Origin of the sequence: Streptomyces globisporus (assembly GCF_003501885.1) — a bacterium.
In the GTDB taxonomy this organism is placed as follows: Bacteria; Actinomycetota; Actinomycetes; order Streptomycetales; family Streptomycetaceae; genus Streptomyces; species Streptomyces globisporus_D.
The window spans coordinates 1-115,343 of the sequence record NZ_QWFA01000001.1; the positions used below are offsets into that span (position 1 = coordinate 1).

The 115,343-nt window shown below is 69.1% G+C and carries 84 protein-coding genes and 9 pseudogenes (1 of these 93 running past the window's edge); 49 read left to right on the plus strand and 44 right to left on the minus strand.

From position 1 onward, the window contains the following. Window positions 1-65 precede the first annotated feature (65 nt). From D3105_RS00005 to D3105_RS00025, 5 genes are read left to right on the plus strand one after another with little or no spacing between them, the layout of a single operon-like run. Window positions 66-9,455, plus strand: a complete 9,390-nt coding sequence (locus D3105_RS00005; RefSeq protein ID WP_118898957.1) for a non-ribosomal peptide synthetase/type I polyketide synthase — start codon at window positions 66-68, stop codon at window positions 9,453-9,455. Continuing rightward, window positions 9,445-11,160: a phytoene desaturase family protein gene (locus tag D3105_RS00010; protein ID WP_118898958.1), complete on the plus strand. Its 1,716-nt coding sequence runs from the start codon at window positions 9,445-9,447 to the stop codon at window positions 11,158-11,160. Before D3105_RS00005 ends, D3105_RS00010 begins: the two co-directional genes overlap by 11 nt. Continuing rightward, window positions 11,157-12,884, plus strand: coding sequence for a phytoene desaturase family protein (locus tag D3105_RS00015; protein ID WP_118898959.1), 1,728 nt, complete (start codon window positions 11,157-11,159; stop codon window positions 12,882-12,884). Before D3105_RS00010 ends, D3105_RS00015 begins: the two co-directional genes overlap by 4 nt. Beyond that, entirely contained in the window at window positions 12,881-13,936 is a 1,056-nt protein-coding gene (locus D3105_RS00020) for an MDR family NADP-dependent oxidoreductase (protein ID WP_118898960.1), read from the plus strand. Before D3105_RS00015 ends, D3105_RS00020 begins: the two co-directional genes overlap by 4 nt. Window positions 13,937-13,990: 54 nt before the next feature. Further along, complete coding sequence (locus D3105_RS00025) at window positions 13,991-15,169, plus strand: cytochrome P450 (RefSeq protein WP_206272594.1); 1,179 nt, start codon at window positions 13,991-13,993, stop codon at window positions 15,167-15,169. A gap of 50 nt (window positions 15,170-15,219) precedes the next feature. Here D3105_RS00025 and manD read toward each other — a convergent pair whose 3' ends face one another. The 3 genes from manD to D3105_RS00040 all read right to left on the minus strand — a co-directional run bounded on the left by manD (window position 15,220) and on the right by D3105_RS00040 (window position 18,005). After that, a complete protein-coding gene (gene manD, locus D3105_RS00030; RefSeq protein ID WP_118898961.1) occupies window positions 15,220-16,434 on the minus strand; it encodes a D-mannonate dehydratase ManD in 1,215 nt (404 codons plus the stop codon). 84 nt (window positions 16,435-16,518) lie between these two features. Then, window positions 16,519-17,388 (minus strand): glycoside hydrolase family 19 protein, encoded by an 870-nt coding sequence (locus tag D3105_RS00035; protein ID WP_118898962.1) that lies wholly within the window; start codon window positions 17,386-17,388, stop codon window positions 16,519-16,521. Window positions 17,389-17,618: 230 nt separating this feature from the next. Then, window positions 17,619-18,005 carry an ArsR/SmtB family transcription factor gene (locus D3105_RS00040; RefSeq protein ID WP_118898963.1) on the minus strand — a complete coding sequence of 129 codons (387 nt, stop codon included), beginning with the start codon at window positions 18,003-18,005 and terminating at the stop codon, window positions 17,619-17,621. A gap of 95 nt (window positions 18,006-18,100) precedes the next feature. On the opposite strand from D3105_RS00040, the gene D3105_RS00045 reads away from it, so the two are divergent. From D3105_RS00045 to D3105_RS35080, 8 genes and pseudogenes are all read left to right on the plus strand, one after another. Continuing rightward, window positions 18,101-20,077 (plus strand): heavy metal translocating P-type ATPase, encoded by a 1,977-nt coding sequence (locus D3105_RS00045; RefSeq protein WP_118899029.1) that lies wholly within the window; start codon window positions 18,101-18,103, stop codon window positions 20,075-20,077. A 40-nt stretch (window positions 20,078-20,117) separates the two neighbouring features. Then, window positions 20,118-20,396: a DUF6389 family protein gene (locus D3105_RS35070; protein ID WP_240646741.1), complete on the plus strand. Its 279-nt coding sequence runs from the start codon at window positions 20,118-20,120 to the stop codon at window positions 20,394-20,396. 816 nt (window positions 20,397-21,212) lie between these two features. Further along, window positions 21,213-22,226 (plus strand): EcsC family protein, encoded by a 1,014-nt coding sequence (locus D3105_RS00055; RefSeq protein WP_118898964.1) that lies wholly within the window; start codon window positions 21,213-21,215, stop codon window positions 22,224-22,226. A 396-nt stretch (window positions 22,227-22,622) separates the two neighbouring features. Then, window positions 22,623-23,105 (plus strand): SUKH-4 family immunity protein, encoded by a 483-nt coding sequence (locus tag D3105_RS00060; RefSeq protein ID WP_240646742.1) that lies wholly within the window; start codon window positions 22,623-22,625, stop codon window positions 23,103-23,105. Window positions 23,106-23,585: 480 nt separating this feature from the next. Further along, window positions 23,586-24,722 (plus strand): tyrosine-type recombinase/integrase, encoded by a 1,137-nt coding sequence (locus D3105_RS00065; RefSeq protein ID WP_165890935.1) that lies wholly within the window; start codon window positions 23,586-23,588, stop codon window positions 24,720-24,722. Between the two features lie 565 nt (window positions 24,723-25,287). Further along, the gene (locus tag D3105_RS00070; protein ID WP_118898966.1) at window positions 25,288-31,578 is read left to right on the plus strand and encodes a hypothetical protein; all 6,291 of its coding nucleotides are present in this window, start codon (window positions 25,288-25,290) and stop codon (window positions 31,576-31,578) included. Next, window positions 31,550-32,260, plus strand: a complete 711-nt coding sequence (locus D3105_RS00075) for a hypothetical protein (protein ID WP_118898967.1) — start codon at window positions 31,550-31,552, stop codon at window positions 32,258-32,260. Before D3105_RS00070 ends, D3105_RS00075 begins: the two co-directional genes overlap by 29 nt. 1,301 nt (window positions 32,261-33,561) lie before the next feature. Next, window positions 33,562-33,954 (plus strand): annotated as a pseudogene (locus tag D3105_RS35080) (transposase); the annotation flags it as partial. Here the strand turns inward: D3105_RS35080 and D3105_RS00095 are convergent. The 4 genes and pseudogenes from D3105_RS00095 to D3105_RS35935 form a co-directional block, all read right to left on the minus strand. Then, window positions 33,861-34,412 (minus strand): annotated as a pseudogene (locus tag D3105_RS00095) (IS5 family transposase); the annotation flags it as partial. The pseudogenes D3105_RS35080 and D3105_RS00095 overlap by 94 nt on opposite strands. A 112-nt stretch (window positions 34,413-34,524) precedes the next feature. Continuing rightward, window positions 34,525-35,714, minus strand: a pseudogene (locus D3105_RS00100) (dihydrofolate reductase family protein). Between the two features lie 29 nt (window positions 35,715-35,743). Next, the gene (locus tag D3105_RS00105; protein ID WP_240646744.1) at window positions 35,744-36,817 is read right to left on the minus strand and encodes a DNA-binding protein; all 1,074 of its coding nucleotides are present in this window, start codon (window positions 36,815-36,817) and stop codon (window positions 35,744-35,746) included. A 135-nt stretch (window positions 36,818-36,952) separates the two neighbouring features. Continuing rightward, a pseudogene (locus D3105_RS35935) lies at window positions 36,953-37,171 on the minus strand (helix-turn-helix domain-containing protein); the annotation flags it as partial. Between the two features lie 290 nt (window positions 37,172-37,461). Here D3105_RS35935 and D3105_RS00110 point away from each other — a divergent pair. From D3105_RS00110 to D3105_RS00120, 5 genes and pseudogenes are all read left to right on the plus strand, one after another. Beyond that, a complete protein-coding gene (locus D3105_RS00110) occupies window positions 37,462-38,070 on the plus strand; it encodes a hypothetical protein (RefSeq protein WP_123947550.1) in 609 nt (202 codons plus the stop codon). A 264-nt stretch (window positions 38,071-38,334) separates the two neighbouring features. Continuing rightward, window positions 38,335-38,532, plus strand: coding sequence for a DUF6302 family protein (locus D3105_RS35940; RefSeq protein ID WP_425315716.1), 198 nt, complete (start codon window positions 38,335-38,337; stop codon window positions 38,530-38,532). Window positions 38,533-38,576: 44 nt separating this feature from the next. Further along, a pseudogene (locus D3105_RS35085) lies at window positions 38,577-38,678 on the plus strand (DUF5999 family protein); the annotation flags it as partial. A 53-nt stretch (window positions 38,679-38,731) separates the two neighbouring features. Then, the gene (locus D3105_RS00115; protein ID WP_240646745.1) at window positions 38,732-39,934 is read left to right on the plus strand and encodes a tyrosine-type recombinase/integrase; all 1,203 of its coding nucleotides are present in this window, start codon (window positions 38,732-38,734) and stop codon (window positions 39,932-39,934) included. Beyond that, window positions 39,927-42,386 carry a tyrosine-type recombinase/integrase gene (locus D3105_RS00120; protein ID WP_118898970.1) on the plus strand — a complete coding sequence of 820 codons (2,460 nt, stop codon included), beginning with the start codon at window positions 39,927-39,929 and terminating at the stop codon, window positions 42,384-42,386. Before D3105_RS00115 ends, D3105_RS00120 begins: the two co-directional genes overlap by 8 nt. 47 nt (window positions 42,387-42,433) lie before the next feature. Here D3105_RS00120 and D3105_RS00125 read toward each other — a convergent pair whose 3' ends face one another. Further along, window positions 42,434-43,159: a nucleotidyltransferase domain-containing protein gene (locus D3105_RS00125; protein WP_118898971.1), complete on the minus strand. Its 726-nt coding sequence runs from the start codon at window positions 43,157-43,159 to the stop codon at window positions 42,434-42,436. Between D3105_RS00125 and D3105_RS35945 the strand changes: the two genes are divergently transcribed. The 11 genes from D3105_RS35945 (at window position 43,154) to D3105_RS00175 (ending at window position 56,582) form a co-directional block, all read left to right on the plus strand. Continuing rightward, on the plus strand, window positions 43,154-43,384 hold the full coding sequence (locus D3105_RS35945) for a DUF5999 family protein (protein WP_425315717.1): 231 nt from the start codon (window positions 43,154-43,156) through the stop codon (window positions 43,382-43,384). The two genes, D3105_RS00125 and D3105_RS35945, sit on opposite strands and share 6 nt — an antisense overlap. Continuing rightward, entirely contained in the window at window positions 43,381-44,034 is a 654-nt protein-coding gene (locus tag D3105_RS00130) for a hypothetical protein (RefSeq protein ID WP_118898972.1), read from the plus strand. Before D3105_RS35945 ends, D3105_RS00130 begins: the two co-directional genes overlap by 4 nt. Before the next feature lie 187 nt (window positions 44,035-44,221). Next, entirely contained in the window at window positions 44,222-44,401 is a 180-nt protein-coding gene (locus D3105_RS00135; RefSeq protein WP_118898973.1) for an FxLD family lanthipeptide, read from the plus strand. A 110-nt stretch (window positions 44,402-44,511) separates the two neighbouring features. Beyond that, entirely contained in the window at window positions 44,512-47,607 is a 3,096-nt protein-coding gene (locus D3105_RS00140) for a lantibiotic dehydratase (RefSeq protein ID WP_240646746.1), read from the plus strand. Further along, a complete protein-coding gene (locus tag D3105_RS00145) occupies window positions 47,604-48,869 on the plus strand; it encodes a lanthionine synthetase C family protein (RefSeq protein WP_118898974.1) in 1,266 nt (421 codons plus the stop codon). The genes D3105_RS00140 and D3105_RS00145 overlap by 4 nt, the downstream gene beginning before the upstream one ends. 21 nt (window positions 48,870-48,890) lie before the next feature. Then, window positions 48,891-50,960, plus strand: a complete 2,070-nt coding sequence (gene fxlM / locus D3105_RS00150; RefSeq protein WP_118898975.1) for a methyltransferase, FxLD system — start codon at window positions 48,891-48,893, stop codon at window positions 50,958-50,960. Between the two features lie 89 nt (window positions 50,961-51,049). Next, the gene (locus tag D3105_RS00155; RefSeq protein WP_118898976.1) at window positions 51,050-52,186 is read left to right on the plus strand and encodes a hypothetical protein; all 1,137 of its coding nucleotides are present in this window, start codon (window positions 51,050-51,052) and stop codon (window positions 52,184-52,186) included. Between the two features lie 187 nt (window positions 52,187-52,373). Further along, on the plus strand, window positions 52,374-52,883 hold the full coding sequence (locus D3105_RS00160) for a topology modulation protein (RefSeq protein ID WP_118898977.1): 510 nt from the start codon (window positions 52,374-52,376) through the stop codon (window positions 52,881-52,883). Window positions 52,884-53,745: 862 nt separating this feature from the next. Next, on the plus strand, window positions 53,746-54,249 hold the full coding sequence (locus tag D3105_RS00165) for a hypothetical protein (RefSeq protein ID WP_240646754.1): 504 nt from the start codon (window positions 53,746-53,748) through the stop codon (window positions 54,247-54,249). A gap of 3 nt (window positions 54,250-54,252) precedes the next feature. Beyond that, window positions 54,253-55,401: an MAB_1171c family putative transporter gene (locus D3105_RS00170; RefSeq protein ID WP_118898979.1), complete on the plus strand. Its 1,149-nt coding sequence runs from the start codon at window positions 54,253-54,255 to the stop codon at window positions 55,399-55,401. Continuing rightward, on the plus strand, window positions 55,395-56,582 hold the full coding sequence (locus D3105_RS00175; protein ID WP_118898980.1) for an amidohydrolase family protein: 1,188 nt from the start codon (window positions 55,395-55,397) through the stop codon (window positions 56,580-56,582). The genes D3105_RS00170 and D3105_RS00175 overlap by 7 nt, the downstream gene beginning before the upstream one ends. 57 nt (window positions 56,583-56,639) lie before the next feature. Here the strand turns inward: D3105_RS00175 and D3105_RS00180 are convergent, their stop codons facing one another. Then, window positions 56,640-57,533, minus strand: coding sequence for a helix-turn-helix domain-containing protein (locus D3105_RS00180; RefSeq protein WP_118898981.1), 894 nt, complete (start codon window positions 57,531-57,533; stop codon window positions 56,640-56,642). Window positions 57,534-57,926: 393 nt separating this feature from the next. Here D3105_RS00180 and D3105_RS00185 point away from each other — a divergent pair, with 393 nt between their 5' ends. The 10 genes from D3105_RS00185 to D3105_RS00230 all read left to right on the plus strand — a co-directional run bounded on the left by D3105_RS00185 (window position 57,927) and on the right by D3105_RS00230 (window position 66,345). Beyond that, window positions 57,927-58,253, plus strand: a complete 327-nt coding sequence (locus tag D3105_RS00185; protein WP_118899034.1) for a transcriptional regulator — start codon at window positions 57,927-57,929, stop codon at window positions 58,251-58,253. Between the two features lies 1 nt (window position 58,254). After that, entirely contained in the window at window positions 58,255-59,274 is a 1,020-nt protein-coding gene (locus D3105_RS00190) for a hypothetical protein (RefSeq protein ID WP_118898982.1), read from the plus strand. Next, window positions 59,274-59,978 carry an ATP-binding protein gene (locus D3105_RS00195; protein ID WP_118898983.1) on the plus strand — a complete coding sequence of 235 codons (705 nt, stop codon included), beginning with the start codon at window positions 59,274-59,276 and terminating at the stop codon, window positions 59,976-59,978. Before D3105_RS00190 ends, D3105_RS00195 begins: the two co-directional genes overlap by 1 nt. A gap of 118 nt (window positions 59,979-60,096) precedes the next feature. Next, the gene (locus D3105_RS00200) at window positions 60,097-60,663 is read left to right on the plus strand and encodes a WhiB family transcriptional regulator (RefSeq protein ID WP_109180474.1); all 567 of its coding nucleotides are present in this window, start codon (window positions 60,097-60,099) and stop codon (window positions 60,661-60,663) included. Then, a complete protein-coding gene (locus tag D3105_RS00205) occupies window positions 60,660-61,727 on the plus strand; it encodes a DUF2637 domain-containing protein (protein WP_118898984.1) in 1,068 nt (355 codons plus the stop codon). The genes D3105_RS00200 and D3105_RS00205 overlap by 4 nt, the downstream gene beginning before the upstream one ends. Before the next feature lie 102 nt (window positions 61,728-61,829). Further along, window positions 61,830-62,054 (plus strand): hypothetical protein, encoded by a 225-nt coding sequence (locus D3105_RS00210; protein WP_003972986.1) that lies wholly within the window; start codon window positions 61,830-61,832, stop codon window positions 62,052-62,054. Then, window positions 62,051-62,716, plus strand: coding sequence for a MobC family plasmid mobilization relaxosome protein (locus D3105_RS00215; protein WP_118898985.1), 666 nt, complete (start codon window positions 62,051-62,053; stop codon window positions 62,714-62,716). The genes D3105_RS00210 and D3105_RS00215 overlap by 4 nt, the downstream gene beginning before the upstream one ends. After that, a complete protein-coding gene (locus D3105_RS00220; RefSeq protein WP_118898986.1) occupies window positions 62,716-64,485 on the plus strand; it encodes a relaxase/mobilization nuclease domain-containing protein in 1,770 nt (589 codons plus the stop codon). Before D3105_RS00215 ends, D3105_RS00220 begins: the two co-directional genes overlap by 1 nt. A 105-nt stretch (window positions 64,486-64,590) precedes the next feature. After that, complete coding sequence (locus D3105_RS00225) at window positions 64,591-64,995, plus strand: hypothetical protein (RefSeq protein ID WP_118898987.1); 405 nt, start codon at window positions 64,591-64,593, stop codon at window positions 64,993-64,995. A 138-nt stretch (window positions 64,996-65,133) separates the two neighbouring features. After that, entirely contained in the window at window positions 65,134-66,345 is a 1,212-nt protein-coding gene (locus D3105_RS00230; protein ID WP_123947551.1) for a DUF6236 family protein, read from the plus strand. Between the two features lie 255 nt (window positions 66,346-66,600). Here D3105_RS00230 and D3105_RS35685 read toward each other — a convergent pair whose 3' ends face one another. The 4 genes from D3105_RS35685 to D3105_RS00250 all read right to left on the minus strand — a co-directional run bounded on the left by D3105_RS35685 (window position 66,601) and on the right by D3105_RS00250 (window position 68,383). After that, window positions 66,601-66,726: a hypothetical protein gene (locus D3105_RS35685; protein ID WP_276311757.1), complete on the minus strand. Its 126-nt coding sequence runs from the start codon at window positions 66,724-66,726 to the stop codon at window positions 66,601-66,603. Between the two features lie 585 nt (window positions 66,727-67,311). Next, complete coding sequence (locus D3105_RS00240) at window positions 67,312-67,629, minus strand: esterase (RefSeq protein ID WP_240646747.1); 318 nt, start codon at window positions 67,627-67,629, stop codon at window positions 67,312-67,314. 103 nt (window positions 67,630-67,732) lie between these two features. Next, the gene (locus tag D3105_RS00245) at window positions 67,733-67,945 is read right to left on the minus strand and encodes a hypothetical protein (RefSeq protein WP_030804580.1); all 213 of its coding nucleotides are present in this window, start codon (window positions 67,943-67,945) and stop codon (window positions 67,733-67,735) included. A gap of 96 nt (window positions 67,946-68,041) precedes the next feature. Beyond that, window positions 68,042-68,383, minus strand: coding sequence for a DUF317 domain-containing protein (locus D3105_RS00250; RefSeq protein WP_118898991.1), 342 nt, complete (start codon window positions 68,381-68,383; stop codon window positions 68,042-68,044). Between the two features lie 218 nt (window positions 68,384-68,601). On the opposite strand from D3105_RS00250, the gene D3105_RS00255 reads away from it, so the two are divergent. Together D3105_RS00255 and D3105_RS34405 are read left to right on the plus strand one after the other, a co-directional pair. Further along, window positions 68,602-68,865, plus strand: a complete 264-nt coding sequence (locus tag D3105_RS00255) for a hypothetical protein (protein WP_118898992.1) — start codon at window positions 68,602-68,604, stop codon at window positions 68,863-68,865. 458 nt (window positions 68,866-69,323) lie between these two features. Next, complete coding sequence (locus D3105_RS34405) at window positions 69,324-69,557, plus strand: hypothetical protein (RefSeq protein ID WP_165890936.1); 234 nt, start codon at window positions 69,324-69,326, stop codon at window positions 69,555-69,557. Window positions 69,558-69,607: 50 nt separating this feature from the next. Here the strand turns inward: D3105_RS34405 and D3105_RS00265 are convergent, their stop codons facing one another. The 13 genes and pseudogenes from D3105_RS00265 to D3105_RS00330 all read right to left on the minus strand — a co-directional run bounded on the left by D3105_RS00265 (window position 69,608) and on the right by D3105_RS00330 (window position 82,321). After that, window positions 69,608-70,273 carry a hypothetical protein gene (locus D3105_RS00265; RefSeq protein WP_118898993.1) on the minus strand — a complete coding sequence of 222 codons (666 nt, stop codon included), beginning with the start codon at window positions 70,271-70,273 and terminating at the stop codon, window positions 69,608-69,610. Then, a complete protein-coding gene (locus D3105_RS00270) occupies window positions 70,270-70,746 on the minus strand; it encodes a hypothetical protein (protein ID WP_118898994.1) in 477 nt (158 codons plus the stop codon). Before D3105_RS00270 ends, D3105_RS00265 begins: the two co-directional genes overlap by 4 nt. Then, on the minus strand, window positions 70,743-71,522 hold the full coding sequence (locus tag D3105_RS00275; RefSeq protein ID WP_118898995.1) for a glycosyl hydrolase: 780 nt from the start codon (window positions 71,520-71,522) through the stop codon (window positions 70,743-70,745). Before D3105_RS00275 ends, D3105_RS00270 begins: the two co-directional genes overlap by 4 nt. Further along, entirely contained in the window at window positions 71,519-72,118 is a 600-nt protein-coding gene (locus D3105_RS00280) for a DUF4913 domain-containing protein (RefSeq protein ID WP_118898996.1), read from the minus strand. Before D3105_RS00280 ends, D3105_RS00275 begins: the two co-directional genes overlap by 4 nt. 755 nt (window positions 72,119-72,873) lie before the next feature. Beyond that, window positions 72,874-73,107: pseudogene (locus tag D3105_RS35095) on the minus strand (DNA cytosine methyltransferase); the annotation flags it as partial. A 121-nt stretch (window positions 73,108-73,228) separates the two neighbouring features. Then, window positions 73,229-73,495, minus strand: a pseudogene (locus D3105_RS35830) (hypothetical protein); the annotation flags it as partial. Continuing rightward, entirely contained in the window at window positions 73,492-74,664 is a 1,173-nt protein-coding gene (locus D3105_RS00290; RefSeq protein WP_165890937.1) for a DnaB-like helicase N-terminal domain-containing protein, read from the minus strand. The pseudogene D3105_RS35830 and the gene D3105_RS00290, both read right to left, overlap by 4 nt. After that, window positions 74,661-74,891: a hypothetical protein gene (locus tag D3105_RS00295; RefSeq protein ID WP_118898997.1), complete on the minus strand. Its 231-nt coding sequence runs from the start codon at window positions 74,889-74,891 to the stop codon at window positions 74,661-74,663. The genes D3105_RS00290 and D3105_RS00295 overlap by 4 nt, the downstream gene beginning before the upstream one ends. Then, window positions 74,888-76,676: pseudogene (locus tag D3105_RS00300) on the minus strand (type IV secretory system conjugative DNA transfer family protein). Before D3105_RS00300 ends, D3105_RS00295 begins: the two are co-directional and overlap by 4 nt. Before the next feature lie 96 nt (window positions 76,677-76,772). Further along, window positions 76,773-77,438: a hypothetical protein gene (locus D3105_RS00310; RefSeq protein WP_118899000.1), complete on the minus strand. Its 666-nt coding sequence runs from the start codon at window positions 77,436-77,438 to the stop codon at window positions 76,773-76,775. 1,752 nt (window positions 77,439-79,190) lie between these two features. Further along, window positions 79,191-80,153 carry an IS481 family transposase gene (locus D3105_RS00320; protein ID WP_165890938.1) on the minus strand — a complete coding sequence of 321 codons (963 nt, stop codon included), beginning with the start codon at window positions 80,151-80,153 and terminating at the stop codon, window positions 79,191-79,193. A 143-nt stretch (window positions 80,154-80,296) separates the two neighbouring features. Further along, window positions 80,297-80,719, minus strand: a complete 423-nt coding sequence (locus D3105_RS00325) for a carbohydrate-binding protein (RefSeq protein WP_118899002.1) — start codon at window positions 80,717-80,719, stop codon at window positions 80,297-80,299. 384 nt (window positions 80,720-81,103) lie between these two features. Further along, on the minus strand, window positions 81,104-82,321 hold the full coding sequence (locus D3105_RS00330; RefSeq protein ID WP_118899003.1) for a low temperature requirement protein A: 1,218 nt from the start codon (window positions 82,319-82,321) through the stop codon (window positions 81,104-81,106). Between the two features lie 211 nt (window positions 82,322-82,532). Here D3105_RS00330 and D3105_RS00335 point away from each other — a divergent pair, with 211 nt between their 5' ends. Continuing rightward, window positions 82,533-83,558, plus strand: a complete 1,026-nt coding sequence (locus tag D3105_RS00335; protein WP_165890939.1) for a polyprenyl synthetase family protein — start codon at window positions 82,533-82,535, stop codon at window positions 83,556-83,558. Here the strand turns inward: D3105_RS00335 and D3105_RS00340 are convergent. Continuing rightward, window positions 83,542-85,233: a hydroxysqualene dehydroxylase gene (locus D3105_RS00340; RefSeq protein ID WP_133305669.1), complete on the minus strand. Its 1,692-nt coding sequence runs from the start codon at window positions 85,231-85,233 to the stop codon at window positions 83,542-83,544. The two genes, D3105_RS00335 and D3105_RS00340, sit on opposite strands and share 17 nt — an antisense overlap. 598 nt (window positions 85,234-85,831) lie before the next feature. Then, window positions 85,832-86,425, minus strand: coding sequence for an RICIN domain-containing protein (locus D3105_RS00345; protein WP_206272596.1), 594 nt, complete (start codon window positions 86,423-86,425; stop codon window positions 85,832-85,834). A 592-nt stretch (window positions 86,426-87,017) separates the two neighbouring features. Here D3105_RS00345 and D3105_RS00350 point away from each other — a divergent pair. After that, window positions 87,018-88,094 carry an oxygenase MpaB family protein gene (locus tag D3105_RS00350; protein WP_240646750.1) on the plus strand — a complete coding sequence of 359 codons (1,077 nt, stop codon included), beginning with the start codon at window positions 87,018-87,020 and terminating at the stop codon, window positions 88,092-88,094. A gap of 501 nt (window positions 88,095-88,595) precedes the next feature. Here the strand turns inward: D3105_RS00350 and D3105_RS00360 are convergent. From D3105_RS00360 to D3105_RS00405, 10 genes are all read right to left on the minus strand, one after another. Next, a complete protein-coding gene (locus D3105_RS00360; protein ID WP_118899008.1) occupies window positions 88,596-89,360 on the minus strand; it encodes a hypothetical protein in 765 nt (254 codons plus the stop codon). A 97-nt stretch (window positions 89,361-89,457) separates the two neighbouring features. After that, complete coding sequence (locus tag D3105_RS00365) at window positions 89,458-90,021, minus strand: hypothetical protein (RefSeq protein ID WP_118899009.1); 564 nt, start codon at window positions 90,019-90,021, stop codon at window positions 89,458-89,460. A 128-nt stretch (window positions 90,022-90,149) separates the two neighbouring features. Further along, window positions 90,150-90,845, minus strand: a complete 696-nt coding sequence (locus tag D3105_RS00370) for a hypothetical protein (protein WP_240646751.1) — start codon at window positions 90,843-90,845, stop codon at window positions 90,150-90,152. 32 nt (window positions 90,846-90,877) lie between these two features. Then, a complete protein-coding gene (locus D3105_RS00375) occupies window positions 90,878-92,383 on the minus strand; it encodes an ATP-binding protein (RefSeq protein ID WP_165890940.1) in 1,506 nt (501 codons plus the stop codon). Window positions 92,384-92,408: 25 nt separating this feature from the next. Then, complete coding sequence (locus tag D3105_RS00380; protein ID WP_118899011.1) at window positions 92,409-92,861, minus strand: DUF6238 family protein; 453 nt, start codon at window positions 92,859-92,861, stop codon at window positions 92,409-92,411. A gap of 25 nt (window positions 92,862-92,886) precedes the next feature. Continuing rightward, complete coding sequence (locus D3105_RS00385) at window positions 92,887-94,353, minus strand: SCO6880 family protein (RefSeq protein WP_118899012.1); 1,467 nt, start codon at window positions 94,351-94,353, stop codon at window positions 92,887-92,889. A 131-nt stretch (window positions 94,354-94,484) separates the two neighbouring features. Beyond that, window positions 94,485-95,894 (minus strand): SCO6881 family protein, encoded by a 1,410-nt coding sequence (locus D3105_RS00390; RefSeq protein WP_118899013.1) that lies wholly within the window; start codon window positions 95,892-95,894, stop codon window positions 94,485-94,487. A 28-nt stretch (window positions 95,895-95,922) separates the two neighbouring features. Next, window positions 95,923-96,603, minus strand: a complete 681-nt coding sequence (locus tag D3105_RS00395; protein WP_118899014.1) for a hypothetical protein — start codon at window positions 96,601-96,603, stop codon at window positions 95,923-95,925. Beyond that, entirely contained in the window at window positions 96,603-96,911 is a 309-nt protein-coding gene (locus tag D3105_RS00400) for a DUF6112 family protein (protein WP_023421641.1), read from the minus strand. The genes D3105_RS00395 and D3105_RS00400 overlap by 1 nt, the downstream gene beginning before the upstream one ends. Window positions 96,912-96,999: 88 nt before the next feature. Next, entirely contained in the window at window positions 97,000-98,121 is a 1,122-nt protein-coding gene (locus D3105_RS00405) for a C40 family peptidase (protein ID WP_118899015.1), read from the minus strand. Window positions 98,122-98,698: 577 nt separating this feature from the next. Between D3105_RS00405 and D3105_RS00410 the strand changes: the two genes are divergently transcribed. Continuing rightward, window positions 98,699-99,445, plus strand: coding sequence for a DNA-methyltransferase (locus D3105_RS00410; RefSeq protein WP_118899016.1), 747 nt, complete (start codon window positions 98,699-98,701; stop codon window positions 99,443-99,445). A 116-nt stretch (window positions 99,446-99,561) separates the two neighbouring features. Here D3105_RS00410 and D3105_RS35950 read toward each other — a convergent pair. Together D3105_RS35950 and D3105_RS00420 are read right to left on the minus strand one after the other, a co-directional pair. Further along, window positions 99,562-99,693: pseudogene (locus tag D3105_RS35950) on the minus strand (DUF5655 domain-containing protein); the annotation flags it as partial. Window positions 99,694-100,214: 521 nt separating this feature from the next. Then, complete coding sequence (locus D3105_RS00420; RefSeq protein WP_030125631.1) at window positions 100,215-100,406, minus strand: hypothetical protein; 192 nt, start codon at window positions 100,404-100,406, stop codon at window positions 100,215-100,217. Window positions 100,407-100,587: 181 nt separating this feature from the next. Between D3105_RS00420 and D3105_RS00425 the strand changes: the two genes are divergently transcribed. Further along, entirely contained in the window at window positions 100,588-100,995 is a 408-nt protein-coding gene (locus D3105_RS00425; protein ID WP_237505496.1) for a very short patch repair endonuclease, read from the plus strand. A gap of 155 nt (window positions 100,996-101,150) precedes the next feature. Next, window positions 101,151-103,163 (plus strand): GmrSD restriction endonuclease domain-containing protein, encoded by a 2,013-nt coding sequence (locus D3105_RS00430; protein WP_118899018.1) that lies wholly within the window; start codon window positions 101,151-101,153, stop codon window positions 103,161-103,163. Window positions 103,164-103,208: 45 nt separating this feature from the next. Here D3105_RS00430 and D3105_RS00435 read toward each other — a convergent pair whose 3' ends face one another. The 3 genes from D3105_RS00435 to D3105_RS00445 are packed head-to-tail and all read right to left on the minus strand — an operon-like array spanning window position 103,209 to window position 107,291. Further along, window positions 103,209-104,063: a protein NO VEIN domain-containing protein gene (locus tag D3105_RS00435; RefSeq protein WP_118899019.1), complete on the minus strand. Its 855-nt coding sequence runs from the start codon at window positions 104,061-104,063 to the stop codon at window positions 103,209-103,211. Beyond that, window positions 104,047-105,879 carry a DEAD/DEAH box helicase gene (locus D3105_RS00440; protein ID WP_397699112.1) on the minus strand — a complete coding sequence of 611 codons (1,833 nt, stop codon included), beginning with the start codon at window positions 105,877-105,879 and terminating at the stop codon, window positions 104,047-104,049. The genes D3105_RS00435 and D3105_RS00440 overlap by 17 nt, the downstream gene beginning before the upstream one ends. Continuing rightward, window positions 105,879-107,291 (minus strand): ParB/RepB/Spo0J family partition protein, encoded by a 1,413-nt coding sequence (locus D3105_RS00445; RefSeq protein WP_030124238.1) that lies wholly within the window; start codon window positions 107,289-107,291, stop codon window positions 105,879-105,881. The genes D3105_RS00440 and D3105_RS00445 overlap by 1 nt, the downstream gene beginning before the upstream one ends. Window positions 107,292-107,418: 127 nt before the next feature. Between D3105_RS00445 and D3105_RS00450 the strand changes: the two genes are divergently transcribed. The 3 genes from D3105_RS00450 (at window position 107,419) to D3105_RS00460 (ending at window position 111,337) form a co-directional block, all read left to right on the plus strand. Then, window positions 107,419-108,108, plus strand: coding sequence for a hypothetical protein (locus D3105_RS00450; RefSeq protein WP_240646752.1), 690 nt, complete (start codon window positions 107,419-107,421; stop codon window positions 108,106-108,108). A 235-nt stretch (window positions 108,109-108,343) separates the two neighbouring features. After that, entirely contained in the window at window positions 108,344-109,702 is a 1,359-nt protein-coding gene (gene dcm, locus D3105_RS00455) for a DNA (cytosine-5-)-methyltransferase (RefSeq protein WP_118899021.1), read from the plus strand. A gap of 447 nt (window positions 109,703-110,149) precedes the next feature. Continuing rightward, window positions 110,150-111,337, plus strand: a complete 1,188-nt coding sequence (locus D3105_RS00460) for a restriction endonuclease (protein WP_118899022.1) — start codon at window positions 110,150-110,152, stop codon at window positions 111,335-111,337. 186 nt (window positions 111,338-111,523) lie between these two features. Here the strand turns inward: D3105_RS00460 and D3105_RS00465 are convergent, their stop codons facing one another. After that, window positions 111,524-115,343, minus strand: the 3' portion of a protein-coding gene (locus D3105_RS00465) for a DEAD/DEAH box helicase (RefSeq protein WP_118899023.1). 1,769 nt of this gene lie beyond the right edge of the window; 3,820 of the gene's 5,589 nt are visible here — the last part of the coding sequence; the start codon falls outside the window, past its right edge — the gene reads right to left on this strand; its stop codon occupies window positions 111,524-111,526.

The following is a 115,343-nucleotide window of genomic DNA, read 5'->3' on the forward strand; positions in this document are numbered from 1 at the left end:
CGCCCCGGCCCGGAGTGACTGCCGCCCCCACCACGACTCACCGCACCACGACCTGAGGAGTTCGAATGGCCGACGCGAACAGCCGGGCGTTACGGAACAAGGTGGCGATCATCGGGATGGGCTGCCGCCTGCCCGGCGGTGCCTCGGACCACCGCACGTTCTGGCAGAACCTGGTGGAGGGCAAGGACTGCATCACCCCCACCCCGCCCGACCGGTACGACGTCCGCACCCTCGGCAGCCGGTTCCGCGACAAACCCGGGCGCCTCGTCGGCGGCCGCGGCGGATACATCGACGGCTTCGACGAGTTCGACCCCGCGTTCTTCGGCATCAGCCCCCGCGAGGCCGACCACATGGACCCGCAGCAGCGGAAGCTGCTCGAAGTGGCCTGGGAGGCGCTGGAGGACGGCGGCCAGCGCCCCGCCGACCTCGCCGGGAGCAACGTCGCCGTCTACGTCGGGGCGTTCACCCTCGACTACAAGATCCTGCAATTCGCCGACCTGGGCTTCACCTCGCTGGCCGCCCACACCGCGACCGGGACCATGATGACGATGGTCTCGAACCGCATCTCGTACTGCTTCGACTTCCGCGGCCCGAGCCTCTCCGTCGACACCGCGTGCAGTTCCTCCCTGGTCGCCGTCCACCTCGCGTGCCAGGCCCTGCACAACGGGGAGACCGACCTCGCGCTGGCCGGCGGCACCCTGCTGCACATGGCCCCGCAGTACACCGTCGCCGAGACGAAGGGCGGGTTCCTGTCGCCCGAGGGCCGCTCCCGTACGTTCGACGCCGCCGCCGACGGTTACGTACGGGCCGAGGGCGTCGGCCTCGTCGCGCTGAAGCGGCTGGACGACGCCGTACGGGACGGGGACCGGATCCACGCGGTGATCCTGGCCAGCGGCGTCAACCAGGACGGCCACACCAACGGCATCACCGTGCCCAACCCCGACGCCCAGGTCGACCTCATCCGCCGGGTCTGCGCCGAGGCGGGCATCACCCCGGGCGACCTCCAGTACATGGAGGCGCACGGCACCTCGACCCCGGTCGGCGACCCGATCGAGGCGAACGCCCTGGCCCGCGCGCTCGCCGTCGGACGGGCCCCGGGCGCCCGCGCCTACGTCGGCTCGGTCAAGACGAACATCGGCCACACCGAATCCGCCGCCGGGATCGCCGGGCTGATCAAGACCGTGCTGAGCATCGGGCACCGCACGATCCCGCCCCACATCAATCTGGAGAACCTCAACCCCGCGATCGACCCGGCGGCCCTGCCGTACGAGATCCCCGTCCGGCCCACCGCCTGGCCCGCCCACGAAGGGCCCGCCCGCGCCGGGGTGAACTCCTTCGGCTTCGGCGGCACCAACGCCCATGTCGTCCTTGAGGAGGCCCCGACGCCGATACCGCCGGACCCCGGGAACGCCGCCGCGTCCGCCGGGCGGCGCTGGAGCATCCTGCCGCTCAGCGCCCGCCGCCCGGACGCCCTCGCGGAGCTGGCGGCCGGGATGCGGGCCGAGCTGGCGGGCGACAACGGCCCGGCCGTGGCCCTCGACGACCTCGGCCACACCCTGGCCCACCGCCGCCAGCACCTGCCCGAACGGCTGGCCGTCGTCCACTCCTCCCGCGCCTCCCTCGACGAGGCCCTCGCCGCCCACGAGCGCGGCGAGCCGCACCCCCGGGTCGTCCACGGCCGGGCCCGGGACGCCGCCGACCGCAAACTGGTCTGGGTCTTCACCGGCATGGGCCCCCAGTGGTGGGGGATGGGCCGCCAACTCCTGGAAGAGGAACCGGTCTTCCGGGACGCCGTCACCGCGTGCGACCGTGCGCTGCGGGAGTTCGCCGACTGGTCCCTCATCGAGGAGCTGACCGCCGAGGAGTCCACTTCCCGGATGACCGAGACCTGGCTGGCCCAGCCCGCGAATTTCGCCGTACAGGTCGGCCTGGCCGCCCTGTGGCGGTCCCATGGAGTGCGCCCCGACGCCGTGGTCGGCCACAGCACCGGCGAGATCGCCGCCTTCCACGCGGCGGGCGTCTACTCCCTGCGGGACGCGGCCAGGATCGTCGTGCACCGCAGCCGCCTCCAGCAGACGCTGGCCGGCACGGGCACCATGCTCGCCGTCAGTCTCTCCGAGGACGAGGCCGGGCGCCGGGTGCGCCCCTACAGCGACCGGGTTTCCGTCGCCGCAGTCAACAGCCCCACCGCGATCACCCTGGCCGGGGACGAGGCGGCGTTGACCCTGCTGGCCGAGGAGCTGCGGGCCGAGCAGCAGTTCGCGAAGTTCCTCACCGTCGAAGTGCCCTACCACAGCGTCGGCATGGAACGTATCAAAGGCGAACTGCTAGAGGGACTAGCCCCGTTGGAGCCTCGCCCCGCCCAAGTGCCGCTGTATCTGACGGGCGTCGAAGGGACCGCCCGGGGCGAGGAACTCGACGCCGCCTACTGGTGGAAGAACGTCCGCGACCGGGTCCGCTTCCGGTCGGCCATCGACCGCATCGCCGACGACGGCCACCGCGTCTTCCTGGAGATCGGCCCGCACCCGGTCCTCGGCCACGCGATCCGCGAGTGCCTCGACGCGGGCGGCAGGTCCGCGCTCACCCTGCCCTCGATCCGCCGCCGGGAGGACGAGACCGAGCGCTTCGCCGTCTCCCTCGGTATGCTCCACACCCTCGGCGTCCCCATCGACTGGGACCTGCTCCAGCCCACCGGCAGGCCCGTCACCCTGCCCCGCCACCCCTTCCGGCGCGACCGCCACTGGACCGAGCCCCGCCCGGTCGCCCAAATCCGGCTGGGACACCGCGACCACCCGCTCCTCGGCCGCCGCACCGACGCCACCGAACCCACCTGGCAGTCATGCCTGGACACCGAGGCCCTGCCCTACCTCGCCGCCCACCGCATCCAGGACACCGTGGTCTTCCCCGCCGCCGGATACCTGGAGATGGCGGCCCAGGCCGCCCTGCGGCTCACCGGCTCCACTACCGCAGTCCTCGCCGACATCGACCTGCGCAAGGCGCTCTTCCTGCCCGACGGCGAGGACCGCACCGTGGAGGTGTCGCTCTCCCTGGAGAACGCAGCCTTCACCATCGCCTCCCCGACCGGGGAGGACGGCGAACGGGCCGTCCACGCGAGCGGAATCGTCCGTACCGGCCAGCGCCGCCGCACCACCGCGCCGCTCGACGCCTCCGCGATCCGGGCCAGATCCCGCCGCCACATCGAGGGGCCCGACTGCTACACCGCGCTGGCCGCCCTCGGCTACCACTACGGCCCCGCCTTCCAGGCCGTCCAGGAGGTCTGGATCGGCGCCGACGAGGTCCTCGCCCGGATCCGCCCGCCCGGGGTGATCGGCGACGACGCCGCCGGCCACCACCTCCACCCCGTCCTGCTCGACGCCTGCTTCCAGACGCTCCTGACCCCGCTGATCCCGGCAGCCCCCGAGGATTCCGCCCCGGCCACCGGGATCAGGCTGCCCCTCGCCCTGGACGAGGTCGCCCTCGAACCCATCGGCGACCAGCCGTTCTGGGCCCATGCCACCCTGCTGCCCGCCGACGCGGACACCACCCTCGGCAACATCGCCCTGTACGCCGACGACGGCACACCCCTGGGCCGTATCGAGGGCTTCCGCGCCGCCGACGTCGAGAAGGCCGCCACCGCCGTCGCCCGCACCACGATCGACTCCTGGCTCGCCGAACCCGTCTGGACCGACTGCCCGCCACTTCCGGCCGAGGACCCAGGGGCCCCACCGCAGGACGTGGACTGGCTGCTCCTCGCCGACACCGGTGGCCTCGCGGACGCCTTCGCCGCCCTGGCCGACGCCCGGGGCGAACGCTGCCGCCTGGTGCGCCGGGGCGCGGCCTACACAGCCACCGCCGACGGCCGCACCTACACCGTCGACCCCGCATCCGACGCCGACCTGCGACGCCTCTTCGCCGACCTCGACCGCGACGGCGGGCCTTTCCGGGGGACCATCCTGCACCTGTGGAACCTCGACGCCCCCACCCTCGCCGCCAGCGACCGGACCGCCCTCCGTGACCACACCGGCGCGGGCGCCTACTCCCTGATCGCGCTGGCCCGGCCGGTGTCCGCCCGGGGCGGGGGAGGCCGCCTGCACATCGTCACCCGGGGCGCCCAGCCCGCCCTGCCCGGCGAAGCACCCGAACCCCTCGGAGCACCCGCCTGGGGCATCGGCCGCGTCCTGCGCCACCAGGAACTGACCGAGCACCCCGGCAAACTCATCGACCTCGACCCCCGGCGACACCCCGGACCCGACGGTGACCGGGCCGAGGCCGCAGCACTCCTGGCCGAAGCGCTCAGCGACGACGAAGCGGAGATCGCGCTGCGCGACGGCAGGCGCCGCACCGCCCGCCTCCGCCCCGCCGGCGGCCTGACCCGTCCGCTGCCGCTGCGTCTGCGGGCCGACGGCAGCTATCTGGTCACCGGGGCGTTCGGCGCGCTCGGCCGGCTGCTGTGCCGCACGCTCGTACGCCGGGGAGCCCGCCGGATCGTCCTGGTCGGGCGCACCCCCGTACCGCCCCGGGAGAAGTGGGCCGGAACCGACCCCGCCACCGCCGAGGGCCGGGCCGTGGCCCTGCTGCGCGAGCTGGAGACGCTCGGCGCACAGCCGGTCCCGGCGACGTTCGACATCACCGACGAGGACGCCCTGACCGGCTGGCTCGACGCCCACCGGCGCAGCGGAGCGCCGCCCGTACGCGGGGTGTTCCATCTCGCCGGCCAGGTCCGCGACACGCTCGTCGCCGATCTCGACCGGCCCGCCTTCGACGCCGTCCACGACCCCAAGACCGTCGGGGCCCACCTCCTGCACCGGCATCTGCGGGACGAACCCCTCGAACACTTCGTCCTGTTCGCCTCGATCGCCTCCCTGCTGACCACGGCGGGCCAGACCAACTACGCCGCCGGGAACGCCTTCCTGGACGCCCTCGCCCACCACCGTCGCGCCCAGGGACTGCCCGCGCTCAGCCTGGACTGGGGCCCCTGGGCCACCGGCATGATCGAGGAACTCGGTCTGGCGGACCACTACTTGCACAGCCGGGGCATGAGCTCGCTCTCCCCGGAAGCGGGCATGGCGGTCCTGGAGCGCGTCATCGGCCAGGACCACGCCCAGCTCGTCGTCGCCACCGTCGTCGACTGGCCCGTCTTCCTCGCCTGGTACCCCTCCCCGCCACCGCTGGTCACCGACCTCGCGGCCGCCGCCGCCCCACCCGCGGACACCGCCTCCGGCAACGGGTTCCTGGACACGTTCCGTACCGCCGGGGAGGAAGCCCGACGCGCGCTGGTCACCGAGCGGTTCGCCGCCCTGGCCGCCACCGTGCTGCGCACCGGCCCCGACCGCATCGACCCCGCGACCGGCCTCGGTGAACTCGGCCTCGACTCGCTTCTCGCCATGGAGCTACGGGCCCGGATCCACGCCGAACTCGGCGTCGCCCTACCCGTGGTCGCCCTGCTCAGCGGCACCCCGGCCGGGGAACTCGCTGCCCAGCTCCATGACGGTCTCACCGCCCTGGCCTCCGAGGAAGACCCGGGACGGGCGGCGGGCGAGGTCCGACTCCACAGCGACGAGCGGCAGTACCCCCTGACCCAGAACCAGAAGGCGCTCTGGTTCCTCAAGCACCTCAACCCCGACGGGTACGCGTACAACATCGGCGGGGCCGTCGAGGTGAACGTCGCCCTCGAACCGGACCTGATGTTCGAGGCCGTCCGCCGGCTCATCGCCCGCCACCCCGCGCTGCGCACCAACTTCCATCTGGAGGACGGGCAGGCCGTGCAGCGGGTCTCCGAGGAGGCCAGGACCGACCTCGCCCTCTTCGACGTCCGGGGCGAGGACTGGGAGACCATCCACGCCACGATCGTCGACGAGTACCGCAAGCCCTACGACCTCGCCCACGACCCGCTGATCCGCTTCCGGCTCTTCAAACGAGGGCCGGACCGCTGGATCATCATGAAGGCCGTCCACCACATCGTCTCCGACGCCATCTCCACGTTCACCTTCATCGAGGAACTCCTCGCCGTCTACGAGGCGTTGCGCCGCAACCAGGAGCACCGGCTCCCGCCGGTCGAGGCCCGCTACCTCGACTTCCTCAACCACCAGAACACCTTCCTGGCCGGCCCCGAGGCCGCGGGCATGCTCGACTACTGGCGGTCCCATCTGCCGGCCGAGGTCCCGCTCCTCGACCTCCCCGTCGACAGACCACGCCCTGCCGTCCAGACCCACAACGGGGCATCCGAGTTCTTCGTCCTCGACGACGCGCTGAGCGCCCGCGTCCACGCCCTGGCCCGGACGCACGGTGTCACCCCGTTCATGGTGCTGCTCAGCGCCTACTACCTCCTGCTGCACCGCTACTCCGGGCAGGACCACATCGTCGTCGGCAGCCCGGTGACCGGCCGCACCCGGCAGGACTTCGCCTCCGTCTACGGCTACTTCGTCAACCCGCTGCCCTTGCACGCCGATCTGTCCGACGACCCGACCGTCGCCGAACTGCTGCAACAGGTCCGCCGGACCGTGCTCGGCGGGCTGGACAACCAGGAGTACCCCTTCGTCCTCCTCGTCGAGGAACTGGGCCTCCAGCACGACCCCAGCCGCTCCGCCGTCTTCCAGGCGATGTTCATCCTCCTCACCCACAAGGTGGCCACCGAGCAGTACGGATACCGCCTGGAGTACATCGAACTACCAGAAGAGGAAGGGCAGTTCGACATAACCCTGTCGGCCTACGAGGACGAGGCGGAGGGCCGGTTCCACTGCGTGTTCAAGTACAACACCGACCTCTTCCTCCCCGAGACCATGCGCCGCATGGCCGCCCACTACACCCGCCTCCTCGACCGGATGACCCGCGCACCGGGCGAACGGCCCGCCTCCCGGCTGGCGATGCTCGGCGACCGGGAGCGGGAGCGGCTCGTGGGGGAGTGGAGCCGCCCGTCCCTGCCGTCCACCGGCCACCGGGACGACGAGCCGTTCACCCCGGTCCACGCGCTGATCGCCCGCGCCGCCGCCGAACACCCCACGGCCGTCGCCGTCGCCACACCCTCCCCGCACGGCGAGGCACACCGGCTGACCTACGCGGAGCTGGAGCGGCAGGCCGGCGGCACCGCAGCCCGTCTGCGGACGCTCGGGATCGGCGAAGGCTCCGTGGTCGTGCTGTGCCTGGAGAAGTCGCCCGAGCTGATCGTCGCCCTGCTCGCCGTGCTCAAGGCCGGTGCCGCCTACCTCCCGCTCCGTCCCGACCAGCCCGCCGACCGGGTCGCCCATCTCGTATCGGCCACCGGAGCGCAGCTCGTCCTCGTCGCCGACGACGCCGGGCCCGGGGCGACAGGGGTGCCGACCGTCCCGACGCTCACCCTCGCCGCCCTCGCCCGCACCGAACCGCACCCGGAAGGACCGGCGGCCCAGGCCGCACCGGACTCGCCCGCGTACGTCATCACCACCTCCGGCTCCACCGGCCGGCCCAAGGCCGTCCGCGTCAGCCACCGCAACCTTGCCTCCGCCCACGCCGCATGGCGGCAGGCGTACCGGCTGGACACCGACGTGACGACGCACCTCCAGATGGCCGAACCCTCCTTCGACGTGTTCACCGGCGACCTGGTGCGTGCCCTGTGCTCGGGCGGCACACTGGTCCTGGCCGACCGCGATCTCCTCTTCGACACCACCCGCCTCTACCGCACGATGCGCCAGGAGCGGGTCGACTGCGCGGAGTTCGTTCCCGCCGTCGTACGCGGACTGATGGACCACTGCGCACGGGAAGGGCTGCGGCTGGACTTCCTGCGGCTCTTGGTCGTCGGTTCGGACGCCTGGAGTGTGGGGGAGTACCGCAGGCTGTCCGAGCTGTGCGGACCCGGCACCCGCCTCGTCAACTCCTACGGCCTCACCGAGGCCACCATCGACAGCGCGTACTTCGAAGGGCCCGTCGACGACCTGGAACCCGGCGTGATGGTCCCGATCGGCCGCCCCCTGCCCAACAGCGCCCTCCACATCCTCGATGCCCACGGCGAGCCGGTCCCGCCCGGAGTGCCCGGCGAACTCTGGATCGGCGGCGACGGCGTAGCCCTCGGCTACGCCGGGGACCCCGAGCAGACCGGCGAACGCTTCGTCACCCGTACGCTCTCCGGAGCCGCTGACGCCCGCTCCGAACGCCTCTACCGCACCGGCGACCTCGCCCGCTGGGACGCGCACGGCCGGGCCCATCTGCTCGGCCGGACCGACGGGCAGATCAAACTGCGCGGCCACCGCATCGAGATCGGCGAGATCGAGGCGCACCTCGCCCGGTGGCCCCCGCTCGCCCGGGCCGTCGTCGCCGTACGCACCGACGCCGGGGGAGACGCGGCCCTCTGCGCCTACTGCGTACCGGAGGCCGGCGCGGCCCTGGACGTCCGGGCCCTGCGCCGCCATCTGGCCCGCTCACTGCCCTCGTACATGATCCCGTCCCACTTCACGGAACTGTCCGCCCTGCCGCTCACCGCCAACGGCAAGGTCGACACCGCCGCCCTGCCCGCCCCACGGTCCGAGGCCGGCGACCGGCCGCACGAGGAGCCCGTGACGCTGTACGAGGTGAGCGTCGCCCGGCACTGGAAGACGCTCCTGGGGCGCGAACAGGTCGGCCTGGAGGACGACTTCTTCGAACTCGGCGGCAGCTCGATCAAGCTCATCGAGCTTCTCCACCATCTGCGCACCGAGTTCGGCGTCGGCGTCCCCGTCAGCAGGCTCTATCAGGTCACCACCCTCCACGGCATGGCCGCCACGGTGCAGGACGTCCTGCTCGGGGCGAGCGTCGAGGAACTGCCCAGCCTGACCTTCAACGCCGGACAGCACCCCGCCCTCTTCTGCTTCCCTCCCGCCGGCGGCCACGGACTCGTCTACCGGGGCCTGGCCGCTCACCTGCCCGACCACCGCGTCGTCGGCTTCAACTACCTCCCCGGCGACGACAAGGTCGCCCGGTACGCCGACCTGGTCGAGGCCGACCGGACCGACGGGCCCTACGTGCTGCTCGGCTACTCCCTCGGCGGAAACCTCGCCTTCGAGACGGCCAAGGAGCTGGAGCGGCGCGGCCGCCGCGTCGCCCACGTCGTCATCCTCGACTCCCGCCGCATCCTCACCGCCTACGAACCGGACGCCTCCGGCATCGCCGCCTTCGAAGCCGAACTCGCCGACCACGTACGCAAACACACCGGCTCCGACGCCGTCACCCACGAGACCCTCGCCCACGCCGCCGAGTACCTCGCGTTCTGCGGGCGCACCCCCAACACCGGCACGGTCGCCGCGACGGTCACCGTCATCACCGACGAGCAGAAGGCCGCCCTCTACGCCGCAGGCGAGCACGGCACCTGGCACGGCAGCTCCACCGGCGCCACCGCCGTCCTGCGCGGTTCCGGTGTCCACGCCGACCTGCTCGACGCCAAACACCTGCCCCGCAACGCCCAACTGGTGCGCTCGGCCATCGCCGGGGAGGCGTCCCATGACGGATGACGACACGGCGCGAGCCACCGGACCCGGCCCGGCCGATTCCTCCGACTGGACGACCAGGGAACGCACCCCCGGCACCCCGCCCCGCGTCATCGTCATCGGCGCGGGCGTGGCCGGCCTCTCCACCGGCTGCTACGCGCAGATGAGCGGCGCCAGGACCCGCGTCTTCGAGAAGCACGTACTGCCCGGCGGCTGCTGCACCGCCTGGTCGCGCGACGGCTACCTCTTCGACTACTGCATCGAATGGCTCATCGGCACCGCCCCCGGCAACGACGCCCACCAGGTGTGGGCCGAACTCGGAGCGCTGGACGGCAAGTCCGTCACCAACTTCGAGCTGTTCAACAAGGTCGAGGACGAACACGGCCGGTCGGTCACGTTCTACAACGACCCCGACCGCCTGGAGGCCCACCTCCTGGACCTTTCGCCTGCCGACGCCCCGCTCATCCGGGCCTTCACCCGGGATCTGCGGCGGTTCATCGACATCGAGCTGTACCCGTTCCTGACCGCGCCGGCCCTGCGGACCGTACGGGAACGGGCCGAGACCCTGCGCACGGTGCTCCCCGCCTTCCGGCTGTTCTGGCGGACCGCGGCGACCCCGATGCACGTGTTCGCCGACCGGTTCCAGGACCCGCTGCTCCGCAAGGCGTTCCGCAACATCTTCTTCCAGGACCCGGGAGGCTTCCCGCTGCTGCCGTACCTCTTCAACCTGGCCGCCGCCCACCACGGCAACGCCGGGTTCCCCCAAGGGGGTTCGCTCGGCCTCGCCCGGTCGATCGAGGAGCGCTACCGGAGTCTGGGCGGCACGATCACCTACCGGGCCCGCACCGAACGGATCCTGGTCGAGAACGACCGGGCGATCGGCATCGAACTACGTGGTGGAAGGCGGTACTTCGCGGAACACGTGGTGTCCGCCTGCGACGGGCACACCACCGTCTACGGACTGCTGGGCGGCCGGTACACCGGCCCGCGCATCGACAGGCTCTACACCGATCTCCTCCACCGGCCCGGCACCCTCTTTCCCGCTGTCGTCTCCGCCTTCGTCGGCCTGCGCGGCGACCTGGACCCCGGCGAGGCGCACAGCACCACCCACCTCCTCGGCCCGGACGACGCGGCCCACCTCCCCGGCGCACTGCAGGACAGCCTCGTCGTCCAGGCCCGCTCCCGCTACTCGGGAGGCTTCGCCCCACCGGGCTGCTCCGTCCTGCACTGCACGTACTTCAGCGACTACGCCCACTGGAAGGATCTGCGCACCAGGGACCGCAAGGAATACCGCCGCCGCAAGCGCGAAGTCGCCGACTTCGTCCGGGACTTCCTGGAGCGCCGCACCCCCGGCCTCGCCGACCGCATCGAGATGGTGGAGGTCGCGACCCCCGCCACGAACCACCGCTACACGGGCAACTTGGGCGGCTCCATCCTCGCCTGGAAGGCCTTCTCCGACGCCGATGACGTCGCCGCGCGCCTGGTCGGCAAGGACCGAATGCGGCTGCCCGGACTGAGCGGCTTCTCCATGGCCGGCCAGTGGGTCGGCATGGGCGGTCTGATCCGTGCCGCCTCCACCGGCCGCTTCGCCGTCCAGTACCTCTGCCGCGAACTGGGCCTGGAATTCCGGGCCTGGGAGAGCAAGGGCGACGAGCCGTGGCACCCCGGGAAGCTGGGGCACCTGCCGCAGCTCGACCGGTGGTCGGCGCGGGAGAGCGAGGGGTCATGAGCGACGACAGGAACCGGCCCCGTCGTGACGGCGGCGCGCGCGGCCCCCGGGAGACGATGATCATCATCGGGGCCGGGCTCGGCGGCCTCTCCACCGGCTGCTACGCCCGGATGAACGGCTACCGCACTCGGATTCTGGAGATGCACGAGATTCCCGGCGGCTGCTGCACCGCCTGGGAGCGTGGCGGCTTCACCCTGGACGCCTGCGTCAGCTGGCTCCTCGGCAGCGGCCCCGGTAACGAGATGCACCGGATCTGGCTGGAGCTCGGCGCCCTCCAGGGCAAGGAGATCCGCCACTTCGACGTCTTCAACATCGTGCGCGGCACCGACGGCCGGGCCGTCCACTTCTACTCCGACCCCGACCGTCTCGAAGCCCACCTCATCGGCATCTCACCGGCCGACGCCCGCCTCGTACGGAAGTTCTGCGGGCAACTGCGCAGCTTCCGCAAGGCGTTGGCCGTCTACCCCTTCCTGAAACCCGTCGGCCTGATGGGGCGCCGGGAGCGGTGGCGGATGCTCGCCTCGTTCCTCCCGTACTTCAACGCCGTACGGACCACGATCACCGTCCTGATGACCGAATTCTCGGCCCGCTTCAAGGACCCTCTCCTGCGGGAGGCCTTCAACTTCATCCTGTACGAGAAGCACCCGGCCTTCCCCGTCCTTCCGTTCCACTTCCAGCTCGCCTCGCACGCCAACCTCTCCGCAGGCGTGCCCGAGGGCGGCTCGCTCGGTCTCGCCGAGTCGATCGAGGCCCGCTACCGGCGGCTCGGCGGGGAGATCTCGTACAACACGAAGGTCGAGTCGGTGATCGTCGAGGACGACCGGGCGGTCGGCGTCCGGCTCAGTGACGGCGGCGAACTCCGCGCCGACATCGTCGTCTCGGCCTGCGACGGCTACACCACCACGATGAAGTTCCTGAAGGGCGCCTACCTGGGCGAGGGCTACCGGAAGCTCTACACCGAGACCATCCACGAGCCCGGCATGGTCTTCCCCGGCTACTTCACCCTCTTCCTCGGCCTCTCCCGCCCCTTCCCCGAGGGCGACCCCTGCACGACGCACCTGATCGACGAGGCCCTGGCGGCCGAGCTGACCGGGATCCGGCATCCCAGCATCAACGTCCAGTTCCGCAGCCGCCATTACCCCGAGCTGTCCCCGGACGGCACCACCGTCGTCTACGCCACCTACTTCTGCGACATCGCCCCCTGGCGCGCTCTGGACGAGGGCCCCGAACAGGTCACCCGTACCCGCGGCGGCCAGGAGCTGCACACGCTGCCCGTACGCCACGGGCGCGGCTACTACGCGGCGAAGCGGCGGGCCCGCGAGGCGCTCGTCGGCTTCCTGGAACAGCGCCACCCCGGCCTGCGGGACGCGATCGTCGTCCGGGACGTCTCCAGCCCCCTCACCCAGGTCCGCTACACCGGCAACCACGACGGGACGGTTCTCGGCTGGCAGCCCTTCGTGGAGAGCGGCGAGAAGCTCGAAGAGCTGGTCAAGAAGCACGGACCCGGCCTCCCCGGGCTGCGCGACTTCTACCAGTCCGGCGTCTGGGCCACCACCGGCGGCCTCATCCGGGCCGCCGCCGCCGGACGCCACGTCATGCAGTTCGTCTGCCGCGACGACGGCAAGCCCTTCACCGCATCGATCGACGACACCGCACCCCCACCGACCCACCGGGTCATCCCCGTGCCCGTCCGCCCCACCGCACCGACGGAGAGGAAGCCATGAAGATCGCGAAATGGGTGGTGCGCGAGCACATGGAGGGCGTACCCGACGTGGACCGCGTCTACGAGAAGGTCGTCGAGCACGTCGACGTCACGCTGGCCCCCGACGAGATGCTGCTGCGCACCCTGTACGTCTCCGTCGACCCCTACCTCCAGGGCATCGCCCTCGACACGCCCATCGGCCGGCACATGGGGGCCGACTCGATCATGGAGGTGGTGAAGGCCGGACCGCGCGCCGCCCACCGCGTCGGCGACGTCGTGCAGGGCTTCGGCGGCTGGCGTACGCATGTGATCTCGACCGGTGTCCCCGAACTCTGGCAGACCGGCACGTTCCCGATGGTCTTCCCGGCGTACCGCAGGCTCGACCCCCGGTGGTACGACGACGCCCTGCCGCTGTCGACCGCCCTCAGCGTGATGGGCGGCCCGGGGATGACCGCATGGGGGACCCTCTCCAAATACATGACGATCAGCCCCGGCGAGACGCTCGTCGTCAGCGGGGCCTCGGGTGCGGTGGGCGCCCTCGTCGGCCAGCTCGCGGCGCTCGCCGGAGCCCGGGTCGTCGGCACCACCTCGTCCCCGGAGAAGGCGGACTACCTCACCGGGCTCGGGTTCGACGCGGTGGTCGTCTACCGCCACGGGGACGGCGCGGACACCGTGCGCGAGGCGCTGGCCCGGGCGGCCCCCGACGGCGTCGACCGGTACTTCGACAACCTCGGCGGCACGATCACCGACGCGGTGTTCTCCCTGCTCAACATCGGCAGCCAGGTGGCGGTGTGCTGGCAGTGGGCGACCCAGGTCGGCAACGAGGACACCGGCCCCCGGCTCCTGCCCTACCTGATGTTCCCGCGCGCCACGGTCCGCGGCATCTTCTCCCTGGAATGGTTCACCGAACGCAACTGGCAGGACCTCCACACCGAACTGGGCGGCCGGGTCCGCCGCGGCGAGGTCGTCTGCGACCACACCCTGCACCACGGATTCGACGCCATCCCCGCCGCCTACGGCAGCCTGTACAGCGACCGGTCGGCCAACCGCGGCAAGGTGCTCGTCGAACTCTGAGCCCGGCGCCCCTCGTCCCTGCCGTCGCTGCAACGCCCCGTCCCAGGAGGCACGTTGACCACCATCGACCCCACGGAGCCGATGCACCGCCTGCGCTTCGAGGAACCCGGGAAGCCCTGTCGCACGGAGCTTCCGGGCGGCACGCCCGCCTGGCTGGTCAGCCGGTACGCCGACGTCCGCCAGGTGCTCTCCGACCCGCGCTTCGGCCGGGCCCGGCTGTACGCCCCCGACGCCCCGGCCCTCTCCGGAGTACCGGACCTCGTGAACGACCCCGACCTGATGTTCAACCAGGACGGCCCGGATCATCTGCGCCTGCGCCGCACGCTGCGGCGTGCCTTCACCCCCAGGGCCGTCGCCCGCTGGCGGCCGTGGATCGCCTCGATCGTCGAGGAACTCCTCGACCGGATGGAAACACGACGGCAACCGGCGGACGCGGTGGCGGAGTTCGCGTTCCCTCTCCCGGTGGCCGTGATCAGCCGGCTGATGGGACTGGACGAGTCCACGTGGGGCCGGCTGCGGCACTGGAGCGAACACGCCTTCTCCGACGGCACCCACGAGGGCGAACAAGTGGCCTCGGTCCTCAACGAGTTCAGCGCGTTCGGCGCTGACCTCCTCGCGGAGCGGCGCCGGGCTCCGCAGGATGACCTGGTCAGCAGTCTCGTCGCGGCGGCCGACGAGGAAGGGGGCGTTCCCGAGGCGCAGTTGGTCAGCCTGGTGTGCGGGCTGGTCGTCGGCGGCCACGACAGCACGATGACCATGCTCAGCAACGCGCTGCTCTACCTCCTGGGCGAACGCCGCGAGACCTGGCCCCGTCTCGGGGCCGACGAGGAGGCCGCGGAACGCGTCGCGGACCGGCTCCTCCACCTCGTACCGCTGGGCGACGACCGGGGCAGTACCCGGCACGCCGCCACGGACGTCGAGGTCGGTGGGGTGACGATCCCGGCAGGGGCGATCGTGCTCGCCGACTGCGGCATGGCCAACCGCGACCCCGAGGTCTTCCCGCCCGCCACGCTCCACGACCTGTTCGCCCCGCTGGAGGCCCCCACGCTCTCCTTCGGCGCCGGCCCCCACTACTGCCTCGGCGCCTGGCTGGCCCGTACGGAACTCCAGCTCGCCCTGCACCGCCTGGCCGCCCGCTTCCCGGATCTGCGCCTGGCCGATCCGGCGGACCCGATCGCGTGGCGCACCGGCACGACCTCGCGCAGCCCCCGCTCCCTGGACGTCAGGTGGTAGGTCTGCGGGAGGCGGGGGTGCCGCGAGCGTCGCCGGCACGGGCCCGGACGTCACCAGTCGTGCACGGTCCCGTCATGGAGCCGGTTGACCGGCAGATACGCGGCCGCGTACGGGTGGGCGGCGGCCAGCTCCTCGTCCAGTTCCACCCCGATGCCGGGCGCCTCGCCCGGGTGCAGGTGGCCCTCGGAGAAGGTGTAGGCGTGCCGGAACACCTCGTTGGTGAGCGGGGTGTGGCCGGAGTACTCCTGGATGCCGAAGTTGTGCACGGCCAGGTCGAGGTGGACGGCTGCGGCCATCCCGACCGGGGAGATGTCCTCGGGGCCGTGGATCGCGCTCTGGATCTGGTACTGGGCGGCGAAGTCGAAGAGCTTGCGCAGCGGGGTGACCCCGCCGAAGTGGGTCACGGCTGAGCGCACGTAGTCGATCAACTGCTCGGTGATCAGGGCCTGGTAGTCGTGCACCGTGTTGAAGACCTCGCCCACGGCCAGCGGCGTGGTCGTGGACCGGCGGACCAGGCGCAGCGCCTCCTGGTTCTCGGCCGGGGTGCAGTCCTCCAGCCAGAACGGCCGGTAGGGCTCCAGGTCCTTGCCGAGCCGGGCGGCCTGGACCGGGGTGAGCCGGTGGTGGGAGTCGTGCAGCAGCGGCAGATCGGCCCCGAACTCCGCGCGTACCGCCTCGAACACGGTCGGCACATGGCGCAGATACGCCGCCGTGTCCCAGTCCTCCACCAGGGGGCGGGCCTGCTGGTGGAGGACCGGCGCACCGGTGTCGTCGGTGTCGGACACCCCGTACACCGCCTTGAGTCCGGGGACGCCGGACTGGATGCGCACGGCCGGATAGCCCTCGGCGATCCGGGTCCGTACGGAGTCGAGCAGCTCGGGTATGTCCCGCCCGTTGGCGTGACCGTACGTCCCGACCCGGTCCCGGCTCGCGCCGCCCAGCAGTTGGTACAGCGGCAGCCCGGCGGCCTTCGCCTTGATGTCCCACAGCGCCACGTCGACGGCGGCGATGGCGGCCATCGTCACCGGTCCGCGCCGCCAGTACGCGCCCCGGTACAGCGCCTGCCAGGTGTCCTCGATGCGATGCGGGTCGAGCCCGATGAGCAGGGGGGCGACATGATCGGTGAGATAGCTGACGACGGCCAGCTCCCGCCCGTTGAGGGTCGCGTCGCCGAGGCCGGTGAGCCCTTCGTCGGCCGTCAGCTTCAGGGTGACGAAGTTGCGGCCGGGGCTGGTGACGACGACCTTCGCGTCGACGATCTTCATACGTGGGTGCTCTTTCCGCAGGTGCTTCGTGTGGTGTCGCGGGCCGGAGGCGTCGGCCCCGGCCCGCGATCGCCGTGAAGGGTGTCAGCAGCTCAGGTTGGGACCGGGTGTGGTGCCCAGGATCTGGGTGAACTGCTGGAACTTGTTGATGCGGCTCTGCACCTGGGCGGGGTTGCCGCCGTTGCATTCGATGCTGCCGTTGATGGCGCGGATCGTGTGACCGAAGCCCTGGTTGTTGACGATCGCGTTGTGCGCGGTCATCCACCCGGGGCCGTTCTGGGTGTTCCAGTACCAGAGGGCGGTCTTCCACGAGACGGACGCGTTGTTCTGGACGAGCCAGGGGTTGTTCAGCAGGTCGATGCCGAGTGCGTCGCCCGCCGCCTTGTAGTTGAAGTTCCAGGAGAGCTGGATGGGTCCCTTGCCGTAGTACGCGGCCTGTCCGGCCGGGCAGCCGTAGGGCCGGCTCCAGTCGCAGTAGTGCGGATAGTTGGCGGTGTTCTGCTCCACGATGTGGACGAGGCCGCCGGTCTCGTGGCTGACGTTGGCCAGGAAGGCCGCCGCCTCGCGGCGCTTGACCTCGGTGCTGCCCGTGTTGGCGAACGCCGGGTAGGCGCTCAGCGCGGAGACGAGTCCGCTGTAGGTGTAGAAGGAGTTCCTGTTCGGGAACATCTGGTCGAACTGCGCCTGGCTGACCGGGAAGCCGGTGGTGGGCGGGTTGCCGCCGCCGCAGGTGTAGGGGTCCCAGTACCACGTGCTGATGGTCGGATCGTAGGCCGGGTTGTCGTGCTCGGCGATGTAGTAGGCGCCGTTGAAACGGACGACGGTCCCCGCCGTGTACCAGGAACCCGCCTGCCAGTTGGGTGCCGTGTCGCACAGATTGGCGGCTTTGAGCGGGGCCGCCGAGGCGGCCGGGGCGAACGCCGCCGCGAGCCCGGTCACCAGCAGCAGGGTCATGAGCGTTCTCGCGATGCGATGTCTGAGCACTCGATCACTCCTCTATGCACGACGGCCGCCCGGACCGGGGTGCGCGGCGTCCGGTCACGACCGTGATGGGGGTGTGAGCACACTCAAGCGCCTTGACATGATCCAGTCAAGGTATAGACCAATGGTCGAGTGGGGGAATGCTGTGGACGTCGGCGTCGGGTCGTCCGGCCCGTGAACGGCGCGTCCGGCCCTCCGTGCGGTCAGTCGGCGACGGCGGGTTCGGGGGCCTCGGCCGGTGCGTCGCGGACGCCGAGCCGCAAGTGCTCGACGTGGTACAGGGCTTGGTCGAGGAGTTCGGCGACGTGGTTGTCGTAGAGCGCGTAGATGATCGACCGCCCGTGACGCTCGCCGGTGACCAGGCCCAGGTTGCGCAGGAGCCGCAACTGGTGCGAGCAGGCGGAGGGTTCCATGCCGACCGCCTCGGCGAGGTCGCCGACGGAGCAGGGGCCTTCCTGGAGGCGGGCCAGGATGTGCAGCCTCGAAGGGGTGGCCAGCGCCTGGAGGGTGGCGGCCACATCGGCGGTGCCGACCGCGTCGAGGCGTTCGCGGGTGGTGGCACTGCTGGTGGTCTCGCTTCCGTGGCCCATGGGTCCATCTTACTGACGAGACATGAAGACCTGTTCATATGTTCTTGTATGGTGGAGGTGTTGCCCCGCCTCCGTCCGTGAAGGGTCTCTTCGTCATGCCTCCTGCCCTGGACCAGCGGTCCGCGCCGCCTGCCGACGGGCCGCGCCCGGCCCCGCCCCGGCGCCGTACCCGCGTCCTGGCGCTTCCCGAGGCCCGCTGGGCGCTCGCGGCCCTGGTGCTGTTCGTCCTCGCCCTGCCGGTCCACCTGCTGGGCGGTCCGGCCTGGCTGTGGGGGCCGCTGTTCGCCGCGACGTACGTCACCGGCGGATGGGAGCCGGGGTGGGAGGGGATGAAGGCGCTCAGGGGCCGGACACTGGACGTGGACCTGCTGATGGTCGTGGCGGCGCTCGGCGCCGCCGCGATCGGGCAGGTCCTGGACGGGGCGCTGCTGATCGTCATCTTCGCCACCTCCGGCGCCCTGGAGGCCGTCGCCACCGCCCGGACCGCGGACTCGGTGCGCGGCCTGCTCGACCTCGCCCCCACCACGGCCACCCGCCTCCTGGCCGACGGCACGGAGGAGAGCGTCGACACCGGGCGTCTCGCGGTCGGTGACACGATCCTGGTGCGCCCCGGGGAGCGGGTCGGCGCCGACGGGCGGGTTCTGGCCGGGGCGAGCGACGTCGACCAGGCCACCATCACCGGCGAACCCCTGCCGGTGGCCAAGCAGGCGGGCGACGAGGTGTTCGCCGGTACGGTCAACGGCACCGGCTCCCTGCGGGTACGCGTGGAGCGGGACCCGGCCGACTCGGTGATCGCCCGGATCGTGAGGATGGTCGAGGAGGCCTCCGAGACCAAGGCGCCGACCCAGCTGTTCATCGAGAAGATCGAGCAGCGGTACTCGATCGGCATGGTCATCGCGACCCTGGCCGTCTTCGGCGTCCCGCTCGTCTTCGGCGACACCCTTCAGTCGGCGCTGCTGCGCGCGATGACGTTCATGATCGTCGCCTCACCCTGCGCCGTGGTGCTCTCCACCATGCCGCCGCTCCTGTCCGCCATCGCCAACGCGGGCCGCCACGGCGTCCTCGCGAAGTCCGCCGTCGTCATGGAGCGCCTCGGCCAGATCGACACCGTCGCCCTGGACAAGACGGGAACGCTCACCGAGGGCACTCCGCGCGTCACCGACATCACCCCGCTGCCCGGCGGTGCTCCGGACGAGAACGCTCTCCTCCGACTGGCGGCCTCCGCCGAGCACGCCAGCGAACACCCGCTGGCCCGCGCGATCGTGCGGGCCGCCCGCGAGCGGGGGCTCCCCCTGGCCGAGGCGACCGGATTCACCTCGGCCCCGGGCGCCGGTGTCACCGCCACCGTCGACGGCCGCACCATCCGGGTCGGCTCCCCGGCCCACCTCGCCCCCGTCGGCGGCGACGGCCTCGACCGCGTGGTCCGGCCGCTGGAGGACAAGGGCCGTACCGCGGTCCTCGTCCTGCGCGACGACGTACCGGTCGGCCTTCTGGCCATCGCGGACCGGCTCCGCACGGACGCGAAGGCGACGGTCGCCGCGCTCACCGAACTGACCGGCCGCCCACCGACCCTCCTGACCGGCGACAACGAGCGCGCCGCCCGTCACCTCGCCGCCGAGGTCGGCATCACCGACGTACGGGCCGGGCTGCTCCCGCAGGACAAGGTCGCCGCCGTACGGGAGTGGGAGGCGGAGGGCCGCCGGGTCCTGGTCGTCGGCGACGGCGTCAACGACGCCCCCGCGCTGGCCGCCGCGCACACCGGGATCGCGATGGGCGAGGCCGGATCCGACCTCGCGCTGGAGACCGCCGACGCCGTCGTCGTCCGCGACGAACTCGCCACCGTCCCCGCCGTCGTCGCCCTCTCCCGCACCGCCCGCCGCCTCGTCGTCCAGAACCTCACCATCGCCGGGGTGTTCATCACCGGCCTGGTCGCCTGGGACCTCATCGGCACGCTCCCGCTGCCGCTCGGCGTCGCCGGCCACGAGGGCTCCACCGTCATCGTCGGCCTCAACGGGCTGCGGCTGCTCCGCGAGCACGCCTGGACCGGCTCCGCGGTGAAGGACATCGCGTGAGCCGAGCGGAAGTCCTTGGTACGGCCACTACGTTGTGACCATGAAACGCGACGGACACCAGGATGCGGACACCGCCACGTACCGTTCCGACCTCGGGCGGGCGCTCGATGCGGCCTCGCCGTCGGCGGCCCGCCGGCTGGAGGCGCTCCGGGACGCGGCGACTGCGCGGACGGACGGTGTGTCCATCGACGTGTTCCCGGACCAGGTGGATGCGGCCAGCCGGATCTTCGGGACAGGGAAGGCGCGGACCTGCTGGAGGGCCAGATCGTCGAACTGGCCCCAGCGGTCCCAGTTCCGCTCCTCGTCCGCTTTGATGTAGCCCCTTTCCCACCGGTTGACGCGCTGGGCGTCGAAGACCAGGTGCAGTGGGAAGAGGCCCGCCGCGCACTCGGCCTCCTCGGTGCCCAGATCCAGCACCACCGTGCGGCTGAAATCGGTATGGAGCACCTTGTCGGCCGGGACGGACAGGATCGCCTCGTCACGATCGGCGGACGGTCCGACTGCCTTCTCGATGTCGAGTCAGTCCAGCGCTCGATGGGCTTGCCGCGGGAGTCCGACGTTTCCACCGGGGCGTCCAACCACGGTGCTGGGAAGAGGAGGTGAGGCGCTGCTGCCCGTACAGCAAGAGGAGTTCCGCCTTCGGATCGTCTTCGGGGCCGGCCCCGGTGAGCGTGCGGGAGCGGAAGCGAGCGGCGCCGCCGGTCTGCAGCGTCATCACCAAGCCGAGCGGGTAGTCCAGCGTCACCGTCGCGATGTTCGCCCTGATCCGGTCGTCGTCCCACTTCCTGTTCCCCTGGAAGGCGGGCAGTTGTAACGCCCCTGAGGCGACATCCGCGAGTACGTCCCTGAGCTTCAGATTGTCCAGTGCCGCCCTGTGTCTCTCTTCCCACCCTGCCGCGCGTACGGAGAGTGATTCGAGCGGTGCCCTCCGGTGACCGGCAACCTGTTCATCGAAGAGCGACGGCGCGGGCGGCGTCGGCCGGTTGACCCTGACTGCCCTCGTCGTCCAAGTCGCGCTTCTGGCTTATGTGGCCGTTCCGCTGCGAGATACGTCCGAGTTCCTGGAATATGCGGATCAGTGTGTGCTGACCGGCGGGACTGGACCCGGCGATCACCGTCGAAATGGAGAACTTCAATGAGCGCGTACGCCGCCCCTCACAGCGACGATGCACTTGCGATGAGCGAGTACGAGGGGCATGTGTGGGACACGCTCAACGAGCACTGGCAGCGCCGCAACAACCGCCGTGGTCTGCCGAACTGGGCGAGCACCGCCCTCGGCCGCACGGGAGAGGCCGCGGGAAAGGCCGCGAGACGGGTGTCGGACGCTGTGCCGGAGGCTGTCACGAAACCGATCTGCCGCGCGGGCGACGCGGTCGCCGACAAGGCCATGCGACCGGCGCTCGCAGGGGCGGCGGCGATGCTCGAACTGGTCAACGACTGGGCCATGGAGCTCAACGACCCGAAGAATGTCGAGGAGCTCGCCCGCAAGCGAGGCTTCGACATAGACACTTTCACCGAACTGCGGCAGCAGGACCTCAAGGTCTGCGACCGGCTGCTCAGCCGCAACACCCTCAAGTGGCGGACGACCGGCGCTTTCGAAGGCGGTGCCATGGGCCTGCTGGCCATGGTCCCCGTCGCCGGTATCCCCGCCGCGATGACGGCGGACATCCTCGTCGTCCAGGTCCTGAGCACATCGATCGCGGCGCGCATCGCCTACTCCTACGGCTACGACGCCAAAGACCCCAAGGAACAGGAGTTCATCCAGCGCCTGGTACAGCGGTCCTTCATGGCGCAGGCGGCCAAAGCCAAGCCCTTGCACGAGACCGCACGGGCGGCGAACGCGGTCAAGGGACGCGTCAACTGGTCGCAGAATCTCCGCCAGGACCACCGCCTCCTCGCTGCTCTTGAGAAGCTGATGCAGCAGATGGGCCCGGCCGGCTCAAGGGTGTCGGTCAAGAACGTCGCCAAGGTCGTGCCGTTCGTGGGCGTCCTGATCGGTGCCGGAATGAATGCGGCGCTCCTCGGCAGGGTGGCCGACGACGCCCAACGCTACTGCCAGACCAGATTCCTGTGCGACAAGTACGGGCTGCCGCTCCCCGCTGCACTGGCGACCCACGGAGACGACGATTTCCCGGCCGACGACACGTGACCGCCATCCAGAAGAAGATCAGCAAGTACGCGTGCTCGTCGAGGAAGCCGAAGTCCCGCCGAGCGGGAAGGCCGGCTCCAGCCCTGGGCCTGGGCACCACGGGTCCAGGATCCCGTCGAGAGCGACGCGGTCATCAGACCGCCGATCACACGGCGTCCGGAGCCTTCGTCTCCGGGGACCACGTCGGTGAGCGGTGCCGGGCAGGTGGAGAACTCGTCGGCGTCGCCGATCAGGTGCCGGCCGGCCCAGGCCTGCTTGCGTAGGGCGTCGTGCAGCTCGCTGTTGGTGTGCTCGTGCCGCGGTCCGGTGCTGAGTTCGGCGAGGACGAAGCCGATGTCGTGGACGGCAGCGAGGGGTCGGTGTCGCCGGACGGCAGAGACGTCCGGGTCCGGAGGCGTGCGGTGGGGGCTCGCCCAGCGTCGTGTCCGGCGGGCCTTGGGGTTCGATCCGGAGCTGGTCGGCCAGGTCGCCGACGTGCAGGTGGATGGCTCCATCTGGCGCCGCGCCGTGCAGGAATCTCAGGGTTGGAAATTCCCCAAGGGGGTTGAGAGGCTGATCAAGATCGGGAATTTCCCCATCAATGCCGTAGTTATTGACCCGGCCACAGGGATCATCTACCAGTGCACCGATGCGTCAATGGAAGCGATTCCGGCCCATGCTGACGTGTCCTCATGGGCCAAGACCATCAGCTCGTTCGTCGGGTACGCCGAAAACTACACGCCCGGTGACGAGGAGGATGACGAGGAGTACGCCCGCCGGAAGCGGGGAGTCGGTGCCATCCACAACGTGATCCGCCTCGTGGACCTGCTGCCGTTCGCTCATGAGTACAGCGAATGGGTTGAACTGTTCGACAGCCTCGAAGGCGGGATCTACACGTGACGGCCCTCACCCGCCCGCGATCGCCATCGGCTCGGCGGGGTGACGGCGATCACGGATACACGCGGGGGAGTGCTGCGTAGGCTTGCGGAGTCGTCGCGGTGGAGCTCGGGAGGGTGAGCGAGGTCTTCCCGGTCCCACCTGGCGAAGCGTCAGAGAAGTCAGCAAGTGGTCAGCGTGGATCCTGGGGAACCCGGGGAACGCTGTCCGGACACGTGACTCGTTGTAGGGTGAGAAAGTAGCCCTTGACCTGCAAAAACGCAGGCAGGGAGCCATAAACTCGGGAGCACTCCGATGATGCGCACCATGTTCAAGTCCAAGATCTAGCTATTTGGCGTTGCCGCAGGTCAGGGGCATCATGTGCCCCCCTCAGGTCAGCAAACGGTCAGCATGCGTCCCGGACGTGTCCCGGCTTGCTGACCTGCGACCTGCAGTGCGGCGCCTGAGCATGATTCTTGGGCCGGAACGGATGGTGCACGACACATGGCCCGACAGCTCGCCCGCGGCATGGGTACCTTCTTCAAGGACTGCGGCTGCGCCAAGCCCACCCGCTGCCCGCACTCCTACTTGATACGTTTCCGGGATGCACTGGGCAAGCAGCGCGAGGAGTCCGGTTACGGCACGCAGGACGACGCGATCGAGCGCCTTACGCAGCTCTACGCGGAGAAGAAGACCACGGCGCCGACGGTGGCGGCGGCCCGCCGTGAACTGGGTCAGCTGACGGTCGGGGAGTACGCGAGGCAGTGGCGGCCGAGGCAGCGCAGGATGACGGATTACTCCACGGGGGAGCACGTCGACAGCTCGATCAACGTGCACATCGTTCCGCGTCTGGGAGCGCGGAAGCTGAACTCGGTCACACCGATGGTGGTCGAACGGTTCCTGGACGAGATGGAGGCCGACGGGGTTGGCCGGGGAAACCAGGTGAACATATTCCGGGTCCTGAAGACGATCCTGCGGGATGCGTACGCCAAGGGGGCCATGGCGGACGACCCGGTGAAAGGAGTCCAGGAACCCGAGTACGTGCGTGAACAGGTCGCCATTCCGTCCCTCGCCTACGTGAAGAAGGCACTGACGGTCGCCGACGAGGACCTCGCACTGGAGATCGCCATGATGACGGGATGCGGCCTGCGCAATGGCGAGGCGCGGGCGGTGAACGTCCACAACGTCGTGGCCCAGGACGTGTACCGGGTGCGCGAGCAGATCCATTCCAACACTCACAAACCGGCGAAGCTGAAGCACCGCAAGACGGGGGAGTTCCGCGAGGTGCCGTTGCCCCGGTCTGCCCGTGAGGCGATAGAGCGCTACGCGGCCAAGCATGCCACCACGAAGGACGGCTACCTGCTGCGCGGCCCCAGCGGCTGGTACACGGAGCCGATGGAGCGGCGCCGCGTGAAGCGGCTCTTCGAGAACCTCCCGCCGGAGGAAGGGGTGGGGATGTACGGCTTCCGGCACTACTTCGCCTCGAACGCCCTCGGCAATGGCATCCCCATCACCGACGTCGCGGAGTGGATGGGCCACAAGTCCATCGAGGAGACGTACCGCACTTACCGGCACCTGATGCCGGGCAGCATCACCAAGGCCGCCCGGATCCTCGACGTCGGCCTCTGGGAAGCAGCCTGACGAGCGCGTAGGGGCCGCATGGTCTACAAGGGCGAGGAGATCTTCTTAAAGTCATCATCCAGGTGGCCCTGACCTGCAGGAATGTGAGCGATCAGGTACCTGGCCTGCGTTGATCCTTCTTTGGCGTTCTTTCAGGCTCGTACCCGCTTGGGTAGTCGATTCTCCCCACGCTCTCCCCAGAGCTGCTCGTGCTCCCCAAATTCTCCCCAGAGATGACCCGAGCTGCGGCCACAGGCGAGGGGGGAGCCAGTCCAACTCGGGCGCGGCCGTGTGCACGCTGGGTGGCTGCCGTAGGCAGGGCAGGAGCCTGTCTAAAGGTTCGTCGTCTGCCGGCATCGTCCGTGCTGAGGGTGATCAGCACGGTCTGGAGGACGGGGTCGGGGGTCGGGGTATCTGGCCCTTGCTTATTCCGCCCGCCGGAGCCGAAGGCAGGGTGCGCCAGTGGATGCGTTGCCCGAGTCCGAGAGGGGTGGGTAATGTATGTGCGCTTACACCGTCTTAGTCTGCTGTGATGTGAGGAGTCCCTTGCCCCCTTCCATCGCTGTGAAGACTGTCGGGAGCGGGTATGCCTGACACCGATCTTCTGCGTGCCAGCCGGGACGGTGATCAGTTCCATTACCACTGGGCGGCTCGCCAGGCGCTGAAACTACTGCTTCCCGACGCCGATCTGACCGCGATCGCTGTCGAGGGTGTGTCGCCCGACGATACCCAGGGCGAAGCTGGCGAGGACGTAGTCGACATCGCCGAGTACTACGGTGCGACCGGGCTTCACGAGGCCAACCGTGTGGTGTACCGGCAGCTGAAGCACTCGACCGTACAGGCCACGGAGGAGTGGACTGTGTCGGGTCTCTCGAAGACGGTCAAGGGGTTCGCGGAGAAGTTCAGGCAGATTCGTCAGGAGTCTCCGGGGCTCGAAGAGAAGGTGACCTTCGAGTTCCTTTCCAACCGACCGGTCCGCGAGTCCGTGCTTCGAGCGATCGAGGTCCTGGCAGCCGGTGGAGAGCCCGGTAAGTATGCGCACGAAGTCAAGTACCTCAGGCAGTACGCGGACTTCTCCGAAGATGTAGCCGGTGAAGCCGCGTTCTTCAGTCGCGTGGAGGTGGATGCCACGGCCCCGGGCCTTCTGCGGCTCGAAGGGCTGTTCCGGCTGGACTTGACCGGTCTTCTTCCCGGTGCGCCGGATGTGCAGCCCCTGCTGCTGAAGGAGATGATCACCAGACGCGCGACCTCGCTCGAGGCGAACCACGTCGTTGAACGCTCCACGGTACTTGCCGCTCTCGGAGTTCCACCTGAGCATGTGCTGCCCGCGCCCAAGCTCATCGACCAACCCGGGCATGTCATCGTGACGGACCAGACTCGCGCGATCGTCGACGACATCGTCGGACTCATCGGGCGGCCCGTCGTCGTTCACGCGGCCGGTGGCGTGGGCAAGTCGGTGCTCACGACACAGATCGAACCGAATCTGCCTTCCGGCTCGGTCACACTCGTCTACGACTGCTTCGGGAACGGTGGGTACCGGCGTTCCAGTTCACCGCGCCATCAACATCGCCAAGGGTTAGTGCAGTTGGCGAACGAGCTTGCTGCGCATGCCCTTTGCGATCCGTTGATCCCGGTCGGCACGGCTCAGCCGGCCGACTACGCGAGGGCGTTCATGGCCAGGGTCCGGGGCGCTGCGGAGGCTGTCACGGCCTCCGCTCCCGGGGCGCTCCTGGTTCTTGTCGTGGACGCGGCTGACAACGCGGCGCTCATCGCGAACGACGGTGGGGAGCGGACCTTCGTCACGGACGTGCTGCGCGAGACACTGCCGGACAACGTGCGGCTCGTGATGTTGTGCCGCAGCGAACGCATCGATCTGTTGAAACCGCCGCCCAACGTACACAGAATCGAGCTCGAGGGCTTCGGCGTGGCCGAGTCCAAGCAGCATCTTGAGTCGGTGTTCGGGCCGGTCTCTGAGGCACAGGCGGCCGAGTTCCATCGGCGTACCGGCGGCAACCCTCGGATCCAGGCCCTCGTTCTGGGTATGGCCTCGGACATCGAGTCCTGTCTGGTCTCTCTTGGGGAGGCGAGGCAGCACCCCGACGGCTCCCTCTTCGACGAACTCCTCCAGGACATGGTGGACCGATGCAAAGACGCTCACCACCTGAGCGCGGAGATCGACCGTCTGTGCGAGGCCCTGGCTGCGCTCCGGCCGAGGTTGCCCGTCAAGGTTCTGACCGAGCTGTGCGGAGTACCGGCCGCCCTCGTGCACAGCTTCGCGGCCGATCTCGGACGCCCGCTCCTCGTCGACGGTGACACGCTGCAGTTCCGTGACGAGCCGACCGAGACCTGGTTCCGGACGAAGTACCGTCCCACCGGCAGCTCCCTGATCGATTTCATCGACCGACTGACCCCGCTCGCCGCCAACGAACCGTACGTGGCTGCCAGTTTGCCCCAACTGCTCTGGGAGGCCGGCCAGGTCGACACCCTCGTCGAACTCGCGATGACCGACGGCGCCCTACCCGAGGGCGATGACCTGGAACAACGGGAGATCGCCCAGCAACGGGCCCAGTTCGCGCTCAAAGCCACACTGCGCGTGGGAAAGGAGTGGGAGGCAACCCGGCTGGCCGTCAAGGCCGGCAGCCTGGCCGCCGGCCACTCCCGCCGCCTTCAACTGCTGCGGTCCAACACCGATCTGGCGGGGCAGTTCCTGGATGCCGTCACGATCGAGGACATCGTCGCGAACCGCAGCCTCGTTGGCGACTGGCCCGGCTCCAATCTTCACTGCGAGGGCGCCCTTCTCTCGTTCGCCGCCGGCCAGACCGACTTCGCCCGCAGTCGGCTGCGCAGCGCCTCGGAATGGCTCAGGGCATGGGTGCAACAGTCGGACGACGACAATGCGAACCGGCACAGAGTCACCGCGACGGATATTGCCGAGGTCGCCTTCGGGCTTCTCAACACCGACGGTGTAGAAGCATGTGTCAGCCATCTTGCTCGGTGGAGCCCCAACTGGGTGGCCTTCGACGCCGGACTGATCATCGCCACCCGGCTTGCCGACTCGGGCCGCACCGAGGATCTGGAGGCTCTCGGCCTTGCGGCCGTGTCCTTGAAACACCTTCAGCTCGCGGTCGCTTCTGCCGCCTGGCAGGCCAACTTCGTCTGCCAGGCGCCCCTTGCGCGGCGCTTGGTGAGAATGCTGAAGCGCCAGCGCCGATCCGTCTCCGCTTGTCGGCACCCGGGATACACCGCAGAGAACAAGGAGCTTCCAGCGGTCGGTTGGATCGTCGCGATGGGCCTGCGCCACGGACTTCTCTCGGACGGGGAAGCCGAGCGGATCCTGCGGCTGAATCTCCCCGGCGACCTAGGTAGGGGAGCCGGAAGCCGCTGGGGGCGCGGCACCGACACGATCACGCTGCTGTGCGGCTTCGCGTTGCTGTCGAAGATCCGGAGACAGCCCTTCGACGCGGATGAGTTCGCCGGCGAAGACGTCCGGGAAGCGCGAAAGAAGCCGCACACGTACTCAAGTACCGCAAACGACCACAAGCAGAATGTAGTGCCCCTCGGCGCCTGGGCGAGCCTGTGGATCGACTGCCTCGTCGGAACCGTCAGCGACACGGATAGTCTCTTCCCGGAACTCGTACCCCCTACCCCGTCCCAGCGGCCCCTTGAGGAGGTGCCCCACTTCCTGCACAGAGGCATTGCCGGGCTCGGCGTCCGGATCCTAGCCTTCGGCTCGTCCGAGGGAACGCGCCAGCAAATGCTCGACTGGTACCGAAGCGCGCAGCGGCACCTTCCTGATGGGGTCCTCATCGACGCTGTCCAAGCAGCGGCTCCTGTGGATGAGTTGCAGCACATCGCCGTCGAGCTCGCTGAATCCGTGGCCGCTTCGCTCGACGCGGCTAAGGAGAGTGCCGAGTGCAAGGCGGAGCAGATGGTGAAACTAACTCGCGCCGTCCAGCGATTCGACAGAAGCGAAGCTCACGCTTACTTCACCCAGGCGATCGATCTGACCGACCGCGTGGGCGACGACGTACACGCGTTGTGGCGGGCCTTCCTCTCCGTCGCCCGCCGAGCATCCGACGGCAATCACGACGACGACCGTCGTGCCTATCGCGTCGCCCAACTCACCGAAAGCCTGGAACCCTACCTTGGGGACGCAACGAATCACTCCGAGGTACTGGCCGCCATGGGCCGCTTGAGCGCCGCGACCGCGACGACCGTCGCCTCCCGCTGGCGCGACCGCCGCTTCTGCTCCGTGGGCTCATTCATCCAGGCACTGCTCGACGCAGAGGCCGGCCCGCTCGCTCCGTCGGCCGTCACCGCCGCAGCGCTGGTGCCGTTCGACGAGCACCGCGTCGATGAACTCCAACTCGTCGAACGAGCACTGCGCGAGACTCCGCGAGACGGTGAGCGTATCGCTGGAACGTTGGGACAATTCCTACGGCCACGACGCTTCAGCAGCGCATCCTTCGAACGCCTCGACCGGACCGCCGCCGAACTGGACGTCGACATCTCCGGAACACTGCTCGCCCCTGGCACACGCCACATCGCCTTCTCCGCATCGGGCGGTTACAGCTCGGGCCGATGGACCCCGGACAATGAGCAGGACGCAGCGCGAGCGGCTCGTGCACGGCAGGCCGAGGACGCCCTGGCAGAGTGCGACTTCTCCACCGCCGAAGGCTGGGAGCAGGCCCGCCACCTCGTTCGCACGTCCGACCACCTGCTGTATATGGAGCAGGTCATAGCCCACGCAGTAAGGGTGCCCCTGCGTGAACTCGACGACATGCTGGCCGCGTTCCAGTCCCATCCCAACCTCGACGCTTTCGACTACGCGCAGATGGTCAAGAAGCTGGCTGCTCTGCCGCTGCTGCCACGAGCGGCGCGCCAGCAATTGAGGCATTTCGCGAACACGGCCGCGACCCGGTTCAGTCGGGAGCTGACCACCAAGGTCTACGACCCCATCGGCCTGTCCGAACTCGCTCGTCTGGCCGACGAGCGCGATGCGGATCTGCTCTCGACGGCTTTTCGAGAACTCGGTTCGCAGTCGGCCGTGCTTCCCCCCGAGGAGTGCTATCACCTGGCAGCCCGACTTGCCCCACGCCTTACCGGTCATCAGGCGCAGGTTGTCCTCGACGACTTCGGCACCATGCTGGCTGACCTCTGCCCCGAGGATTCGGGCGACGGTGGGTTCGCCGACCTTCCCACTGGGCCGACCGGAGTTGTGGAGTGCTTCGCAGGCTATCTGTGGGCAGTCCTGGGTGCCCCCGAGCAGGACGTCAGGTGGCGGGCCGCACACTGTGTCAGGCTCCTCGCCGAACTCAACTGCCAAGAAGAACTTGACGCCCTCCTACGATTCGCGCTCGGCACGATCGATGTGACTCCGTTCCATGATGCCCGTCTGCCTTTCTACGATCGGCACGCCCGTCAATGGCTGCTCTTCGCCCTCGCGCGGGCCGCTCAGAACCCCGCGACGCATCGGACACTTGCAGAGTTCGAGCCCTTGCTGCGGAGAGTGCTCTTCGACGACGGACCGCACGTTGTGATGCAGGAGAGCGCGAAAAGGATCTGTCTGGCCCTCGCCTCGTCCCGCCCTGAGATCCTGAGCGCAGAGGAGTTCGCCACCGTACGCGAGATCAACATCCCGACGGAAATTCTCACTGAGTCGTGGGAGGAACGGCAGGCAAGAAATCGAAGCCGTATGGAGGACGAAGCCCACGGATCCGAACCGAGCGACTTTCGCTTCTTCTGGGATTTCAAGGATGACTGGTGCAAGCCCCTCGGCGAAGCCTTTGGGGTCTCCGAGGAGACCGTCATAGGTCTCGCTGGGCGCACGATCACGGACACCTGGCGGCTCCCCTACCGCGGCACCCACGAGGATGACCCGCGCCACACCCTCAGGCTGTACAAGGACGGGAGCACCTTCGCCTACCGTAGGACCCGGCCGGACGCCGACGACCTGGACTTCTACCTCACGACTCACGCCCTGTGGACCGTGGCCGGGGAGTTGCTCAAGGTGCATCCCGTGTACCGGGAGAGCGAGGCGGACATGGACCTGTTCACCTACTGGCTTCGTGATTTCCGCGTCACTCGAGACGACGGCAGGTGGCTTGCCGACCGACGGGACCCCTCACCGCAGAGCATTTTGAGAGGAAAGAACGAATCCCCGGACGCCGACTGGGTCTGGCGGCTGAACAGCAGGCACTTCAGTGAGCGTCTCGTGGCGGGTGACGGATGGGTCACAGTCTGGGAAAGCTCCGATGACGCGGGATATGAAGCTGAGCAGAGCGTCCTGATCCGTAGTGCCCTCGTCACTCCCGAGAGGGCCAGGGCACTGGTACTTGCCCTGCAGACAGCCCCTTCGTACATGGGCTACCGCATTCCCGATGCCAATGACAGCGACTACCAGTTCGACGTCCAAGGTTTCCGGCTCACCGGTTGGATCGTCGATCCTGACGGGCGTGAGGGGATGGACAGCAAGGATCCGCTGGCCGCAGGGATCAAGTACCCGCCCTATATGCCTTCTGATGAAGTCATCGATCTGCTAGGGCTGGAAGCGGACGCAGATATGCGCGAATGGACTCGGGCTGATGATATCGCTCTTCGTAGCACCTGCTGGGACGATACTTCTACGACCGGTTCGGACCGCGTGACGGGTACTCAGGGACAGCGGCTGGAAATTCAGCGGGACGCCCTTCGGGAACTGCTAGCTCTGGCCGGAAACAGCATGATCGTCGAAGTGATGATCGACCGCACACACAAAGACCACAAGCAGAGCTACACGACGAGGTCCCACCAAAACGATGACGAATCCCTCCCCCCACGCGAACGGTCCTACAAGATTTACCTCTTCGATGACTCCGGAAGATGCGGCGAGCTTTGAGCGGACCCTCGAACTTGGCAAGGAGATCGCCGACAGTCTCTCTGAGAGTGATGTCCTGGGCCGCTGGATGGCCCACCGCATCGGTGACTTGATCGTGCAGGCGGAGAACGCCACGGGAGTAGAGGCGGACGGCGTACGCCGCGAAGCGACGACCGTCATCCTCGCGCTCTGGGACCACCGGACGGCATTCCCATCCCCGACTCCACCGCTGCGCGCGTTCGAGCCAGTGTTCAGGGCATTGGAACGACTGAGCGAGCCCCAAGGCCGCTGGAGCTTTTACCGAATGTTCCCGTCTGGGAGTGGCCCCAGTGAGGACGACATGGCCGGAGCACCACTGCTTCGGGTGGCGCTGAACCTTGAGGAGACCGTCCGTGTGGTGGTAGGTGAGATTGTCGCGCTTGCTGCCCAAGAGGCCGACGACAAGGAGGCCAAGTGGTTGAAGCTCTCGGAGCATCTCGAACCGGACGAACAACGAGCGGCGCGGGACGCCTTCCTTCGGCTGGCGCACACCCTCAAGGCGTACACCGATGGTGAAGATGGCGATCCCGCCGCACGCACAGGGCTGCCGAAGCTGATCGCTGCTCTGCAACGTGCCGAGTCACAGCTCGCAGAATCTCGGCGGGTCCTCGAAGACGCTCTGCCCGCGACGCCGTCGGAGCGTGAACCCGACGGGTCGGTGTGAGGGTAGGGGCCCTTTTGACGCGCCAAGTATCCAAAGAGGCGCCGCGAGGGCGTGAAAGCCGCTACTGCCCCAAAGACGGATCCGGTCCGAAGCCGGCGACCTGCATGGTGGCGGATCCACCGGGCGGGCTGTTGAGCACCCCGCGGACGCGCACGGGATACGGGAGTCGTGGCAGCGGACTGCTTCGTGGTAGCCGGCGTCGGGGAGGTCCATCCAGACTATGCGACTGCGTCGCTGGATGAGCGCTTGGACGCCCACCCTGCCCGTCTCGTCGTCCGGACGCCGGTTCAGATGGGTGACCAGACCGAAGATCACGATCTCGCGGCTGTAGACGCTCGTCTTGAGCTGTTCGGACACCCGCTTCACGATCGCGATGGCGTCGTGGTTGAACTCGACCTCCCGTGGTGTGCCGGGTGAAGCTGAGGCCACACGGGACCAGTTGAAGGTGACGGCCAGCGCGTCGACCGCGTCGCTGTTCACCTCGCAGCGAGATCACGGATTCCATCGGGAGGGCGTCTCGTACGAGCTCTGCCAAGCCCTGTCAACCATGTCCCGTGCCCTGGTTGTACTAGCCGTGTATCGAAAGTGGCTGGCAGCGACCTGTGGGGCATGTTCGAGAATCCTGTAGCTGCTCGCATCGCGGACCTGCGATGGTGTCCGTCATGGATTCCGCGCCGCGCACTGATCTCGCTCGTCACTATGACTCAGGGGGCTGGTTGGCTCGGTTCGCGGGCCGGATGCTTGTGGTCTGTCCGCGATGCGGGGGCCGTGCTCTCGTGATCCCCCGCCCTGGCCTTCCTGATCCCAGATACTTCAGCGAGCTTCTGTTCCAGCCGCGTCGTCTGGCTTGTGGAGGATGCGGTGCCGTCGCCGACTGGAATCCTGAGGTGCAGGGGGCTGGGCTGGTCGGCGCGGTGCTGGGTGGCAGTGAGGATCCGTTCTTCCAGCGGCCTCTGTGGCTGCAGACCAGTTGCGCCGGTCACATCTTGTGGGCCTACAACCAGGAGCATGTCGACGAGCTGTCCGCTTATGTCGGGGCGCGATTGCGGGAGCGTGGCGGAGCGCGGCCGACAATGTCAATGTTCGCTCGGCTGCCGGCGTGGATGAAGGTGTCGGACAATCGCGCGGAGGTACTGGCCGGCCTGGAGACGCTGCGGGCGCTGGCCGAGCGGATGGCACCTGCCGACCGCTCCGATGCGGCGCACGGGCGCGGTGACAGTCCCCGAGCGCGCAGGAGTATGTACTTCCGGGGCGGCCCGTACGAGTCTTGAAAAACTGGTCACAGTCACTCGTTCGGACCAGGCAGGCCCCGCGTCCGACCAAATCGAGTCCGCGCCGACAAGGCGTACGCCTCCCGCAGAAACCGCGCCTACCTGCGCCGACGCGGGATCCGATGCACCATCCCGGAGAAGATCGACCAGGCGCGCAACCGCCAGAAGCTCGGCTCCCGCGGCGGCCGGCCTCCGTACTTCGACCCGGCCGACTACCGCGAGCGCCACGCGGTCGAGTGCGGGATCAACCGCCTCAAGAGGCACCGGGCGGTCGCCACGCGATACGACAAGCTCGCAGTCCGCTACGAAGCAACCGTCCTCATCGCAACCATCCGAGGCACGCGGATCTTCTCCAGCACGGGTTCGAACTGCGGTGAGTCCCCGCGCTGCCCAGCCGTGATCACGATCGCCATGGGTTTCTGACCTTGCTCGACGGCCAGGTGCAGTTTGGTGGTGAACCCGCCGCGCGACCGTCCCAGTCCATGATCATGAGGCTCGGTGAAGATGTCGCCCGGTGGTTCTTTCTGCTGGTCGCCCTGCTTGCGGGCCCCGGCCGCGTGCTGATGGGCGCGGCAGACCGTGGAGTCGACGCTCAAGTCCCAGACGATCGCGCCTCTCGCGTCGGCAAGGGACTGGAGCCGGGTGAGGATCCGGTGCCAGGCGCCGTTCCGCTGCCATCGGCGAAACAGGTCGTAGATCCGGTTCCATGGTCCGTATTCGACGGGGATATCCCGCCACGGAACCCCGGTCCGGACCCGGAACCGTATGCCGTCGATCAGTTGGCGCCGAGACCAGACCAGCGGCCGCCCCGCCTTGACACCCTTCGGCAACAGCGGCTCCAGCACCGCCCACTGCTCGTCCGTGAGATCTCCCCGTCCCATGAACCGTGATCATTCACGGCTCAAGATCCACTTTCGATACACGGCCTAGAGGAGATGGCCGGTGCCGAGCGCGTACCCTCGTTAGCCCCTGGAAGTTCCCTGAATCCGAGGATCAGAAGGGGAGGTGTCGGTTCGGCGCCTGGGCAGCGTTTGCGTACTCAGGCAGTGCAAGAACTATGACGCCAGCGTCTTCAAGGGTCTCGACGCCATCGGCGCCGGCGACGAAGGTGTCGGGCTCGTTCCAAGCGGTGACGACGCGGCGGAGGCCCGCGTCGCGGATGAGCTGGGCGCAGGGACGAGGTCGGGACGCGCGCCTGGCGCAGGGCTCCAGGGAGCTGTAGATCGTGGCGGTGGCGAGCCGGGCGTCCTCGGCGGGGAGCTTGGCGAGGGCGCCTTCCTCGGCGTGGTCGTGGGGGCCGTTCTCACGGGAGTAGCCGCGGGCGAGTTCGGTCCCGTCGGCCGCGACGATGACCGCCCCCACGCTGAAGGCGGTCTCTGAAGGCGGGCAGAGGGCAGCCAGCTCACAGGCGAGGGCGAGCCAGTTCCGGTCTGCGCTGTTGGGCTCGCGGCCGGTGCCGGGGGCGCCGGCTGAAGGGGTGGTGCTCATCGGGGCTCCGTCGAAGTGTCCTTGGGGGCGTACCTCAGGAGTACCACGTCACCGATCTGGCGGGTCTCCAGGAGCCGGAGGCGGGCGGCCGGGCCGCCGGGGTAGCTCGCGGGGCCGAGCATCCTTACCGCATCGAACTGGCCGACCAGGAGCGGGGCGATGACGAGCTGGAGTTCGTCGGCAAGAGCGGCTTCGAGGAGCTGTGTGTGAACGGTGCCACCACCTTCGACCATGAGCCGCTTGACGGCGTACTCGTCACCGAGGATGTCGAGCGCGGTCGGCCATACGGCCTCCTCGGGAACGCTCTGAACGGTAGCCAGGTCACCGAGGTTGGCGCGAGCTTTCGCGGTGGCCTCGTGGCCCACGGCCAGGACGAGCTTGTCTCCGCCGTGGTGCCAGAACTTCCAACCGGGATCGAGGTCGCCCGTTCCTGTGATGGTGACCTTCAGCGGGTACTCCGGCTCACCGGCGGCGGCCCGGGACGCCCTGCGTTCCGCCGAGTTGACGAGGAGGCGGGGGTTGTCGGCGCGGAGTGTGCCGGCGCCGACAAGGATCGCGTCGACACTGGCTCGTACGGAGTCGACGCGCTCGAAGTCCTGCTTGTTGGAGAGCAGGAGCCGGTCCTCGCCCGGGCGGGTGTCGAGGTGGCCGTCGATCGATACAGCTGCGGACAGCAGGACGTACGGGCGGGGCACGGTATCTCCAGGCGGTGTACGCGGGTGAGTCAGGCGGGATGCAGAACGATGCGGTCGAGTGAGGCGCGGAACTCGGCGACGCCGTCCTCGCCGGTTGCGGGGGCCAGTGCCTGGTCGAGCCGGTCGAGCTGTCCGAAGATGCGGGCAGATCCGGTCTCGGCGGCGATTCCGACGGCCTGCCCACCGATTCGGGCAGCGAGGGTCACGTTGCCTGTGCCCGCATGGGCACGTGCAGCGCGAGCTAGGTAGACACCGCGGTCCCGGCGATATGCGGACGGAAGCACTGCGAGGGCGCTGTCGAAGCCTGCCGCGGCCTGCTCATACTCGCCGAGTGCGGCGAGGGAGCGTGCTCGGGCGGTGCTGATGTACGCCGCATCGAGCCAGGAACCCCAGACACCGTCGGAGCCCGCGCGCCCGAGAAGAGCAAGCGCGGTGTCGTAAGCCCTGTGGGCTTCGCTGCCTTCACCGAGTACGGCACGCGCGTGGGCCTCGTGCAGAACGGCGATGACTTCGAGGCGGCTCCCGGGCCGGGCGGTGCGTCGGGCGGCTGCGGCGAGGCCGAGAGCGTCGGCAGGATGACCGGTGTCGACAGCCAGCTGTGCCTTACGGCCGAGGATGTACGCGGTGAGATCGGTGTCGCCGGTGATGTGGGAAGCGTCCAGTGCTTTCGCGGTGTGGCCGTGGGCGGTCCGCTCGTCGCCGATGTCCTGGGCGAACCAGCCTGCCAGCTCTTCGTATCGCGTCTCCAAGGCGAGAAGCTCGATGGCGTCGGTGCCACGAGCGGATCGACGTCTTGTGGCAAGGGAGCCGAGGTGTTGTTGCAGGGCGGGCAACACGTGTCGGGGGCCGATGAGGTTGTCGGTCTGGATCATGACCCGGCGGAGTTGCGCGAAGTGCTCTAAGGGAGACCCCATGTCGGCGAGTTCGGTGGCAGTCGCCGGCGTCGCGGCCGGCATGGCTGTCGCAGCCAGGCCGGCGATCCCTGATGCGAGAACAACGCGGCGGGGCACGGGCACGAAGAGGATCCTTCCGTGGATGCGGGCGGGGACGACGACCGTGTCCGTGTCGTCTCCAAGCGAGCCTGCCCGCACGACCGCGTTCATGGCCAGGGTCTCCGGGGCGCTGGCCCCATGACCCCGTGTACTGGCCCCATGAGTCGCTGTCCCGGCTCTGGACACCGGGACTGAGCAATCCTGGGGGGCCTCGCGCTCCGCGCTGTCCCAGCCACGAACCAATGCACCGGCGGCATCGAGGATGTCGTCGAGAGTGATGGCCGCATGCTTCGGGACGGGACGTTCAGCGCGCTCGAAGCGTCCGAGATGTGAACGGTCGATCAACGCCCTGCGAGCCAGAGCCTGCTGCGACAGCTGACGGGCCTCGCGGAATTGGCGTAGCTCGTAGCCCCAGCGGTGCCATGGGCCGGCGTCCGGAGTCAGCTCGTTCGGCTGCTGCCCCACGCTTCCTCCTCCACCGTGGACTTTCGTTCACCCGCGGTCGATGTCAGCGACAGGGGCGGCTCTCCATGGGGCCTGCGGAGCCAGCGTGTGAGGCTCCATCTAGGGCCTGCCCACCGGGGTTCCGTACCGCTTTCATCGTCGGTACGAGCTGATCACACGGTATCCGAACGGCGCCTGGCAGGGACCTGATTCACGTCAGTAGCGAACGTAGTGGTCGGTCGGACCGAACGCATTGCGCAACCGTCGGATGAGCCCCGCGCGGGCTGAGCGCGATCTAGGGGAAGGCGACCATGAAGACACGTAGAAGCCTGGGCGACATGATCGCCGTCTCCAGTCCACGGATCAGCCTGATGGGATCCCGGGACCGAACGGACACCGACACTGCTCGAACCCAGGAGTGGCACCGCAAACCCGCCCCGCTGGAGCGTCCGGCGCGCAGCGGTGAGCTCGCCCGGCTCCGTCAGCAGTTCCGTCGCGAGGCGGCCGAAAGGTGCGACCGCCGCTCCGGTGATCGCCGTCTCCGGGTGCTGGCGTACAGCTTGGTGCTTAGCAGGAGTGCCAGGCCGGATGAGGATTGGAACACCCTCCAGACCGAGGCTGAGCAGCGTGGCTACGCAATGGGAGCGAGGTTTCACGACGTAGCCGTTCCCGTGACCACGAGGTGCCTCCCCGGCTCGGGGGCCGGCTGTGGCGTCTACACGCCGCCCTGGAAGCGCCCTGGCTGGGGGGAGGTCGAGCGACTGATCCGAGGCGGCTTCGCGGACGGCGTGATCGTCCTCGACCGGCACAACATCAGCTCCGATGACGACGAGTATCGCGCTGTGATCAAGGAGCTGGGTGAGCGGTACCAGGCATTCATTCACCTCGTGATCCCCGAGGAACTGTCCGGTCCGACTTGAAGGCGACCGTTGCGGTGGATGGATGCGAAGGGCTGGGGCTGGAGACAGGTCAGCGCTCAGGTTCTCCTCGTCGTCACCGTGTTCGCAGTGCTCGTCACCATCTACCAAACTGCCTGATCGGGGGCCGTTTTGACGTTCGAGGGATACACCGACCAGGCAACACATTTCCTGCCGCTCCGTGAGGTGGGACTCGACCTTTGCATCGTGCCTGCAGGTGACCCGCAGGGCGCGGCATGACCGCGATCAAAGAGACCTGCGCGTGCAGTGGTCGTCTCACCCGGATCCCTGCTTCGTTGTCGAGAGGGGGGAGAGAGACCACTCACGCTCGAGGGCGACCGCACTGCCACCACCCTGGGGCGCTTCTACGGCTACCGCGAAGCAGCCATAGCGGCCTTCATCGGGCGGTGCCACAAGTCCCCCTCTTCGGTCGTGCCCGAACCGTGTTCCCCCACGGCACCGTAGCTGGCCGAAGAGGGCCCAACTTCCCACCCGAGAGGACGAGCACCATGTGTGCGCACAACCCGCCGTGCCCCACGGCCATGGCTCCCGACAGGGAGGCCGCGCGACCCGTCGCGCACCGCCCTGAGCAGGGCTGGTCTGTTAACTGCACCTTCTTGAAGTCGTTGGGCACTGCGATGTCGGACTGCCCAAGGAGTTCTGTGTGACCTCGCACGTGCGCAATCAGCTGATGGAGGGGCGGGCTTCCCTGCCCCGCGTCGGCTCAGTCGTTCAGTTGGAGACCCAGCACCCGGCGTACGCCGTGCTCGACCCCGATGGAAGCTCGGTCGAGTCGGTGACGCCCTACCTGCGGGACCTCGCTCTGAACGACAACAGCCCAGCAACTAGCCGCAGTTACGCCAATGACCTGCTGCGGTGGTTCCGATTCCTGTGGCTCTTGAACGTGACCTGGGACAAAGCAACGGAGGGAGAGGTAGCAGTGATGGTTGGCTGGCTTCGTACGGCACCGAATCCGCAGCGCCGCCGCACCCGGCCTAACGCGCCGCAGCCCGGCTCGGTTAACCCCCGCACCGGCAAGCGCTACCTCAAGGCCGGCTACGCCCCGGCGACGATCAACCATGCCCTGACCGTGGTGGCCAGCTTCTATGACTTCCACCGTCACTTGGGCAACGGCCCGTTGATGAATCCGGTGCCGGTGTCGGAGGCACGGCGTCGGGCGTTGGCACACCGCAGTCCGGCGGAGGCCGTGCCGGCCTTCCGCCGCTCCCGTCTGCGTCAGCGAGTCCCGGCCACCGAGCCCCGGGCCGTCCCGGACGCGATGTGGGACGAGTTCTTCGCGGCCATGAACCACGACCGGGACCGCGCCGCGGTGCTGCTCTACGTCTCCAGCGGGGCCCGCGCCTCCGAGCTGCTCGGAGTCACCCCGGCTGACGTCGACTGGCCGGCCCAGATCGTCTACGTCGTCTCCAAGGGCACGAAGCTGCGCGAGCCGATCCCGGTGAGCCCGCAGGCCCTGGTGGTGCTGGCCGCCTACCTCGACGCGATGGGCATGCCCGCTCCGCACGAGCCGGTCTTCCGCACCCGCCGCGGCCCGGACAAGCCGCTCACCTACTGGGCGATGCGGCGCGTCATCCAGCGGGCCAACGACCGGCTCGGCACGAACTGGAGCCTGCACGACCTGCGACACACGGCGGCCGAGCGGATGGCCAACGACCCCAACCTGACCCTGGTCGAGGTCCGGGCCATCCTGCGGCATGCGGACCTGGCCACCACCGGCCGCTACCTGCACGCCCGCGTCGAGGACCTCTTCGACGCCCTCCAAGCTCACTACCAGCGCCCCCGCCCCCAGCCCGCCATCGCCCCCGGCTACGACCCGGACGACTTCAAGGCGGTGTTCGGTGGCTGACCTGCAGACCTTCACCACCCGCAACCGCCGCACCGACTACAGCGGCGACGAGCCGTTCGTCCCCGCTCCCGTCACGCGGTTCGCCGGAGCGGAGCTCAAAGCAGCACCGGCGCCGCTGCCCAGCACACCCCCGGGCCCCTTCGGGGACCTGTCGCGGGCCCCGGCCTCCGAGATCCTGCGCATCGTCGAGCAGGTCACCAAGGGCTGGCCGAACCCGGGACGCCGGCGGACAGCCGTCCGGCGGGTCTTCTCCGTCCTGGAGGAGATGCCGGGCGACACCTGGCAGGAAAGGTGGCAGGCCAGTGGCTTCGACGACGAAGGCGCCGAGTCGGTACGTGTCCTGGCGCGCGAGGGCGACCGCGTTGACAGTGCGGATCTGATCGCCGGGATCAAGTTGGCGTTCTGCCTGCGGGTCGTCCGGCCGTCGATCTCCGGCTTCCGCGCGAACCGGTTCCGGGACTACCCGCAGAGATTCCGCGAACTCCAGCCCGATCCGCTGCTGGAGAAGTTCTTCGCCGCGGCCGACGCCTTCGACGTCCACCACATGCACCGTCTCCGGGCGAAGTTCGACCTGACCGCTGCACTGACCACGGGTGGCATCGCGCTGGAGGACCTGACGCCCTCTGCGCTGCTGCACTTCGGCATGGAGTCCAAGCGGCTCGGGGTGACCCACGGCAGCAAGGCGGGGGCGACCCGGTTCGCGGGTCTGGGCACCTGGCAGGTGCTGCACCAGATGGGCCACTTCCCGCCCGGCACCCCGCCGACCCTGCGGGCCTACGTCTATCGCGGCCAGCTCACCGTCACCCAGCTCGTCGACCGCTACCCCATCCAGCACCAGGGCGTCCGCCAGTTGCTGATCGACTACCTGACCCGGCGCCGGGCCGGAACCGACTACACCACCATCACCGCTCTGACCCGCCAGCTCGCGAAGACGTTCTGGGCCAAGATCGAGAAGATCAATCCGGGACAGCAGGACCTGGCACTGAGCCGCGAGGTCTACGACCAGTGGCGCGAGGCCATCAAACAGTGGGACCGCGACGAGCGCCGCACCCGCGCGGACGACTCCGGCATCCTCCTGGCCGTCCGCGCCCTCTATCTCGACCTGCACAGCTGGGCCATCGACGAGCCCGAGCAGTGGGCTCAGTGGGTCGTGCCCTGCCCGATCCGGCCGAAGGAACTCAAGGGGTTCGCCAAGCGCAAGCGGGAGATCCACCAGCGGATGTCCGACCGCATCCGGATCCGCCAGCCACTGCTGCCCACCCTGGTCGCGCACGTCGAAGGCCGCTACGAGCACCTGACGGGCCTGCTCAAGAAGGCCCGCGCGGTCGAGCTCGGAGCAACCTTCGAGCACGACGGGCACTCCTACCGGCGCACGGACACCGACCGAGACCACACCTGGGCCAAAAGCCAGGACGAACCGCTGGTCCGTGTCACCGACGAGGGCGGGCAGGTCCTCAACGTCACGCTCACCGAGGACACCGCGTTCTGGGAATGGGCCGGCCTGGAGATTCTTCGACACAGCGGCATCCGCGTCGAAGAGCTCTGCGAGCTCACCCACCTGAGCATCCGCCAGTATCGGCGCCCGAACAACGAAGTCATCGCCCTGCTTGTCATCGCCCCGTCCAAGAGCGAGCGCGAGCGTGTCATCCCGATGTCCGCGGACCTGTTCCACGCCATCGCCCAGATCATCCGCCGCCTCACCCCCGACGGCCGGGCGGTTCGCCTGCTCAACCGCTACGACCCTCACGAGAAGACCTGGTCAGAGCCCATGCCGTTCCTCATGCAACGACAGAACGGCACACAGCGATCAGTGATCGCCCCGACCACGTTCCTCCACATGTTCGCCCGCAGCTGCGAGGAACTCGCCGAGACCCACCGAGCCTTCGCCGACATGACCTTCACGCCGCACGACTTCCGACGGCTCTTCGCCACCGAGATCGTCAACGGCGGCCTGCCCATCCACATCGGAGCCGCCCTGCTCGGCCACCTCAACCTCCAGACCCTCCAAGGCTACGTCGCGGTCTTCGCCGAGGACATCGTCACCAACTACCAGCGGTTCCTGAACCACCGCCGCTCGCTCCGACCAGAGATCGAATACCCCGAGGTCACACCCGAGGAGTGGGCCGACTTCGAGGAGCACTTCGACAAACGCAAGGTCGAACTCGGCAACTGCGCCCGCCCCTACGGCACCCCCTGCAACCACGAACACGCCTGCATCCGCTGCCCGATGCTCCAGGTCAACCCCAAGATGCTGCCCCGCCTCGCGGAGATCGAGAAGGACCTCCTCCTGCGCCGCAAGCGAGCCCAGGAGGAGCACTGGCTCGGCGAGGTCGAAGGCATCGACTCGACCCTGACCTTCCTCCGCGCCAAACAGGCCGAAGCCGCCCGCCTCACCAAGAGACCCTCCACCGACCTCGGCATCCCACGCCCACGCTCCGAGGAGATCCAGTGACCTACGACAAACCTCGATCCAGTGAGCGCAGACAAGGAAAGAGCAGGTCAGGTGCGCCAGCGATGCGCATACCCTTCTCTCAGCTGTCCGCCGAGCAGTTCGAGCACCCCCACAGCCGCAGTCGCCAGTGGAACGGGATCGGCATGTTCCGCCAAGGCCAGATGGCCTTCCAGCAGTGCCTTCCCCCGCACCGGATCTGCGCTCAGCAGTCTGCGGGGCAACCACTTGCCGGTGCCCGTCCAGGCACCGTGGTGGGCAATGAGCAGATGCGCCGCCTCTCGCAGGGTGAAGTCGGCGAGGGAGAGCTGCTCGTATCGCTCGGCAGGTGGAGTGTCGAGCAGGTCGTCCAGCAGGCTGGTCAGGCCGTAGCGGCCTTGTTCCCACTCCGCCGGCGTGAGCGGCGGCGGACCAGCCGCGAGGACCTCTCGGGCCTGTTCGCGCACACGGGAGAGGTCGCCGTGTGGGTCCAACAACGGCAAACCCTGGTCATAGATGAACAGGACCGTGCCGCGGCGGCGCGCTCTGTCCCACTCGAAGAATTCCGGTATGTCCGCCACGGTGTTCAGGAACAGCTCAGCCAGGCGGCCCTCATGCCGTACTACCTCACGGCGGCTGATATCCGAGTCCGGGAGAAGGACCGCCACGTCCAAGTCGCTGATCTCAGTGGCGCGGCCCTGGGCAACCGATCCTCCCAGCGTGGCACCCAGAGCGTCCGGGTAACGGGTCGTAACCAAACGCAGAGTCTGAGCAACAAGGGCTTCTTGATCATGCATGGGCGCTCATCGTGCCATCCACAAGGAACGCATGCCAGGAGGCGAACCAGCCGATCTGTTCTCACAGTCCAGATCCCCAACGAACCTCGCTCGAGTGAAGTGCAGAGAAGGAGCCTGCTGTGCAACGGAGTGCTTGTCTTCGAGGACACCGGAGAACTCCTCCCCGACGGCCGTATCGTCGCCCCCCACCGGCCGCTCGCGCTCACGTTCGGAAGCGCGGCATGACGATCACCGCAGCCGACCTGGTCGTTCCGTACATCACCGCCCGCGAAGGCGAAGAGGCGGACTCCCTCCTCAACCTGAACGTACGCACCGGTCCTGACCGGCGCCCGCGGCTCGGGTACACGGACGAGGCAGGGCCCGACCGAGATCTCCGCGGCGTGCTGTGGGCGCGGTACTCCATGTCACTCGGCTTCGCGGGACAGCCCACTGGGAACCCGAGGTGGCGGCTGGTGCACCCGCTCCGCCAGCGCATCACGATGGCGCTCCTGCGCTGCCAGGTGTGCACGGTCCCGCTGAAGCGTAGCGACGGCATCCTCTTCGTAGAGACGGCCGACGACGGCGACGACTACACCGGGCCGGTGAAGACCGCGCAGCCGCCGGTATGTCTGGAGCACGCCCGGATGGCGGCCCGGCGGTGCCCCCGGCTCAGGAGCAAGGGACACGTTGCCCTGCTGGCCACGCGGTTCCCGCTCTACGGCGTCATCGGCACCCCGTACCAGTACACCGCCGACGGCATCCAGCCCCTCGCCGCCTCGGACGCTCCCCTGCCCTACAACCACCCCCAGATCGGCTGGTTCCTCGCCTCTCAGCTCGTTCGCGAACTGCGGGACTACGAGGTCGTCAGCCTGGACGATCTTGTGCCCGCCGCATAGACGGCTGCTCGACGGTCCTGGGCAAAGGACCGGACCGTCGAGCAGCACCCCAGAGCTTCCCGGCCCGACCATCGGACCGGGATGGCCAGAACCTGAACCCGTGGCGCAGCCCCGTCGCTACGCCACGGTCCTCAGGCGCTGGCAAGCACCACCTGTCCTACACACCAACGAATCACCTGGAGTTGTTATGACGCGAATCGTCACTAAGAGCACCACCCAGGTCCAGGAGCCGACGGCCGACGGCCAGTCGGACGGGTTCGACCTGAACGTCTCCCTCCTGGAGGTGTCCGATGCGGCCGGGCTGACCGTCCTGACCGACGACGGGTGCGGCAGCTCCTGCGGTGCCTGCGTCACCTTCACCGACTGACCCTGACCGTCTGAACCCGGTCATCAGGTCATGAACCGCGGTCGGTGCTGTCGCGCTACTCGGCGCGTCGGCTCCGACCGTCCCTCCAGACGCACGAAGGGACACGTCACGTGGCTATACCCCCAGCGTTCAAGGCGGGCACGACCGCCCTGGTGCGCGCAGCCGCTCGACCGTCGGTGACCCAGCTTCCCCTACCGGACTTCGACGACCGGTCCTTCCGAGCCGAGGAGCTGGAGGAGGTCACCACCGGACGCCTCGCCTGGATTCGCAGCATCTGGCACGACCCGGGCATCGCACAGGCCCTCCGCCACGCCAGCCCGGTTCTCGCCGCCGAAGTCGAGGTCCTGGAGAGTGCTAACTCCCCTTCTGCCCGCGAAGTCCGCCGCGTTGGAGTGTCGGTGGCGCGCTACCTCCTGCGCGCGCTGCACCGGCCCACACCGTTCGGACTGTTCGCCGGAGTCACCACGGCCACCTTCGACGCCGAGCCCCACTCCCGCTGGGGCCAGAACCACGCGGTCGTGGCCCGCGCCGGTGCGGAGTGGGTAGGGCGGCTGATCGAGCAGTTAGAAAGGAGCGGAGAGCTGCTGCCGCTCCTGTCGGTCGTCGTCAACAACACCACCTTCGAGCGCGACGGCAGTCTCGTCGTCCCCTACCAGGACGACGGGCCGACCGGTCAGCGGCGAGCGGTCGAGGCGTCCGTCGAGCTGTCGGCACCGGTCCGGCTCATCCTCCGCGCGGCCGACGCGCCGATCCGGATCGGGGAACTCGCCGAGAAGCAGATGGCCGAGTTCCCGGCCGTGGCACCGGAGCGCGTCAAGCGGCTCCTCGCGGGCCTGGTGCGCCGACGCGTGCTGATCACCAACCTCCACGCGCCGACGACCGAGACCGACGCGCTCGGTCACCTCGTCACCCAGCTCGACGCGGTCCGTGCCGAGGACATTCGTCTCCTGGCGCCCGTCGTCCGGGAGCTGCGCGCCGTCCACGCCGGGCTGGAGCAGTGCGGCACCACAGAGGGCCGGGACGCCGTAGCGACCCGGATGCGCGATCTGGTGCCGGGCCTCCGCCGTCACCCGCTCGCCCTGGACCTGTGCCTGGACGCCACCGTGGTGCTCCCCGATCTGGTCGCCCACGAGGTCGAGCGCGCCGCCACGATCCTCACCCGTCTCTGCGCCCGCCCGTACGGCACCGAGCCGTGGAACGAGTACCACCAGCGGTTCTACGAGCGGTTCGGCGTCGGCACCATGGTGCCGCTCATGGAAGTTGTCGCGGACAGCGGCGTCGGCTACCCGGACGGGTACCCGGGCAGGCCGACCGACGAAGGCCGGCGGCGCCTGTCGCCGCGGGACGACGTGCTGCTCCGCCTCGCCCAAGCCGCCGCGCTCGACGGCCGCGACGAAGTCGTGCTGACCGACGAGACCGTGGCCGCCCTGGACCGAGGCCCGCAGGAGCCGCGGACACCGTCCCACCTGGAGGTGAGTGTGCGGCTGCACGCGGCCAGCCTCGCCGAAGTCCGCCGTGGGCGGTTCACCGTGGAGTTGACCAGCGTGTCACGCGGATCCGGGGTTACCGTCGGACGCTTCCTCGGCGTCCTCCCTCACGCACAACGCAAGCGCCTGCGCGCGGAGTTGGCTGACCTACCCACGGCCGACGACGGCACGGTGGCGGCGCAGCTCTCCTTCCCCGCGCTGCTGCCCGACACCGCACACGTCACCCGAACCCCGCGCGTGCTGCCGCTGGTGATCAGCCTGCAAGAGCACCGCGCGCCCGACGCCGCAGTGCTCACGCCGGCGGACCTGGCGCTGGCGTGCGACGGCCGCCGGATGTACCTGGCCGCTCCGAGCCGCGGCGTGCGTGTCGAGGCCGTCGGCATGAACGCGCTGAATCTCGCCGAGCACACCCCGCCTCTGGCGCGGTTGATCACCGAGGTGTCCCGGGCGCAGAACGCTCAGGTCACCCGGTTCGACTGGGGCGCCGCCGCGTCGATGCCGTTCCTGCCCCGCCTGCGGTACGGACGCATCGTGCTGGTCGCGGCCCGCTGGCGGCTGGAGGCCGGCGACCTCCCCGACCGTCACCGCCCCGGCGCGGACTGGGACGCGGCGCTGTCCGGCTGGCGGGAGCGCCGCCGCCTACCGCAGCACGTGTACCTCGTCCAGGACGACCGGCGCCTGCCGCTCGACCTCGATGAGCCCGGCCACCGGAGCCTGCTGCGCCGGCACCTCGACCGCGCCGATACGGCGCTGCTGACGGAAGCCGCTCCTCCCGGGGCGGACGGCTGGACCGGGGGCCGGGCCCACGAGATCGCGGTGCCCCTCAAAGCAGTCCGGCCTCCGGCCTGGCCTGCCCTTCCCACGCCGACCACCGCCCGCGCGCTGTCCCCGGCCCAGATCCAGACCCCGGCCACATCCCCAATGCTCCTCGTGGCCCTGTACGGCGACCCGCGGCGTCAAAACGCCCTGCTGGCCCGACACGTGCCCGACCTGATGCGGCGCCTCGGCTCTCCTCCCTGGTGGTACGTCCGCTTCCGCGACCCCCGGCAGCACCTTCGCCTGCGGATCGCGCTGCCCGACCCGGGCGACTTCGCCGACACCACCCGCGCGGTCAGCGCCTGGGCCGACGAGTTGCGGACCGCCGGGCTGCTGGCAGACCTGCGCTACCCCACCTCCTACCGCGAGACGGGCCGGTGGGGCTCCGGACCGGCGTGGGACGCGGCCGAGGCCGTGTTCCGCGCGGACTCACTGGCCACGGTGGCGCAGCTCGCCCAGCCCGCCCGGCCCGCGCAGCGCACGCTCGTGGCCGCGCACTTCTTCGCCATCGCCTCCGCCCTCCTCGGCAGCCCGGACGCCGGCGCGCGCTGGCTGATCGACCACATCGAGCCGACCGCGCCAAACCCGGTACCCCGCTCGCAGTTCACCGACGCCGTGCGGCTGGCAGATCCGCGCGGTGACTGGGCGGCCCTGCGGTCAGCGCCCGGCGGCGCCGCGATCGTGGACGCCTGGGCCGAGCGCACTGCTGCGCTCGCCGCGTACGGGCCGCACCTGTCCGGCCGGCACGCCGACGGCATCGCCGTGGACGGCGTGCTGATCTCCCTGCTGCACGTCCACTTCGTACGGCACGTCGCGGTGGACTTCCCCGAGGAAGAGGTCTCCCTGTATCTGGCCCGCGCCGCCGCCCTGGCCTTCACCGCCCGCGCCGGGAGGCGACCGTGACCCACACAGCAGCCGCGGTGGCCGCCGCCGTCGCCGACCGGCTCGCCCACCCCGACCAGGCGCCGGCGGCGGTCACCGCCCAGGACAACCGGCAGCACCTCGCCTACGGCCCGACCGGCATCGCTCTGCTGCACATCGAGCGCGCCGCGGCCGGGCTCGCCCCCTGGCAGCGCGCCCAAGACTGGCTGTCCGCCGCGGCCCGCGAACCCTTCACCAGCGGCCCTGACAGCCACCCCTTCTACGGCGCCCCGGCGCTCGCCCATGCCGTGGCGTGCGCAGCCGACCAGCTTCCGGACTCCTACCGGCGTGGCCTCGATGTGCTGGACCGGCAGGTGATGACGGACGCCCGGCGGCGGCTGGACGCCGCGCACCGCCGGATCGAGGCCGGGCACCTTCCGGCGCTCGCCGAGTTCGACGCCATCCGGGGCCTGACCGGGTACGGCGCCCACCTGCTGCGCCGCGACCCGGCGGGCCCGGTGACCCGGGCCGTTCTCGACTACTGCGTGCGCCTGACCCACCCGGTCACTTACGACGGCGAACGCCTGCCGGGCTGGTGGGTACCGACCGGGCCGTCCGGCCGACCGGACGACCGCTTCCCCGGCGGGCACGCCAACCACGGCATGGCGCACGGCGTCGGCGCGGTCCTCACCCTGCTGGCGCTCGCCACTCGCTGCGGCACCACCGTCCCCGGCCACCACAAGGCGATGCGCACCATCCTGGCCTGGCTGGAGCGTTGGAAGGTGCCCACCGGGCGCGGCACGGCCTGGCCGTACTGGATCACCCGCGAGGAACTGCGCAGAGACCGGCCCGCGGCCTCGGCACCGCGGCGGCCGAGTTGGTGCTACGGCACCGCGGGATTGGCCCGTGCCCAGCAGCTCGCCGCGCTCGCCCTCGGCGACAGCGACCTCCAGGTCGAGGCCGAAGCCGCCCTGCTGGACGCCCTGAGCGACCGCGCGCAGCTTCGCGCCACCACGGACAGCGGCCTGTGCCACGGCTTCGCCGGACTCGTCCACATCGCGGCGCGTGCCGCCGCCGACGCCGACCGGGCCACCGCCGGCCAGCTCCGCGCGGCTATCCCCGCCCTGCTCACCGTGCTGGTCCCGGCCGGCTCCGCCCCCGGCGACGCCGCCGCCCTGCTGCTGAAGGACGCGGCGGGCGCCGGTCTCCTCGACGGCGCCGCCGGAACCGCGCTGGGACTGCTCACCGCGGACAGCACGGACCCGCCCCGCACTGCCTGGGACGCCTGCCTACTCACCACCTGAATCCGACCGAAGGACTTCTCGATGCGCCCCGACCGCTGGCAGCAGCACAACATCGCCTTCCCCGACCGGAACACGGGAAGGCGCGCAGTCACCGAACGCCTCGCCCCGGCGCTGCTCGCCGCCGAGGCCGACATGCAGCTCAGCGGCTGGTGGTTCATGAACAAGCAGCCCTGGCGCCTGCGGTACGTCGCCGACGAGCCCGCCCCGATCGTGCTGGCCCTGCTGGACGACTGGGTGGCCGACGGCACCGCGCAGTCCCACATGACCGGCATCTACGAGCCGGAGACCGAGGCGTTCGGCGGGGCGGGCGCCATGACGGCCGCGCACGCCCTCTTCCACGAGGACAGCCGCCACCTGCTCGCCTATCCCGTCAAGGACGGGCACCTGGGGCGGCGCGAAACCGCCATCCTGCTGATGAGCAGCCTGATGCGCGCCTCGGGTCTCGACTGGTTCGAGCAGGGTGACGTGTGGGCGAAGGTCTCCGCACTCCGCCCCGGTACCGGCACGCCCGCGTCCACGCGCCTGACCTCGGCGATGAGGAGCCTGATGACCACCGAGGCCCGCAGCCTGTGCCGCGAGCACGGGCCGCTGGACGGCCACGCCGACTGGATCGCAGCCTTCGAGCGCGTCGGCACCACGCTCGCCCACCTCGCCGCCCAAGGCGACCTGACCCGCGGACTGCGCGCCGTCATCGCACACCACACCATCTTCCACGCCAACCGTGCCGGTCTGCCGTCCGCCGACCAGCACGTCCTGTTCCACATCGCACGAGAGGCAGTCATGGGATCGAATGAAAGCACCGCGTCAGCACCCGGATCGGGCTCCGCGGCTCATAGCGTCAGCACGGTGAACACCGACACACTCACCGCCCCCGAGGCCAACGCCGAACAGCTCCGCAACGCCCTGGTCGACCAGATCAAGGCCGACGGCCACGCCCGCACCCCCGCGGTCGAAGCCGCCCTGCGCACCGTGCCCCGGCACCTGTTCGTCCCCGAAACCCCGCTGGCCGACGCCTACGACAACAGCCCGGTCAACGTGAAGTACGACCCCGAGGGCACCTCGATCTCCTGCGCCTCCCAGCCCGCCGTCGTCGCCCTCATGCTGGACCAGCTCGAAGCCCAGCCGGGCGAGCGCATCCTCGAACTCGGCGCCGGCACCGGCTACAACGCCGCCCTGATCGGCCACCTCGTCGGCCCGAGCGGACACGTCACCACCATCGACGTCGATGACGACCTGGTCGAAGGCGCCCGAGCCCACCTCGCAGCCGCCGGAGCCACCAACGTCGAGGCCCTGACGCGCGACGGCGCCCTCGGTCACGCCGAAGGCGCCCCGTACGACCGGATCATCGCCACCGTCGGCGCGCACGGCATCCCCCACGCCTGGCTCGACCAGCTCGCCGAGGGCGGCCGACTCGTCACCCCGCAGCGACTCACGGGCAGCGTCTCGCGCTCCATCATCTACGTGAAGCGCGACGGCCGGTGGCAGTCGGTCGGCTCGGAGATGAACACCTTCATGCCGCTGCGCCGGGGCATCGCCGACGACGACCGCCGCGCCGTCCCGCTCAGCACGGACGGCGCCGTGCGCCTCCAGGCCCCGGCCGGCCTGGCGCTCGACGCCGACGCCCTTGCCGGTGTCCTTGACCAGCCGCGCGTCGATGAGTGGACCGGGGTGACGGTCCGCGCGGGGGAGTCCCCGGAGTGGATGGAGCTGTTCGTCTCCTGCGTCCTGCCATCTGGGCTGATCCGGATGCTCTTCCCTCAGTCGGTCAAGGGCACGGTGCTCACCGAGGACCCCTACCCCTCGGCCACGGCCGCTGTCGAGAAGGGCGCCGTCATCTACCTCGCGCGGCGTCCCTCGGAGCAGAAGACCCCTGAGGGCGCCAAGCTCTGGGAGTTCGGCGTCATCGGCCACGGCCCCGGGAGCGATGAGCTGGCCGCCAAGGTCGCCGACGCGGTCCGCACCTGGGACCGCGAGTACCGCGGCCGGGACGCCGCCTTCGAGATCCTGCCGCTCGATGCGCCCGCGGACGAGCAGCCCGGGGTCTTCGTCCTCGACACCCCGCTGAACCGCGTCCGCGTCACCTGGCATTAGCTGATCCGCCTGCGTGGTGCCCGCCGACCGGCCGGCGGGCACCACGCGGCCCCTCCCCGCTCCTCGTCGTCTTCACCCCGGGGGACCTCATGGACTCGAACGGACCCATAGCGCAGCGTTTCCCGCTCATCTACCGATTCCGACCTGCGTGCCTGCCCCTGCCCCAACGCGTGAACGGCCTGGTCGAACTCGCCGACGCCGCAGCCGCACAGGCTGACCAGGGCCTCGCCTCGGCCGTCTACAACCAGGCCGCCCTCATCGCCTCCGACCTCGGGCTCCCCGACCTCGCGCGGAAGATGTGCCACCAGCACGCCGCCGCCTACCTCCACGCCGCCCCCCTGCCCGGCATGAGCGCGATCCGCGCACTCGAACCCGTGGTGAACCTCGCACGCCTCCAGATCCGCGCAGGCGCCGCCGACGACGGGCGCCACCGTCTGCTGCACCTCTTCGACGCCGTCACCAACGGCACCAGCGCTCAGTTCGAGGGGGTCCACGTCCCGGCCGACCTCACCCTCACCGACACCGACCGCCACGAGGTGCGCACCTGGCTGTGGAAGGTCGTCCTGGCCGACGGCACCCGCACCCTGACCACGACCGGCCGCTGGGCGGAAGCCCTGACCCACATCGAGGAACACCGGGGCATCGGGCAGCGCATGCTGGACGGCCGCCAGGTCGCCGTTCTGGCCGCACTCAGCCACACCCTCACCGACGCCGCCGCGCTCATCACCATGACCGCACCCGGAGAACGCTGGGAGAACGCCGTCACCGGCTGCCTCGACGTGATGTGTAGAAAGGCCCTTCGCGGCCCGGCCTTACCCCTCCTCGACACGCTGGTCGAGGACTACGTCGAGCACCAACCCGACCAGGGCATGACCGTCTTCGATACGCGCCTCGGCCTGACGATCCTGGACCTGCTGGAGCCGCACCAGGAAGACGCAGCGCACCGGATGGTTGCAGAGCTCCACCGCCGGGCCGCCGTGGCGACCGATGGCTACGCCGCCCGCGAGTGCCTGGCTGACCACCGGTTCACCAGCCTCGCCGAGCCGCACCAGGTCGAGGCGGCCCGACGGCTTGTCCATACATGCGCGTTGGGGAGGGGCGGCCTCCCCGAGCCCTGGCTCGCAAGGATGACAGAGGCGTTGCGGGGCAGCGACGAGTTGATCCGCGCCAGCGTCGGGCCCTCCCGCCCCCAGCAGGAGGGACTGGCGCACAGGGTTGAGGTGTAACGCCTGGGCAGCCAGAGCAGCCCACCCTGCACGGCGTCGAGCACCAGGGGAGTCAGGGCGCGTGGCGGCGCTCATCGTCGGTAGAGGGCTCTATGAGCGACGAACTGAACAGGCAGGAGAGAGGCCAGATACAGCACGTCCGCGAGTTGGCCCGCCGATCACCTCAACCTCTCTACGCTGGAGCACCATGAGGAAGGTCGTCGTCGTCGGCTGCGGAGGCAGTGGCAAATCCCACGTGGCCCGCGAGCTGGGCAGGATCCTCGACGCCCCGGTGACGCACCTGGACGCCGCGTTCTACGACGACAGGTGGAACGCGTTGCCCATAGACAAGTTCACCGACGTGCAGCGCGAGCTGGTCGCGCAGCCGCGGTGGGTGATCGACGGCAACTACAACTCGACGCTGCAGGTACGGCTCGAAGCCTGCGACACGGTGGTCCTGATGGACGTGTCGACCGTGGCGGCCCTGTACGGGATCTTCTCCCGGCAGATCCGGCACGGGGCCGGCCACAAGGGCAACGGAGTGCACAACCGCATCCACTGGGGCGTGATCAAGTACGTCGCCACGTACCGGCGCAGGATGCGCCCCCGTGTGATGGCGAAGATCGAGGAGTTCGGCTCCGGCACCGACGTGGTGCTCCTGGCCAACCGGCGCCAGACGCACCGCTGGCTGCGGAAGGTCGCCGCCGAGCAGTCCTGAACGGCCCGCGCCCCCGGACCGGGGGCGCGGCGTGAATGAGCCCGACCGTCGTCTTCAAGAACAGCGAGCCTGCGCGAACCCTCCGCCGGCCGGAATCGTGGGGGCGATTGCCGCGCACTTCACGCTCACGGGCTCCGGCCGACGAAGTTTGCGACCGGCAATAGCTCAAGTGAGGGCTGTTCGCCGGGGTGTGGGCCGACAGGCCAGATCGTCCGAATGTCTCTTTGTGGGCTATTTTTCCGGTTCGTAACCAACCGCATGTCTGGTTTTGGGTGTGAGGTATCTCGAATCGACGACGAGCTGGCCGCTTGGCCCCACGTGTGGGGGTGTGCGCAGCGATTGACAAAACAGCACGTCAAAGCCTTGATCAATCTTCAGTAGTGGTCTTTTCTCGGTTTGCTCCGAAGCGTGAGCGCTACTGCTATACCGACCGCTAGCCAGGTTTTGGTCAAGATCCGCTCAGCGTTTCGCGTACTGTCCAAGAAGTTCCCGAAACCTCCGGCGAGGCGAGTGGCGAGAGCGTTGCTCATTCGCTGCAGCGACACATGGGCATCGATGTGGTGCTGGTTCGGTTGGGTTGCGGTGGTGTCGCACCGGAGGCACCCGAAGGGCGACACCGCGCGCCGGGCCTGCGTGGAGGGAACCGAGAGTCAGCGGCGCGGTCGCGCCTAGCTCGGGGGGAGCTAACTGGTAGAAGGGATTTGTCATGTGGTCTGGGAAGATCCTTCGCACTGAGCCCACGGGGCCGGCTCGGGGCGGAGAGCCTCAGAGGGGACTGGGCCGCCGTCGGGCGGTGGAGAGGGACCTGCATCGCTTCCTCCGTCGGGAGCTGCAGGACCTCGGTGTTCATCCGCCGTTGGACGTGGAGCAGCTGTGCTCGGCGCTCAGCCGTCGGCGCGGGCGGCCCCTTTACCTGCGGGAGGCGCCGCTGCCGAAGCCCGGCCCGACGGGGATGTGGGTCGAGTACGACGCCTATGACGTGATCTTGTACCAGCAGGAGACGACCCGTCTGCATCAAGATCACATCAAGCTCCACGAGATAGGGCACATCCTCGTGGCGGAGGCCGAGGACGCCGAGCAGGCGTCGGCCGAAGCGACGGGGCGGCCCCCCGCGCTCGACCCCGACGAGGAGTCGGCCGTCTTCGTGGAGGGTTGGGCCGCCATGCTGCCGGTCTTCGACCCCGAGACGATCAAGCGGGTCGCGCGCCGGTGCGCGTACGACGACGGTGAGGAGTGCTCCGTCGAACTCGCTGCGACGATCATCCTGGAGTGGGCGTCGGTGCTGGACGACTCCACTCCCCTCTCGGAGGACCCGTCGCTGCGGCGTGTGCAGTCGGCCCTCGGCGACCGGCGGGGATGGCTGTAGCCCGTGGAACTGCTACTCCTGGGGCTCGTGGGCGCCCTTGCCTGGAAGCTCTACAAACTGTGGCGAGCCCCCCATGACGCGCCTCTGCGGTCGGTGACCCTCTGCCTGCTCTGCGCCACGCTGTCTTATCCCATCGCTATGCCGGGTGGCGCGACCGGCGTCGACACGGTTGCGGGGCACGGGGTGGCGAAGTTGGTCCAGAACGTACTGCTGCTCTTCGCGATGTACTTCCTGATGTGCTTCTACCTCTACTCGGCCGCCGACGCGGAGGCGAGCCGTCGCAGGGCACGCAAGGAGGCGGTCGTCGTCGGGGCCGTCGTGGTGGTTATCACCCTGGCTGCCGTATCGGTGCCGCACGAGGTCTTCGCCGGCAGTTTCAGCACCGCGGACATGACGATCCCGCAGATCGCCGTCTTTTACGGCGGAGCCGGGTGCTACCTGACGTACGTCCTGGGCCTCGCCGCTCGGTGGACCCGCACCTACGCCCGCATGTCCCGTCGCCCCCATGCAACAGCACTGTGGATGGCGGCCGTTGGCCTGGGTGCGATGGCCGTGGCCTGTGCGATCCGGGCTGTCATCGTCGCCGCTCGCTGGTTCGAGATCGACGTACCCCAGCGCCTGATGGCTGCCGTCGCGTTCCTGTTGGTCGCATCCATCCTTCTGTTCACGGCCGGCATCGTCCACACGGGGGTCCGCGCCCGAATATCTTCTTCGAAGCTCTGGCTCCAGCACCGACGTGATTACCGCCGCCTCGCCGCCCTCTGGGAGCTGTTGGCTGAGGCGTTTCCCGACAACGTGCTGCCGCCGGCGTCCTCGTCCGCTCATGACCGACGGCGTGCTCGGGGAGTTCACCGGCGTTACCACCGCCGCATCGTGGAGATCCGGGACGGCCTGGTCGCCATCAGTCCGTACCTCCTGGAGGACGACACCGGCATTGCAGCGCCCGACCTCGACTCGGCAGAGCTGGCAGCCCGGCTCCGCCGCGCTTCCGCCCGGATCAAGGAGGGAGCCCTCGCACCCCGCCGGGCGGTCCCCCTTGCCATGGCCCTGGGGAGCGACCGAGCGGCAGATGTGAAACAACTGATTGCGGTGTCCGACGCGCTGGTGACAGACCGCGCGACCCCCCTCACGATCAAGGAGGCACCATGCTGATCAGCGGACGACGTGTGCTCGTCGACACGGGCACGTATCTGGACGATGGCGCCATCCTGATCGAGGGCGACTCGATCGTGGCTGTGGGGCCGCGCAAGGAGATCGAGGAGCAGACCGCCGCCGACGTGCCCCGGTCGGTGTTCGACGGCACCCTTCTGCCCGGGTTGATCGACGCCCACGTACACCTCATTTTCGACGGGGGTCCCGACCCGGTGTCCGCTCTCCAGGACTCGACGGATGAGGCCCTGCTCGCGGACATGCGCCGACGCGCCGAGGAACTGCTACTCAGCGGCGTCACCACGGCCCGTGACCTCGGAGACCGGAACGGGCTGGCCCTTCGCCTGGATTCGGAGATCGCCGACCGGCGCACGCCGGGACCGAGGATCGTCTCCGCAGGCACGCCCCTGACCACCCCCGGCGGACATTGCCACTTCCTCGGCGGTGAGGTCTCGGGCGAAGCCGAGATCCGCGCCCTCATCCGCCTCAACCTCGAACGAGGCGCTGGGGTCATCAAATGCATGGTCACTGGTGGCGGCCTCACCCGTGGCGGGCCCGCAAGTCACGAATCCCAGTTCTCCGCAACGGAACTGCGACTTCTCGTGGATGAGGCTCACACGGCAGGCGTCCCCGTCGCAGCCCACGCGCACGGAGCCGACGGCATCGCAGCAGCCGTGGAGGCTGGAGTGGACTCCATCGAGCACTGCACGTGGATGACCGGCGATGGCCTCGACTTCCGCCGGGACGTGGTGCAGCAGATCATCGACCGCGACATCACCGTCTGCCCAGCGGTGAGCCCCCACTGGCGGATGCTCCCCGCGATCTTCGGCGAGGAGCGCGCCGCCGCGATGTTCGACCTGGTACGCCAGATGGCGGACGCGGGTGTGAAGCTGATCGCCGGCACGGACGCCGGAGTGCAGCGTGCCAACTTCAGCGGCCTGGTACCTGCCCTCTCGTTCTACGCCCACCTCGGCCTGGCGAACGCCGAGATCATCGACATGGCGACGACCGCAGCAGCCACAGCCCTGGGGCTCGGCTCCACAACGGGCCGCATTGCTCCGGGCTACCGAGCGGATCTCATCGTTGTCGACGGGGACCCGCTCTCGGATCTCGACGCCCTCAAGAACATCAAGGCCGTATTCGCCTCCGGTCGGCGACACGAGCCCAACGCACCAGCGGAGTAGTCGGTGCTGACCGAGCCCTGCTCTCCCGGAGCCTCCAGCGCCCCGGAGGGCAGGGCCCTACTCGGCGTCTTCGGAGCCGACCTGTTTCTCGAACTCGGTCTCAAGGTCCGTCAGGAGCGAGAGAACCTCGGGCGACAGACCCTTCGGGCCGAGGCCGCGGGCCCGAACCCGTCTGATCCCCCCGTTCTTGGAGGCCAGCAACACACGAATCCCCTGGTACACCTGGCGGGCGACAGCGTCGTCCGGCTCGAAGTACATGCGCTCGACGCCGAAGAACTCGGCAAGGCCCTCCAGGACAACCGGGGGAGGGCTGTCGGCCTCGCCAGTACCTGTTCGGAGGGCCTCAACCTCATTGGCCGTGACAACCTCTGATCCTGCATGCCGGTTCACCGCCTCCGAGATCTCCTCGTCTCCTGGAGCCGCGCCCGCAGGGTAGGACTGCTCCAACAGGAAGCTGATCTTCTCCCCGAGCGTACGGGGAGACTCCTCGGCCTCGGCGCCGGCGACGCTCTCGTCCCCGGCTTCTTCGACGGTGTTCCCGAACGAGCGCTCCTGAGCTTGCTCCAGCACCCTCTCCGATACGCCGTACGCCGCTGCCAGCTTCGGCACGTACTTCTCCTTGAGCCGCCGTACGCCGTTCTCGGCCGCAGCCACCGGGCCGTCGCTCTTCGTGCCGATGAACTTCGCCACCTCGTACCGGTAGAGGCCCGCGTCGCATCGCAAGTCGATCAGATCGGGTGAGCCTTCACGGGGGAACAGCTCATCCAACGGTTTCCGGAGTACGCGCGCGATGCCCGGCAGCTTCTCCTGGTCCGGGACGCTTGAGCCCAACTCCCACCCCGCCACGGTTGAGTCCGCAGCGTCGACGGCAGCGCCCACCTCGGCCTGCGGGATCTCTGTAGCCCGTCGTACGGCGCGCACCACTGTTCTGTCGAAGTGGCGAGCTGGCATCGAGACCTCTTTTTCGTGCGAGTCGAAGAAATATCGGCTCGTTGACCTTTCGCGCGAACCGGGATAGCTTCAGACTACCGAAAAACGGGATGCCGTGCATCCCTCTCCGTGACAAGGCTGTGTGCCTGCCGAGGACGTGAGGCTGAGGAGGAGAACACCTCCTTCGGCGCGCCCGGCAAGAGGGGGCGCCGGCCGAACACAGGTCAGGGAGGGGCGAGGGATGCACGCCAGCGGCCCGTAACTCGACGAAGCAACGAAAAACCGGCGCCCGGGAGTTACCAGCTCCCAAGCGCCGGGCCGGCACCCCGAAGGGCGCCGATGCACATCTCGCGGGCGGCGGGGCTTTTGCACGAGAACCACCGCACCGCGGTCCTACAAACCACGGAGTATCGCATGCCTGCCATGCCGAGCGGAACCCCGGCCTGCCCGGACACCAGCCGTCGACACCGCCTTGCCGCCCAACTCGCCGACATGATCTCCGGCGCAGCCACCATCCGGGTCAGCCTCACCGACCCGACGCAGGTCTGGCCGCACCCGCACACAGTCGTGCAGGACGAGACGGGCAGGACGCTGGAGCTGGGCCGGACGACGTCCAGGGTCGCCGCCCGCTGGATCCTGAGGGTCTGGCCGGACAAAGACTGGACCCGCCCGCACACCTTCCGCCTCGCCGACACCACCCTCACCCGCAGCGACTTGATCGCCGCCATGCGGGGCCGCTGACGTGCCCAGGATTCGAACCATCAAGCCGGAGGCGTTCACCTCCGAGTCTCTTGCCGAGGTGAACGTCGCGGCCGAGCGGACCTTCTTCGGCCTGCTCACCCAGGCCGACGACCATGGTCGTCACCGGGACAACGCCGCGATCATCGCGGGGCTCCTCTGGCCCTTGCGCGCCGAACACACCTCGGTCCACGTCGAGGACGACCTCCACCAGCTCGCGAACGCCGGACTGATCTGCCGGTACACCGGATGCGACGGCCGCCGCTATCTCCACATCGTGACCTGGTCCGAGCACCAGAAGATCGACAAGCCGAGCCAGTCGCGCCTGCCCTCGTGCCCGCAGCACCAGGCTGGTGACCGGTGCGCCCCCTGCAAGGGCTCCTGCTCGCGGAGGGGGAAGGGCTCGCCCACTACTTCCCGAGGACTCGCTGAGACCTCGGCGAGGGCACCCCGAGCTCTCGATCTGCCCGCCGCACCCTCCTCGACGGTGTCGGAACAGGCAGACGGGCCAAGCGCCGACCGGCAGGACGCCGCCGATGGAGCCAGCAGCGCACCCGGGCGGACCGGAGTTGAAAGTGCAGGTCAGAGGGTTGTCTCCGGCGGCTCCCCGAACCTTCCCCGAAGCCTCCCCGAAGGCTCGGCGCCTGGATCTAGGATCTTGGATCCTGGATCTCTTGTCCCTACGGGGCGCACAGCGCCCGCAGCCGGCATCTCCGCCAGGGACCTCGTCGGGGAGTACGTCGCCGGGTGCGACCAGCGCCCCCCGAGCGACGTGATCGGGCACCTCGGCCGGATCATCAAGAAGCTCTTGGACGAGGGCATCGCACCGGTGCACATCCGAGCCGGGCTGGCGAACTTCACGGCCAACCCCAAGCACCCGAGCGTGCTGACCAGCATGGTCAACGAGGCGATGAACGCTCGTCCCGGCGGTTTGGCGCGGCCGGGAATCCGGCCTAACGTGCCCGCCCACCAGGCGTGGACCAACCCGGCCAACGCTTTCGCCGCCTACGCCGAGGAGCTGTGATGCACACCCGTCACCGCGAACCGCAGCTCCTCGGCAACGAAGCCACGCTGGAGCGCATGGCCCGGATTCTGGCCGCCCGCAACATCGACCTGGCCGACGCCGCGCTGCCGGACGACGCCGAGACCTTCTCACCGCTGGACGCTCTGCTCGCCGGGATGCCCCCGCGCTATCAAGCGGCTGTCGCCGACCACCCCAGGGTCCTGGAGTGGGTCCGGAAGGTCACCGACGCGGCCGTCGCCCCCAGCCGAGGAGCCCGACGACAGGTCACCACCGGCCCTAGCTTGCTGATGGCCGGGGTCGTCGGCGCGGGCAAGACGCACCAGGCGTACGGCGCGGTCCGAGCGCTGGTGCAGAGCGGGGTCGGCGCGCGCTGGCGGGCGACCACCGCCGCCGACCTCTACGCCGATCTCCGCCCCCGGCCCGGGGTGGACAGTGAGCGGGAGCTGGCGGCCGTCAGCCGTTGCCCACTGCTGATCATCGACGACCTCGGCGCGGCCAAGGCGAGCGAGTGGGTCGAGGAGATCACGTACCGGCTGATCAACCGGCGGTACAACTACGAACTCCCCACGCTGATCACGACCAACCTGGCGATCAAGGACCTGCGTTCCTACCTCGGGGACCGAGTCGCCAGCAGGCTCGCGCAGATGACCACCCGAGTCGAGTTCGAGGCCGTCGACCGCAGACGCCACAGCGCCGCCGCCTGACCCTCCACAGGCCACCCCGCCGGACCGCGCCCTCGCAGCGCCGTCTCCCCGGGCACCTACCGCCAGCGCACCTCTCCGCCGACGCCCCTGTGCGCGGAGAGCGATCGGAGCACCCCGCATGACCAGCACGATGAACGGCCCCGCCCAGCACCGTCAGCTCGGCGACCAGACCTGGCAGGCCGACGCCGTCTGCCAGAGCACCGAGTACAACCCGGTGGACCCCGAAGTCTTCTTCCCCGAACCCGACGAGACCGCCAAGATCGCCACGGCCAAGGCCCTGTGCGGCCAGTGCCCGGTCCGGCGCACCTGCCTGGACGCCGCTCTCGAAGGGGGTGACACCGACGGGATCCGTGGCGGCCTGACGGAAGAGGAGCGCGGGCCGCTGCACGACAAGCTCGCCAGCCGCCTCGACTACAGCCGCGTCAATGCCACCATCGCCGGACGCGACGTGCACCTGACCCATACAGAGCGCCGCGCGGTCGAGTACGCGGCCTACCGCCACGGGGTGAGCGAGCAGCGCCTGGCCTGGCTTCTGAAGGTCACCGAGGAGCACGCCAAGAAGCGGTACCGCGAGATCCGCCGGGCCGAGCGCAACCGAACCCTGAACCAGCCCACCACGAACACCACGCCCCCCGAAACCAGCGGCGAGCGCCTGATCCGCGACGACTTCGGGACGGCGGCATGAACATCGCAAGCGCGTCGAAGACGGCGCACATATCCGGGTGGGACCGCGCGGCTGTCGTGGCGCTCGGGGGCGCGGGATGCGCGCTGTCGTACGACGCCTTGCAGCAGATGGCCGTGGCCATCCACATCCGAGGCTTCCTCACCTACCTGTTCCCCCTGGTGATCGACGGGTTCATCGCCTACGGCATCCGAGCCCTCCTGGTCCTGCGCAATGCACCACTGCGCGCCCGGCTCTACGTCTGGATGCTCTTCGGCACGGCCACCGCCGCCAGCATCTGGGCCAACGCACTCCACGCGGTGCGGATCAACCAGGACGCGGTCGCCGGCACCGGTCTCCGGCTCGGGGACGCGGTGGTCGCGGTGCTCTCCACCATCGCCCCGCTCGCACTGGCCGGAGCGGTCCACCTCTACATCCTCATTGCCCGGGGCCCGGTCGAGGACTCTGGTCGGCAGAACCTCGGTCAGCCCGGTCACCTCGGTGAGACCGACCGCAGCGACGCTATCGAGGTCACCCGGACCGACCGAGCCGGTCTGCAGCGGTCAGCGGCCGGTCAGGTCAAGTCCGGTCAGGCGGTCACCGCTCTGACCGACCGGCTGCCGCTGTCCCCGGCCGACGAGGACACCGCCGCCCGGTCAGTGACCGGAGACTCGACCCCGGCGACCAGCGGCCAGTCGGTCACCGACCACCACAACCGCAGCCACGGTGCCCCTGACCTGCCGGGACAGGCGGACAAGGGCCGGAGGGTCACTGACCGCCCCAGTAGTACGGCCCCGGTCGGTGATGACCAGGACAGCCCGGCGGCGGTCAGTGCCCGGCCGGTCACCTCGCCGCCGGTCACTGACCGGGCCGCTCGGTCGACTGGTGACCGGCGTCCTGACCCGGACACCGAGGAGCTGCTGGTGATCGCCCGGTCGGCGGTCAGGGCCGAGGACAAACTGACCCGCAAGGTGGTCGCCCAGGCGATCCGAGGTCAGCAGATCCCGCTGTCCAGCGACACCCTGACCGCGCTGATGGCTCAGCTGCGCGAGCAGCACCGCCAGCCGGTCACTTCCTCCCGGCCCTGACCGAACCTCCACGGGGTGGGTGACCGAACCGGTCAACCCGGCCGGTCACCCACTCCGTATGTCACCGACACACCCCGCCACAGCAGAAGCTGAGAGCACCCGATGCGCACTCACCCGGCCACGCCCGCCGAAGTCGACTCCTGGCTGACCGTCCTGCACCAGCACGGACACCTCCACCGCGCCCAGTCCGGCCCCGACACCACCTGGATCGTGCAACGCGAGCAGCATGACCGGCCCTGGACCCTGCACCACCCCGTCCTGGCCATGGATTGGATCGAGGAACTCGTCCGCGAAATCCAGCAGCAGGACCCGGAGACGAGCCGGTGAACACCAACGACCCGGTGGCCACCTCCGCTGGACAGCAGCGTGACCCCACCACGGCTCCTGGCGGAGCAAGCTATCGCGTACGACGGTCCTACGGCCCGACGTACGCACTTGCCCCCGCCCAGGAGGGCGGGGGAAGCCCGGCTGGTCCCCGAGCGAGGGCGCACGGGGACCAGCCGGGCAACCGGCACCAAGGGGCGCCGGTCACCGGGGGAGAAGCCGACCGCGACGACCACCGCGAGCAGCCGCGCCCGAGCACGCCCGCCTACCCCGACCGCAAACCGCGCCGCCGCACCCGCAACCCCAGCGAGCGCACCCGCAAGACGACCACCCGCCTCTCCGACACCGAGAAGACCGAGATCGCCGACGCCGCCACCAAGCGCGGCGTCACCGTCGCCCGCTTCCTCGCCGTCTCCGGCCTGAGCGCCGCCCGCGGATGCGCCGCCGTGCACAGCAACGACCAGCTCGACACCGCCATCGACGAACTCGCCGCTCTGCGCACCGCGCTGGCCCGCATCGGCAACAACATCAACCAGATCGCCTTCGTCCTCAACAGCGGTGGCCAGCCGCGCGCCGGTGAACTCGAACACGCGCTGGGCGCGCTGACCGGACTTCTCGCCCGCGTCGATGACGCGGCGAACGACCTGGTGACCCGGCGGCTGTGATGGTTCCCGACATCGGACGCGGCTCCCGCACCCACGGCCTCCTCGTCTACCTGTACGGCCCCGGACGGCGCGAGGAGCACACCGACGCACACCTCGTCGGCTCCTGGGACGGCTTCGCTCCCGACCCCGGCCGCGACACCGGCCTCGACCCCGACCCGAAGGTCACCCTCGCCCGGCTCACCGCCGCCCTGGACCTGCGGGTCAAGCAGGCCGGCGCTCGCGCACCCGCCAAGCACGTCTGGCACTGCTCGGTACGCACCGCCCCCGGGGACCGGCGGCTGGACGACGAGGAGTGGAACACCGTCGCCCAGCGCATCGTCCACGCCACCGGCATCGCCCCGGATGGAGACCCCGACGGCTGCCGGTGGATCGCCGTCCGCCACGCGGAAGACCACATCCACATCGTCGCCACCCTCGTACGCGGCGACCTGCGCAACCCACGCCTGAACTACGACTTCAACAAGGCCCAGGCCGAATGCCGCCGCATCGAGAAGGAGATGGGCCTGCGGCGCCTGAACGCGGGCGACGGAACCGCAGCGAAGAACCCCAGCAGCGCCGAGAAGTTCAAGGCCGAGCGCACCGGCCGCCCGCAGACCTCACGCGAGACGCTCCGCGAGGCCGTCCGCCGAGCCGTGGCGGGAGCGGACTCGGAAGAGGAGTTCTTCACGCGGCTCCGAGAAGCGGGGGTACGGGTGAAGCTGCGACACGCACCGTCCGGTGACGCGCTCGGCTACAACGTGGCCCTGCCCGGCGACCGCAACCGCGACGGAGCCCCGGTCTGGTACCCCGGCTCCAAACTGGCCCCCGACCTCTCCCTTCCCAAGATCCGCCTACGCCTCACCGACGGGGCCACCGAGCCGAGCGCGCCTGCGGTCGCCGCCGACCGGGCGAACTGGTCACCGCCCGCCCGTCAACGACGCAACGCCACCGTCATCGCAGAGCGCTCAGCCACGCTCCTGGAACGCGACGAGGACGGCGAGGCCGCCCCCCAGCTCGTCGGCGTCGGAGAACTCCTCGACGCAGTGGCCCAGACCTCACCGGTCACTACCCGCACCGAGCTGGCCGCCGCAGCTCGCGCCTTCGAACGGGCGACCCGCAGTCATGTCCGCGCCGAACGCGCCGACACCCGAGCCCTCCGCTCAGCCGCCCGGGGTATCGTCCAAGCCGGCGGGGCGCTCGGCCGAGGCGAGGACGGCGGCACCACCGCCATGCTCGTCTCCACCCTGGTCTTGGTGGCGCTAGCCGCAGCACGCTGGCACTCCGCACGCGGTCACGCCCAGCAGGCCGAAGCCTCCCGGCAGGCCGCCGAGCACCTTCGCGCCGCCTACCGCCAGGCCGCTGCCACACCCATGCAGGCCCTGCGCGACCAGGGTCGAGCCTTGCCCGAAGCCCAGCGCCACGCCTACGAGACCACCATCCGCGCTGTCCTGCCCGAGAACCGCACCCGACCCGGCACCAGCACGAAGAACGACGCCTTGGCCGCCACCCTGGCTCAGGCCGAGCTGGCAGGCATGGACCCGAAAGCCCTCCTGCAGGAGGCCGTCGCCATGCGCGAACTCGACACGGCCGAGGACGTGAACGACGTCCTGGTTTGGCGACTGCGCCGCCTCGCCCAGCTCCCCGCCCACCCGGGCGAAGCCACTCGACGCCCCCAACTCGACACCGGCCGCGCCAAACCTCCCACCAATCGGACCGGCGTCCGGACCGCGCCCCCGGCCTCGCCTCGGCCCGCCGCACCGGACCCGCACAGCAGGCCGCCGCGCCGCTGACCAGCAGTCCGGCAAGCCCGCCACCGGCCTGCCGACTGCGCGAAAACCCCTGGACAACCGATTCCACCGGTTGTTACGGATGAAGAGAAGGCCCTCGACCGGGAGATGACGCTGGTGCCCAAGACGACCGACAACCACGTAGAGCCGACCCCCGTCCTGTCCGCCGCCCTCGTCAGAAGTGATCCGCTGCTGCAACTCCAGTACAAGACGCAGCCGCCCAGCGGACCCGGAGCGACGCGATGCCTCAGCCACCCGCCGGAGCTGGCCCTGCGAGGAATCCCCGTGCTGTGCTCGGTCTGCCGAGCCCGGCGCGACTGGCTGCTCATCAACCACGGCCGGAACGTCTGGGTCCGCTGCCGCTGCGGCAACCAGTGGCTTGAGTCCGAGATTAGCCGCGCTAACTTCGACGCCATGATCACCATCCCGCACGGGACGACCTACCCCAGCGTCGAGCAGGGCCTGATCGCACTCGGCTTTGACGGCGCGTTCGCTGGCACCTACCTGGGGTAGAGCAGCGCGGTTCGGCTCCTTGTACCGGCCGCGAGCACCGCTTGCGTAGCATGCTGTCGGCCCCGGACGCATCCGGTGCGGCCGACACGGCGCGGTGAAAGGGCAGCAGTGCAGCGGATCGGACTTTACTACCCCTACGTGCACTTCCGTAAGGAGCAGTGGATCAAGGCCGCTGCCCTTTACTGGCCGGGCCTAGCCCGGGTCGTCCCACGCGGATTTCCCGTCAGCGACCCGGACCTGGTCAAGGCCCTGCGCGACGGACTGGACAACTTCCTCACTGACGTGGACCCCAGGGAAGCGGCAGCCGCTGTCGCCCCAGCCTTCCTGAAGGCTGTCGAGGACCACGGCACCGAACTGCGGCAGCGCTTCCTGGCAACGGCCGACACACGACCCTTCCACACACATCAGGGCGACCAGCCCGAGCTGTTGATGGGAGCGCGCATCGTCAACGCCGAGCCGACCGCGCCTGACGACCTGCGAACGCTTCCGCGCGACGAACGCCCCCTCGCCGGCCTCTACCCGCACGAGGTAGACCCAGGGCTTGCCGACGTCCTACGCGGTGCCGGTCTCGCCGTACCGGCCATGCGGTCGCGCATCGCCAGATCCTCGGATGTGACGTGGCTGGCCATGGACCCGGTCCTGGCATGGATCTACAAGTGCGTGCTCACCGAGGAGCTGGCCCGCCGTACGCGCTATGCACCGATCACCGACCAGGTCGCGGCCCACAGCGCCACGGACGGTTGGGACAGCGACCGGATCGCTGCTGCCATGTTGGGCGAGCCGCCCCGACCGGCAAGCTCCGACGAGACAACACGACTCGGGCTGATGGCCGTGCAGTGCGTCCTCCCGGACGGCCTGCGCTCGGTGCCGGTGGCGAAGATCATCCGACTGCGGAACGACCACCGGGCCGAATTCAGCGCCTTCAGGCAAGCAGTCGACAAGGCTGCGGCCGATTTGCGCGAGCAGGTGGGTGGCATCGGAGACCGCGCAGCCTTCGAACACCACCTTCGGATGACACTCGACGAGAGCATCGCCCAGCCTCTGGAGGACCTGCGCAAGGCCATGAGTGGCCTCAACCTCAAAACCTTCTACAGCGCGCTGAATTACAAGTTCGAAGTGCCCGCCCTCGCCGCGGCGGCGAGCGGCTGGGCAGGCAATGTGCCGATCGCGGGAGGAAGTCTCGCGATCGCCGCCGCGACCCTGCGCCAGGCCACGGCGGAGGCGCGCGACGCTCAGCTTGCTGGCTCTCCGGTCAGCTACCTGCTCAGGGTGGAACGGAATCTGAAGCCGACCACCCTGGTGCGGCGGGTGGCGCGAACGTTCGGCCGAGCTGTTGGCTCCGGAATCTAGCTCCGTACTTCGCGGATCACATTTTTTGCTCAGTTTCCGAGCTTGATCACGGTCCTCAGGTGATCGTGCTTCGGCGGGTTCTGCAACTCGGACCGCAGCGCTGATCCGTTGCTGACCCGCTGCGATCAGTTGATGTCCGAAAGGTTGAGAGAATGGCTAGCGCCGGGCTGGGCACCGGGGCCCGCTCGACCGTCCAACGGCATCGAGCGCCGAGGCCCCTGTCCACCAGTGGCACTACCCGCAGTACACCCTCATTCAGCAGTCGTAGCTCTTGAGCGTCTTCGAGGCACCGGTGGCCGACTTCAGGTAGTCGTTCTCCGACTTCAGGCTCTCGTTCTCCGCCGTCGACTCAGCCAACTGCACGACCAGTCCGGCAGCCATGGACTGGAGCCCCTTGTACTTCCAGGCGAGGACTCCGAGGGCAGTGGTGGCGGTAGCGGCCAGAACGCTGGCGCCGGCCGTAACCGCGACCCCGGCTTTGCTGGACTTACCTCCGGCTGGCCCGGCACCGTTCTTACCGATGCAAACGTGGCCCGTCTCCTGCGAGTGCTGTTGAGCCTCGCCGAGATGGTCGCTCTGAAACGAGCACGATCCGCATTGGTAGTGGGTCATCGGTCGTTCCTTTCCTCCAAGGAGATGAGCTTGCCACAGGTCACGTGCCTCCGACGCCCACTTGGTCGTCCTCCGTACGCCCACCGACGCTGGGGGAATGACGCGCACCTACACGGGTGTGAGTGCCCGCTGATTGTGGGTATGCCGTCCAGGCTCCCAGGAGGGCCCATGGTGCGCCACGGAACGCCGGAGGTCGCCGCCCACCTGGGAATCAGCGTCCGGGCCACCCGTAGCCGCAAGAGCTGCTGGTCGTCGGCCATCGCGTCCTCCTCGTTCGTCGGTGATGAGCGTGGGCGGGCATACGGTAAGGCCGCCCCTGCCGGTTCGGCGAGGGGCGGCCTTCTGCGATTGACGTCAGACTTCGGCGAGGTGGTTGGAGAGGTCCAGGGCGACGGTGGCCACCGCGAGGGCGTCGCACAGGCCGGTCACCTCGTGGATTGTGGGGCGGACCAGGCGCGGCCAGTCGTTGGGGGCGGCGGGCCAGTAGGCGAGGAGGACCTCGGTGGTGGCCAGGCCGAGGTGGGCGGTGACGTCCCAGCCCGTGCGAGCGGCGGGCTCCCAGTGCAGGCGGAGACGGCCGAGCGGGAGTTCCGGAGTGCCCGCCGGGAGCCAGGAGACGCCGAGCGGCCCCTCCGGGAGAGCGGAGGCGCGCTGGACCACTGCGCCGCGCACTCCCGGCGGCATGGGCCGCACGGCGAGGGCGTGCAGCGGGTAGGCGGTGGAAGGTTGGGGTCGCGGTGAGATCGGGGCCTCCTGGACGGGTTCGTATGGCAGGTCAGGACCAAGCGAGGGCGTTGCGGACCGATGTCGGCAGGTAGCCCTCTTGGCCGTCCTCGGCGATGAACGCCATGCCGTCGCCTACGACGACGTCGGTGCCGAGGTAGTGGGCAAAGGGCCAGTCGGGGTTAACGGCCAGGCGGATCGGCAGGTCGGGGTCGAGGTGCTGAAGTTGGCGGAGCAGGTGGCCGACGGTCAGGTGCTGGGGCAAAGGGAAGTCTCCGGAATCGAGCGGGAAGCGGTGTGGTGATAGAGCGTCAGGCATGTCGAGGCAGAGTTCATCGCGCAAGGTCGGCTGCTGGGTGGTTCAGCGGCTTGCGATGAGCGCGGCGAGGAAACCGGCCACGGCCTCGGAGGGGGTGTCGGGGCCGAACTCCTGGACCCAGGGCTCGGCGTCGGAGGGGCGGACCCGGACCTGCCAGACGATGCCGCGCTTCCAGGCTGTGGTGTCCTCGGGTAGCCAGCCGACGTAGACGCGGCCGTCCGGGCTGGTGCAGTGCACGTTGGACTCCGGGGTGTCGATGATCGTCCAGCCGAGCCCGCCGAGCAGTTCGAGTACCAGGCTCGCGCAGTGGTCGCTGGAGAGCCAGGGACGCACCTCCACGGCGGGGTGGACGACGGCTGGCAGGAGGGTGCTGGAGGTGTTCACGAGTGGGCAGTCCCTTCGTTGACCTGCGGTTTTCCCGACGTCCGTACGTTGACATGCGGTGTGCCGATGTACGTAGTCGTTTGCGGGAAGGTGAGGTCTGCCTTGGGCGAACTGGCCGCGGAGGGAGAGGAGGCCGGCGGGCCGGGAAATGGATCGGCGCGACCGGTTGTCGTAGTCCGGTTGCGGCGCAGGGCCGTGCAGAGCAGAAGGGACAGGCCGTGGGGGAGTCGAGCAGACACAGGGACGGCGCCGGGTTGGAGCGGAAGATTCGCGCGGCCGGGCGGACGTGGACCGTGGGCGACATCGCGACGGTCGCCGACGGCCAGTGGGGAGTCGGCGCACAGCCCGAACAGTGGCCGGACGAGGAGACGGTGGAGCGCCGGGGCGCCGAAGGCCGGCGAGTGGAGCTGACGATGGAGGAAATGGCCCGCGCAGTGGACCCCCAGGCCGAAGAGGGCCATCGCGACGAGAATCGGAGCTAAGCGTTCAACGTCGGGGCCCCGCTGTGGGCGCCGACGGCCCGACGACAGCCAACCGAGAGGACGGTTCGGGCACGGGCGAAGTGAGCGAGAGGAGCTGGCCGGGCCGGTACACGTTCTCGGTGATGTCCTGATGCAACAGCCCGTCGGCGACCAGCCGCTGCACGGTCTGCGGGAAGATCGCCGGGTCCTGCCACTGGGCCTTCTCCCGCGAGATGTACGGGTCCTCGCCGATCGCATTGCGGCGAAAGCGAACACCTCCGGCCGCAACCGCTTCGAGAGCTACCAGCCCGCTCCCCGGCGACGGCCCAGTCGTCGTCCCGGTGGGGCCTCGTCTTCTGGCCCGGCCCGTGGCTCTTGTTGCTCGCGTGTTGATCAGGCTCGGGCGAGGATAGAAGCCGGCGGTAGGCGGACAGGGACTCGACGAGCTGGCTGTATGCCCGGTCCTGCTGGGCCAGGCCGTGTCCGAGGTCCGGGAGAGCTGTGCGCAGCAGCGCGTACGAGACCTGGGCTCGGCCGACTTCACCCCGACCAACGCCTTCGAGCAACCGCTGAGCGCGCTGGACCGCGTCGAGCACGCTCTCGTGTCGCTCGTCCAGCGCCGCTGCGGCTTCGATGACGCGTGTAGCGGCCTGGTGCAGCGGCTCCTCCGGACCATGTGCGAGGGCGTGCACGCTGACATCCCCGACACCTAGCACTTCGACGACGAGATAAGGCCCAGGGTGTGTGTCCGCGTCGTACGGGTTCACTCCGTCGTCTCCATCCGGGCGAGCAGGGAGCGGACCAGAGCGGGCAGGCTCCCGGGATCGTTGTCGAGCCGAGGGCGGTCGCTCACTTCGCTGAGGAGATCGGCGTCATCGAGCAGGCCGCTGGAGATCTCCATGCAGGCGTCGGTGATCCGGGCGGCGGCGAGCAGCGACTGGGAAAGAACCTCGACGTAGTCGTCCGGCGCGAGGCCGGCGGCCTCGGCTGCGTTGCGGACCGCCTCCAACTCAAGTGCGTTGAAGGCGAAGTCGAACTCGTCGTCCCGCTCAGTACCACCGGGCGCGGCGACGATCGGGGCGCGTGGCTCCGTGGGTATGCCCACGCGGGTACAGATCTCATCGACCGAGGAGGTCAGCTCGGCGAACGACTCGGTGAGCCACCCCAGCGCGGAGGCGTAGGAGGCCAGAGCGAACAGGCCCGCCGAACCAGCAGGGCGTGGCTCGGTGGCCACGAAGCCCTCGAACCGGTCGTTCAGCTCGGTGATCACGCGAGGCCCAGCGGCCAGCGGACCCAAGACGGGATGCAGGTAGGAGCGGGCGGCGGCCGTCGGGTACTCGGCGGCAGGGATGCCGCCGACGTTCTGAGCGGCCTCGGTGAGGAGATCCGCCAGCTCTGAACGGGTGAGCGCAGTACGGTCGTTGGTCATCGCTGGGCGACCTTTCGAGAAGCAGTGGCCGAGGGCGGCGCTGGTGACGGGGCAGCCGCGCGGCCCGTTGTCGGCCGTTCGGTGGTGAGCGTCGAGCGAGACCGGGCGGCCTGCACGCGGGCCTCCGTGGCGGAGTCCGGGCCGATCCCTTGCTGGGGCTCGGTCCGTAGGTGGGCCGCGCGGTAGACCGCGTAGTCCTTCCGGCTGCCGGCCGCCACGAGGTAGATCTCGCGCTTGTGGGTCGAGGTCGGTGGCGCTTGGCGGAACTGGATGACCAGCCGGTAAGAGACCTCCGGGTCGACGTAAACCTTGTGGAAGCCGGCGAGGCGGCCCTTCAACGGCAAGCAGTCGTCGCTTCCGTGGACCAGGTTCTGCAGCTCCAACAAGACCAAATCGCGCATCTCAGATGGGAGTTCCCGCAGGTCGGCGATGGCGTCAGGGTGCGCGGCGAAAGCGAAGCGGGCACGGCTCACAGCAGCCTCCCCTGGACCACGCGCTGGACCGGTACCGCCGCTGACGCGCGGGGCGCGTCGAGCCCGGTCTGCGGTGTCGGAGAGGTTCCGGCGGACCGGGAAAGGGCGATGCGGGCGATGCGGGCCCGGACGACAGCACCGTTGTGGTCGCTGTACTCCGGAGGCTCGGGCAGCGGTTCGCTGCGCTCGTCCAGCCAGGTCTGGGCGACGCCGACGTCGGGGAAGGCGCCCTCGCGCATCGTGTACGTGCCGGCACCGTGGTTCCACTCCTCGTAGAAGAGGCGAACCGGTGCCTGGGTGGCCTGGGGGTCGTTGACGAGTGTCCACGCCTCGCTGGGGTTGTCGTCAGAGGTGTAGGTGTCGAGGACCTCGTAGCGGGTGCCCGACTTCTGGATCTGCTGTTCCACCTGGAGGGTGAGGTCGTCGGCGGGCTCGATGTAGTCGCCACCGTGCAGTGCGATCCGTTCGAGCGGGCAGCCGCGTTCTGCCAGCCAGTTCTGTGCGAAGGACGCCGTGGCGTGGTGACTCGTCTCGAACGTGTACGTGGACTGCCGCAGATCCCGAGCGACCGCGATCGCAACGAGCTGTGGCTCGCCTGGTATCCCCCAAGTGACCGATCGGTCGTGGGCGAGGACGAAGCTGTGCGAACCGTTGGGCGTGGTGTGGTGCTGGGACAGCACCGTCAAGTCGCCAGCCCAGAGAGCCTCCATCGCTTCCTCGGAGTCGTCGTCGACCGGCGAGAGATCGTCGAGGCCGAAGTCGAGAATGTCGTTCACGCCGCCATCCCCGCCTGCTCGGGCGCCGGGGTGGCCAGCACCCGGTGATTGGGGCGAGTTGCGCTGGTCGTGCAGGCCGCGAACGGTCCGTCCGGCGCACGCAGGTGCGCCAGGGTTTGGTCCAGGTGGTCGCGGTGCCAGGTCGAGGGGCCGGACAGGCCGGCCTCCGTGTTAGTGAACTGCTGCCAGGCGAGCCAGAGTGCGTGGAGCCGGGCGACGGCCTCGGGGTGTTCGTGCCAGTGCGCGCACCAGGGACGACTCGTGCTGATCTCCCGGCCGTACACCGGCAGGAAGAGGTAGTTCACCCAGTCGCTGAGGGCAGCGACTTCGACGGCATATTCCTTGCCGCCCAGGGCGAGGATGAACACCGAGGCAGGGCCGTCGGGCTTCTTCCCGTCAGCCGCCTCGGCTTCCGGAGCGCCGTCCGGCGGCTGGGTGGCGCCGGATTCGGGCTCGGAGCCGAGGCGGTCGAGGATGACGCCGTGCTGCCTGACCTCGGCCATGGTCTTGGCGAGGGTGCTGGCGAGGTCGTCGAGGTCTGCGTCGGGGACGCGGTACGGCTCGGGGCCGGGGGAGGTCGGGCTGGTGTCGGCCATGGGGGTGTGCTCCATCTGTGAGACGGCGACATGCCCGAGAGGATCCGGAGAATCAGCGGTTTGGTCCGGCCGGAAGAACGCGGTAGTGGAGCGCTATCGGTCGGCGCGGCGGGGACAGCGGGGGAAGGGTGGTGCCAGCAACTGCAAGGCGCGCACCGCCTGTTGTGGGACGACGCCGTTGCCGAGCGCGGTGAGTTGCGCTGGACGGGCGAGCCCCGGAGTCGCGGTGACCCAGCCGGCGTCGAGGCCCTGCATCCACTCCACGAAGTCCGCGCGGAGCGACCGGCGCCGTCCGTGGGGGCCGGGGCCGGGCGGGTGAGGCTCTCCCATCGGGTGATGGCGGATCCGTACGCTCCCCATCGCCGGTCCGCGCCCCCGCCTCCGGCGTCTCCTCCGCCCAGAGGGGCAGGACCACCGCCGACAAGGGAGGCCGCCATCCCTTCCCGGGGCGGCGGCCCGGGGTGCCCGTGTCGCTGGCCCTCGGCGTCGGCAACAGAGACGCAGCCGCACTGGGCAGGGTCATGTCGCCATTGCCGTGCCGCTGGTTCGGCGAACCCTTGATTCCTTCCGACGCCTTCGGGGTCGGCAGCAGCAGCCACTCGACCTCGTCCACCAGGTTCGGACCGTGCCCCCCGCTCTTCCGCTTCGATGGATGCTGGCTGCCGCCGTTCTTCCCGATGTTGCTGGTCGGCGTCTTCAGCAGGGTGCTCGGCGGGCCATGCGGCGAGGAAGGTCCGCTCGCGGCGGTGCGGGGCCCCGACGTCGGAGGCGCGAAGCACGAGCCACTTCGCGTCGTACCCGAGGTCGGCCAGGGATCCGAGTACGGCACCGAGTGCCCGCAGAGCAGGCTGACCTGCGGTGTCTCCCAGACACCACGGGCAGGGTTCCACGTCGCCAGGGGAACCGGCGGGGGAGGTGAGGAGGCCGCGCACATTCTCGATCACAACCAGGCAGGGTCGGAGGGCTGCGACCGCACGGGCGACGTGCAGCCAGAGCCCGGAGCGGGTCTGGGCGTTGAGTCCGGCCCGGCGGTCGGCGACCGAGACGTCTTTGACAGGGGAAGCCGGCCGTCAGGGCGCACACCCGGGGGACGGTGGACCAGTCGACGGCGGTGATATCGCCCAGGTTCGGGACGCCGGGCCAGTGGCGGGCCAGGATGCGTGAGGCGTTCGGGTCGACCTCGGCATGCCAGGCGAGCGTGCCGCCGAGCGCGGACTGCACACCCAGGTCGAGGCCGCCGTACCCCGAGCAGAGAGACCCGATCAACGGGGTGGCGAGGCTCGGGGCCGTGACGCGTAGGTCCGGCGCGGCTGCGGAGATGGGGTAGATCAAGGCGAGTTCCAGGGGCAGAAGAGGCTGGTTGGGAGGGGGCCTCACGGGTGGCCGCGCGAGGGTGGTCGGGCTGCTGACTGCGTGGGGAGACGGCTGGCCGGGGCTGGGGGTGACGCGCCTGGGCGTGGTGTGCTGCGGGCGCGGGCGGCCTTCACTCGGTCGGGCGGCGGCTCGGCCGCCGACGGAGCGGATGCCGTGGCCTTCGGAGCCGGACTGCTGTTCGCGGTGGCCCAGCGGGCACGTACCTCGTCGAGCGGACCGAGTTCGTGCAGGGCGTGGTTGATCAGCCGGCCGGGCCCCAGAACCTCGTCCTGGGCCAGGGTCCGGATGGCTCGCGCGGAGGCGGCAGCGGTGCGGGTGACGGAGGAGCGCATCACCCGCTGTCCGATCCAGTCAGCGCTTCCGGGGACCATGCCTTCGCAGACGGCGGTCAGCTGCTCGCTCGACACAGTGCCGTCGGCGAGCAGACCGCGTCGCTGGGCCTCCCAAAGCAGGGTGATCCGGTCGATGGGTTCGCCTCGGTGGTGCAGCGCGCCCAGGCACCGGTAGAGCTGCCCGTGGGTCGGGTCGGCAAAGTCTCCCGGCCGCAGCCAGGCCACCACCTCGCCCATGGCCCCCGGCTGTTCGGCGAGGACGGCCAGGAGGAACCGCTCGTCCTCGGCGACTTGGCCGCTCTGCGCCGGAGGCGGGATGACCGTCGCGGCAGAGGGCCCAGCGGTGGGTGGGACCGGTCGAGGGTCGGTTCCCCAGCGTCGTGCAAGGTCGGTGAGTACGCCGGTCAGGACGTCCGCCGTGCGCAAGGCCCCCTCGACCTCGCCCTGGACGGCGTCGGCCCGAGCCGCCTGGTGGAGACGGATCGCGTGCTGGGCGACGGTGCGGTGAATCGCTCCCTCCAGCACCATGCGTCCGTACACCGGGGCGTGCTCGGTTCGGGGACACGCCTGGATCAGGGTGTGGGCGTACGCCGCGGTCAGCCCGCGCACGTGCTGTCCGGCCTCCTCGACCGCGTCGGTCACCCACGACAGCGGCAACGGACCATCGGCCGAGAGCGCGGGATGCCCGTCGTTGCGCAGCTTGCGGAGCGCGGCGAACAGCGCCTGGTGGACGGGCCGATAGAAGTGACCCGCAGCGAGCCACTCCAGGTGCGTGAGCTGCTCGGGGTCGAGGAGTGCGGCACCGAGGACCGCCTGCTCGGCACTCATCAGCGGGTTCACCGCCGGCCTCCGGGGTCAACGCAGGACGCCTTGTCCTGCCGGACGAGGAGGTTGGCGACTGCCTGGTCGGCAGCGGCCATCGACAGCGCGAAGTCGTCCAGGACGGCGGTGAAGGCGGGATCGGAGGCGGGAACCGAGCCTGCCCCGCCGTCAAGCCACCACCGGCCACCGCACAGGACGACCGGAGCGTGGGCCAACCGCCCCTGCTGTGGTGTGGGCGCGCTCATGCCGACAGTCCAAGATCGTCCTGGCCGATGCTCTTCGCGAGGGCACGCTCGGTGATGGCCTTCGTGGCGCGAGCGGAAGCCGGGCCGACCACCTTGGCGGAGGGCTCCTTGTACCAGGGCTTGAGGTTGAGCATGGCGACCCGGATGCCGGTGGCCAGCAGCAGTACCTTGCCCTTGGGCAGGGCGCGGATGGCGTCCGGCGGAAGGATCCGCTCCGTGCGCATGCTCACCGAGGTGGACTTGCCGCCCTCGCTGGTCGACACCGAGGTGGTCTGGACGTCGTGATCGCCGACCTGACGGCTGAGCCGGTCGGCGAAGTCCGCGTCATCGATGCCAGATCCGATGATCTTGATGGTGGCGGCGGAGTACAGGGCGTCCATACCGGCCTCGCCCCAGCACCGCTGGCCCTGACGGTAGGACTGCAGGATCGTCATCGGGATGACGCCTCGGCTGCCCAGGTGGCTGTAGAGATCAGGGAGATCCGAGATGCGACACACGTTTGCCGCCTCGTCGAGGACACACAGGGCGGGCGGGTCGAGTCGCCCGCCGGAGCGCTCGGCGACGATCACGGCCGCGCGCATCACGGCGTCGGCCGCCGCCGCGATGATCGCGGACGCGCTGCCGCCGCCGTCCTTGCTCAGCAGGTACAGGGTGTCGCGGGACGTGGCGAAGGCGAACGGCTGGAACTCGGGAAGGTCGTCGTTCGGGGTGACCCAGGCGGCGACGTCCGGGTCGAGCAGGCAGCTCGCATACTGCCTCGCGGTCTCGTAGATCCCGTCACGCGTTTCGGTCGCGCCGGAGACGGTGCCTTGGAGCTGGGCGGCGACCGCATGGTGGCCGGCGTCGGTGAGCAGGTCCACCGGGGTGCGGTCGGCCGGCATCGCGATCCAGGCCAGGACGTCGGTGATCGGCCTCCGATTGCTGGCGGCAGCCAGGAACAGCGCACCGAGGGTGTTGCTTGCGGCGGTGGACCAGAAGTCGGAGCCGCTGGACTCGTCCACGCTCGCCGTCACGAAGTGCCCCGCCAACCTCTTCGCCCCGGCGAGATCGCGGGCGTCAGCGAGGATGTCCCACCACATCTCGCGCGGGTGATGGGCGATCTGCTGCGGATCGAGGGTCCAGATCGTGCCGACCTCGGCACGGGCGTCCACCGTGGTGGTGAAGGCATCGTTCGCGGCTTTGTTGCTGGTGAGTAGGACCGGGCCCGGTGCCGAGAGGATCGCGGGGATCGCCAGCCCGGACGTCTTGCCGGAACGCGGGGCCATGATCGCGACGATCACGTCCTCCCAGGACGCGCGGACCTCCGCACGACCGGGATCGAGGGTGCCGAGCAGGATGCCGCGGTCAGCGGGCAGGACCTCTTTTACTCTCCCGGCCGCCCAGGCTCGGGCGGAGGCTCTTCGCCTTGGCGACGATCTCCTTGTCCAGCAGCGGCGCCAGGTCCGCCTTGCGGGCGAGGCCGGACTTGGACCCGGCACGCCAGCGCACCCACAGCGCGGCAGCGGTGACGACCAGGGCAACGGTGAACAAGCCGGGGACGACGCGGGCGCCGACCAGCAGCATGCTGGTGCTCAAGGTCGGCCACAGCACCTCCGGGTGCAGCAGCGCGTCCGTGACGCGGAAGGGGGCCCATGTCCCGCTCCCGACGAAGGTATTGGTGAGATTTCCGGTCAGCCAGGCCAGGGAGCCGAAAGCCATGGCGGCGCCGAGGATGCCGAACAGGAGGTAGAGGAGCGCGTCCGACCCGGTGGTGGTCGAGGGCGCGCTGGTGCGCGGGGAAGGCACGGCGGTTCCTTGGGTGTGCGAGCGGGCGGGGGCGGGGCGCGCTCGGCTCTCGTGCAGCTCATGGGGGGTGCTCCTGGACGTCTGAAGCGGAACGTTTCAGCGGGGTCGGCCGGCAGAACGAGGCGCGGGCGGAGGTGCTGCGGTGGCCGGCGGACTGCCAGTCGACGGCGATGTTCCGGCGCTCGGCGAGGAGGCGCGGGCGGCCCGCTGCCGGTCTGAATCGAAGTTCCGGGCAGCGGACGGCGCAGGAGCAGCCTCGGCATCGAAGACATCGTCGAGCAACTCCCGGCTGCGCAGGACGTTGACCATCTGGTGGTGCCGGGGGGCCGTGCGCTCTGCGGGACAGGTAGCGAGACCGTCCTCGGCGGCTTCCAACTGCTCGCGGACGTCCTGGAGCATCCCGTACGCGGCTGCCAGTCGGGTCCACGTCTCGAAAGTCGGATGGTGATGCGGGTCGTCGAAGTCGAGACGGGCGCGAGTCCAGTCGGCGGCAGAGGCGACGAGTTCGGTCAGCTCGGGCAGAGCCCCGACCAATGCGCCGTTGACCTCCTCGATGATGCTCGCCACCTCATCGGGCGAGGCGTCCTCGTGGAGGCGAGAGATCATTCCGCGGACCGAGTACGGATCGGCGGAAGCGTTGGGCAGGTGCCTGACCTGTAGCGGCTTGTCGGAGCCCGGTGCCGCGCTGCGGTGGGCGAGCTGGATGTTGTGCTGCATGGCGGCACCGACGGCCTCGCCGATGCTGGAGTAGTACTCGGGCACGTTTGCCTCTTCGGGTGAGTGGTCCTTGACGGGTGAGTCGAGCGGTGGCGCGCGACGTACTGGTGGCCGACGGCGAAGAGAGCGGCCGGAGTCACCGTCGGGGGGGTTGCGGCGCGCGGCGGGTGACCCGTCGGAGTGAGCGACGCCGTCTGGGAACCGGACGCCGAGGAGACCTTGGCCTGATTCGCCGCAGGAGAAGTGGCCAGAGCGGCACCTCGGTAATCACGGACGGTCCGTGCTGCCGAGTAACTCGTCGAAGCGGCGCCGACGCGGCGTAGCTCGGCCTCGGAATCGACGAGTTCAGACTGGGCCGAGCTGACGAACTCCGAGGCGAAGCCGAACCGGTCGGCGAGCGCATACGCGTCGTCGTCCAAGTCGTTGACCTGTTCTCCCGCTGCTTCCAGTGCCTCCCGGACACGCTCCAGCGCACCGTGCTCGGGGTGAAGGAGGTGGCCAACTGCCCGCTGAAGGCTGGCCCCGTCTTCGGCCGCACGGATCTGGTCCGTGATGCTGAGAAGTTCGGCTCCGGCGGCGTAGGACCCCAGCGCATGCGCCGGAGGGCTCATCCGGGCCGTGTCGAGAGACGGCGGAAGGGTGATGTCATAGCGAGCGGCTCGAAGCATCTCGGCCGCATGGCTGGCGATGGCGACCTGTTCGGCGAGCGGAGTGGTGGTGGGAAGGCGATGGCGTCGGCCGTGCCAGTCGTCGATCTGCTTGAAACCGGCGTGACGGAGGAGCTGCGCGGAGAGGTCATCGGTAGCGCCCTTGGCAACGACGCTGCCGCTGAACTCGGACGTGATGGTGATCGAGGTAGGCACGGAAGTCTCCGGGGCAGAGGGAGCGAAGGACCCGTCGGAAGTGGGCCAGTGGGCAGAGCGTCCGGCAAATCCGGGGTTTGGTCCGGCCGAGAATCGCTGGTAGAGGCCGCACGGCGGCGGTCAGCCGGGCGCCCCGCCGCAGCAGGGCACCCGGTCGGTCAGAAGAAGGGATTCTCTGTCGGCCGGTCCGCCCCGGTGGCGGCCATGAGCAGTTCGGCGAGGTCCTCGGGCTCGGACGACCTCTGGTCTATCCACTACCCGGCGCGGGTCACCGTACGAGCGTTCTCCTCGATCTCCGCCCAGTCCGCTTCGCTGGTCGTGGAGTCTTCCCTGTTGGATCGACGTGTTGAAGCGGATCGAGTAGGGGTGAGCGCATGCCGGGGTGGCGTACTTACTGGGTGCCGCAGGGCCGACGGGTGAATGGCTCAGAGTCCCCCGCATGAATGCCCACCCGGTCCTCACGCTCAGCCAAGTCCTCCCACCCCGCCAGGACCGGCAGCCGCCAAACCTGGGCGCATTTGAACACGGATAGGGATTGCTACTGCGGGCCGATGAGATCGTCCAGAGGGCGGCCACGACTCCAAGTGGGGGCGGTGCTTGTACTGGATCGACATCCGGTCGCGCTCCACTCTGCGGACTGGGTGTGGGGTGGTCCGGTGGCGACCCCCGAGGCTGTCGGACCGGCATGGTGGTTGGGCCGCTGGTCCGGCAGCCCCCACCACCGGGCCCGCGCGCAGATCGCCAAGCGCGAAGACCCCGACCGTTCGAGGAGATCAGGGACCTTCGGCGCCAGGGAGACCGACGCGGCTCCGACGCCGCGCAGGAATCGGAGCCGCGGACCGCGCAGGACCCAATGCGAGGGTCCAGCCCCGTGCACGCGTCGGGGTCGAGGCGGAAGCCTCTGGACAGGGCCTCAGGCTCGGCTTGCAGGCGGCTAGGTGTGTGGTTCGGACAGGTTGGTGACGCGGCTGGCGGGTGGTTGGCCCCCGATTCCGGTGTGGGGTCGGAAGTAGTTGTACCAGTGCAGCCAGTCGGTGAATGCTTCCATCCGGTCCCGGTTTGAGGTGTAGGGCTTCTGGTAGGCCCATTCGTCGAGCAGGGTGCGGTGGAAGCGTTCGACCTTGCCGTTGGTCTGCGGGTGCCAGGGCCGTGTCCAGCGGGGTTGGATGCCCAGGTCGCGGCAGGTGTTGCGCCAGGTGTTCTTGCTGTAGGCCCAGGCGTTGTCGGTCAGGACGCGTTCGACCGTGATGCCGAGGGAAGCGAAGTGTGCGGTGGCCCGTTGCAGGAAGCCTGCGCAGGTCGGGGCTGTCTCGTCGGGCAGGTCTTCGGTGTAGGCCAGGCGGGTGTGGTCGTCGAGTGCGATGTGCAGGTAGGCGTATCCGGCGCCGTCGCGGCGGTCCTTGTTCGGGCTGCCGGCCGCCCGGCCCAGGACTTTGTGACCGCCGCCGTCGGGGATGCGGCCCAGCTTCTTGACGTCGATGTGGACCAGCTCACCCGGGCGGGCGCGTTCGTAGCGGCGGACGGGCTCGCCGGTGGCCCGGTCCACGGCGGCCAGGGGCGGCAGGCCGTGCCGGACCAGGATGCGGTGGGCGGTCGAGGCGGCGATGCCGCATCGGATGGACAGTCGTAGCGGCCCGATCCGGTGCTCGCGTCGCAGCTGCAGCACCTGCTCCTCGACGGCGGCCGCGGTCCTGCGGGGCTGGTGGTGCGGGCGGCTGGAGCGGTCGCTCATCCCGGTGACGCCGAGCTGCCGGTAGCGGCGGGCCCAGCGGGCTGCGGTGGTGTGGCTGACCTGGAAACGCTCGGCAGCCCGGCGCACGGGCCATCCGTCCTCGACGACGCAGCGTGCCAGGCGAAGTCTCCCGGTCTCGGTCAGCGGGGCATTACGGTGGACCACGAGGGCCTCCTGATCTCGGTTGAGATGTCGCAATCCACACCGAACCCGGAGGCCCTCACCCGTTTCAAGAACCCGGCACGCGTGTCACCAACGTCCCGGGACAACACACCTAGGCGGCTGTCGACCTTGACCAATGCCTCGGTTTAGGCGCGCTTCCACAGGGTCACGGCAGCGGTAGGGGCCCAGCTGACGTTCGAGGTATGCCGTTGGAGGCAGTGGTAGATGTTGCCCCTGTAGAGCACTGCGTCGCCGACCTGGTAGGAGGTGCTGTTGGAATCCCATTCAGGTACGGCATGGCCCCCTCCGTTGGTACGAACGGAGGCGACGTCGGAGGGGACGGAGAATTCGCCCGAGGCGTCGGTGGACGCGATGAAGTACCTGTACTCCGTGTCAGGAGTGAGGCTGCTGTCGGTGAAGGTCGTCTCGGAGCGCCGGGAGATCTCCAGCCCATCGCGGAAGACGACGTACTGGACGTCGACGGAGTCGCTGGCAGGCCTCCAAGCCAGCTTGATCTGCGTATCGGTGACATCTGTCGCGTGCAGGTGGTACGGGGGGTGCAGTTCCATCTTTGCTCCCGGAGAGTGGCAGACCCAACTGCAGTATCAGCAGACATAATCTATGAGCTCGAGATCAGCCCATCACCCAAAGCACGAAAAACGTACCCGCGGCCCGCTGGGCCACGCGGTGTCATCGGGCAGATCCGTGACCAGCCCTGCAAGCGGATTCACCGCGAGATAGACAGGGCCCCAAGTCGCGAGCGCCGTCGGTGCTTCCGTTCGCCGAGCTCGTCCCTTCGGCCTGCCGACCGAAGGGACGAGGCAGACCAAGCCGACCTCCACGCTCCTCACTACGTACCGGGGAGAGTCCGGCCATTCGATGCAGCCGTGAGGGGTGTGGCCTGTTCCGCCCATACTGTGCGCGTTGATGGTCCGGTGAAGATGGCGCTCTGCTTACTGCGTATCAAGGTCTTGCAGCATCTTCTGCTGATGGCGGTGTCCGATCGTCTCGTAGCCGACCACGGTGACGAACGGCGCGAGCATGACGACCAGCAGGCATACCGCGATGTCCACGCCGGCGGCGGCCAGGAGGACTGCCGTAAGCAGTACGGCGATGGTGAGGGCGACCAGAAGGATGTGGAAGCGGTCGGCCGTGGACAGCAGCAGGGTGTGCAGGAGGTAGATCATGAGCATGTAGAGGCCGACCGGGAGTGCGAGAGCGAGGACGACGGCGGTGCCGGAGATCTTGGCGTGATGTTCCATGTACAGGCCCGCGACGTGGAGCCCGGCGCCGGCTGCGGCGACGCCGATGAACAAGGGGATGTGGCCGTAGCCGAAGAGGTATCCGCGCTTGCGCCGGTGTACCAGGATGTCGCCGAACGGCGTCAGGAAGTACATCCACCACATACCGAATGTCAGGCCCACACCAGCGATGACCACGGCGATGGCGTTCCAGGTCCACTGAGTGCTGTCCCCGCCGCCCAGGAGATCACCGGACGAGGCGACTGTACCGACGACGCCCTCGCCGAGGACGATGATCGCGAAGAGTCCGTACCGTTCGGCGACGTGGTGCGGGTGCCAGGGCGTGTCACCCGCGGAGCCCTGCGCAAGCACCGGCAGGGCGAGTTCGAGGGCGCCCAGGATGACAAAGGCAACGAAGACGACGGCGATCGGCATGTGGACGAAGGCCACGACGATCCACCCGGCCTGGACGATCAGCGTCCAGCGGATGTTGGCCATACAGGCGTCGTGGAATGACGGAGCCTCCCGGGCGGCGCGCCACCACTGGAACACCATCGCGATCCGCATCACGACGTAGCCGATGACCATGGCGCGTAGTTCGAGGTGGCCGCCCTCCTCGACGGAGTGGAACATGGCGGGCAGGCCGAGCGAGAACACAACGACGCCGGCCATCTGCAGCATCGTCACGACCCGGTAGAGCCAGTCGTCGGTGGCGAACGCAGAAGCGAACCAGCTGAAACTGATCCAGGCGACGCTGATCGCGAACATCGCCAGCACGAACGCGATGACCGCCTGGCCGGCATGCCCTTCGGCGACCATCTCGGCGAACTGGAACGCAGCCGTGCCGACGGCGACCACGAAGGTCAGGTCGAACAAGAGCTCCAGCGGCGAGGCCGTCCGTCCGTGCTCTTCCGGGTCACGGCCGGTCATGGGGACCAGCCGCCGCGACAGTCCGAGCTTGCCGGACGTCCTGGTGGGTTGGGGTTCGTTCATGTGCAGCAGTATTTCTGACGCCTCTCGTGCCCGCCCGACCGCACTGCCGGGGCAGCGGCGACGTTATGTACCGGCCGGGCCCGCCATGATGGACCCCTGGAGGAATCCTGCCCGCCGACGGCCGGGGCAGAAAGGCGCATGGTTTCGTGTGGAGCTGACGATAGGGGGCTTGACGGTGGGCGCGGTCGATGAGGTATTGCGCAGCGCGGGCGATGCTTGCGAAGGGCAGCTGCGACGGTGGGTGGGGTCACTTCAGGGGCCCGCTGCTGAGGTGGCTGCCTATCAGTTCGGCTGGTCGGGGGAGGGGGCACGGCAGGGCGGTAAGTACGTTCGTGCTGCCCTGACTCTGGCGTGTGCGCGTGCGGTGGGAGGTGTGGACCGGCGGGCGGTGCCGGCGGCCGCGGCTGTGGAGATGGTGCACAACCTGTCGCTTCTCTACGACGATGTTCTGGACGGTGACACGGTGCGGCGCCACCGTGCGGCCGCGTGGCAGATTTTCGGCCCGTCGTCCGCAGCCCGGTCCGCGGACGCGATGATGCTGACCGCGTTCGACGTCCTGTCGGAAGCCGACGGGCCGGACGGGCCGGTGGCTCGTGAGGCGTCGGCCGCCCTGGTGGACGTGCTGATCCAACTGGCCGTCGGCGAGAGCTTGGACCTGGTCTTCGAAGGCCGGACTGAGGTGACCTTGGCGGAGTGTCTGGAGATGGTCTCGGGCAAGACCGCCTCGCTGTTCGCTTGCGCCTGCCGACTGGGTGCCCTCTACGGAGGCGCCGACCCGGCCGTCTGCGCCCAGTGGGCAGAGTTCGGGCACGACCTCGGCATGGCCTTCCAGCTCGTGGACGACCTGCTCGGTATCTGGGGCGACCCGGCAGTGACCGGAAAGCCCGTTTTCAACGATCTGAGCAACCGCAAGATGTCGGTGCCCGTGGTCGCCGCACTTGCATCCGCGACCCCGGCCGGCGACGAACTCGCCCGCCTCTACGCGCAGCCCGGGGGCGATACGGCCGGCCTCGCCCGCCTGGTCGAGGAGGCGGGTGGCCGGGCCTGGACCAGCGACCGCGCCGCCCAGCATGCGACAGCCGCACGCGAACGGCTGACCCGCCTCACAGCAGTACCCGAAGCGCTCCACGACCTCGAAGCTCTGTGCACGGTCGTGATCAGACGCGTGCACTGACCTTCCACGGCGGCAGCCCGTCCATGATGTGAGCCCGCCCCTGACCGAACAGCTCGGCGTCCACCTCCTTGAGCCTGCGCAGTTCCCCGGGTTGGTGCAGGGTGTGCACGGCCGCGGGAACCCCGGCGCCACCGGCCGCCTCCAGCAGGGCGTTCACGGCGAGGCGGGCGGCCTGGTTCGCGCCTTCCATCGTCGCCAGGTTCACGGGGGAGCGCACGTAGTCCCCGGCCATGAACAGGTTCGCTGCCGCCGTCACCGCTCGCGGGCGCGCCGTCCAGGAACCGGTGGTGTTGATCAGCAGCGGCTCGTCGTTGACGGCCGGCCCCGGCCCGTCAAGGTTCCGCACTGCCGGATCCAGCTCCCACGAGTGCAGCAACCCCTCGTGCAGCCGGGTTCGACCAGCTCCGTTGAGCCCGTCGCACAGCTGCGCCCAGACTTCGGCCGCGATCTCCGCCCGGCTGCACTCGCGGGCCGGTTTGCCGTACAGGATGCCCGGGGTGTCCCAGGAGGAGATGTCCACCGACAGGCAGTCGGCCACCGTCCCGTCCCCGTAGGTGGCCGGGAAGTCACCGTCCCAGAACTGGGCCTGGCTGATCGAGGTGAGCGCCCAGGGAGAGTCCAGGAACAGGACATGGCCATGGGTGACCGGCACCGGCTGGGTCAGGTAGAACTGCATGCCGACCATCCAGTCCGTGTGCAGGCCCGTCACACTCTTGAGCTCAACGTCGGCCTCCGCCAGCCCGCGGTCCAGCAGAGAGCCGATGCGATGGACCGGCAGCGCGCAGACATACCAGTCAGCTTCCAGCTCCCGCAGCTGGCCGGCCGGACCACGCAGTTGGACCCCGGTGACACGGCGACCGCTCAGGGCCAGCCGCTCGACCCCCCATCCCAGTTCCAGCCGCACGCCCAGGGACGCCAGATGACGGATCCACGGGTCGATCCAGGCTGTGCTGGTGGGGCCGTTGAGGACCCGGTCCGCGGGATGCAGTTCCTCGCCCCTGCCGAGAAACCCGTAACTGAAAGCCTCGAGAAACCCACCGACCGTATGCGCACTGCAGACCTCGGCCCGCGCCGCGACCACCGTGCGGGTCGCGCCCACCACACACGCCTTGATGTACTCCTCGGAGGCGCCGTCGGCCGCGGCGAAGTCCCACCACGAGGTCGACTCCCACTGGCCCAGCCGCCGCTCATCACTGCTCGTCATGTAGACGAGCATCCGGTTCGCGAAGTACAGCAGCTCCTCGCTCGTCAGCCCCCTGCCACCCGCCTCCAACCCGACAGCACGCAGGAACTCCATCGGAGTCCGAGCCCCCGCAGCCACGGACACATCGGTGACCCGCTCACCCACCCGGCCCGAGCGCGCGGAAAGCATCTGCGTCGCCTCCCGCAGATTCCCCGCCACCCCTTCCGCGCTGCCGTCGACCGGGATCCGGCGCAAAGTGTCCGGCAGACTCCGGTAGAACCCGGGGAAGAACCTAAACCCGTGCTCACTGGGCAGGTCCAACCGCCCGCCGCGGCCCGTCCCCGCCACCCACGCACTGCGGGCCTTGCCACCCCAACCGGCCGGCTCCACCACCGTCACCTCGAAGCCGCGCTCCGCCAGCTCCATCGCCGCCGTCAACCCGGCCACGCCACCACCCAGCACCGCGACCCGCAAGCCCCGCCCCACTGACACCACCACATCCTCTACCGGGGCCTCCAGCGACAGCGGGACCCTCTCCACCCAGTGACGACGAGTAGATCATTAATCTGCTTTGCGTCACGGACGAGCCTCCCCTCTCAGCCTCGGCGCCTCAGCGGCCCCGGGCTTGGCCCGCTCGATATCACCGCCGCCAACGACGGACCGCACACGCCCCGGTGGGCTCCAACAGCTCTGGACGACCTCCGGCATCATCACCGTTTCGACCGAAAGTCGGCCCTGCCCGAACTTACGGGCCCGTGGGGTGGGCTTGCCGCAACAGCAGTCTCGTCGCCTCTGTGAATCAGTTACGTGGTGAAGGGGGACCGCCTCGGCTGGCACAGGGGCTTGCCACCTCGGGGCGGCAGTCGGGCTCTCGGCCTGTGCAGCCTCGGCCCACAGTACGAAGTCGGTCCACCGACCCTGTCGGTAGACCGTCAGGAGACTTCGAGGTCAGGACCCATTCCCACGTGCCGTCGGCGGCCTACATCCGGCAGCTGATCACCGTGCCTCTCCGCCACCGGCTTCCCGCGCAGGGCTTGCCGTAGGGCGGGGCGGAGCCCTGCGCGGAACGCAGCACCGAAGGACAACGCAATCACTGCCGGGTGAAGTGCCACATCTGCGAAGTGGTCGGGGAGTTGGGGTTGGGCAGTTCACGCAGCGGTGCGTAGTTGTCGTCCCCGAAGAGGCCGGTGACGGCAACGTCCTCGTTCAGGAAGGGCGACAGAACCCACCGTGCAGGGCTCTCGTCGGTGGACCTGAGGATCCACCATTGGGACTTGTTCGTCGTGCACGCAGCCAGGTACACCGAGCCCCCCGGCTCTCCGGCCTTGGCGTCGGCGCAGTTCCCAGTTCGGGCGCTCTTCCAGTGGAAGATTCCGGGACGCCCGTTCACCTGCTCGAACAGGAATGTGCGCGGGAAGGGATGGTCGTGCCGGTAGTAGACCTGCAGGAAGGTGCCGGCGTTGCCGACCGTGTCGTCAGGGACCAGGTAGTTGGTGTGGGCGTCGTTGGTGATGACAACAGGCCCCGAGGGGACGGGGGCGGCGGTGGGTGCGGCTTGAGCGGACCCTGTCAGGACTGCGACGGAAAAGATAGCGGCCGCGGCAGCGGCCCAGCGACGGATAGTCATACGGGCGATCTTGACGGGCCAGATTTGTGCCAAACCGTTTTTTCGGAAGATGATCACCCGATCGAGGAGAGCCAGCTATCCGGGGTGGACCGGTGCCGCTGTCCGGCTCGGAGCTCTCCACGGCGGACGGCGTGCTGCTACTGGCCCAACCTGACAAGCAGGATGCCACCGCGGCTTGGAGGAAGACGTATGGACGCCACCCGCTGGAGGGGCTTCGCCAACCCGGCAGTCACCCGGCTGCGGCCTGATAACACGCGCAGCGCAACACGCCACCGACCGAAACGACAGTCTCCGCGCACTCCCTGATTCACGCGGGGCGCACGCCCCCTTACTCCTATTGGGTGACCAATTCGAGGCGACGATTGCGGCAAGATCGAAGTGAAGTGATCTTGCCGCACGAGTCCTTCTCATTCATGCCCATCGAGCAGCCCGCACGATGGGCCTCCCTGTGCGAGAGCGGCAATCCAGGGTCTTCTCGCGCAGCACCAAGGGGCGCCCCCTGGGCGGGAGTGCGTCTGTGCGCAGGTCACCCATTGCATGGTCAGTTGGATGAATATCGAGGAGTATTGCTATGGCGTTGACATCGGCAACGGTTGCAGCTGAGTTGGAGGCTGCGAGCAAGGTCGGAGATCCTGCGGCTGATGCATTGGTGGCCGATCTCCTCGAGAACAGGGAGGTCGACGGGATCAACGCCCTCTTCCGGACGATCGGAACGCTCAAGCCCGACACGGATTTGTCGCGGCTTCCCGATCGACTGGCCCAGTTCTTGCGGGAGGCATCCACCCCACCGCCGGACTGGAGCGAGGCAGACGTCAAGGCCGCCGAGGGCTTCTTCGGCCACCACCACGGAACCGCCTCGATGCTGCAGGGCACCGTCGGCCTCATCGGCACCTACCTCGCACCCACCGGGGCATTCACCCTGCGCTCCACCGGCCGCCTCGGAGGTGTCGAGGGACCGGGCCGAAGGCTGTCGCAGTCCTCCCGTCTGTTCATCGACATGGGCAACAAGAACGCCATGCGCGACGGGACCCTGGCCGCCACCGTGACGAAGGTGCGCCTTGTGCACGCCTCGGTCAGGCAACTGCACAAGCAGAGCGGCCAGTGGGACTACGGCAAGTGGGGCGAGCCGGTCTCCCAGAAGTACACCACCGGCGCCGCCTGCGTCTTCAGCACCCAGATCCTGCAGGGCATGAGGAACCTCGGCATCGATGTCTCCGCCGACGACGCCCGCGGCTTCATGTGCGCCTGGCACTACGTCAACCACTACCTCGGCACGCCGGAGAAGTGGCAGCTTCCCAAGGACGCCGACGAGGCCGAGCGGCTGTGGAACCAGGAGCGGGAGACGGAGTGGAAGAGGACTGACGACGGTGTCTTCATGACCGCCCAGGCCATCAAGTTCTACCGCGACCTCCTGAAGCCCGGAGCCAGTGACTCCTACATCGCGCTGACCCGCGTTGCGCTCACCGACAAGTACGCGGACATGGCCGGCTTGCCCAAGAGCGCCCTCGACCTCGCGGGCAAGCCGCTCGCTGCGGGCCACGGCCTCGTCAGCGGAACGGCCGGCGGCCTCTTCGGCGGAGCCGCCCAGCGGACCGTCGGGGTCAACCCCTACAAGGACCTCCTGGGAGTCGCCTCGAAGGCGTTCAACGAGATCGAGCAGTACGCACTCACCCACGACCAGGACGACCAGCCTCAGATGCACCAGGAACTCGACGACAACCGCTGACCACCGGTCGTACGGCCTAATGGAGCCGCCAAGCGCACTGGAGTATCGCGCGCTTGGCGGCTGCGGCTTCTCACACAGGCTCAGGGCGGAGGCAACTGAACCCTCTGCCCCAGTTCAGCTCAACACGCTGAACTTGACAGAGAAGCCTTCGGTGACCAGCGCGGTGTAGGCATTGGCCAGGATCTGGTGACGACAGCGCACGCCCCTGGGAACGGCCCGCTCGGTCCCCTCCAGGGGAGGCATCCGGTACTGCTCGGACCAGGCTTCGGACGCCGTCTGCTCCTCGGCGCGCTTCGCCTTGAGCCAGGTGGCCTTGTCCTGCTCGTCGCCCTCGTTCGAGGCGCGCCAGCAGTCCGTGCACTCCTGCCTGGCGAGCCATTCGGCGAAGCCTGCGCGGCGGCCGGCCGGTCGGACAAGTCGCGGTCGGCATGGTGACCGCAGGTGTGGTCGATGGGCCAGATCGTCTTCACGGCCATGGAAGGGCCTCCTTGAGGAGTTGGATCAGCGGTCGCGGGAGTACGCGACGCGGGGGTCAACCGGCCGGACCGCTGCTGTGGTGACGGCGGAGGCGGGGACCGGCGCCCTGCCGGGGATACCAGCGCGGGCCGGGCTGGCGGCGAGCGCGGCGGCGCTCAACGGAGACGCGCGAGCCGGACCATGGCCTCGCTCCCGCGCGGCGGTCGGCGCCGCGGCAGGGCGGGGCCGGGCCGTCACCTCTTGAGCGAGGCGGGGCTGCACCGCGACTTGCAGCCCCGAACGGTGCAAGGCCACCGTGGCGTCGGCGACTTTCCCCAGCGCCTCGACGCGATCGGTGGTCGCGGGGAGCGTGTAGATGTCCAGGCTCGAGTTGTGCCGCCAGCCGTCCTCCACCAGCGCGAGCCCGCTGAGGCCGGAGACACGGTCGTCGAGGGCTGCAACGATGCCGAGCTGCGGGTGATCGGCGAAGGCGACGTCTGGTTCGCCAAGCGGACCGCGGTCGCGTACCTGTGCCGTTTCGGGCACCAGTGCCGGGTCAAGCGCGGCGTCGACATCGACCTGGTAGCCGGCCTTGCGCAGCAGCTCGATGGCCCGGCTCGTACGGCCGTGTCCGTCACGGTTCTGGTCGGCCAGCGCGTACAACGTCGGCTGGTCTGGGACGGGATGGAAGTCGAATTCCTTGAGCATCCAGGTGCTGGCCGCGAGGTTCTTCGGGTTCGCGGCGACGATGCCGTGGACGGGGTGGTGGCCGAAGGCCAGGTCGGGCAGCACGTCGTAGTGGCTGGGCATGGCAGATCCATCCGAGGCGGGTGCGGTTACAGGTGCGGGCGACGGGCGGATCAGTTCTGAGGGTGCGGTGCACGGAGGACTCCTGGATCGCGGTCGGTCAGAGCCGGGGAGCGGATGAGGAACTAGCCGGCGGCGGCGCGGCCCGCGCGGAAGACTCCGGCGGCGGACCGGTCGGGAGCAGGCGCTGGCCGACCGACGGCGAAGAGGCGAGAGCGACCCTCGCCCGGGATGGAGCGGAGTCGGGCGGGAGCACGGTGGCGGCGCGCGCCTCGCCGGAACGTTCCTGCTCCTGGCGTGTCGGTACGCCAAGCTGGTCCAGGCGGGCGTCGACAGCGGAGAGGAGATCCGGCACGCTGCCGCCGTGGCGCGCATGCGGACCGTCCGGCTCGGAGTCGTAGATCACCTCGTAGACGGCGGGCTCGGCGGACCGGTGGCGGGTGACCATCCAGCTTTCCGGGGACTCGGGGTGCTCGGAGGGTGGCTCCTGCGGCGGCGAGATGATCAGCGAACTGCCGTCGGGAAGCTCGGCGTGGACGATGTAGTCGCTCAGGCCGTACTCGACGGTGCCCTCCAGGCCGCGCTGCCCGAGCGCGGAACAGAGGGCAGCCTGAAGGCGACGCGGATCGGACCTGGCGGTCGAGGGCGGGGTTTCGTGGTGCATGGGGTTCTCCGTTGCGAACGCCCCGCCGCACGGCGGGAGCCGACGGGCGTGGAGCTTGAAGGAGTGCGGTGGTCCATGAGGATCTGGTGATCGGGCAGTTTGGCGCTGCCGTGACTGCGTGCTAGGGATCACCGCGAGCGACCGGGAGTCAGCGGATGCGATGCCGACGGGACCTGGGGCGAAGGGGCTGATGCGGCAGGGGTGTTGTGCGTCGAGCGGGTCAGGGCGACGCGAGTCCGCTCGGTCTGCGCCGGCCGTTCGGTGTCCGCTCGGGGCGCGAGGTATTCGCCGACGCGCACCAACGCCGGTCTCTTGGAGCCGAGTTCGTGTGAGTAGTGCCAGCCTTCGGTGTTGCGGTGCTCCTCGGCAGGCTCCTGGTAGAGGTGGAGCACGCTCGGCTGCGAACCGTCCATAAGCGCCATGACGCCGGCCCATTCGTGCCGCAGCTCTTCCGCCCGGAACAGGATGGTGTCGATCCCGCGTATCCGACGGAGGTCGTCACTGATCGGCCCCTCGACGTAGTCGGGGCCGGTGGCAGCGGCGCGGACCCCGGCCAGCACCTCGGGTCCGTGGTCGAGGAACACCTCGGCGTGCTTCCACGCTTCGGCGTCCCGCTTGACCTTTCCGTCCCCGTAGACCTTGTCGTCCAGCGGCCAGCCGTCCGCGTCGCAGAGGGAGTCCGAAACCGCGTCCCAGGCGTCGCACGCCTCGTTGATCCCGGCGGCGGCCGAGGCCAGTGCCGGGAGGTGCCGTCGCCACGCCAAAGGGTCGGTGGCCTGCGACGGCTGGTTGTCACCGGAGGAAGGAGTGGAAGAAGCAGACATGATCGATTCCCGTTGTTGTGCTGGTCGTTGGGCTAGGCGGCCATGCGGGCGTCTGTGTCGAACAGCTCCCGCTCGGCCGGGTGGAGGATGTGCTGGGTGATGAACGAGCGGCCGGCGACCTTCCACAGACCTCGGCCCTTGGTGAGAGCGGACACCGCCTGGGTCTCGACGCCGGTCAGGCCGAGCAGAGATGCAGCGGCGGCGAGCTGGTCGGGCTCCTGGCGGTAGATGATGCGCGTGCTGCAGTCCGCGAGGAGCCCCTCGGCAAGGACCCGGCCGCGTGAGCCGGCGTCGCCCGCCGAGAGCAAGTCGCTGAGGCGGTGGATCACCATGAGGTTCGCGATGCCCAGCCCTCGGGAGAGCTTCCACTGGCTCTGCATCCGCTCCAGCAGCCCGACGTGCCGCATCAGCCGCCACGCCTCGTCGTAGATCACCCAGCGCCGACCGCCATCGGGATCACTGAGGGCTGACTCCATCCACGCGCTCGCGCACGTCATCGCGAGTACCAGTGCCGTGTCGTCACCGGAGCCGCCGAGACGGGAGAGGTCGATGGACAGCATCGGTGTGGTCGGGTCGAACGACACGGTGCTCGGCGCGTCGAACATGCCGCTCAAGTCGCCGTGCACGAGCCGTCGCAGGGCGTGGGCGAGGTCCTGGGCGGCTGAGCCTAGGTGCCCCGCCTGGTGGCCGAGGGCCTGGTCGAGGCGTTCGGGGGAGCCGAGTACGTGCGCGATCTCGCCGAGCAGCGGCACCGTGCCCCGGGCGGCGGCGTCAGCGACGACCAGATCCAGGGCCAGGTCGAGGGCGGTGTGCTCCATCGGCAGCAGGTCGCGCTTCAGCACGGTGCGGGCGAGGCCGGCCAGCAGCAGCAGACGGCGCTTGCGAACCTCCGTGAACCAGTCCTCCTCGCTCACGGAGGCGGGCCGAGCCGGAGCGTCCAGCGGGTTCAACCGGCCGGGGAGCCCCGGGCCCAGGGCGATGCTGTAGCCGCCGAGGGCCTGCGAGACACCGGTCCACTCGCCCTTGGGGTCGCAGGGGATGTAGATCCGGTAGCCGTGGGCGATCGATCGGGTGGCGATGGATTTCGCCAGCGCCGACTTGCCCATGCCGATGACTCCGGCCAGGACCGCATTGGGGTTGGTGAAGCCCTCGATCCGGCCGCTGTTGTAGAGGGAGAAAGGGTCGAAGCAGAAGGCCGCCTCCGCGTGCACATCGCGGCCGATGAACACCCCTTCGGCACCAAGGCCGCCCTCGGCCACGAACGGGTACGCGCCGCTGGCTGTGGCGGTGGTCATCCGGTGGGCGGGCAGGGCGAGCTTGCCACCGCGGGCGGAGGCCGGACCGGGGCGACCGGTGAGCGGGTAGGTGGGCCGCAGATCCGGGTCGAGGGTCTGCTCGGCGCGGTGCTTGGGCGGGTTTCCGGCGAGGCGTGCCTGGCGGCGGGCTTCGGTGAATCCGGCTCGGGCGGCCCGCTGCTGGGCGCGTGTCGTTTTACGGGGCACGAACAGAGGGGAAGCACTGGCGCGGGTACGGGGCAAGACGTTTCTCCAGGTGAGGGGTGGGTCAGCGGCGGACGAGGCCGGTGAACGGGGCGTGCAGGTCGGCCGGGGTGGTGCGCCGCCGGACGAGATGAGCGGCGCGCTGGTGGCGCTGGCAGATGGTCAGCTCCGGTGCTCCCTCGGGAAGACCGGCCTGGCACGCCTCCGGTGCGGGGATCTCGCCGGAGTCCGGCCGGGGCGCCGCGTGGTAGGCGGCGTGGAGGTGCTCGGCGGCCTGCCAGATGCGGGTGCGGGCGGTACGGAGCTGGTCGCCCTCGACCGCGACGAGCTGCCCGGTGCGACCGGTGTGGGCGTCGAGCAGCCCGTACAGCGAGACGAGGTGGGCGTGCAGGGCGTCCAGCTCGGCCCGGCTGGTGACCAGCGGGCCGCCCGGGATGTTGAGCGCCCGGTGAAAGTCGAGCGCGGCGGTGGCGAAGGGCACGAAGTCCTGCGCGGTCGGGCTGGCGGTGCGGGACATGAGGGTGCTCTTTCAAAGGGAGGGGTCAGGCAGCGAGCGCGAGCGGCAGGGCGGCGGCGGTGAACGCCTCGGCCTGCTGCCAGGTCAGCGGCCGGAGATCGAGCTGGGCGCCGACAGCGGCGGTCTCCACGACGGCGCAGGCGGTGCGCAGCTCGTCCTCGGTGTCGGCCGAGACGGTCAGCAGACCGGTCAGGGCGACGTCGGCGTGCCCGGCGATGAGCTGGCGTTCGCGGGACTTGATGTCCTGGTACTCGATCGAGTCCGCCTCGGAGTCGACCTGGCCGCGCCGGGCCCGTTCGGCGGCGTCGGCGATCACGCTGGACTTCTTGCGCTGCACGTCGCGCAGGGCGGCGTCGAGGTTCTTCGGCTCGTAGGAGAGCGACAGCGTGCGCCGCACCCCGCCGGTGAACAGGAGCTGGTGCAGGAAGCCGGCGCTGGTCTCGGTGCGCGGCCAGTTCTCCACCCAGTAGGTGGCGTGCACGGCGGAGTCGGTGGCGATGTGGTCCGCCTTCTCGACGACCACGACGGGTCCGGCGGCGGCGGGCTCGGCCTCGGGGCGACCGGCCGTGGACCAGCGGTCGAGTGTCGCCAGCGCCTTCGGGTCGTAGGAGGTGCGCACCACGGCGGCGATCTCGCGGGCGGTGAGCCAGCCCGTCGGGGTGAGACCGGCGGTCCGCGCCGCCTGGTCGAACGTGGAGGTGAGCTGGGTGAGGACGCTGAAGGCACCGGTGAGACCGCCGCCGGCCTGGTTGATCAGCCGACGGGCCGCCTTGGTGTCCAGGGACACCGCGACGTACGCCTCGTGCGGGGCGGCTGCGGGACCGGCGCTCTGGATCAGCTCGTTGTAGATCGCGCCGGCCATCGGGGTGTCGGGTCGGCCGTGCTCTTCCCAGTAGCGGCGCAGCGCGTCGCCGGAGTCGGGGATGGTGCGCTCGATCACCTGGATGCGGGCGATCTGCCCGGTACGGGCGAGAGCTGCCAGCGCGCGTCCCCAGCCGCCGACGTTGGCCTGCTGGGTGCCCGCGTCGAGCAGGGCGTAGGCGCGGGAGGAGACCTTGACCACCGCGGTCAGCGTGCCGGTGTGCGGGTTGTGGACGGCGCCGTACTTGCCGTCGGGAGCAGTGGTCACGCGCAGGCTGGCAGCGGTGCCGGGAAGGTGGAGCAGTCCCTCGCGGGTCGGCCGGCGGGAGGGCCGGGTGAGCCACACGAGCTGGCCTCGCATCCGGCGCAGCGCGTGCCGGACGACGATCGGGGCCCAGTCCGCCAGAGCACGGCCTCGGTGGCGGACGAAGACGAGCAGCGCGATGACCGTCCACAGCGGTATGAGCTGGAGGGCGCCGACCACACCGCGGGCGAGGATCACGGCGAGAAGGAGAAGGCCGGCGAGTCCGGCGACGACCAACTGCGGGACGGTCAGGCCGAGCAGGACGCCGCGCCTGCTGCGGTGGGGAAACTTCACGGTGGGCGTGGAGGACTGGTGCTTGCCGGACATGGTGGTTCCAGACGGTGGGAGCGGGCGGAGGACGGGGCGCGCGGCGCTCTTCTGGACGTCATGGCGAAACCTTCCTGCTGGTGGGAGGCGGGGGCGGGCCGTGGAGTGCGGCCCGCCCCCGGGGATGTGGGTCAGGAACCCGACGGCGGCTGGGTGGGATACACCCAGTTCGTCGGCGTCGCGGAGCCGGTGGCCGACGGACCGGACCCGGACGCCGGAGTGCCCGAGGCCGAAGGTCCGGGGTCGGCCGGCGGCATGGAGGTCATGTCGCCGCCCGGAGCCGATGCGGCTGCAAGGTGACCGGAGCCGCCCGCAACGCCTTGGGCAGTCGATTCGGACCCTTCCGGTTCGCCCTCGCCAGGACGTGTGATCAGCGGCGGGATCCCGGGGCGCTGGATCAGTGCCCGGCCCTTGTCGCCGGACGCGTTCGGGTCTTCGCCGTACCGGAAGCGGGTCTGCTGCGTGGGTGGCCCGGCGTCGATGCCCTCCTTGCTGAGGGTGCCGCCGGAGGGGTTGATGCCGGAGGCGACACCATCGGTCCCCGCGCCCGGGACCTGGTTCGGACCCTGCGGAGCGGGGGCGCCGGTACCGGCCTGCAGTGCGAGACTGCCTGCGGTCTTCGCGGCTCCTGCGGCGACCGCCATGCCAGCGACACCGGTGCGGTGCATGTCGTCGTGGCCGCCGCCGTCACTCGCCCAGTGGACGAACTTGTACGTCGCGTAGGGGCAGAGCAGCACCAACACCATCACGACGATGCCGGCCATCGCGTCGGACAGGGCTGACATCCCGTCGCTGGCATCGCTCTTGCCCATGGCGGAGACGCCGATGAGGAAGACGACGGTCATCAGGAGCTTGGAGACGATCAAGGTGCCGGTGGCCTCGATCCAGCCGCGCCGCCACCGCTTCGCGACCTCCCAGCCGCCGCCCGCCCCGGCGAACACCGCGAGCGCGACCATGATCAGGACGCCAACCTTGCGGGCGACCATCACGCCCCAGTAGAGGAAGGCGCCGATCGCGCACCCGAAGGCGACCAAGGAAGGGACACCCCAGCCGAGGCCGTACATGGCCCCCATCTGGTCAACCTTGATCACGCGGCGGATCGCGTCGTCGATCGAGGTGTTGGCGGCTTTGAAGAGGCCGTCGGACAGCGCGTCCACGACGGTGATGGCGACGGTGGTGAAGGCGATGGCGGAGAAGCTGAACAGGACTCCGGTCATGGTGCCGAACGCCGCTTTGGCGAGGGCACGTTCGTCTCGGCGCCAGGCCGCGGTCATGAGCTGGATGCAGAAGATGCCGACGGTCAGGGCGAGGCCGATGGGCAGCAGCAACTCGTAGTTGTCCCGGAACCACCCGGCGTTGAGGTCGATGGCCGTCGTCTTGTTGACGGCCTTGGCGGCCAGGTCGGCCGCGCTGGACGCCAGCTCGCCCGCCGACTTCGCGATCCACGCGCCGAGACCGTCGGTGACGGTGCCGGCGGGGTTGGTGGCGAAGTCGACAGCGCCGCACACCTTGTCCATCAGCGGGAAGTCGCAGACTCCCATAGGTCGTACCTCCGTTCTGGGGCGAGGGTCAGGGAGCGACGGACGGCATGACGCCGACCAGGGCGCAAGGGTGGTTGGGTCGACACTGGACCGCGAGGGTGGTGGAACGGCTCTCCGCGCCACCGGCGGCCGAGCCCTTCCAGCGAATCGACTGCTTGCCGGAGACCGTGACGGCGTAGACGTACGCCTGGGTGATTGCCCCGGGGTCGTCCTGGAGGGCCTGGGTGAAGGCGTGCGGGAAGTGCCCCTCGTTGATCTTGGCGGTGGCGACCTGCTTGTTGGCCGCCATCTCCTTCCACAGCACGGCCGAGGGGACCGCCTGGTCGACGGAGGCCGGGTCGGCGTATTTCGACTCCGTGGTCAGCCAGCCGCGCAGCGCCTTGCGCAGCTCGGGCTGTGAGTACGCGCGGGTGTCGTACGACCACAGCGCTGCTGCGGCGGCCTTGCCGTACGTGATCGGGTCGTGGGTTTTCGGTGGAACGGGGAGAGCGCGGGGCCGGGTGTGCGGCCCGGACGGTGCCGCGGACGGCGGGGACGCCGTGGGCGAACTCGGCGGTGGCGCGGCAGTGTCGGAGGGGCTTCGGCCCTCGCGGGTGAGGTAGGCGGCCAGGCCGGCGAGGGCGACGAGGACCGTCAGGATGGCGGTGCCGAGCAGCGCCCGGCGGCGCACGCGAGATGCGCCGCCGGGGTGGGTGGAGTGCTGAGCCATCAGTGGACCTGCGTCCCGAGCGTCGAGAAGAAGGCGACCACGCCGTTGGCCGCGCCGAGCAGAAGGGCCGCGCCGGCGCTGACCAGCACGCCCTTCTTCCCGTTCGCCTCGGCCTGGTGGCCGCCCGAGTGGTGACCCCAGGCCCACACGCCCGCACTGACGGCGAGGGCGCCGACCACGGCGATGAGCCCGAAGAGGTTGATCGAGCCCATTACCTGCTTGAGGACGTTGAGGCCAGGGAGCCCGCCCTCGTTCGGCTTGATTCCGGGGTCGTATGCGAGCTGTATGACCTGGTCAGCGAGATACATGGGAACTCCAGTTTGAATGAACGCACGCCAAAGCCCGGCGGGGCTAACCAGTGGTGCGAGGGGGAGGCGAGGAGGAGAGGAGCGCCGGTCAGACGACTCGGCGGGCCGCGAGAATCCGCGATTTCCAGGACGCGACGGTGGCGATCCGTACGACGTCACCGGTGTGCGGGGCGTGGACGATCAGGCCCTGCCCGATCGCCATCCCGACGTGTTCCGGTACGGCGGCCGCCCCCTCGGTGAAGAGGAGGTCGCCCGGCTTGAGGGCATCGAACGAGACGGCCTTGCCGTCCTTGACCTGCGTGTACGTGGTCCGCGTCAGGGTGACCCCGGCGGCCTTGTACGCGCCCTGCATCAGGGAGGAGCAGTCGCAGCGGCCCATCGGGTTCTTGCCGTGGGAGTCGGTGCAAGTGCCGCCCCACTGATACGGAGTGCCGAGCTGGCCGAGCGCCCACCGGATCGCCGTCTGCACCTTCGGCGGCGCGGAGGCGGGAATCTTGTACTCCTCTGGCAACGCGCCCGCCGGGATGGTCCCGAAGTCCGCCCCGTCGCCGTCCGCCGAACAACCCCCCGCGGAATCGGGAGAGGAGCTGCCGGTGTCGGCAGAGCCGGATGGCGACGGACTCGGCGATGCACCGCCGGCCTTCTGCAGGGCGGTGGCCAGCGGCTCCCACTTGGCGTACGCCTCGGGGAAGCCCGACTTCTGCACCGCCTGGGCGGCCTGGGTGACAGACAGGGACTGCCACCCGGAGACCTTCTTGAGCCCCTCGTAGAACTTCGTCGAGGCGTGCACCGGGTCAAGGATCTGGCTGGCCGAGCCCCAGCCCATCGACGGCCGCTGCTGGAAGAGCCCCAGCGAATCGCGGTCGCCGTAGGTCAGGTTCCGCAGGCCGCTCTCCTGCAGAGCGGTCGCCAGGGCGACGACCTGCCCTCGGGCGGGGATGTTCATCGCGACGCCCGTGGCCTGGATCGTCTTGGCATTGGGCACCTGGTCGGCAGGCGCGTCCAAGCCCGGCACGGAGACCGAGCCGTTGTCGCCGCCTTCCAGAATGACCTTCACCTGCTTGGCGACGGCGGAGGCGTCCACACCCTGTGAGCCGCCGGTCGAGCACGAGGCCGAGGCGGTCCCGGCACCGATTCCAAGGATCGGCTGCGCCAGCAGCAGTGGTCCGGCAGCGCACAGACCGACGAGGGCTCCCGTCGTCTTCTTCACGGCCGCTGCCGCTCAGCGCGACGGCGGTGCGAACCAAATGACAGAGGTGGGTCGGGGCGCGGGTGTGTCAGGGCATGCTGCATCGCAGCGGCTCCTCGGTGTTCGTAGGAGGCGCGGTGCCGACTTCTCGTGCAAAGCCGTCGGCACCGCGCCGATGTGCATCCGCCTCTCGGCGGGCCCGGGTCAGAGGAGTTGGTAGCTCCCGGACGCCGGTTTCAGGTCACGCGCGGCAGCCAGCCGCGCTCGTAATCTCAGGCAATGCACAGGAGCCTCCTCACGGCACTCGCGGACGATGGGCAACATGCCTCCGACGCTGCTCGATTGGACGGGACAGCACGGATACGCACAGCTCAACGGGGGTGGAGCGGCGCTCCCTTCCCGGTGGCACGGCGAGACAGTAGAACGGGATCCCGGCCGCACCAAACGACTGCCGTCCAAGGATCCGAAGCGGTGAGCCACCTCGTTAGGTGTGGCTGGAATTCGCCGTTAACCTCCGCTGCAACCTCGCACCGGATGCACGCCGTTGAGCGCTGCCCGGAGCAGGTCAAGACTCCGCCGCGCCCGAGAAGAGGCCCCAATGAGCTACACGCTGCACCGAGGCGACGCCCTGACCGTCCTGAAGTCCCTCCCGGACGAGAGCGTCCAGGCGGTGATCACCGATCCGCCGTACAACTCCGGGGGCCGCACCAGCTCCGACCGAACCGGCCGTACCGCCCGCGCCAAGTACGTCACGAGCAACTCGGCGCACGACCTCGCCGACTTCCCGGGCGAGAACCGCGACCAGCGCTCCTACCGCTCCTGGCTCACCGAACTCCTCACCGAGGCGTACCGGGCCTCGGCCGAGCACGCGGTCGCGATGGTCTTCACCGACTGGCGACAGGAGCCGACCACCTCCGACGCGCTGCAGATGGCGGGGTGGACCTGGAGCGGCACGATTCCGTGGATCAAGCCGTCCAGCCGGCCCCGCAAGGGCGGACCGAAGCAGGACTCGGAGTTCATCATCTGGGGCGTCAAGGGCTCCCTGGACAACACCCGTGACCTCTACCTGCCGGGGCACTACATCGCCTCCCAGCCCCGCAAGGGCCGGGTTCACATCACCCAGAAGCCGGTCGAGGTCATGCAGCAGCTCGTCCAGGTTTGCCCCGAGGGTGGCACCGTCCTCGACCCGTTCACCGGCAGCGGCTCCACCGGGGTCGCGGCCCTGCGCGAGGGACGCCGCTTCGTGGGCGTCGAGCTGTCCGCGCACTACGCCGACGTCGCCGAGGAGCGGCTGCGGGCCGAACTGACGAAGGACGAATTCGAGCTGGCCGGACCGGAGGCATGAGCGTGAAAGCGAAGAGAGGCCAGGGTCGGCGGCCCACAGACGCCAGAGGGGCGGCTGGAGCATCGACCAACCGATGCACCAGCCGCCCCTCCTGTTACCTCAGGCCGCCTCGAGCGCCGCCGGATCAGCGGCGCCGCCTTCTCCAAGTCGGCCGCCGAGACGACACGGACCTCCAGGTCGCCGGTCCCGAGGTGCCCGATACCGCGCATGTCCCGGGTGAAGCCCTCCTCCAGCTTGACCGAGTCCGGGGCGTATAGGCCCCGTAGACACTCCGGCGACGAAGTCGCCGGAACACTGTTGCCCGCTCCCGTCCACCAGCAGGGCACGGAGGGGGGCGGCAGCACAGCCCGTAGCGGTCGACCAGTTCCTTAGGGGCCCGCTGTCCTCGGTTGCGGGCCTCGCGCAGATCCTGTGGGGCATCATCTCCTAGCGGACGAGCTGGTGCAGCAGCCGGTAGAACACTTCCGTCCCCGCATTCATCCGCTTGAGGCCGTGGCCTGAGCCTTGAAGATCCCAGGACGTTGCCGACGGTGATCTCGGTCAGCCTGTGGCCCTTGGCCGCGAGGGTGAGGGCGTTGCTGCAGAAAGCCGCGCTGACGGCGCCCGATCGTACGTCCTCAACTGAAGCGCCCAGGTTCCGAAAGCGTTCGAACCCGCGCGGATCGCGGCTACGGGCCATTGCACGGACCAGGGCTCTTGGCGGCTGGCCCTGAGGCCAGCCAGTCCACCGATGGCAGCAGAAGATCGTCAACTCGGCATCCCCGAAGCGTCAGGTCAAAGAACCTGTGGTCACCAACTCGGTGAGCGCATCCTCTGCCCTACGGAGCACGATCCGGCCGTCGCCAGCGCTGTACGCAACGATGCGAGCTCCAGGGTTCAGCCCGGCCTCGGCAAGGACTCCTATGGGAAGCTCGAGTCGGCCGTCCTCGCCGATCTCCAGTTCAGTTGGTTCGCGCAGCATGGCAGCAGTCTTCCACAGCACTCGGAGCGAGGCTGGGGCACGGATCTGCGCCCCAGGATCAGGTCCAAGCCGCATCGGCCATACTTGGGAGTTGATGAACTCGCTGCCTCGAGAGTCGGCCACTGGCGGCTGGTCTCCACCAGATGGATCCTGGGCGTCCTCCGCTGCGAACCGCCGCAGCATGTTGGGAAACCGGAACCGGGACACCTCCCCGGAGCGTGCGCTGCGCTCCCTCGTCCATGCGGCGGGCCTCCGCTACCGGGTGGCTGCCAAGCCGCTCCCGAAGATGCGCCGTACAGCGGATCTCGTCTTCCGTCCGGCCCGCGTCGCAGTCTTTGTCGACGGCTGCTTCTGGCACGGATGCCCGGAGCACTTCGTGCCGCCGAAAACGAACCCCGACTACTGGCGAGAGAAGATCGGGAGGAACGTGAAGCGCGACAGGGATACGGATGCGCGCCTCGAGGAAGCTGGGTGGCTCGTCCTCCGGTTCTGGGAGCACGATGCGGTTGAGGAGAGTTGCGCGATCGTCTGCGCTGCGGTCCGATCGCGCCGAGGCGCGGCGGCACTCCGAGAGGAACAGGAGGAGTAGCGACGCCGAGCCCGGGGCCTCTACATGCGGATCCGGCAGGGCCCGGCACGGGGCCCGCCTCCTTCGTCTACCGTATCGACCAGCGCAGTTGTGATCGCGCTGGCCCGGGTCGAACGCGGCCTGGTGGGGAGCAGTAGGGGTGGGGGCGCCAACGAATGGCAGTCGAACGCACGAACCGCGACATCAAGTCGCTCATCGGCCAGATCGCCGACGGGGAGATCATGCTCCCCGAGATCCAGCGGGGCTATGTCTGGCGGGCCTCGCAGGTCGCAAAGCTCGTGGAGTCGCTGTACCTCGGATATCCGGCTGGGACGCTCCTGCTGTGGAAGACGGACGAGGGAGCCGAGACGCGCACAGCGGCCACAGGATCCAGTCAGGGGCTTCCCAGCGTCATGCCGCTGTATCTGCTCGACGGGCAGCAGCGACTCACCTCGCTGTACCGCGTCTTCAAGGACCATCCCGCAGCGCAGATCGTCTTCAACATCGAGACCGAGGCGTTTCAGAACCAGAGCAACGCCACGCTCAGGAGTTCGAAGTGGGTCAGGGTCTACGACGTCGTCGGTCCTGAGGCCGACTCGTTCACGCTGCAGATGCAGCTCCGCTCGGCGGGGCTGTCCATCGACAACGCGGAAATTGGGCGCCGCCTCAAGGCACTGGAATCGATCTCGCAGCGCGACTTCCACATGGAGGTCCTACACGGCTTCGGCTACGAGGAGGTCACCCAGATCTTTGTCCGCGTCAACAGCGGCGGCCGCCCCTTGAAGACGACGGACCTTGCGATGGCGACGCTCTCCGCCCGGTCGCCGGGTTTTCTGGGAGAGCTGGAGAAGGAGTCGGCGCGGTGGGCTGACCACGGCTACCGGGCCGTCGACACCAACTTCCTCATCAAGGCGATCACGCTCAGCCTGTCCATCTCCGGCAAGCGAACCTCGTCCGTCTCCAGACTTACGACAGCGAGTCGGGAGTCCGTGGCGGAGGGCTGGGAGCGGGTGCGCCGCGGACTCGAGCGCGTCGTCCCGCTGCTCTCCGAGCAGCTGCTCGTCCCGACCTCGGCACTCCTTTCATCCGTCTCGGTCCTGCACCCGCTGATCGTCTTCTATGGCCGGCTGCCTGCCAGCGCCAAGGTAGACCCTGAGGTGGAGAAAGGGCTGCTCTACTGGTTCCTCGCTGCGTCCGGAAACAACCGCTACGGCGGTGCGACGGACAGCGCCCTGACCCAGGATGTCAACGCCCTTGACTCCGACGAGCCTGTTCGAGCACTCCTCGCCAACCTGCGCCTGGACGAGAAGGGCTTCCGCGTGAGCGCCCGCGATCTGTCGGGGCGCAACATCCAGAGCCCGTACATCATGCTTTCCTACCTGGCAGCCGCCCATTCCGGCGCGGAGGACTGGTGGGCTGGCGGGCCCATCTCCGCCGTTGCAGAAGGGACCGACAAGCTGCAGTACAGCAGCCTGCACCCCGCTGCGCAGCTGCGGAACCACCCCAACAAGTACTCGTCGGCGGAGATCAACGAGCTGGCGAACATCGTCTTCGTCTCGCCGCAAACGGCCAAAAACATGATCGGGAACCGGTCTCCCGCCGAGTACATCGGGGAGGTGCAGGCCGACGACCTGGCTGCTCATGCTGTCCCGACGGCTGACCCCCGGGTCTTGGAATTTGACGGGTTCCGGGAGTTTCTCGTTGCTCGCCGTGCGCTCCTCGCAGGAAGGATCAACGCCCTCCTTGAGCGCTTTCGCCCCTCCTTTATCGATGCGGGGGACGCCAGCAGCGCGAGCTCCGAGGCGCCCCGCCGGTCGCTTGTCCTGGCCGGGTATGGCGCGGGGAGCCGCACCATGCTGCTCGCCGAGGCACAGGCCGGGACACAGCACTGGGTCGGCCGGATCGACACCGCTGAACTGGACGCAGCGCTCGACGCTGCTGCAAGCGGACTCGACAGTGACGTCACCGTGGCCGGCGAGAGTGCCCCGCTGGCGGTCGACGAAGACGGCATCACGCTGCCGGTGGGCCCCTTCCGGCTCCGCGGTACTGCGGACCAGTGGCGGCTGGCCCTTAAGGAAGCCTTCTCGGATGCCCTGCCTGCAGCCGACTGCCCTGAGCAGGAGTTGCAGGCTTGGGTCGGCGAAGCTGAGGAGTTCCTGCTGACGGACCTCGGTGTCCAGCGGCCGTAAGCGCCCTCCGAAGAAGGCGGGAGCCCTAGCACAGCACTCCCGCCTTCAGCCGCTCACGCCGCCTCGAAGCATTGCTCCGGCCGTCCCTGCCCCGAGCAAAGGGGCCAGCCGCGGGATGCCTGGGACGACCGCGTCAGGAGGTACGTCGAGACGACACGCCTCCCACCGCCCGAAAGGGCCCCCGTCCTGCGGAACTTGGGCGCTGATCCACTCGGCAGAGACGGATGTGACCGCAGCGATCTTGTGGTCCTGCGTGAGGTGTACGGCCACGAGTTGCCATGCCGGGTCGCGGCGCATGGTCTCGTACTCATGGCGGGACAGATAGAAGGCCAGCCGTCCGCGTCGCACCGTGCTTTTCGCCTCGATATGCAGCGGGTGCCGCCTCGCGTGGACGGCGATGTCGTACCCGAAGCCGTCGGAGTATGCGGCGACGTGTTCGATGCGGACGTCAGTGGCCTCGGCTAGGAGCTCGATGAGGGCCAGCTCGCCGGCGCTGCCGATGAGGGCCCGCGCCTCCGTATCGACCTTGCCCCAGACCGCTCTGACCTGCTCGTACGCCTGGTTCTCAGAGATACCCAGGGCATCGGCGGCCCGCAGGGCGTCCTCGGGAAGCTCCTCCGGGCCGCGCACGAGGACGTCGGCGTCCTGGAGCCACGGCGCGTCACTGGAGGCCAGAGCGGCGCGGAAGAGGCGCTTGCTTGCTGCGGCGATGCTGTCCAGATCCGCGAGCAGGCCGGTCTCGCCGAGCCATGTGTAGGCCGCTTCGTACTGAGTGGGGGTGAGGTCGCTGTAGTCGGCGTGGTTGGTGAACAGCGCGCGGCACCGTGCGGGGCTGGAGTCTGGGAGCCGTTCCAGCCACCGCAGGGCGGCGCGCAGGACGGGGCTAGGCGGGACGGCCACGGAGGTGGCCCATCAGCGCCTGGAGGTCCCTCTGGTCGAGGCCGCCGCCGACGGATGGCTCCTCGTCGAGGTCTGCGAGCTCCTGGACGGCGGGGTCGTCGAGGATCCGCCCCATGAAGAGCAGCTTGTCGCTCAGCCGCTGCTCGACGACCTCGTCGATGCTTCCTTCGGAGGCGAGCACGGTGATGCGGGTCTCCGCTTCGGGCGCGAGGCCGAGGCGGTGGATCCGGTCGAGGCTCTGCAGGAAGCGTCCGGCGGCGAAGTCGCGGTCGACGTAGACCGCGTCGTGGCAGTCGTGGTGCAGGCTGATGCCCTCGCCGAGCGTGGCCGGGTTGGACAGCAGCACCATGCAGTCTGGATCCTTCCGGAAGCGCTCGATCTCTGCTTCGCGGTCCTCCGTGCCTCCGTGGACCATGGCCGGCCGGAACTCCCTAAGGACCCGCTCCAGGGTGTTCAGGCTGCGGATGAACGTGGACCACACCAGGGTCTTGCGGCCCTGGGCCGCGTTCCTCGCGACGATGGCAAGGACCTCGCGGTACTTCGGGGACATCTCGTAGCTGGGGAGGTCCCGCATGAGGTCGAAGAGCGGGCTGCCCTCGGGCACGGCCAGAGGCGGGACCTGGTACGTCAGCGGTTCGTAGCGGGTTGTGCCGACAGCGAGCAGGGCCGGGCTGGTGGCCGCCATCAGCATATAGACGATGATCTTGCCGAGGGTCTGGAAGTCGCCCTCCGATCCGGCGGCCCGGGCGGAGAACCGGCCGATGAGGGCTTCGTACACCTCGTGGTGCAGCGGGGGCATCGGAAGCGTGCGGAGGGTCGTCGTCACCGGGGGCAACCCCAGTTCGTGCTTGGTCGTGCGGGTGAACAGCGGGCGCAGCACCTGGCTGGCCTTGGCGAGGTCGCCGCCGGCCACGGCCTGCGTCACCTTCTGGCGCCCGTACCCGGGCCATACGAAACCGAAGAGGTTCTCGATGTCCTTGACTCCGTTGGGAGCCGGGGTGCCTGTCAGGATCAGGCGGTGGCGTGCCCGCGGGCCCAGGGCGAGGCAGGCCGCCCCGTACGTTCCCTCCGCGCCGAGTTTCATCCGGTGCGCCTCGTCGAGGAGGAGTACGGAGGGCCGGACGGTCAGCCACTGGCCGAGCTCTTCGACGGACTGGCTGAGGCGCTCGTAGTTGACGATGAGCACGTCAGCTGCCGGGTCGGTGTCCCGGGACAGCACCTCCATGCGCAGCGGCTCGCTGAGGCACTGCTCATTCTCGTACTGCCACGACTCGTAGCAGGACTTCGGGCCGACGATCAGCAGGCGCTCGACGCCCTTGGTCGTGCGCAGCGCCTGGAAGACGGCGAGTCCGACGCGCGTCTTGCCGGCCCCGGGGACGGAGAAGTTGGCCCCGTGGCGCAGCGAGAGGAGCTTGGCGATGTCCCGACGCTGGAACGAAGTGAGGTCCGCGGTCCACCCGGGGCCGAGAAGCGCGTCGACCTCGTCCTCGTGTACTTCGCCTGCCCCTCCGGCCGCCGGGTCGAGGCGCTCGGACACCGTCTGGGCGTCGACTGCGGAGTCCGTCGCAAGCGCGGCCAGTTGCGGGTCCCACGAGACGCTCGACTGCGCGGGCCATGCCGTAAGCGCCACGAGGTTCGTCAGGAGGTCGTCGATATCGACGTCCATGCTCACGGGAGAGCGCTGCACGCTGCTGCGGAAGCGGAGGGCGAGACGGCGCAGGTCTGCCTCATGCCCGGCGCCAGCCCGCAAGCGGGCCTTCGCCACGCTGTCACCGAAGCCGATCTCCAGGCTCGGAGCGGTTGCGGGCATTCCCATCAGCTCTCCCGGGTGGCGTTGAGCAGCCATTCGACGCCGTCCCCCGGCGAGCTGAACGTGCGGCCCGCTTGCTTGGCCAGGCGCGCGAGACTCGCACGGAGGGTGAGCAGTGCGTCGTCGAAGGAGTCCTCGTCGAGGGCACGCTTCGCCTTCGCCTCGGCGAACTCTGCTGCGCACTGGTTCACGTAGTCGGCGGCGTCCGTCAGGCGCTCGGGTACCGCGATCTTCCGCTTCTGCAGCTGGGCGTTCTGGCCTGCCATCTTCACTGCGACGTCGAACGTGCCGCGGGCCGACTTGATCTTCGCAGCGGCCTGCGTGACCTCCGCGGGCGTGAGCTTGGCGCCGGCGAGGGCCGCGGCCTTGGCCTTGAGCAGGTTGTCTGTGAGGGCCCGGGTCGCCTTCACCACCGCGGTGCCGTCCTGGACCGCGACGCCCGGAAGGCCGGGGATGGACACTGCGGCGGAATCCTGCGCGGCGGGGCGCAGGTCGGCCGGCAGCCGCTCGTCGAGGAAACGGGTGTGGAAGTCGGCTTCAGCGAGGCGGACCGAGGTCTTCGGGTAGTTCAGGACGACCATCGCGAGCCGGGACTCCTTCAGCTGCTCGGCTCCGTCCGGGTCCGTCTTCGCGAGCTTGGTGTAGTCGCGCTGCAGCTCGCGGAGCTTCTCCTGGTGGTCTTCGAAGTCGACCAGGCGCAGCCCGACGCCGGTGGCCGGGTCCTTGCTGCGGTCGATGGCGTCGTTGACGAGCTCGTAGACCCACCGGTCCTGGCGGAGTGTGGTGGTCTTAATGTTGAAGTCCCGTGCCACGTCCTCCGGGCGGCGTCCGTGGGCCAGTTCCTCTTCGATCGCGATCAGACGGTTGATGTAGGAGTATTCGCGCCGCTTGTCCTTCCGGAGCTGGAGGGCGAGCTCGACGTTGTTGATGTCGCGCCGCGACGTGTCCGCAGGCAGGACCCCCACGCGGATGTCCTTGATCCCGATCTTGCGGAGGGCCGCGCAGCGGGTATTCCCGTCGACGAGGATTCCGTCGGGGCTGATGATGCCGGGCTCCTTCTGCCCGAAGTCGTCCAGCTCGTCTTGCAGCGCAGTGAAGTCGGGGTCCGTCTGCGTCGGATTCGCAGGGCTCCGGCTGAGGAGGAGAGCGAGGTAGTCCTGCGCATCCTCGCTCCAGGGTTCCTCTTCGAGTACCTGGTTCTGCTCGGGGTCCAGCGTGCGCTGGGCGCGGATGCGGTGGGTGTCCGGGTTGAGGTAGAGGAGGTCCACCGGCATGGAGATCACGCTCAGGTGCTTCTGCTCGCCGCGCCACTCCACCGTGACCTTGGCGCCGTTCTCAGCCATGGCCTGCCTCAGCCGCTCCTCGACCATGGACCGGATCCGCTCGCCCTCGGGCGGAACACCGAACTTCACAGCCATAGCCAGGCCTCTCCTAGGTGGGTAAGCAGCCGTACGCGCTTGTCAGGAATAATGGCAGGAGTCACTGACAACGGGACAGGTGATCATCCAGACTTGCACGTCTGACGACCCGAGGAACGGAGCAGACGTGACCCTCCCCGCCTGGAACGACCCGGCGCTCAAGGGCGGAACCATGATCAGGGGCGCGCTGTGGCTCGTCCAGGAGATCGGTGAGGGCAATACCTTCACCAAGGAGCAGCTGCGCGACGCGTTCCCTGGTGTCTCGCAGGCAGACCGCCGCCTGCGAGACCTCCGGCCCTACGGGTGGGTCATCCACACGAACACTGAGGACGCCTCGCTCATGGCCGAGGACCAGCGTTTCGTGGAAGCTGGGGTTCCGGTGTGGGATCCAGCGGCCCGCAAGGCAGCCGCGCCCCAGAAGGCGATCACGGCCAAGCAGATCCAGGCCGTTCTGTCTCGCGACGACTACATGTGCACGGTGTGCGGCATCGGCAGTGCAGAACCGTACCTGGACGACTCGAACCAGACGGCAGTGCTTTCGGTCACCCGGCGTACCTCTGTTCTCCTCGACGGCCGTGAGGAGGAGCTCCTCGTCACAGAATGCAAGCGATGCCGTGCTGGTGGCGGCGGCCAGGTGGTACGCGCCGATGAGGCCCTCGCCGAGATCAAGAACCTGGACCCAGCAGATCAGCGGCGGCTGGCCCGGTGGGCCGAGCGGGGCCGCCGCGGCTCGACAGCGCTTGAGCGGGCGTGGAATGCCTACCGCCGTCTTCCTAGCGAAGCACAGGAGGAAGTCCGCAATGCGCTGGACGCCTGACCAGCACTGAAGGCCCATCGCGTTTAATGATCATCCTGCGAGCTGCCACTGCTGCCACGTACACTTCCAGCCTTGTCCGATTCACAGAGGCCGAGAAGCACCCCTGGGCCACCACCTGCGACTATGGTGCTGGCGCGGAGCTGTGCTACCGGATGTCCGTGTGTTCATGACGGTGGTTGCAGCAGCGCCGCCGGTTCTGCGCTGGAGAGCCTGGCGTGCCTGGAGGGAGATCGAAATGTCGGCTGCCAAGGCTGAGAAGCCGCTTGAGGTCGTCGAGATCTGTGCAGGCGCGGGCGGTCAGACACTCGGGCTGGAGCGGGCAGGTTTCCGCCACCGCCTCGCCATCGAGCTCGACGACAAGGCTGCCGAGACGCTGCGCCGCAACCTTGTGGAGTTCCTCGGATACAGCGAAGACCAGGCGCACAACTCCGTAAGGGTCGGCGACGTCGCGGACCCTGCTGTCTGGAACCCGGTCATCGACGCGGAGGACCTGGACCTTCTCGCCGGAGGAGTGCCCTGCCCCCCCTTCAGCATCGCAGGCAAGCAGCTCGGCTCAAGCGATGAGCGCGATCTTTTCGCCTGGGCCATCGAGCTCTGCGGAAAGGTGCGGCCGAAGGCCTTGCTGCTGGAGAACGTGCGCGGACTCAGCGCCAACCGCTTCGCCGGCTATCGCCAGCACGTCCTCGACCGGCTCAAGGAGTACGGGTACATCGCGGACTGGAAGCTCCTACAGGCGGACCAATTCGGCGTCTCCCAGCTGCGTCCCCGCTTCGTCCTGGTGGCGTTGCAGGAGGAGTACGCACCTTACTTCCATTGGCCTGAGCCCAACCCTGAGAAGGCCATGTCCGTCGGGGAGCTCCTTGAGGACCTCATGGCGGAGAACGGCTGGACGGGCGCTAAGGAGTGGGCCCAACGAGCTACCGGCATTGCGCCCACTATCGTCGGGGGGTCGAAGAAGCACGGCGGAGCCGACCTGGGCCCCACGCGTGCCAAGCGCGCCTGGGCGGAGAAGGGCGTCGACGCGATGGGCGTGGCCAACGAGGCGCCCACTGCAGCCGGGCCCCCTATCATCGAGGGCTTCCCGCGCCCGAAGCTCACCACGGCCATGGTCGCCCGCATCCAGGGCTGGCAGGACGCGGATAGCGAGGTCTCCCATGGGGAGGACGACTTCCGCTGGAGGTTCCACGGACGGAAGACCAGCGTGTACCGCCAGATCGGCAACGCGTTCCCGCCTCCCGTCGCTATGGCACTCGGCAAATCGATCTACAACGCGCTGAAGATGGAGGGCGAGCCTCACGATCTCGTGGAAACTGCAGATGTCGTCACCGACCCCGTCTACAAACTCCTGCGCAGCAGTACACGGGCGCTGTCAGTCGACCAAATCATCACGAAGCTCTCGGCCGCGGGCACTGCCATGGACCTCCCGACGGTGGAGCGGCACCTCAACCACCTCAAGCACGACTTCGAGATGACGACTGTGACGCGTTCCAACGGGGCCGACGCCTACACCCTCGGCGAGTTCAAGGCATTTGTGGGTCAGGACGACCATCAGCGCCATGATCTCTTCAGCCAGCACCGTTCAAAGATCAGCTGACTGCGCAGGGCAGGAGGCCTGCGCAGTCAGCCTGATCACGCGTCGAGAGCAGCGATCAACTTTTCCTGCTGCCTCGAGCGCTGAGGGTTTCTTGATCGCCTCGATAGCGAGAGCCTTTGTCTGGTCAGGGTCGAGATCGAGTGACGTTGGCAAGTAGCAGCCGACGCCGTCACGCTTCACTGAGTCGATGCGCAGCCCGAGTTCACGGAGTTCGCGTATGCGCCGCTCAGTGTCGAGGGTCTGATGCAGAGTTGGGTGACTGGTTGACCTGCCCCACCGTTCGTGCGGCAGACCCCATCGCGGGCCGAGCAGGGAGGAATAGCAGTAGGCGGACTTCATGCAGTCGACCTGGACTTGATCCGCTGACTGGCATCCGAGGCCAGTGATCCAGCCCGAGGGGCGGGGGCCCAGTGCGGACTGTCAGTGGTTCCTTCTAGTGTGGCGGCCATGAGTGACCTTGATCCGGACCCAGTCCCATTCGACCGGCTTCAGCAGGCCGACCTCATCGTTGACGCTGTGTATGCCGGGGGGACTGCTGGGACCACTGCCGACGATCCCATCGGCAAGATCGTGCCGGTCGGCAACCAGGGCGGCTTCCGGTACGCAGGATCCCCGCAGCGGGACACCGTGCGCGTCGCCGTGCTCTACACGTCAGGGAACAACCCCGACTGGCCCGACGAGCTCGACGTTCAGACCGGGCAGTTCGTCTACTACGGCGACAACCGGAAGCCCGGCCACGAACTGCACGAGACCAGTAGGAAGGGCAACCTGCTGCTCAGAAAGTGCTTCGAAGCGGCGCACGGTACGGCGCAGGAGCGGGCGGCAGTCCCCCCGTTCTTCCTCTTTGAAAAGAACGGGGGGATCGGGAGGAGCGTTCGGTTCCGCGGTCTCCTCGCGCCCGGTGGTGAGGGCGTCGCAGCCGACGAAGACTTGGTCGCGATCTGGCGGAGCACAGGGAGGGCGAGGTTTCAGAACTACCGGTCAGTGTTCACTGTTCTTGATGCCGCGGTGATCAGTCGTGCATGGATCGATGAGCTTCTAGCCGGAGGGAGCGTGGGCAGGCACGCACCGAAGGTGTGGACCGACTGGGTTGAGGCAAGGCGCTATGACGCGCTCACCGCCCCCGCGACCACGGTCATCAGGAAACCTGCAGACCAGGTGTCTGATGCGGTAGGCCAGGGCATCCTGAAGGAGATCACAGACTTCTACTGCGACCGCTACCACGACTTCGAGGCCTGCGCGCTTGAGCTCTGGCGCATGATGGCGCCAGCGACCGGCCGCACGGAGCTGACCCCGCCCAGTCGGGACGGGGGGCGGGATGCGATCGGTGAATACCTCCTCGGCCCTGCCGCCGACCCGGTCCCGGTTGAGTTCGCTCTGGAAGCCAAGTGCTACGGCCCGAAGAACTCTGTGGGCGTTCGTGAGATGTCCCGACTCATCTCCCGCCTCCGAAACCGTCAGTTCGGTGTCTTCGTCACCACCTCCTTTTTCAACCGCCAGACTTACCAAGAAGTACGCGAGGACCGGCACCCTGTCGTGCTCATATGCGGCAAGGACATCGTCGAGCTACTCCGGTCGCGCGGGTACACCACGCCGGAGGCAGTCCGGGCCTGGCTGCAGACAGTCACGGGATAGCGCGGTAGCTAAGAGGCCAGGGGCACTGGGCCGGGCGGGCGGTGCACTGCCGACGCCTGGAGCGGGCATAGGCAGCCCCTGGCGATCGCCCCTCGGAAGGAGGGCCGATCGCCAGGGGCTTTGCTGCTGCCTTGATCCTGAGGAGAAGCAATCAGCGGGAAAGCTGCGGAGGAAGGAGCCGGGAGCTCAGGCGCCGTCGAATCCGGTGATCAAAGCAGTGACCTGGGCGGGAGCCTTATCGAGGAGGAAGTCGTCGATGAAGACCACTTCCCGTACACCCCGACCGCTCGCAGACGCGGCTGCTCTGACAGCAGAGATCCGCGGAGACTCCATGCCTTCCTCGGCTGTCTCGAAGGGGCTCTTAGCTGCGACCCACAACCGCTCCTCGAAGAGGACCGCAGGCCCCGCCCCGCCGAGGTCTGGTACGAACTCTGCGTCGTCCTCCGGGAAGTCGCTGGCCCAGTTCTGCAGGAGAAGACCAGCCTGGCGTGGCTGGATGTCGCTCCCGAGGTCTCGGCCGGAGAGGATGCCGAGGAGGTCGCAGGCGAGGCGCCAGTCGAGGAGTGAGTGGTAGGCCATGTTGGTGTAGTCCCGGAGGCACTCGTAGCACGAGCCGCGGCAGTCGCTGCCATGGCTGCCCGTACGGAACTTCCCGATCATGCGGTTGGCAGAAGCCAGCAGCTTCTGGAAGACCTCAGGCTCGGCGAGGTGGGTGCAGTAGCCGGCGCCGTTGTCGAGGGTGTCGGAGAGGAACGCGAATGTCCGGGCCCGGCTGGTCGCCGAGCCGGCGCCGTGGATGCCTGCTGCAATCTCGTTTGGTTGGACCTGCAGGATGTCGCCAGCGGCGACGCGGAGGAGGGCAGCGAGCGAGTACCAGGCAGCGCGGCGGCCCGACCGGTCATCCGGGAAGCCCGTCGCCTGTGGAACAGAGGCGAGATTGAGGCGCAGTCCGTACTCGGGGAGCTCGCCTGCGGCGGGGCCGAGCAGGAAGAGATCAGTGTGCTGGACAGCGCCGATGGCTGTGCTGAGAGTGCCGCTGTTTGCCGTCCCGGTGTCCGATGCCAGCCAGGGGGCGTAAACCGCGGCCTCCGCCTCTACAAGGGCCCCGGACCACTGGCCGGTCGCCTTGACTGGAGAGAAGTGGAAAAGGCGTCCGCCGTTGTCGTTCACGGCATAGCGGCGGCCCTTGCCAGCATGGACGACCATGCCTGCTTCGGTAATACGCTGAGGGGCCCCCGACTCCATGTCGGCAGCTGTCTGGGGAGAGAGTGACCGGGCTCGCCAGGAGAAGTTTCCGTCGAAGTCACGCGCTTTGCCACCCGTGAAGAAGCCAGCGGGCTCGTGAAGCGAGATCTCCCGGTACGAGCCGTCCGATGCACCGCAGGCTCGGCAGGGCGAATTCTGGTCCTCGCTATCGGCTTCGGATGGCGGTTTCACGTCCTCGGCCAGGTGCCCGCAGGCGCGGCAGATACCGATCTGCCGCGCCTCGCCCAGGGGCTCGGCTACAGCTCTCGGCGTCCCACCCCCCGGTTCGTAGGCGACGATGCCGACTGCGGTATGGACCCTGCCGTCCTTCACCGTCTCCGCGCCGGGAGCGAACTGGGCAATGGCGATGTCGAGGGAGCGGTCGACGACCCCGGCTGGCGGCCAGGGGTAGGACTCGTTCGGCTTCTTCGTGTAGAGGTATCGGACCGAGGTCGGAAAGCCGAACATGGGGAGGACCCCCGCCTCGGCCAGCCTCTGGCTGAGGTCGCGGTGCCCTCGGGGGCCTTCTGCGATGGCGGTGACGTCCGGCACGAGGTCCTTCGCGATCCACTGGAGGGCCGAGGCCGCCGAGTCTCCGCCGCGTGTGAGGCTGGCCAGCGATGCGGCGAGATCGCGAATCTGCCCGGCCTCGGCAGCGATCCATGCTTCGACCGCATGACGCACGGCCAGCCAGTCCCGGGCCAACCCGAACTGGCCGTGGACATTGCGTGTGGGGTCGAGGGCGGCGTCGTCCGGGATGGAAGCGCGTACTGATTCGAAGGCCCTGCGCAGGACTTCGGCGGCGAGGACGCGCCGGTAGATGTCTTTCATCTCGGTGGAGAGATAAGGGGGCGGGGTGGGTGCGTCGGTGATGCGCTTCGGGTCTTGGAAGTAGTGCTCATCGTGGCTGCGGCCGCGGCATACCGTCAGCGCCAGCGCTACGGGCGTGTCGCGTCGCCCGGCCCGGCCCACGCGTTGCTGGTAGTTGAATCGGGTGGGGGGCATGTTGGCCATCAGTACGACGGACAGCGGCCCGATATCGACGCCAGCCTCCATGGTCGTGGTCACCGAGAGGACGTCGAGGGTGTCGGGGCGGGGGTTCTCCGTGTCGTCGAGGAAGACTCCTTGGAATCGGGCTTGGCGGCTCTGGGCCTCGATGCGGTCCGTCTGGCCGGTTAGTTCTGCGGTGTTGAGGCGGAACTTGCCGGCTTTGTGCTTGGCCATCCACGCGTAGTAGTCATCGTCCAACGGGGTGACGGGAGAAGCCCCGGAGGGCAGCTGCCCTCCGCACTTTGTACAGATGCCGGTGCCAGGGTGGAGATGGCGGCGGTGGCACCTGCTGCACGGCCAGGACAGGCCTTCGTTGTGGCGGAGGGAGACTTGCTCAGGTTGGATGACGTATTTGATCACGGCTTGTCCCCAAGCCTGCTCGGCGCGCCGCTGCACGTCGTCCTCAGAGAGCCCTGAGGCATCAGCGATCTTGCACCAATAGTTGCGCAGGGGGCGTGGAGGCGTGTCGGAAGGGGTGCGGAGGCCGGCGAACCGGCGCATGTGGCCGAGGACCCGCAGGCTGCCGCGGACGAGAGCGACACTCGAGGCTCGAGGGGCTTCCAAAGGCGCTTGGTCCGTTGCCAGAGTGAGCCAGCCGAGGCCGAGTGATTCGAAGTCCCTTCCAGCACTGCCGAACAAGCCCATCAGGAACTCCCCCCTGAGGGACTCCCGGATCTCGTCGCGGAGATCCCGCTGCCGTTCGCTGAGGATGCTGCCCGATTCATCGCGCACCTTGCCGCTGGGACTGTCGGGCCACCGATACAGCGACGACCAGGGCAGTGCAGGAGATCCTGCCTGGTAGCGGGTCTTCTGCAATGAGGCACTCGTCCCGCCGGGATTGACACCGAGGTGGACTAGTTGTTCGGCAACGGTGGCGGTATGGCTGTCCAGGCTCGGTACACGGCTGAGGAGCGCGTACAGCTCCGCTTCGGCTTCGGGACCGGGGTCGTCGGCGAGGTCGAGATTGTCAGCGGGACTCGGCTTCTGGAGCTTCTCCCATGCGTCGTATGTCTCAGGATCCCGAGCACGGAGGCGTGCGCGCGCCGCCTGGGCAGCTGCCTTATCAGCCGGAGCCGGTGAGGTTGTCCGTTCGAAGAACCCTTGGATAGTGGCGAGGTCGTCCGCCGGGCGACCCTGCTCAACAAGTTCTTCGGCAAGGAGGAGGCGCAGAAGGTCCTGGTAGTGGCGCAGCCCGAGGCCGGCCGACAGTTTGGCCGCGTCCTGGCGGCTGTCGGAGAAGACAACGGCCTGGGGTACCGGCAGCTGGGACAGGACACCGGTAGTGAGTACCTGGTTGACCTTCTCGAAGCCAGTGCGCATGGACCGTACAGGGGTACGGAGGCGTCGCGGGTCGCTCAAGCTGAGGCTTTCGCGGCCGAGACGTCGGAGCTCCCAGTTGTCTCCGCAACCCGGGCACTGGGTCGGTGCAGCCGGAAGGTCTTCGAGCTTGAGGCGGGCGCGCCGGTGTTTCGATTCCGGCACGCTGACATGGAAGGACCACCCGGTGTGGTTTCGGTGGTTGCGCAACATGCCGGTGCGGGGGTCGTAGAAACTGCGTTTGAACTCGAAGCCAGCGCTCATCGCGCCCTTGTCGGAGCTGGATTCCCATTCCAGCTTGTCTGTGGCAGGGTCCTGCTTCCGAGGCCAGTAGACGATGTAGTTCGCGGCGCTAGGGCCGAGGGGCGCGCCATTGGGAAGGGAGTTGAGATCG

Coding starts and splice junctions, on each gene's coding strand:
- D3105_RS00005 (WP_118898957.1), top strand. CDS start 66: ATGGCCGACGCGAACAGCCGGGCGTTACGGAACAAGGTGGCGATCATC.
- D3105_RS00010 (WP_118898958.1), top strand. CDS start 9,445: ATGACGGATGACGACACGGCGCGAGCCACCGGACCCGGCCCGGCCGAT.
- D3105_RS00015 (WP_118898959.1), top strand. CDS start 11,157: ATGAGCGACGACAGGAACCGGCCCCGTCGTGACGGCGGCGCGCGCGGC.
- D3105_RS00020 (WP_118898960.1), top strand. CDS start 12,881: ATGAAGATCGCGAAATGGGTGGTGCGCGAGCACATGGAGGGCGTACCC.
- manD (WP_118898961.1), bottom strand. CDS start 16,434: ATGAAGATCGTCGACGCGAAGGTCGTCGTCACCAGCCCCGGCCGCAAC.
- D3105_RS00035 (WP_118898962.1), bottom strand. CDS start 17,388: ATGACCCTGCTGCTGGTGACCGGGCTCGCGGCGGCGTTCGCCCCGGCC.
- D3105_RS00040 (WP_118898963.1), bottom strand. CDS start 18,005: ATGGGCCACGGAAGCGAGACCACCAGCAGTGCCACCACCCGCGAACGC.
- D3105_RS00045 (WP_118899029.1), top strand. CDS start 18,101: ATGCCTCCTGCCCTGGACCAGCGGTCCGCGCCGCCTGCCGACGGGCCG.
- D3105_RS35070 (WP_240646741.1), top strand. CDS start 20,118: ATGAAACGCGACGGACACCAGGATGCGGACACCGCCACGTACCGTTCC.
- D3105_RS00055 (WP_118898964.1), top strand. CDS start 21,213: ATGAGCGCGTACGCCGCCCCTCACAGCGACGATGCACTTGCGATGAGC.
- D3105_RS00065 (WP_165890935.1), top strand. CDS start 23,586: ATGGCCCGACAGCTCGCCCGCGGCATGGGTACCTTCTTCAAGGACTGC.
- D3105_RS00070 (WP_118898966.1), top strand. CDS start 25,288: ATGCCTGACACCGATCTTCTGCGTGCCAGCCGGGACGGTGATCAGTTC.
- D3105_RS00075 (WP_118898967.1), top strand. CDS start 31,550: ATGACTCCGGAAGATGCGGCGAGCTTTGAGCGGACCCTCGAACTTGGC.
- D3105_RS00105 (WP_240646744.1), bottom strand. CDS start 36,817: ATGAACGCGGTCGTGCGGGCAGGCTCGCTTGGAGACGACACGGACACG.
- D3105_RS00110 (WP_123947550.1), top strand. CDS start 37,462: ATGAAGACACGTAGAAGCCTGGGCGACATGATCGCCGTCTCCAGTCCA.
- D3105_RS35945 (WP_425315717.1), top strand. CDS start 43,154: ATGCATGGGCGCTCATCGTGCCATCCACAAGGAACGCATGCCAGGAGG.
- D3105_RS00125 (WP_118898971.1), bottom strand. CDS start 43,159: ATGCATGATCAAGAAGCCCTTGTTGCTCAGACTCTGCGTTTGGTTACG.
- D3105_RS00130 (WP_118898972.1), top strand. CDS start 43,381: ATGACGATCACCGCAGCCGACCTGGTCGTTCCGTACATCACCGCCCGC.
- D3105_RS00135 (WP_118898973.1), top strand. CDS start 44,222: ATGACGCGAATCGTCACTAAGAGCACCACCCAGGTCCAGGAGCCGACG.
- fxlM (WP_118898975.1), top strand. CDS start 48,891: ATGCGCCCCGACCGCTGGCAGCAGCACAACATCGCCTTCCCCGACCGG.
- D3105_RS00155 (WP_118898976.1), top strand. CDS start 51,050: ATGGACTCGAACGGACCCATAGCGCAGCGTTTCCCGCTCATCTACCGA.
- D3105_RS00160 (WP_118898977.1), top strand. CDS start 52,374: ATGAGGAAGGTCGTCGTCGTCGGCTGCGGAGGCAGTGGCAAATCCCAC.
- D3105_RS00175 (WP_118898980.1), top strand. CDS start 55,395: ATGCTGATCAGCGGACGACGTGTGCTCGTCGACACGGGCACGTATCTG.
- D3105_RS00180 (WP_118898981.1), bottom strand. CDS start 57,533: ATGCCAGCTCGCCACTTCGACAGAACAGTGGTGCGCGCCGTACGACGG.
- D3105_RS00185 (WP_118899034.1), top strand. CDS start 57,927: ATGCCTGCCATGCCGAGCGGAACCCCGGCCTGCCCGGACACCAGCCGT.
- D3105_RS00195 (WP_118898983.1), top strand. CDS start 59,274: ATGCACACCCGTCACCGCGAACCGCAGCTCCTCGGCAACGAAGCCACG.
- D3105_RS00200 (WP_109180474.1), top strand. CDS start 60,097: ATGACCAGCACGATGAACGGCCCCGCCCAGCACCGTCAGCTCGGCGAC.
- D3105_RS00205 (WP_118898984.1), top strand. CDS start 60,660: ATGAACATCGCAAGCGCGTCGAAGACGGCGCACATATCCGGGTGGGAC.
- D3105_RS00210 (WP_003972986.1), top strand. CDS start 61,830: ATGCGCACTCACCCGGCCACGCCCGCCGAAGTCGACTCCTGGCTGACC.
- D3105_RS00220 (WP_118898986.1), top strand. CDS start 62,716: ATGGTTCCCGACATCGGACGCGGCTCCCGCACCCACGGCCTCCTCGTC.
- D3105_RS00225 (WP_118898987.1), top strand. CDS start 64,591: ATGACGCTGGTGCCCAAGACGACCGACAACCACGTAGAGCCGACCCCC.
- D3105_RS35685 (WP_276311757.1), bottom strand. CDS start 66,726: ATGGCTGCCGGACTGGTCGTGCAGTTGGCTGAGTCGACGGCGGAGAAC.
- D3105_RS00265 (WP_118898993.1), bottom strand. CDS start 70,273: ATGACCAACGACCGTACTGCGCTCACCCGTTCAGAGCTGGCGGATCTC.
- D3105_RS00280 (WP_118898996.1), bottom strand. CDS start 72,118: ATGGCCGACACCAGCCCGACCTCCCCCGGCCCCGAGCCGTACCGCGTC.
- D3105_RS00295 (WP_118898997.1), bottom strand. CDS start 74,891: ATGAGCGCGCCCACACCACAGCAGGGGCGGTTGGCCCACGCTCCGGTC.
- D3105_RS00325 (WP_118899002.1), bottom strand. CDS start 80,719: ATGGAACTGCACCCCCCGTACCACCTGCACGCGACAGATGTCACCGAT.
- D3105_RS00330 (WP_118899003.1), bottom strand. CDS start 82,321: ATGACCGGCCGTGACCCGGAAGAGCACGGACGGACGGCCTCGCCGCTG.
- D3105_RS00360 (WP_118899008.1), bottom strand. CDS start 89,360: ATGCCCAGCCACTACGACGTGCTGCCCGACCTGGCCTTCGGCCACCAC.
- D3105_RS00365 (WP_118899009.1), bottom strand. CDS start 90,021: ATGCACCACGAAACCCCGCCCTCGACCGCCAGGTCCGATCCGCGTCGC.
- D3105_RS00370 (WP_240646751.1), bottom strand. CDS start 90,845: ATGTCTGCTTCTTCCACTCCTTCCTCCGGTGACAACCAGCCGTCGCAG.
- D3105_RS00380 (WP_118899011.1), bottom strand. CDS start 92,861: ATGTCCCGCACCGCCAGCCCGACCGCGCAGGACTTCGTGCCCTTCGCC.
- D3105_RS00385 (WP_118899012.1), bottom strand. CDS start 94,353: ATGTCCGGCAAGCACCAGTCCTCCACGCCCACCGTGAAGTTTCCCCAC.
- D3105_RS00390 (WP_118899013.1), bottom strand. CDS start 95,894: ATGGGAGTCTGCGACTTCCCGCTGATGGACAAGGTGTGCGGCGCTGTC.
- D3105_RS00395 (WP_118899014.1), bottom strand. CDS start 96,603: ATGGCTCAGCACTCCACCCACCCCGGCGGCGCATCTCGCGTGCGCCGC.
- D3105_RS00400 (WP_023421641.1), bottom strand. CDS start 96,911: ATGTATCTCGCTGACCAGGTCATACAGCTCGCATACGACCCCGGAATC.
- D3105_RS00410 (WP_118899016.1), top strand. CDS start 98,699: ATGAGCTACACGCTGCACCGAGGCGACGCCCTGACCGTCCTGAAGTCC.
- D3105_RS00420 (WP_030125631.1), bottom strand. CDS start 100,406: ATGCTGCGCGAACCAACTGAACTGGAGATCGGCGAGGACGGCCGACTC.
- D3105_RS00425 (WP_237505496.1), top strand. CDS start 100,588: ATGTTGGGAAACCGGAACCGGGACACCTCCCCGGAGCGTGCGCTGCGC.
- D3105_RS00430 (WP_118899018.1), top strand. CDS start 101,151: ATGGCAGTCGAACGCACGAACCGCGACATCAAGTCGCTCATCGGCCAG.
- D3105_RS00440 (WP_397699112.1), bottom strand. CDS start 105,879: ATGGGAATGCCCGCAACCGCTCCGAGCCTGGAGATCGGCTTCGGTGAC.
- D3105_RS00445 (WP_030124238.1), bottom strand. CDS start 107,291: ATGGCTGTGAAGTTCGGTGTTCCGCCCGAGGGCGAGCGGATCCGGTCC.
- dcm (WP_118899021.1), top strand. CDS start 108,344: ATGTCGGCTGCCAAGGCTGAGAAGCCGCTTGAGGTCGTCGAGATCTGT.
- D3105_RS00460 (WP_118899022.1), top strand. CDS start 110,150: ATGAGTGACCTTGATCCGGACCCAGTCCCATTCGACCGGCTTCAGCAG.